General features: G+C 59.2%; 110 protein-coding genes, 6 tRNA genes and 3 rRNA genes (2 of these 119 running past the window's edge). 87 read left to right on the top strand and 32 right to left on the bottom strand.

The genetic code is table 11. From position 1 onward, the window contains the following. The 14 genes from PFZ56_RS02655 to PFZ56_RS02590 all read left to right on the top strand — a co-directional run. Positions 1-1,814, top strand: the 3' portion of a protein-coding gene (locus PFZ56_RS02655; protein ID WP_170002857.1) for a PAS domain S-box protein. Its footprint begins 586 nt before the window's first position; only the last 1,814 of its 2,400 coding nucleotides appear in the window; its start codon lies beyond the left edge, outside the window; it ends in the stop codon at positions 1,812-1,814. Positions 1,815-1,827: 13 nt separating this feature from the next. Then, on the top strand, positions 1,828-2,457 hold the full coding sequence (locus PFZ56_RS02650; protein ID WP_102861913.1) for a response regulator transcription factor: 630 nt from the start codon (positions 1,828-1,830) through the stop codon (positions 2,455-2,457). A 261-nt stretch (positions 2,458-2,718) separates the two neighbouring features. After that, a complete protein-coding gene (locus PFZ56_RS02645) occupies positions 2,719-3,843 on the top strand; it encodes an ABC transporter ATP-binding protein (RefSeq protein ID WP_102861912.1) in 1,125 nt (374 codons plus the stop codon). Between the two features lie 43 nt (positions 3,844-3,886). Next, positions 3,887-4,948 carry an ABC transporter substrate-binding protein gene (locus PFZ56_RS02640; protein WP_102881034.1) on the top strand — a complete coding sequence of 354 codons (1,062 nt, stop codon included), beginning with the start codon at positions 3,887-3,889 and terminating at the stop codon, positions 4,946-4,948. A gap of 143 nt (positions 4,949-5,091) precedes the next feature. Beyond that, positions 5,092-6,339 carry an ABC transporter permease gene (locus tag PFZ56_RS02635; RefSeq protein WP_102861910.1) on the top strand — a complete coding sequence of 416 codons (1,248 nt, stop codon included), beginning with the start codon at positions 5,092-5,094 and terminating at the stop codon, positions 6,337-6,339. A gap of 13 nt (positions 6,340-6,352) precedes the next feature. Then, the gene (locus tag PFZ56_RS02630) at positions 6,353-7,177 is read left to right on the top strand and encodes an ABC transporter permease (RefSeq protein ID WP_102861909.1); all 825 of its coding nucleotides are present in this window, start codon (positions 6,353-6,355) and stop codon (positions 7,175-7,177) included. A 141-nt stretch (positions 7,178-7,318) separates the two neighbouring features. After that, entirely contained in the window at positions 7,319-8,467 is a 1,149-nt protein-coding gene (locus tag PFZ56_RS02625) for an iron-containing alcohol dehydrogenase (protein ID WP_110653353.1), read from the top strand. A gap of 80 nt (positions 8,468-8,547) precedes the next feature. Next, complete coding sequence (rpe, locus tag PFZ56_RS02620; RefSeq protein WP_102861907.1) at positions 8,548-9,222, top strand: ribulose-phosphate 3-epimerase; 675 nt, start codon at positions 8,548-8,550, stop codon at positions 9,220-9,222. Next, complete coding sequence (locus PFZ56_RS02615) at positions 9,219-10,037, top strand: phosphoglycolate phosphatase (RefSeq protein ID WP_170002856.1); 819 nt, start codon at positions 9,219-9,221, stop codon at positions 10,035-10,037. The genes rpe and PFZ56_RS02615 overlap by 4 nt, the downstream gene beginning before the upstream one ends. Before the next feature lie 71 nt (positions 10,038-10,108). Next, positions 10,109-11,596: an anthranilate synthase component I gene (trpE, locus tag PFZ56_RS02610; protein WP_110653351.1), complete on the top strand. Its 1,488-nt coding sequence runs from the start codon at positions 10,109-10,111 to the stop codon at positions 11,594-11,596. Positions 11,597-11,608: 12 nt separating this feature from the next. Beyond that, positions 11,609-12,202: an aminodeoxychorismate/anthranilate synthase component II gene (locus tag PFZ56_RS02605; RefSeq protein WP_170002854.1), complete on the top strand. Its 594-nt coding sequence runs from the start codon at positions 11,609-11,611 to the stop codon at positions 12,200-12,202. Between the two features lie 9 nt (positions 12,203-12,211). Beyond that, a complete protein-coding gene (trpD, locus tag PFZ56_RS02600) occupies positions 12,212-13,261 on the top strand; it encodes an anthranilate phosphoribosyltransferase (RefSeq protein WP_102881030.1) in 1,050 nt (349 codons plus the stop codon). Continuing rightward, a complete protein-coding gene (gene trpC, locus PFZ56_RS02595; protein ID WP_102861902.1) occupies positions 13,258-14,094 on the top strand; it encodes an indole-3-glycerol phosphate synthase TrpC in 837 nt (278 codons plus the stop codon). The genes trpD and trpC overlap by 4 nt, the downstream gene beginning before the upstream one ends. 67 nt (positions 14,095-14,161) lie before the next feature. Continuing rightward, the gene (locus PFZ56_RS02590) at positions 14,162-14,863 is read left to right on the top strand and encodes a lipoate--protein ligase family protein (protein WP_110594498.1); all 702 of its coding nucleotides are present in this window, start codon (positions 14,162-14,164) and stop codon (positions 14,861-14,863) included. Here PFZ56_RS02590 and crp read toward each other — a convergent pair. After that, positions 14,860-15,504: a cAMP-activated global transcriptional regulator CRP gene (crp, locus tag PFZ56_RS02585; RefSeq protein WP_102861900.1), complete on the bottom strand. Its 645-nt coding sequence runs from the start codon at positions 15,502-15,504 to the stop codon at positions 14,860-14,862. The two genes, PFZ56_RS02590 and crp, sit on opposite strands and share 4 nt — an antisense overlap. Before the next feature lie 233 nt (positions 15,505-15,737). Here crp and PFZ56_RS02580 point away from each other — a divergent pair, with 233 nt between their 5' ends. Then, positions 15,738-16,160 carry an OsmC family protein gene (locus PFZ56_RS02580; RefSeq protein ID WP_020295492.1) on the top strand — a complete coding sequence of 141 codons (423 nt, stop codon included), beginning with the start codon at positions 15,738-15,740 and terminating at the stop codon, positions 16,158-16,160. A 75-nt stretch (positions 16,161-16,235) separates the two neighbouring features. On the opposite strand, the gene coq7 is transcribed toward PFZ56_RS02580, so the two are convergent. The 6 genes from coq7 to hemJ form a co-directional block, all read right to left on the bottom strand. Next, entirely contained in the window at positions 16,236-16,883 is a 648-nt protein-coding gene (coq7, locus tag PFZ56_RS02575) for a 2-polyprenyl-3-methyl-6-methoxy-1,4-benzoquinone monooxygenase (protein ID WP_011063796.1), read from the bottom strand. A gap of 126 nt (positions 16,884-17,009) precedes the next feature. Next, positions 17,010-17,348, bottom strand: a complete 339-nt coding sequence (locus tag PFZ56_RS02570) for a histidine triad nucleotide-binding protein (RefSeq protein WP_011063795.1) — start codon at positions 17,346-17,348, stop codon at positions 17,010-17,012. Between the two features lie 70 nt (positions 17,349-17,418). Then, entirely contained in the window at positions 17,419-18,207 is a 789-nt protein-coding gene (locus PFZ56_RS02565) for an SDR family oxidoreductase (RefSeq protein WP_170002852.1), read from the bottom strand. A 61-nt stretch (positions 18,208-18,268) separates the two neighbouring features. After that, entirely contained in the window at positions 18,269-19,183 is a 915-nt protein-coding gene (locus PFZ56_RS02560; RefSeq protein WP_170002850.1) for a DUF805 domain-containing protein, read from the bottom strand. Positions 19,184-19,278: 95 nt separating this feature from the next. Then, entirely contained in the window at positions 19,279-20,247 is a 969-nt protein-coding gene (locus tag PFZ56_RS02555; protein WP_102881025.1) for a nitronate monooxygenase family protein, read from the bottom strand. Between the two features lie 33 nt (positions 20,248-20,280). After that, positions 20,281-20,712, bottom strand: coding sequence for a protoporphyrinogen oxidase HemJ (gene hemJ, locus PFZ56_RS02550; protein ID WP_102881024.1), 432 nt, complete (start codon positions 20,710-20,712; stop codon positions 20,281-20,283). Positions 20,713-20,847: 135 nt separating this feature from the next. On the opposite strand from hemJ, the gene argC reads away from it, so the two are divergent. Beyond that, entirely contained in the window at positions 20,848-21,882 is a 1,035-nt protein-coding gene (argC, locus tag PFZ56_RS02545) for an N-acetyl-gamma-glutamyl-phosphate reductase (RefSeq protein WP_102881023.1), read from the top strand. Between the two features lie 169 nt (positions 21,883-22,051). After that, a complete protein-coding gene (gene erpA, locus PFZ56_RS02540) occupies positions 22,052-22,402 on the top strand; it encodes an iron-sulfur cluster insertion protein ErpA (protein ID WP_011063789.1) in 351 nt (116 codons plus the stop codon). 71 nt (positions 22,403-22,473) lie between these two features. On the opposite strand, the gene PFZ56_RS02535 is transcribed toward erpA, so the two are convergent. Both PFZ56_RS02535 and PFZ56_RS02530 read right to left on the bottom strand, forming a co-directional pair. Further along, a complete protein-coding gene (locus PFZ56_RS02535; RefSeq protein WP_170002849.1) occupies positions 22,474-23,565 on the bottom strand; it encodes an anhydro-N-acetylmuramic acid kinase in 1,092 nt (363 codons plus the stop codon). 3 nt (positions 23,566-23,568) lie between these two features. Then, on the bottom strand, positions 23,569-24,990 hold the full coding sequence (locus tag PFZ56_RS02530) for a peptidoglycan DD-metalloendopeptidase family protein (RefSeq protein ID WP_102881021.1): 1,422 nt from the start codon (positions 24,988-24,990) through the stop codon (positions 23,569-23,571). A gap of 209 nt (positions 24,991-25,199) precedes the next feature. Between PFZ56_RS02530 and tyrS the strand changes: the two genes are divergently transcribed. From tyrS to bfr, 55 genes are all read left to right on the top strand, one after another. Further along, a complete protein-coding gene (gene tyrS, locus PFZ56_RS02525) occupies positions 25,200-26,399 on the top strand; it encodes a tyrosine--tRNA ligase (protein ID WP_102861892.1) in 1,200 nt (399 codons plus the stop codon). Between the two features lie 552 nt (positions 26,400-26,951). Beyond that, a 16S ribosomal RNA gene (locus tag PFZ56_RS02520) occupies positions 26,952-28,490 on the top strand. 123 nt (positions 28,491-28,613) lie between these two features. Continuing rightward, positions 28,614-28,690 (top strand) — tRNA-Ile (locus PFZ56_RS02515). Positions 28,691-28,700: 10 nt separating this feature from the next. Continuing rightward, positions 28,701-28,776, top strand: a tRNA-Ala gene (locus PFZ56_RS02510). Between the two features lie 221 nt (positions 28,777-28,997). Continuing rightward, positions 28,998-31,889, top strand: a 23S ribosomal RNA gene (locus PFZ56_RS02505). 139 nt (positions 31,890-32,028) lie between these two features. Beyond that, positions 32,029-32,144, top strand: a 5S ribosomal RNA gene (rrf, locus tag PFZ56_RS02500). The 16S, 23S and 5S rRNA genes sit together here with 2 tRNA genes alongside, the layout of an rRNA operon. Before the next feature lie 168 nt (positions 32,145-32,312). Continuing rightward, positions 32,313-33,275, top strand: a complete 963-nt coding sequence (gene birA / locus PFZ56_RS02495) for a bifunctional biotin--[acetyl-CoA-carboxylase] ligase/biotin operon repressor BirA (protein ID WP_170002190.1) — start codon at positions 32,313-32,315, stop codon at positions 33,273-33,275. Positions 33,276-33,438: 163 nt separating this feature from the next. Continuing rightward, on the top strand, positions 33,439-33,885 hold the full coding sequence (locus PFZ56_RS02490) for a hypothetical protein (protein ID WP_170002188.1): 447 nt from the start codon (positions 33,439-33,441) through the stop codon (positions 33,883-33,885). 142 nt (positions 33,886-34,027) lie between these two features. After that, a tRNA-Tyr gene (locus PFZ56_RS02485) sits at positions 34,028-34,112 on the top strand. A gap of 24 nt (positions 34,113-34,136) precedes the next feature. Next, a tRNA-Gly gene (locus PFZ56_RS02480) sits at positions 34,137-34,210 on the top strand. Positions 34,211-34,236: 26 nt separating this feature from the next. Continuing rightward, positions 34,237-34,312, top strand: a tRNA-Thr gene (locus tag PFZ56_RS02475). Between the two features lie 84 nt (positions 34,313-34,396). Continuing rightward, on the top strand, positions 34,397-35,590 hold the full coding sequence (gene tuf, locus PFZ56_RS02470) for an elongation factor Tu (RefSeq protein ID WP_060841339.1): 1,194 nt from the start codon (positions 34,397-34,399) through the stop codon (positions 35,588-35,590). Between the two features lie 54 nt (positions 35,591-35,644). Further along, positions 35,645-35,720, top strand: a tRNA-Trp gene (locus tag PFZ56_RS02465). 45 nt (positions 35,721-35,765) lie between these two features. Further along, entirely contained in the window at positions 35,766-36,134 is a 369-nt protein-coding gene (gene secE / locus PFZ56_RS02460) for a preprotein translocase subunit SecE (RefSeq protein WP_047306325.1), read from the top strand. A gap of 9 nt (positions 36,135-36,143) precedes the next feature. Beyond that, complete coding sequence (gene nusG, locus PFZ56_RS02455; protein ID WP_002555501.1) at positions 36,144-36,677, top strand: transcription termination/antitermination protein NusG; 534 nt, start codon at positions 36,144-36,146, stop codon at positions 36,675-36,677. Between the two features lie 118 nt (positions 36,678-36,795). Beyond that, the gene (rplK, locus tag PFZ56_RS02450; RefSeq protein WP_003176435.1) at positions 36,796-37,227 is read left to right on the top strand and encodes a 50S ribosomal protein L11; all 432 of its coding nucleotides are present in this window, start codon (positions 36,796-36,798) and stop codon (positions 37,225-37,227) included. After that, on the top strand, positions 37,227-37,922 hold the full coding sequence (rplA, locus tag PFZ56_RS02445) for a 50S ribosomal protein L1 (RefSeq protein WP_011063782.1): 696 nt from the start codon (positions 37,227-37,229) through the stop codon (positions 37,920-37,922). Before rplK ends, rplA begins: the two co-directional genes overlap by 1 nt. A gap of 199 nt (positions 37,923-38,121) precedes the next feature. Continuing rightward, entirely contained in the window at positions 38,122-38,622 is a 501-nt protein-coding gene (gene rplJ / locus PFZ56_RS02440) for a 50S ribosomal protein L10 (protein WP_016968679.1), read from the top strand. Between the two features lie 80 nt (positions 38,623-38,702). Beyond that, positions 38,703-39,068 (top strand): 50S ribosomal protein L7/L12, encoded by a 366-nt coding sequence (gene rplL, locus PFZ56_RS02435; RefSeq protein WP_011063780.1) that lies wholly within the window; start codon positions 38,703-38,705, stop codon positions 39,066-39,068. Between the two features lie 221 nt (positions 39,069-39,289). Then, complete coding sequence (gene rpoB / locus PFZ56_RS02430) at positions 39,290-43,363, top strand: DNA-directed RNA polymerase subunit beta (protein ID WP_016968678.1); 4,074 nt, start codon at positions 39,290-39,292, stop codon at positions 43,361-43,363. Positions 43,364-43,427: 64 nt separating this feature from the next. Then, positions 43,428-47,627: a DNA-directed RNA polymerase subunit beta' gene (rpoC, locus tag PFZ56_RS02425; RefSeq protein WP_102865259.1), complete on the top strand. Its 4,200-nt coding sequence runs from the start codon at positions 43,428-43,430 to the stop codon at positions 47,625-47,627. Positions 47,628-47,828: 201 nt separating this feature from the next. Then, positions 47,829-48,200, top strand: a complete 372-nt coding sequence (gene rpsL / locus PFZ56_RS02420; protein WP_003186084.1) for a 30S ribosomal protein S12 — start codon at positions 47,829-47,831, stop codon at positions 48,198-48,200. Between the two features lie 111 nt (positions 48,201-48,311). Further along, the gene (gene rpsG / locus PFZ56_RS02415; protein WP_007925959.1) at positions 48,312-48,782 is read left to right on the top strand and encodes a 30S ribosomal protein S7; all 471 of its coding nucleotides are present in this window, start codon (positions 48,312-48,314) and stop codon (positions 48,780-48,782) included. A gap of 30 nt (positions 48,783-48,812) precedes the next feature. Then, a complete protein-coding gene (gene fusA, locus PFZ56_RS02410; protein WP_102882402.1) occupies positions 48,813-50,960 on the top strand; it encodes an elongation factor G in 2,148 nt (715 codons plus the stop codon). A 34-nt stretch (positions 50,961-50,994) separates the two neighbouring features. Then, entirely contained in the window at positions 50,995-52,188 is a 1,194-nt protein-coding gene (gene tuf / locus PFZ56_RS02405; RefSeq protein ID WP_060841339.1) for an elongation factor Tu, read from the top strand. 140 nt (positions 52,189-52,328) lie between these two features. Then, on the top strand, positions 52,329-52,640 hold the full coding sequence (rpsJ, locus tag PFZ56_RS02400) for a 30S ribosomal protein S10 (RefSeq protein ID WP_003186070.1): 312 nt from the start codon (positions 52,329-52,331) through the stop codon (positions 52,638-52,640). Positions 52,641-52,720: 80 nt separating this feature from the next. Beyond that, a complete protein-coding gene (rplC, locus tag PFZ56_RS02395) occupies positions 52,721-53,356 on the top strand; it encodes a 50S ribosomal protein L3 (protein WP_007924205.1) in 636 nt (211 codons plus the stop codon). A gap of 12 nt (positions 53,357-53,368) precedes the next feature. Then, the gene (gene rplD, locus PFZ56_RS02390) at positions 53,369-53,971 is read left to right on the top strand and encodes a 50S ribosomal protein L4 (protein WP_007924200.1); all 603 of its coding nucleotides are present in this window, start codon (positions 53,369-53,371) and stop codon (positions 53,969-53,971) included. Continuing rightward, positions 53,968-54,267 carry a 50S ribosomal protein L23 gene (gene rplW, locus PFZ56_RS02385; RefSeq protein ID WP_002555488.1) on the top strand — a complete coding sequence of 100 codons (300 nt, stop codon included), beginning with the start codon at positions 53,968-53,970 and terminating at the stop codon, positions 54,265-54,267. The genes rplD and rplW overlap by 4 nt, the downstream gene beginning before the upstream one ends. 14 nt (positions 54,268-54,281) lie before the next feature. After that, on the top strand, positions 54,282-55,106 hold the full coding sequence (gene rplB / locus PFZ56_RS02380) for a 50S ribosomal protein L2 (RefSeq protein ID WP_011063775.1): 825 nt from the start codon (positions 54,282-54,284) through the stop codon (positions 55,104-55,106). A 16-nt stretch (positions 55,107-55,122) separates the two neighbouring features. After that, a complete protein-coding gene (gene rpsS, locus PFZ56_RS02375) occupies positions 55,123-55,398 on the top strand; it encodes a 30S ribosomal protein S19 (RefSeq protein WP_002555486.1) in 276 nt (91 codons plus the stop codon). 13 nt (positions 55,399-55,411) lie between these two features. Then, complete coding sequence (gene rplV, locus PFZ56_RS02370) at positions 55,412-55,744, top strand: 50S ribosomal protein L22 (protein ID WP_003103908.1); 333 nt, start codon at positions 55,412-55,414, stop codon at positions 55,742-55,744. Positions 55,745-55,757: 13 nt separating this feature from the next. Next, a complete protein-coding gene (gene rpsC / locus PFZ56_RS02365) occupies positions 55,758-56,444 on the top strand; it encodes a 30S ribosomal protein S3 (RefSeq protein WP_007924192.1) in 687 nt (228 codons plus the stop codon). Positions 56,445-56,456: 12 nt separating this feature from the next. Then, entirely contained in the window at positions 56,457-56,870 is a 414-nt protein-coding gene (rplP, locus tag PFZ56_RS02360) for a 50S ribosomal protein L16 (protein ID WP_003228729.1), read from the top strand. Then, entirely contained in the window at positions 56,870-57,061 is a 192-nt protein-coding gene (gene rpmC, locus PFZ56_RS02355) for a 50S ribosomal protein L29 (protein WP_002555481.1), read from the top strand. The genes rplP and rpmC overlap by 1 nt, the downstream gene beginning before the upstream one ends. A 2-nt stretch (positions 57,062-57,063) precedes the next feature. Beyond that, positions 57,064-57,330, top strand: a complete 267-nt coding sequence (gene rpsQ, locus PFZ56_RS02350) for a 30S ribosomal protein S17 (protein ID WP_003194644.1) — start codon at positions 57,064-57,066, stop codon at positions 57,328-57,330. Positions 57,331-57,353: 23 nt separating this feature from the next. Next, positions 57,354-57,722: a 50S ribosomal protein L14 gene (gene rplN / locus PFZ56_RS02345; RefSeq protein WP_002555479.1), complete on the top strand. Its 369-nt coding sequence runs from the start codon at positions 57,354-57,356 to the stop codon at positions 57,720-57,722. Positions 57,723-57,733: 11 nt separating this feature from the next. Continuing rightward, a complete protein-coding gene (gene rplX / locus PFZ56_RS02340) occupies positions 57,734-58,048 on the top strand; it encodes a 50S ribosomal protein L24 (RefSeq protein ID WP_007896770.1) in 315 nt (104 codons plus the stop codon). Between the two features lie 20 nt (positions 58,049-58,068). Then, the gene (rplE, locus tag PFZ56_RS02335) at positions 58,069-58,608 is read left to right on the top strand and encodes a 50S ribosomal protein L5 (protein ID WP_003210069.1); all 540 of its coding nucleotides are present in this window, start codon (positions 58,069-58,071) and stop codon (positions 58,606-58,608) included. A gap of 13 nt (positions 58,609-58,621) precedes the next feature. Continuing rightward, positions 58,622-58,927, top strand: coding sequence for a 30S ribosomal protein S14 (rpsN, locus tag PFZ56_RS02330; RefSeq protein WP_003228726.1), 306 nt, complete (start codon positions 58,622-58,624; stop codon positions 58,925-58,927). A 208-nt stretch (positions 58,928-59,135) separates the two neighbouring features. Then, entirely contained in the window at positions 59,136-59,528 is a 393-nt protein-coding gene (gene rpsH, locus PFZ56_RS02325) for a 30S ribosomal protein S8 (RefSeq protein ID WP_011063773.1), read from the top strand. Between the two features lie 12 nt (positions 59,529-59,540). Further along, on the top strand, positions 59,541-60,074 hold the full coding sequence (gene rplF, locus PFZ56_RS02320; RefSeq protein ID WP_025129400.1) for a 50S ribosomal protein L6: 534 nt from the start codon (positions 59,541-59,543) through the stop codon (positions 60,072-60,074). Positions 60,075-60,084: 10 nt separating this feature from the next. Then, positions 60,085-60,435 (top strand): 50S ribosomal protein L18, encoded by a 351-nt coding sequence (gene rplR / locus PFZ56_RS02315; protein WP_003186037.1) that lies wholly within the window; start codon positions 60,085-60,087, stop codon positions 60,433-60,435. 3 nt (positions 60,436-60,438) lie between these two features. Then, a complete protein-coding gene (gene rpsE, locus PFZ56_RS02310; protein WP_007924184.1) occupies positions 60,439-60,939 on the top strand; it encodes a 30S ribosomal protein S5 in 501 nt (166 codons plus the stop codon). A 2-nt stretch (positions 60,940-60,941) separates the two neighbouring features. Then, on the top strand, positions 60,942-61,118 hold the full coding sequence (rpmD, locus tag PFZ56_RS02305; protein ID WP_003176408.1) for a 50S ribosomal protein L30: 177 nt from the start codon (positions 60,942-60,944) through the stop codon (positions 61,116-61,118). Between the two features lie 3 nt (positions 61,119-61,121). Further along, entirely contained in the window at positions 61,122-61,556 is a 435-nt protein-coding gene (rplO, locus tag PFZ56_RS02300) for a 50S ribosomal protein L15 (RefSeq protein ID WP_007924183.1), read from the top strand. After that, the gene (gene secY, locus PFZ56_RS02295; protein WP_007924182.1) at positions 61,557-62,885 is read left to right on the top strand and encodes a preprotein translocase subunit SecY; all 1,329 of its coding nucleotides are present in this window, start codon (positions 61,557-61,559) and stop codon (positions 62,883-62,885) included. A gap of 24 nt (positions 62,886-62,909) precedes the next feature. Beyond that, positions 62,910-63,026 carry a 50S ribosomal protein L36 gene (rpmJ, locus tag PFZ56_RS02290; RefSeq protein ID WP_002555468.1) on the top strand — a complete coding sequence of 39 codons (117 nt, stop codon included), beginning with the start codon at positions 62,910-62,912 and terminating at the stop codon, positions 63,024-63,026. A gap of 130 nt (positions 63,027-63,156) precedes the next feature. Next, positions 63,157-63,513 carry a 30S ribosomal protein S13 gene (gene rpsM, locus PFZ56_RS02285; protein ID WP_003186020.1) on the top strand — a complete coding sequence of 119 codons (357 nt, stop codon included), beginning with the start codon at positions 63,157-63,159 and terminating at the stop codon, positions 63,511-63,513. 30 nt (positions 63,514-63,543) lie between these two features. Beyond that, positions 63,544-63,933 carry a 30S ribosomal protein S11 gene (rpsK, locus tag PFZ56_RS02280; RefSeq protein WP_007924177.1) on the top strand — a complete coding sequence of 130 codons (390 nt, stop codon included), beginning with the start codon at positions 63,544-63,546 and terminating at the stop codon, positions 63,931-63,933. A gap of 18 nt (positions 63,934-63,951) precedes the next feature. Then, positions 63,952-64,572 (top strand): 30S ribosomal protein S4, encoded by a 621-nt coding sequence (gene rpsD, locus PFZ56_RS02275; RefSeq protein ID WP_011063772.1) that lies wholly within the window; start codon positions 63,952-63,954, stop codon positions 64,570-64,572. Positions 64,573-64,594: 22 nt separating this feature from the next. Beyond that, positions 64,595-65,596: a DNA-directed RNA polymerase subunit alpha gene (locus tag PFZ56_RS02270; RefSeq protein ID WP_007970428.1), complete on the top strand. Its 1,002-nt coding sequence runs from the start codon at positions 64,595-64,597 to the stop codon at positions 65,594-65,596. A 42-nt stretch (positions 65,597-65,638) separates the two neighbouring features. Further along, the gene (gene rplQ, locus PFZ56_RS02265) at positions 65,639-66,025 is read left to right on the top strand and encodes a 50S ribosomal protein L17 (RefSeq protein WP_007924175.1); all 387 of its coding nucleotides are present in this window, start codon (positions 65,639-65,641) and stop codon (positions 66,023-66,025) included. A 176-nt stretch (positions 66,026-66,201) separates the two neighbouring features. Continuing rightward, positions 66,202-67,650, top strand: a complete 1,449-nt coding sequence (locus PFZ56_RS02260) for a catalase (protein WP_170002186.1) — start codon at positions 66,202-66,204, stop codon at positions 67,648-67,650. Positions 67,651-67,805: 155 nt separating this feature from the next. Next, positions 67,806-68,270, top strand: coding sequence for a bacterioferritin (bfr, locus tag PFZ56_RS02255; protein WP_025129396.1), 465 nt, complete (start codon positions 67,806-67,808; stop codon positions 68,268-68,270). A gap of 117 nt (positions 68,271-68,387) precedes the next feature. On the opposite strand, the gene uvrA is transcribed toward bfr, so the two are convergent. After that, positions 68,388-71,222 (bottom strand): excinuclease ABC subunit UvrA, encoded by a 2,835-nt coding sequence (gene uvrA / locus PFZ56_RS02250; RefSeq protein ID WP_102882401.1) that lies wholly within the window; start codon positions 71,220-71,222, stop codon positions 68,388-68,390. Positions 71,223-71,399: 177 nt separating this feature from the next. Here uvrA and PFZ56_RS02245 point away from each other — a divergent pair, with 177 nt between their 5' ends. Continuing rightward, complete coding sequence (locus tag PFZ56_RS02245; RefSeq protein WP_110596282.1) at positions 71,400-72,794, top strand: MFS transporter; 1,395 nt, start codon at positions 71,400-71,402, stop codon at positions 72,792-72,794. 9 nt (positions 72,795-72,803) lie between these two features. Next, complete coding sequence (locus PFZ56_RS02240) at positions 72,804-73,313, top strand: single-stranded DNA-binding protein (protein ID WP_011063767.1); 510 nt, start codon at positions 72,804-72,806, stop codon at positions 73,311-73,313. A gap of 96 nt (positions 73,314-73,409) precedes the next feature. Here PFZ56_RS02240 and PFZ56_RS02235 read toward each other — a convergent pair whose 3' ends face one another. The 13 genes from PFZ56_RS02235 to PFZ56_RS02175 all read right to left on the bottom strand — a co-directional run bounded on the left by PFZ56_RS02235 (position 73,410) and on the right by PFZ56_RS02175 (position 90,677). Then, the gene (locus PFZ56_RS02235) at positions 73,410-74,462 is read right to left on the bottom strand and encodes a hypothetical protein (protein ID WP_170002184.1); all 1,053 of its coding nucleotides are present in this window, start codon (positions 74,460-74,462) and stop codon (positions 73,410-73,412) included. A gap of 14 nt (positions 74,463-74,476) precedes the next feature. Then, on the bottom strand, positions 74,477-76,303 hold the full coding sequence (locus PFZ56_RS02230; protein ID WP_102882398.1) for a hypothetical protein: 1,827 nt from the start codon (positions 76,301-76,303) through the stop codon (positions 74,477-74,479). A 3-nt stretch (positions 76,304-76,306) separates the two neighbouring features. Beyond that, positions 76,307-77,593: a hypothetical protein gene (locus PFZ56_RS02225; RefSeq protein ID WP_110596279.1), complete on the bottom strand. Its 1,287-nt coding sequence runs from the start codon at positions 77,591-77,593 to the stop codon at positions 76,307-76,309. A gap of 13 nt (positions 77,594-77,606) precedes the next feature. Beyond that, positions 77,607-78,554 (bottom strand): hypothetical protein, encoded by a 948-nt coding sequence (locus PFZ56_RS02220; RefSeq protein WP_110596278.1) that lies wholly within the window; start codon positions 78,552-78,554, stop codon positions 77,607-77,609. A 66-nt stretch (positions 78,555-78,620) separates the two neighbouring features. Continuing rightward, the gene (locus tag PFZ56_RS02215) at positions 78,621-81,047 is read right to left on the bottom strand and encodes a hypothetical protein (RefSeq protein ID WP_170002182.1); all 2,427 of its coding nucleotides are present in this window, start codon (positions 81,045-81,047) and stop codon (positions 78,621-78,623) included. 12 nt (positions 81,048-81,059) lie between these two features. Then, entirely contained in the window at positions 81,060-82,247 is a 1,188-nt protein-coding gene (locus PFZ56_RS02210) for a hypothetical protein (protein ID WP_170002180.1), read from the bottom strand. Beyond that, positions 82,226-83,671, bottom strand: a complete 1,446-nt coding sequence (locus PFZ56_RS02205; RefSeq protein WP_170002178.1) for an alkaline phosphatase family protein — start codon at positions 83,669-83,671, stop codon at positions 82,226-82,228. Before PFZ56_RS02205 ends, PFZ56_RS02210 begins: the two co-directional genes overlap by 22 nt. After that, the gene (eboE, locus tag PFZ56_RS02200) at positions 83,661-84,899 is read right to left on the bottom strand and encodes a metabolite traffic protein EboE (protein ID WP_170002176.1); all 1,239 of its coding nucleotides are present in this window, start codon (positions 84,897-84,899) and stop codon (positions 83,661-83,663) included. The genes PFZ56_RS02205 and eboE overlap by 11 nt, the downstream gene beginning before the upstream one ends. Beyond that, entirely contained in the window at positions 84,896-85,780 is an 885-nt protein-coding gene (locus PFZ56_RS02195) for a TatD family hydrolase (protein WP_170002174.1), read from the bottom strand. Before PFZ56_RS02195 ends, eboE begins: the two co-directional genes overlap by 4 nt. A gap of 54 nt (positions 85,781-85,834) precedes the next feature. Then, positions 85,835-86,602, bottom strand: a complete 768-nt coding sequence (locus tag PFZ56_RS02190) for an EboA domain-containing protein (protein WP_110596273.1) — start codon at positions 86,600-86,602, stop codon at positions 85,835-85,837. Next, on the bottom strand, positions 86,599-87,483 hold the full coding sequence (locus PFZ56_RS02185) for a UbiA family prenyltransferase (RefSeq protein ID WP_170002172.1): 885 nt from the start codon (positions 87,481-87,483) through the stop codon (positions 86,599-86,601). Before PFZ56_RS02185 ends, PFZ56_RS02190 begins: the two co-directional genes overlap by 4 nt. Next, positions 87,480-89,363 (bottom strand): 3-dehydroquinate synthase, encoded by a 1,884-nt coding sequence (locus PFZ56_RS02180; protein WP_170002170.1) that lies wholly within the window; start codon positions 89,361-89,363, stop codon positions 87,480-87,482. The genes PFZ56_RS02185 and PFZ56_RS02180 overlap by 4 nt, the downstream gene beginning before the upstream one ends. A gap of 765 nt (positions 89,364-90,128) precedes the next feature. Beyond that, positions 90,129-90,677: a cysteine hydrolase family protein gene (locus PFZ56_RS02175; protein ID WP_102882388.1), complete on the bottom strand. Its 549-nt coding sequence runs from the start codon at positions 90,675-90,677 to the stop codon at positions 90,129-90,131. A 159-nt stretch (positions 90,678-90,836) separates the two neighbouring features. Between PFZ56_RS02175 and PFZ56_RS02170 the strand changes: the two genes are divergently transcribed. After that, positions 90,837-91,778, top strand: a complete 942-nt coding sequence (locus tag PFZ56_RS02170; RefSeq protein WP_222933686.1) for a GlxA family transcriptional regulator — start codon at positions 90,837-90,839, stop codon at positions 91,776-91,778. A 106-nt stretch (positions 91,779-91,884) separates the two neighbouring features. Here PFZ56_RS02170 and PFZ56_RS02165 read toward each other — a convergent pair whose 3' ends face one another. Continuing rightward, the gene (locus PFZ56_RS02165) at positions 91,885-96,171 is read right to left on the bottom strand and encodes a DEAD/DEAH box helicase (protein WP_170002168.1); all 4,287 of its coding nucleotides are present in this window, start codon (positions 96,169-96,171) and stop codon (positions 91,885-91,887) included. A gap of 220 nt (positions 96,172-96,391) precedes the next feature. Here PFZ56_RS02165 and PFZ56_RS02160 point away from each other — a divergent pair, with 220 nt between their 5' ends. Next, a complete protein-coding gene (locus tag PFZ56_RS02160) occupies positions 96,392-97,276 on the top strand; it encodes a sugar nucleotide-binding protein (RefSeq protein ID WP_102865279.1) in 885 nt (294 codons plus the stop codon). Next, the gene (locus PFZ56_RS02155; RefSeq protein WP_170002166.1) at positions 97,269-98,198 is read left to right on the top strand and encodes an NAD-dependent epimerase/dehydratase family protein; all 930 of its coding nucleotides are present in this window, start codon (positions 97,269-97,271) and stop codon (positions 98,196-98,198) included. The genes PFZ56_RS02160 and PFZ56_RS02155 overlap by 8 nt, the downstream gene beginning before the upstream one ends. 60 nt (positions 98,199-98,258) lie before the next feature. Here PFZ56_RS02155 and PFZ56_RS02150 read toward each other — a convergent pair whose 3' ends face one another. The 5 genes from PFZ56_RS02150 to PFZ56_RS02130 all read right to left on the bottom strand — a co-directional run bounded on the left by PFZ56_RS02150 (position 98,259) and on the right by PFZ56_RS02130 (position 102,317). Further along, the gene (locus PFZ56_RS02150) at positions 98,259-98,957 is read right to left on the bottom strand and encodes an OmpW family protein (protein WP_041120027.1); all 699 of its coding nucleotides are present in this window, start codon (positions 98,955-98,957) and stop codon (positions 98,259-98,261) included. A 178-nt stretch (positions 98,958-99,135) separates the two neighbouring features. After that, a complete protein-coding gene (locus PFZ56_RS02145) occupies positions 99,136-99,657 on the bottom strand; it encodes a DUF3299 domain-containing protein (RefSeq protein WP_102865508.1) in 522 nt (173 codons plus the stop codon). Between the two features lie 25 nt (positions 99,658-99,682). Then, positions 99,683-100,948: an ABC transporter permease gene (locus PFZ56_RS02140; protein ID WP_170002164.1), complete on the bottom strand. Its 1,266-nt coding sequence runs from the start codon at positions 100,946-100,948 to the stop codon at positions 99,683-99,685. 1 nt (position 100,949) lies between these two features. Further along, on the bottom strand, positions 100,950-101,660 hold the full coding sequence (locus PFZ56_RS02135) for an ABC transporter ATP-binding protein (protein WP_110596268.1): 711 nt from the start codon (positions 101,658-101,660) through the stop codon (positions 100,950-100,952). A 63-nt stretch (positions 101,661-101,723) separates the two neighbouring features. After that, a complete protein-coding gene (locus PFZ56_RS02130) occupies positions 101,724-102,317 on the bottom strand; it encodes a DUF2796 domain-containing protein (protein ID WP_102882382.1) in 594 nt (197 codons plus the stop codon). A gap of 134 nt (positions 102,318-102,451) precedes the next feature. Here PFZ56_RS02130 and PFZ56_RS02125 point away from each other — a divergent pair, with 134 nt between their 5' ends. Further along, positions 102,452-102,793 (top strand): hypothetical protein, encoded by a 342-nt coding sequence (locus tag PFZ56_RS02125; protein ID WP_102882381.1) that lies wholly within the window; start codon positions 102,452-102,454, stop codon positions 102,791-102,793. A 105-nt stretch (positions 102,794-102,898) separates the two neighbouring features. Here the strand turns inward: PFZ56_RS02125 and trxA are convergent, their stop codons facing one another. Genes trxA through PFZ56_RS02110 form a run of 3 tightly spaced genes read right to left on the bottom strand, consistent with a single transcriptional unit; the run spans position 102,899 to position 104,968 of the window. Next, entirely contained in the window at positions 102,899-103,771 is an 873-nt protein-coding gene (trxA, locus tag PFZ56_RS02120) for a thioredoxin (protein WP_102882380.1), read from the bottom strand. Positions 103,772-103,802: 31 nt separating this feature from the next. After that, entirely contained in the window at positions 103,803-104,513 is a 711-nt protein-coding gene (locus PFZ56_RS02115; RefSeq protein ID WP_115581033.1) for a methyltransferase, read from the bottom strand. Then, positions 104,510-104,968 (bottom strand): hypothetical protein, encoded by a 459-nt coding sequence (locus PFZ56_RS02110; protein WP_102865287.1) that lies wholly within the window; start codon positions 104,966-104,968, stop codon positions 104,510-104,512. Before PFZ56_RS02110 ends, PFZ56_RS02115 begins: the two co-directional genes overlap by 4 nt. A gap of 129 nt (positions 104,969-105,097) precedes the next feature. Here PFZ56_RS02110 and nrdR point away from each other — a divergent pair, with 129 nt between their 5' ends. The 9 genes from nrdR to PFZ56_RS02065 form a co-directional block, all read left to right on the top strand. Further along, complete coding sequence (gene nrdR / locus PFZ56_RS02105) at positions 105,098-105,562, top strand: transcriptional regulator NrdR (protein WP_019095943.1); 465 nt, start codon at positions 105,098-105,100, stop codon at positions 105,560-105,562. Beyond that, on the top strand, positions 105,559-106,692 hold the full coding sequence (gene ribD, locus PFZ56_RS02100) for a bifunctional diaminohydroxyphosphoribosylaminopyrimidine deaminase/5-amino-6-(5-phosphoribosylamino)uracil reductase RibD (protein ID WP_102882378.1): 1,134 nt from the start codon (positions 105,559-105,561) through the stop codon (positions 106,690-106,692). Before nrdR ends, ribD begins: the two co-directional genes overlap by 4 nt. A 47-nt stretch (positions 106,693-106,739) precedes the next feature. Then, entirely contained in the window at positions 106,740-107,405 is a 666-nt protein-coding gene (locus PFZ56_RS02095; protein WP_170002162.1) for a riboflavin synthase, read from the top strand. A gap of 16 nt (positions 107,406-107,421) precedes the next feature. Continuing rightward, on the top strand, positions 107,422-108,513 hold the full coding sequence (ribBA, locus tag PFZ56_RS02090; protein WP_102882377.1) for a bifunctional 3,4-dihydroxy-2-butanone-4-phosphate synthase/GTP cyclohydrolase II: 1,092 nt from the start codon (positions 107,422-107,424) through the stop codon (positions 108,511-108,513). Between the two features lie 91 nt (positions 108,514-108,604). Beyond that, on the top strand, positions 108,605-109,081 hold the full coding sequence (ribE, locus tag PFZ56_RS02085) for a 6,7-dimethyl-8-ribityllumazine synthase (protein WP_003228649.1): 477 nt from the start codon (positions 108,605-108,607) through the stop codon (positions 109,079-109,081). After that, the gene (gene nusB, locus PFZ56_RS02080) at positions 109,078-109,578 is read left to right on the top strand and encodes a transcription antitermination factor NusB (RefSeq protein ID WP_170002160.1); all 501 of its coding nucleotides are present in this window, start codon (positions 109,078-109,080) and stop codon (positions 109,576-109,578) included. The genes ribE and nusB overlap by 4 nt, the downstream gene beginning before the upstream one ends. Before the next feature lie 18 nt (positions 109,579-109,596). Further along, complete coding sequence (gene thiL, locus PFZ56_RS02075) at positions 109,597-110,562, top strand: thiamine-phosphate kinase (RefSeq protein ID WP_102882376.1); 966 nt, start codon at positions 109,597-109,599, stop codon at positions 110,560-110,562. Next, positions 110,559-111,062 carry a phosphatidylglycerophosphatase A gene (locus PFZ56_RS02070; protein WP_102865293.1) on the top strand — a complete coding sequence of 168 codons (504 nt, stop codon included), beginning with the start codon at positions 110,559-110,561 and terminating at the stop codon, positions 111,060-111,062. Before thiL ends, PFZ56_RS02070 begins: the two co-directional genes overlap by 4 nt. A 10-nt stretch (positions 111,063-111,072) precedes the next feature. Further along, positions 111,073-111,815 carry the 5' portion of an ABC transporter substrate-binding protein gene (locus PFZ56_RS02065; protein ID WP_102882375.1) on the top strand. It continues 16 nt past the right edge of the window, so the window shows 743 of its 759 coding nt (coding positions 1-743); its start codon is at positions 111,073-111,075; its stop codon lies beyond the right edge, outside the window.

Here is a 111,815-nt window from a genome sequence, read left to right as displayed (position 1 = left end):
ATGCGGTTGTGGATGAAGCCCAGCTCAGTCGCCTGTCAGCGGAGGCAGAGTTTTCCGGGTTGGCGGTGGTGGGGGATATCGGCCTGCCGCAGCTGTTACGGGTAGCGACCCGTCGCGACTGGCCGGAGCTGGCCAGTATCGTAGAGGCCGGCTTGCACGCGATCCCGGCCAAGGAGCTGGAGCAATTGCACAGTCGTTGGCTGCAGCCCAAGTACCCGCGCCTGGGAGAATCCCCCGGCGTCTGGCAGAACCTCAGCCTACTGTTGATGATCCTGTTGCTGGCCAGCTTGGCGACTGTCTTCTGGCAGCGTCGTCAGCAACGCAGTCTGGAGCAGAGGTTGCTGGCGGCACGTGAGGATATCGCCCTGCGCGCCGCCAGCGAAGAAGCCCTGCGCCTGACCCAGTTCTCCATTGATCAAAGCACTGTGGGCATTCTCTGGGTCAACTGGGACAGTCATGTGCGTTATGCCAATCGGGCCGCTGAAGAGATGCTCGGTTATCCGGCGGGCGGAGTGATCGACCGCCCGCTGATCGATTTCGAACCCAACCTGCACATGGATCGCTGGCTCAACCTGTGGAAGCGTGCCCGGGCCAGTGAGGAGGGCGCGCAGAGTTTCGAGACCCAGTGCCTGCGTGCTGACGGCAGCATCTTGCCGGCGGACGTGTCCTTGAGCTTCCTGCGCTTTCGCGACAGTGAATACCTGGTGGTCTACCTCAATGACGTCACCGAGCGCCGTCGTGCGCTGGCGGCGCTGCGGGAAAGCGAGGCGCGCCTGCAGGGTATCGCCGCCAACGTCCCGGGCCTGGTGTTCCGCCTGGAGCGAGCGCCGGTCACCGGGCAGATCGATTTCGCCTATATCAGTGAAGGCAGCGAAACCCTGGTGGGCTACTCGCCGGCGACGCTGGCCCACCGGGACACCGGCCTGCGCAGCCTGGTGCACCCGGACGACAAGGCCAGTTATCACCAGACCCAGGATCAGGCCCTGGACACCGATAGCGACTGGTCCTGGCAAGGTCGCATCCTGACCCGCCAGGGCCAGCAGCGCTGGGCCGAGATCAAGGCCATCACCCGCCGCCTGGATGACGGGGCTTTTGTCTGGGACGGCATTGTCTGGGACATCAGCGAAAGCAAGCGCATCGAGTTGGAGCTGGCCAGCTCCCGTGAGCAATTGCGGGAATTGTCGGCACACCTGGAAAGCGTGCGCGAAGAAGAAAAGGCCCGTATTGCCCGGGAAGTCCATGACGAGCTGGGACAGATGCTCACCGTGCTCAAGCTGGAAACCTCCATGTGCGAACTGGCCTATGCCCAACTCGACCCGGGCCTGCACGAACGACTCAACAGCATGAAGCGCCTGATTGCCCAACTGTTCCAACTGGTGCGCGACGTGGCCACGGCCCTGCGGCCGCCGATCCTCGATGCGGGCATCGCGTCGGCCATCGAATGGCAGGCCCGGCGGTTCGAAGCACGCACACAGATTCCTTGCCTGGTTCAAGTGCCGGATAACCTGCCGCGCCTGAGTGACGCCAAGGCCGTCGGCCTGTTTCGTATCCTCCAGGAGGCCCTGACCAATGTCATGCGCCATGCCCAGGCGCATACTGTGGAACTGACCCTGGCCCTGGAAGAGGGCGAGTTGTGCATGACCATCAGCGATGACGGCCTTGGTTTCGACACCGCCTCGGCACGCCCGACGTCCTTTGGCCTGGTGGGCATGCGCGAGCGGGTGCTGATCATGGGCGGCAGCTTGTCGCTGCACAGTGAACAGGGAGAGGGCACCCTCCTGAGTGTCCGGGTGCCCCTGGACCGAGAACAATAACGAGGAGACGCGCGTGATCCGTGTACTGGTAGCCGAAGACCACACCATTGTCCGCGAAGGCATCAAGCAGCTGATCGGCCTGGCCAAGGACCTGCTGGTGGTGGGCGAGGCGAGCAATGGTGAACAGCTGTTGGAAACCCTGCGCCAGGTGCCCTGTGAAGTGGTGCTGCTGGATATCTCCATGCCCGGGGTAAACGGCCTGGAAGCCATTCCACGGATTCGGGCCCTGAACAATCCGCCGGCGATCCTGGTGCTGTCGATGCATGACGAGGCACAGATGGCTGCGCGGGCGCTGAAGATCGGCGCTGCCGGCTACGCCACCAAGGACAGCGATCCGTCGCTGTTGCTGACGGCCATCCGCAAGGTGGCGTCCGGTGGGCGTTACATCGACCCGGACCTGGCGGACCGTATGGTCTTCGAGGTCGGCCTGACCGATGCCCGGCCCTTGCATTCGCTGCTTTCCGAACGCGAGTTCTCGGTCTTCGAACGCCTGGCCCAGGGTGCCAACGTCAATGACATTGCTCAGCAACTGGCCCTGAGCAGCAAGACCATCAGCACCCACAAGGCGCGGCTGATGCAGAAGCTCAATATCACCTCCCTGGCGGAACTGGTGAAATACGCCATGGAGCACAAGCTGCTCTGACGTCATCTGCAGTGCTCTCTCCACCTCCCGGGGAGGGCACTTATCCATTTACGACATCCCCGCTTTCGGCCTTCTGCCGTTTCTTGCTGCTTGTAGCTTGCCGCTGGCCTCTGCCCTTATCCAATCCCGCCATCCTTGTAGGGCAATCCCTACACGCAACCTTCCAGGCGGCTGAGGCGAATCTCTCCTGCGCCCCGATTTGCGCGGCCTGCGGCCTCCACTAGGCTTGTTCCACAGCCGTCTAAAACAAAAGGTGTGGGTATGAGCGAGGTTGATTCAAGCGCTGGGGCCAACGATGTTCTGGTCAGCTTTCGTGGTGTGCAGAAAAGCTACGACGGTGAAAACCTGATCGTCAAAGACCTCAACCTGGATATTCGCAAAGGCGAGTTCCTCACCCTGCTGGGGCCGTCCGGGTCCGGCAAGACCACCAGCCTGATGATGCTGGCCGGTTTCGAGACCCCAACCGCCGGTGAGATCCAGCTGGCCGGGCGCTCCATCAACAATGTACCGCCGCACAAGCGCGACATCGGCATGGTGTTCCAGAACTACGCCCTGTTTCCGCACATGACCGTGGCCGAGAACCTGGGCTTTCCGCTGTCGGTGCGCGGCCTCAGCAAGACCGACATCAGTGAACGGGTCAAACGGGTGCTGAGCATGGTTCAGCTCGATGCCTTCGCCCAGCGTTATCCGGCGCAATTGTCCGGTGGCCAGCAGCAGCGTGTGGCCCTGGCCCGTGCCCTGGTGTTCGAGCCGCAGTTGGTGCTGATGGACGAACCCCTCGGTGCTCTGGACAAGCAACTGCGTGAACACATGCAGATGGAAATCAAGCATCTGCACCAGCGCCTGGGTGTGACCGTGGTCTATGTGACTCACGACCAGGGCGAGGCCCTGACCATGTCCGATCGGGTGGCGGTGTTCCATCAGGGCGAAATCCAGCAGATTGCCCCGCCGCGCACCCTTTACGAAGAGCCCAAGAACACCTTCGTCGCCAACTTCATTGGCGAGAACAACCGTCTCAACGGTCGGCTCCACAGCCATACCGGCGAGCGTTGCGTGGTGGAGCTGGGGCGTGGCGAAAAAGTCGAGGCGCTGGCGGTGAACGTCGGCCAGGTCGGCGGCCCGGTGACCCTTTCCATCCGTCCGGAGCGCGTGAGTCTTAACGGCTCCAGCGAACGCTGCGTCAACCGCTTCTCCGGGAGGGTGGCGGAATTCATCTATCTGGGCGACCACGTCCGGGTGCGCCTGGAAGTCTGCGGCAAGAGCGACTTCTTCGTGAAACAACCGATTGCCGAGCTCGATCCTGCGCTGGCGGTGGGCGACGTGGTGCCGCTTGGCTGGCAAGTCGAGCACGTTCGCGCGCTTGACCCGCTTCTAGAGGCGAATTGATCGCCCCCCTGCAACACCAACCTGCACGTGGAGAACACAATAAATGTTGAGATCCCTGAAATTCACCGCCCCCCTCAGCGCTATCGCTGTGGCACTGGGCATGCTGGGTGCGGCACACGCCATGGCGGCGGGTCCCGACCTGACCGTAGTGTCCTTTGGTGGAGCGAACAAGGCGGCTCAGGTCAAAGCCTTCTACGCGCCTTGGGAAGCCGCAGGCCATGGCAAGATCGTCGCTGGCGAGTACAACGGCGAGATGGCCAAGATCAAGGCCATGGTCGACACCAAGAGCGTGTCCTGGGACCTGGTAGAGGTCGAGTCCCCTGAATTGTCCCGCGGTTGCGACGAGGATATGTTCGAGCAACTGGACCCGGCCCTGTTCGGCAAGAGCGAAGACTACGTCAAGGGTGCCATCCAGCCTTGCGGCGTGGGCTTCTTCGTCTGGTCCACGGTGCTGGCCTACAACGCCGACAAACTCAAAGCACCACCAGGCAGTTGGGCCGATTTCTGGGACACCAAGCAGTTCCCGGGCAAGCGCGGTCTGCGCAAGGGCGCCAAGTACACCCTGGAGTTCGCCCTGATGGCCGACGGCGTCGCGCCCAAGGATGTCTATAAAGTCCTGGCTGGCAAGGACGGCCAGGATCGCGCCTTCAAGAAACTCGATGAGCTCAAGCCCTACATTCAGTGGTGGGAAGCCGGCGCCCAGCCGCCGCAGTACCTGGCTTCCGGCGACGTGGTCATGAGCTCGGCCTACAACGGCCGGATCGCCGCGGTGCAGAAGGAAAGCAACCTGAAAGTGGTGTGGAACGGCGGCATCTACGACTTCGATGCCTGGGCCATTCCCAAAGGCCTGGACAAGGATCGCGCTGAAGCCGCGAAGAAGTTCATCGCCTACTCGGTACAGCCGCAGCAGCAGAAAACCTATTCGGAAAACATTGCTTACGGCCCAGCCAACATCCAGGCCGTGCCGCTGCTGGCCAAGGACATTCTCAAGGACATGCCCACTACCCCGGAAAACATCGCCAACCAGGTGCAGATCGACGTCAGCTTCTGGGCTGACAACGGTGAGCAACTGGAGCAGCGCTTCAACGCCTGGGCAGCCAAGTAACCACCCCGCTGTTGTAGGAGCGAGCTTGCTCGCGAGGGCGTGATCGGCACCACCACCGGTGTCGCCTGATGCGCCTTGTTCGCGGGCAAACCCGCTCCTACCCCGGTGGTTTGTATTCGAAAGTTCGATTCGCGGAGTTTGTCATGACCATCACCGTTCCCTTGAACGCGGTCACCGGCCCGACCTTGAAGCAGCGGCTGGCCCGTGCCGAGCGGGTCAACCGCTGGAAGGCACAGGCCTTGATCGCGCCTCTGGTGCTGTTTCTGCTGCTGGTGTTCCTGGTACCGATTGTGGCGCTGCTGTACAAGAGCGTCGGCAACCCGGAAGTGGTCGGGGGCATGCCGCGCACTGTCGCGGCCGTGAGTGCCTGGGATGGTCGTGGCCTGCCCGCCGAAGCGGCCTACAAGGCCTTGAGCGAAGACCTGTTCGAAGCCCGCAAGAATCAAACCTTGGGCGATCTGTCCAAGCGCCTGAACATGGAGTTGGCCGGCTATCGCAGCCTGTTGACCAAGACCGCCCGTGCCTTGCCGTTCAAGGCCGAGCCCGAATCCTATAAAGAAGCCATGGAGAGTCTGGACGAGCGCTGGGGCGACCCGGCCTACTGGCAGGCGATCCGGCGCAACACCAGCAGCCTGACGCCCTATTATCTGCTGGCGGCGGTGGACCATCGCATCGATGACCTGGGAGAACTGGCCCCGGCCACCCCGGATCAGTCCATCTACCTGGACATCTTTGCCCGGACCTTCTGGATGGGCCTGGTGATCACCGCGATCTGCCTGGCGCTGGCCTATCCCCTGGCTTACCTGCTGGCCAACCTGCCGGCGCGCAAAAGCAATCTGCTGATGATCCTGGTGCTGCTGCCGTTCTGGACGTCGATCCTGGTGCGGGTAGCGGCGTGGATCGTGCTGCTGCAGTCCGGCGGCTTGATCAACAGTGCGCTGCTGGCCATGGGGGTGATCGATAAGCCGCTGGAGTTGGTGTTCAACCGCACCGGGGTCTACATCTCCATGGTGCATATCCTGCTGCCGTTCATGATCCTGCCGATCTACAGCGTGATGAAGGGCATCTCGCCCACTTACATGCGTGCAGCGATTTCCCTGGGCTGCCATCCATTCGCCAGCTTCTGGCGGGTGTATTTGCCGCAGACCTACGCCGGGGTCGGCGCCGGCTGTCTGCTGGTGTTCATCCTGGCCATCGGCTACTACATCACTCCGGCGCTGCTGGGTAGCCCGAACGACCAGATGGTCAGCTACTTCGTCGCCTTCTACACCAACACCAGTATCAACTGGGGCATGGCTACGGCCCTGGGCGGCCTGTTGTTGCTGGCGACCATCGTGCTCTATCTGATTTACAGCTGGCTGGTGGGCGCCAGTCGCCTGCGCCTGAGCTAAGGAGAGAATCGAAATGCTGAGCCCCTACATGTCGCCCGTTGAACGGGTCTGGTTCTACAGCTTGCGGATTCTCTGCGGCTTGATCCTGTTGTTCCTGGTATTGCCGGTGCTGGTGATCATCCCGCTGTCGTTCAACTCCGGGAGCTTTCTGGTGTATCCGCTGCAGGGCTTCTCGCTGCACTGGTACCAGGACTTCTTCGCTTCCGCCGAATGGATGCGAGCCCTAAAGAACAGCATCATTGTCGCCCCGGCCGCCACCTTGCTGGCGATGGTCTTCGGCACCCTGGCGGCGATCGGCCTGACCCGTGGCGACTTCCCCGGCAAGGCGCTGGTGATGGCCCTGGTGATTTCGCCGATGGTGGTGCCGGTGGTGATCATCGGCGTTGCCAGCTATCTGTTCTTTGCCCCGCTGGGCATGGGCAACAGTTTCTTCTCGCTGATCGTCGTGCATGCGGTGCTGGGGGTGCCCTTCGTGATCATCACCGTGTCGGCGACCCTGCAAGGCTTCAACCACAACCTGGTGCGGGCTGCCGCCAGCCTCGGCGCCTCGCCATTGACCACCTTTCGCCGGGTGACCTTGCCCCTGATCGCGCCTGGGGTCATCAGTGGTGCGCTCTTCGCCTTCGCCACCTCGTTCGACGAAGTGGTGGTGACCCTGTTCCTGGCCGGCCCCGAGCAAGCGACGTTGCCACGGCAGATGTTCAGCGGTATCCGCGAAAACCTCAGCCCGACCATCGCCGCCGCCGCCACGCTGCTGATCGCCTTCTCGGTGATCCTGCTGCTGACTCTGGAATGGCTGCGTGGGCGCAGTGAGAAGTTGCGCACCGCCCAGGTGTGAGGTCCTTCGCCTTCCTGACGGGTGTTGCCAGGCGCGGCACCGGTCAGGGAGAGAAGGGAATTCGTCTGCTGAATAGGCGACAACCGACAATCCGCGACTACGCTTGTGCCGGCTCCTACCTTTATATAAGAGGCTGCGCACATGAGTATTTCCTCTTTCAAGATCGCCCATAAACTGCTCACCGGCAGCACCGCCATCGAACAGCTGGCCGCCGAGCTGACCCGACTGGATGTGGATAACCCGCTGATTGTCACCGATGCCGCGTTGCTCAAGTCGGGCACGGTGGAACTGGCGCTGGCACACCTGGGTGAGCGCAGTTATGAGATTTTCGACCGAGTGCAGCCCGACCCGGAGATCGCCATTGTCGAAGACTGCATGCAGGTCTACCGCGAGGGCGGGCATGACGGCCTGATCGGCCTTGGGGGCGGCAGCGCCATCGATATCGCCAAGAGTGTCGCGGCTTATGCGGGCTACCATGGCGCCCTGGAGGATCTGTTCGGCGTTGATCAGGTGCCGCGCAAGGGACCACCGTTGATCGCCATTCCCACTACGGCCGGCACTGGTTCGGAAGTGACCAACGTGGCCATCCTGTCGGACAAGGTCGCGCTGTTGAAGAAAGGCATTGTCAGTGATTACCTGCTGCCGGACGTGGCCCTGGTCAGTCCACAGATGACCTTGACCTGTCCCCGCAGCGTCACGGCCGCCAGTGGTGTCGATGCCCTGGTTCACGCTGTCGAGTCCTACCTGTCCCTCAACGCCTCATCCATCACCGACTCCCTGGCCATTGGTGCGATCAAACTGATCGTCAAGGCGTTGCCCAAGGCTTATGCCAATCCGGCCAACCTGCAAGCCAGGGAGGACATGGCCACCGCCAGCCTGATGGCCGGCATGGCCTTCGGTAATGCCGGGGTCGGGGCGGTGCATGCCCTGGCCTATCCGCTGGGTGGACGTTTTCATGTGTCCCATGGCGTCGGTAATGCCTTGCTGCTGCCCTATGTCATGACCTGGAACAAGATGGCCTGCGTTGAGCGTATGCAGGATATCGCCGAAGCCATGGGGGTCCAGACGGCGCATTTGAGTGCCAGCGAGGCCGCTGATCGGGCCGTGGAGGCAATGACTGCGTTGTGCGCTGCGGTGGAAATCCCCAGCGGCTTGCGCAGCTTTGGCGTGCCGGAGGAGGCCATCCCCGCCATGGCGTTGGAGGCCGCGGGTATCGAGCGCCTGATGCGCAACAATCCGCGCAAACTGAGTCCTGCCGATATCGAGAAGATCTATCGCGCGGCTTACTGAAGAACGCGGTTACGGTGTGCGCTCCAAAGCATGAGGTATACAATGCGCGCCATCGTGATTCTGCTCAAAAAAGGTGCGTCATGCAGCCCTTCGCTATTGCTCCGTCGATTCTCTCTGCCGACTTCGCCCGTCTGGGTGAGGAAGTGGACAATGTCCTGGCCGCAGGTGCCGACATCGTCCACTTCGATGTCATGGACAACCACTATGTGCCGAACCTGACCATCGGCCCGATGGTCTGTTCTGCACTGCGCAAGTATGGGATCACCGCGCCGATCGATGCGCACCTGATGGTGACCCCGGTGGATCGCATCATCGGTGACTTCATCGAGGCAGGCGCGACCTACATCACCTTTCACCCCGAAGCCACGCTGCATGTGGACCGTTCCCTACAAATGATCCGCGAGGGCGGCTGCAAGGCTGGCCTGGTGTTCAACCCGGCGACCCCGCTGGACGTGCTCAAGTATGTGATGGACAAGGTCGACATGGTCCTGCTGATGAGCGTCAACCCGGGCTTTGGCGGGCAGAAGTTCATTCCTGGGACCCTCGACAAGCTGCGTGAGGCACGGGCCTTGATCGACGCTTCCGGTCGCGATATCCGCCTGGAGATCGACGGTGGGGTGAACGTCGGCAACATCCGTGAGATCGCCGCCGCAGGCGCCGACACCTTTGTTGCTGGTTCGGCCATCTTCAACGCGCCGAACTATCAGGAAGTCATTGAGAAAATGCGCGCCGAACTGGCGCTGGCTCGGCCATGAGCGCATTTGAGCAGCTGTTCTCGGGGCGTTTGCCGCGACTGGTGATGTTCGACCTGGATGGCACCCTGGTCGATTCGGTGCCGGACCTAGCGGCCGCCGTGGATCAAATGCTGCTCAAGCTGGGGCGCAAGCCCGCGGGTATCGAGGCGGTGCGCGAGTGGGTCGGCAACGGTGCGCCGACGCTGGTGCGCCGGGCCCTGGCCAACAGCCTGGATGCCCAGGGCGTCGACGATGTCGAGGCGGAGCACGCTCTTGAGTTGTTCAACAGCGCGTACGAGGACAGCCACGAGCTGACTGTGGTCTATCCCGGTGTGCGCGAAACCCTCAAGTGGCTGCACAAGCAGGGCGTGGAAATGGCCCTGATCACCAACAAGCCCGAGCGTTTCGTCGCGCCATTGCTGGATCAGATGAAGATCGGCCGGTATTTCCGCTGGATCATCGGCGGCGACACCCTGCCGCAAAAGAAACCCGACCCGGCGGCACTGTTCTTCGTGATGAAGATGGCCAGCGTACCGGCGTCGCAGTCGCTGTTCGTCGGCGACTCGCGCAGCGATGTGCTGGCGGCCAAGGCAGCGGGGGTCAAGTGCGTGGCGCTGAGCTACGGCTATAACCACGGCCGGCCGATTGCCGAGGAGTCGCCGGCGCTGGTGATCGACAACTTGCGGGCGCTGATCCCCGGTTGCTTAGAACCAGCCGCTGAGATAACGTTGCCCGACGCTGTTCCATCCCCTTCTGGAAATTCCATCGTGGTGGTCACTCGCAAACTCTGGATGAAAGTCATCAAGGCCTTGGCCCGTTGGCGTTGGCGCGCCTGATTTTTGTCTGGCCGGCCCTGCCGGCACGTTTGCATACCTGACTGTTAGACCCTCAAGCCACGAGGCACCCCATGATTCGCGAAGAATTCCTGCGTTTGGCCGCAGCCGGTTACAACCGTATCCCGCTGGCCTGCGAAACCCTTGCCGACTTCGACACGCCGCTGTCGATCTACCTGAAACTGGCCGATCAGCCCAACTCCTACTTGCTGGAGTCGGTGCAGGGCGGTGAAAAGTGGGGGCGCTATTCGATCATCGGCTTGCCGTGCCGCACCGTATTGCGCGTGCATGGGCACCAGGTCAGCGTGAGCCATGACGGTGTCGAGATCGAGAGCCATGAAGTGGCTGATCCGCTGGCTTTCGTCGAGGAATTCAAAGCCCGTTACAACGTGCCGACCATCGCCGGCCTGCCGCGCTTCAACGGTGGCCTGGTGGGGTATTTCGGTTATGACTGCGTGCGTTATGTCGAGCCGCGCCTGGGCCAGTGCCCGAATCCTGACCCGATCGGTGTGCCGGATATCCTGCTGATGGTCTCCGATGCGGTGGTGGTGTTCGACAACCTGGCGGGCAAGATGCACGCCATCGTGCTGGCCGACCCCAGCCAGGACAACGCCTTCGAGGCCGGGCAAGCGCGCTTGCAGGAGTTGCTTGCGCAACTGCGCCAGCCGATCACGCCGCGTCCCGGGCTGGATTTCAGCAAGCAGCAGGCGGCTGATCCGGTATTCCGCTCCAGCTTCACCCAGGCGGACTACGAGCGAGCCGTGGACACCATCAAGGAGTACATCCTGGCCGGTGACTGCATGCAGGTGGTGCCGTCCCAGCGCATGTCGATTGACTTCAAGGCTGCGCCCATCGATCTGTACCGGGCGCTGCGCTGCTTCAACCCGACTCCCTATATGTACTTCTTCAACTTCGGCGACTTTCATGTAGTGGGCAGTTCGCCGGAAGTGCTGGTGCGGGTCGAGGACAACCTGATTACCGTGCGGCCGATTGCCGGCACCCGTCCGCGGGGCGCTACCGAGGAAGCCGATCTGGCCCTGGAACAGGACCTGCTGTCGGATGCCAAGGAAATCGCCGAGCACTTGATGCTGATCGATCTGGGGCGCAACGACACCGGTCGCGTATCCGAAATTGGCTCGGTGAAGCTCACCGAGAAGATGGTGATCGAGCGTTATTCCAATGTGATGCACATCGTCTCCAACGTCACCGGTCAACTGAAAGCCGGGCTGACGGCGATGGACGCTCTGCGGGCGATCCTGCCGGCGGGGACGTTGTCCGGGGCGCCGAAGATTCGCGCCATGGAAATCATCGACGAGCTGGAGCCGGTCAAGCGTGGGGTCTACGGCGGCGCCGTGGGTTACTTCGCCTGGAACGGCAACATGGATACCGCCATCGCCATTCGCACGGCGGTGATCAAGAACGGTGAGCTGCATGTACAGGCCGGTGGCGGGATTGTCGCCGACTCAGTGCCGACCCTGGAGTGGGAAGAGACGCTGAACAAGCGTCGCGCAATGTTCCGTGCCGTGGCGCTGGCAGAACAAACCCCCGCATCCAAGGTTTGAGGAGTTTCCATAATGTTGCTGATGATCGATAACTACGACTCCTTCACCTACAACGTCGTCCAGTATCTGGGCGAGTTGGGTGCCGAAGTGAAAGTGGTACGCAATGACGAGCTGACCGTGGCTGAAATCGAAGCCCTCAAGCCCGAGCGTATCGTGGTCTCGCCTGGCCCTTGCACGCCGACCGAGGCCGGTGTCTCCATCGAGGCGATCAAGCATTTCGCCGGCAAGCTGCCGATTCTGGGCGTGTGCCTGGGCCACCAGTCCATCGGCCAGGCTTTTGGCGGCCAAGTGGTGCGAGCCCGGCAAGTGATGCACGGCAAGACCAGCCCGGTGTTTCACCGTGACCTGGGGGTGTTCAACGGCTTGAACATGCCGCTGACCGTGACCCGTTACCACTCGCTGGTGGTCAAGCATGAGAGCCTGCCCCAGTGCCTTGAAGTCACGGCTTGGACCCAGTTGGAAGACGGCTCCGTCGACGAAATCATGGGGCTGCGCCACAAGACGCTGAATATCGAAGGGGTGCAATTTCACCCCGAGTCTATCCTCACCGAGCAGGGCCACGAGCTGTTCGCCAACTTCCTCAAACAGAGCGGCGGCACGCGCTAAGGACTTTTCATGGATATCAAGACTGCCCTGAGCCGTATTGTCGGCCATCTGGACCTGAGCACCGATGAGATGCGCGATGTCATGCGCGAGATCATGACCGGCCAATGCACCGATGCGCAGATTGGCGCCTTCATGATGGCCATGCGCATGAAAAGCGAAAGCATCGACGAGATCGTCGGCGCGGTATCGGTGATGCGTGAACTGGCTGACACGGTCGAACTGAAAACCCTCGACGGTGTGGTGGATGTGGTCGGCACCGGCGGTGACGGTGCGAACATTTTCAACGTTTCCACAGCGTCTTCCTTTGTTGTTGCCGCCGCCGGCTGCACCGTCGCCAAGCATGGTAATCGTGCGGTATCCGGCAAGAGCGGCAGCGCCGATCTGTTGGAGGCGGCCGGGATCTACCTGAACCTGACGCCAGTCCAGGTCGCGCGCTGCATCGACAACGTCGGCATCGGCTTCATGTTTGCCCAGTCTCATCACGGCGCTATGAAATATGCCGCCGGCCCGCGCCGTGACCTCGGCCTGCGCACCCTGTTCAACATGCTTGGCCCGCTTACGAATCCGGCCGGCGTGAAACATCAGGTGGTGGGGGTATTCACTCAGGCCTTGTGCCGGCCATTGGCCGAGGTTTTGCAGCGTCTGGGCAGCAAACATGTGCTGGTGGTGCATTCCCAGGATGGCCTGGACGAGTTCAGCCTGGCGGCGCCGACCTATGTTGCCGAGCTGAAGAATGACCAGATCACCGAGTACTGGGTACAGCCCGAGGACTTGGGCATGAAGAGCCAGAGTCTGTTTGGCTTGGTGGTGGAGAGCCCGGCGGCGTCCCTTGAGCTGATCCGCGATGCCCTGGGACGACGCAAGACCGAGCACGGCCAGAAGGCCGCCGAGATGATTGTGCTCAATGCCGGTGCGGCGCTGTATGCCGCGGATCATGCCAGCAGCTTGAGAGAGGGCGTGGCCCTGGCGCACGATGCCTTGCACACCGGCTTGGCCCGGGAAAAGCTCGAGGAGCTGGGCGCCTTTACCGCGGTGTTCAAGCAGGAGAATGAAGGATGAGTGTGCCGACAGTTCTGGAAAAAATCCTCGCCCGCAAGGTTGAGGAAGTTGCCGAGCGCAGCGCTCGCGTCAGTCTGGCCGAGCTGGAGAGCCTGGCGCGGGCAGCCGATGCGCCGCGGGGTTTCGCCAGGGCGCTGCAGGAGCAGGTCAAGCTCAAGCAGCCGGCGGTGATTGCCGAGATCAAGAAAGCTTCGCCGAGCAAAGGCGTGATCCGCGAGAATTTCGTGCCGGCAGAGATCGCCAAGAGCTACGAGAAGGGCGGTGCCACTTGCCTGTCGGTGTTGACTGACGTCGATTACTTCCAGGGGGCCGATGCCTACCTGCAGCAGGCCCGCGCGGCCTGCAAACTGCCGGTGATCCGCAAGGATTTCATGATCGATCCCTACCAGATCGTCGAAGCCCGTGCCCTCGGTGCCGACTGTGTGCTGCTGATTGTCGCTGCGCTGGACGACCAGCGGATGGCCGAGTTGGCGACGGTGGCCAAGGGTGTCGGTCTGGATGTGCTGGTGGAAGTGCACGACGGCGACGAGTTGGAGCGGGCGCTGAAGACCCTCGACACACCGTTGGTCGGGATCAACAACCGCAATCTGCATACCTTCGAAGTCGACCTGGAAACCACTCTCGACCTGCTGCCGCGGATTCCTCGCGATCGCCTGGTGATTACCGAGAGCGGCATTCTCAACCGTGCCGATGTCGAGCTGATGGAAATCAGTGATGTCTATTCGTTCCTGGTGGGCGAGGCATTCATGCGCGCCGAGAGCCCGGGCAGCGAGTTGCAACGCTTGTTCTTCCCCGAGCGTGGCGTGCCGGTCAGCGGTTCGACCCTGGACTGAACCTGAAATAATGAATAAGCCGGCGATGCCGGCTTTTTCGTATCTATTGCAAAGGATTTCCACTGTCATGACCCAACCCCTTGCCTTGACTGTCGAAGCTGGCCTGCAGGCCGAGCAGGATCTGCTGGCGCTGGTGTGTGCTGGCGAGCAGGAGTTTGGGCTGCTGTTCTGGCAGCCCAGCGATCGGGCGCTGGTGATGCCCCGGCGCTTGAGTCGCCTGCCGGGGTTCGAGCAGGCTTGCCAGGCGTCGGCGGCCAACGGCTGGCCGGTGCTGCTGCGGGAAACCGGCGGTGAGCCGGTGCCGCAATCGGCAGCCACGGTGAATATTGCGCTGGTCTATGCGCCACCGCGCAGCGAGGGGGATCAGGGGCGGATCGAAACGGCCTATCGGCGTCTGTGCCAGCCGATTTGCGATCTGCTCAGTGAGCTGGGAGGCAATCCGTCGTTGGGGGAGGTGGACGGCGCCTTTTGCGATGGCCGTTTCAACGTCAATCTGGAGGGGCGCAAGATGGTCGGTACAGCCCAGCGCTGGCGTCAGAGCAAAGGCGGACAGCGCCCGGTGGGGCTGGTACACGGTGCCCTGCTGTTGGATAACGAGCGCGACTCCATGGTGGGGGCGGTCAATACCTTCAATCAGGCTTGCGGCCTGGAGCAGCGTTGCCGGGCTGAAAGCCATATCGCCCTGCATGAGGCGTTTACCGCAGAGAATGCCGTGGCCCGGCTGGACAGCCTGTACCGGCAGATGCTCAAGAGCTTTCTGCCGGGTTAGCGGGTGCCGAACACCACCATGGTCTTGCCTTTGACGTGAACCAGGTTGCGCTCCTCAAGGTCCTTGAGGACGCGGCCGACCATTTCTCGGGAGCAGCCGACTATCCGGCCGATCTCCTGACGGGTGATCTTGATCTGCATGCCGTCGGGGTGGGTCATGGCATCCGGTTGCTTGCACAGCTCCAGCAGGCAGCGGGCAACCCGTCCGGTCACGTCGAAGAACGCCAGGTCGCCGACCTTGCGCGTGGTATTGCGCAGGCGCTGGGCAATCTGCCCGCTGAGGACGTAGAGAATGTCCGGGTCGTTCTGCGACAACTCGCGAAACTTGATGTAGCTGATCTCGGCGACTTCGCATTCCACTTTTGCCCGTACCCAGGCGCTGCGTTGCTGTTCGTGACCGGCCTCTTCGAAAAGTCCCAGTTCACCGAAGAAATCCCCGGCGTTGAGGTAGGCGATGATCATCTCCCGGCCATCGTCATCCTCGATGAGGATGGTCACCGAGCCCTTGATGATGAAATACAGGCTGTCGGACACATCACCGGCGCAGATGATGTTGCTCTTGGCCTGATACCGGCGGCGTTGACAGTGCATCAGCAACTTGTCGAGATTTTTGATCCTGGGGGTGGGGGCAATAGCAACCATGGTTGTATCCCGAGAAGACTGCACGGTATGAGGTGATTTTTATGGGCGTAAAACGAGGACGTTGAACGCTGGCTAAGCGCCAGTCATTTGGCGTCAGCTTAACAGACACATCCTTGACGGATTTAAGATTTTTCTTAGTGAAGATCGGTAATCTGCTGTGAACATGCAAAGCGCAGCCCGTGCAAAACCCTGTGCTAAGCTGGCGACCCTTTTTTTACAGTGGAGTCTTGGCGATGAAGGCACGCATCCAATGGGCTGGCGAAGCCATGTTCCTCGGTGAGTCAGGCAGTGGCCACGTTGTGGTGATGGACGGTCCGCCAGAAGCCGGTGGACGCAACCTGGGTGTTCGCCCCATGGAGATGCTCCTGCTCGGTGTGGGCGGTTGCAGCAATTTCGACGTGGTCAGCATCCTGAAGAAGTCGCGTCAGGCGGTTGAAAGCTGTGAGGCCTTTCTTGAAGCCGAGCGTGCAACCGAGGACCCGAAGGTCTTCACCAAGATTCACATGCATTTCGTGGTCAAGGGGCGTGGGCTGAAGGAGGCTCAGGTCAAGCGGGCCATCGAACTGTCCGCCGAGAAGTATTGCTCGGCTTCGATCATGCTCGGGGCTGCTGGCGTGGCCATTACCCACGATTACGAAATCGTCGAGTTGGGTTGAGCCGGGACGCAGTTCGTCGGTAAAGGAAAAGGGCGCCTCAAGAGCGCCCTTTTTTGTGTTCGGTACTGGCCGGGATCAGATCCGATAGGTGCTCTTGGTCATGACCTTGGCCAACAGGCTCATGCCGAACTTCACCGGTGCCGGGAAGCGGAAGCCGCCCGCTTCGAGAGCGGTTTCTGCGTGGTGCTCTTCGTCGATGCGCATCTGCTCCAGGATGGCCCGGGACTTTTCGTCTTCTGCCGGTAGTTGTTCCAGGTGTTCGTTCAGGTGCTTGCAGACCTGGTCTTCGGTGGCGGCGACGAACCCCAGGCTGACTTTGTCGCTGATCAGGCCGGCGGCGGCGCCGATGCCGAATGACAGGCCATAGAACAACGGGTTGAGAACACTCGGGTGGCTACCCAGTTGGCGGATGCGCTGTTCGCACCAGGCCAGGTGGTCGATTTCCTCTTCGGCGGCATGCTCCATGGCCTGGCGTACCTGGGGCAGTTTGGCGGTCAGGGCCTGGCCCTGGTAGAGCGCCTGGGCGCAGACTTCCCCGGTGTGATTGATACGCATCAGGCCGGCGACGTGCCGGGTATCCTCGTCACTCATCTGCGCTTCCGGCTGCACTATGGCCGGTGACGGGCGATAAGGTTGGCCGCTGAAAGGCAGCAGCGTACGCATGGCCATATCAGCTTGCAGCAGCAGACGGTCAATCGGCGAGTAGTGACGTTGGGTAGTCATGCTTATCTCCGGGAAGAATCACGGCGGCCAGTTTACTCCAATCGACAGGGTGAAAACTGCGCTGGATCAGCGCACCCTCGCCTGGGAGTGGGCGAGGGTGCGCGGTACACGAGTGTTGGCGGGCAATCAGCCCGGAGGCCAGTTCATCTGACGCTGACCCAGCACGTGCATATGAATGTGGTAGACGGTCTGACCGCCCAGCTCATTGCAGTTCATCACCACCCGGAAGCCGTCCTCGCAACCTTGTTCCTTGGCCAGGCGCTGGGCGGTGAACAGGATGTGTCCGGCCAGGGTTTTGTCGTCCTCGGTGAGGTCGTTGAGGGTGCGAATGGGCTTCTTCGGTATGACCAGGAAGTGCACCGGTGCTTGCGGAGCAATATCGTGGAAGGCCAGAACCTGGTCGTCCTCGTAGATGATCTTCGCGGGTATTTCTCTGTTGATGATCTTGGTGAACAGAGTATCCACAGCTGTTTCTCCATTGGGTTGGTCCGGGGTGAGTGTACTCAGGCTCACAATGTGCGCCCAGTCCGAACATCTAACGTGGGCAATAGGCCCGATTGAAGTAACCGACGATCTTGCGGGTCAGCCAGCGAGAGCCCAGGCGGCTGCTGAAGGCCATCCAGCGGTTCAAGCGGCCGGGGATGATGATGGCACGGTTCTTTTCCAGGGCCCGCACTGCGTACAACGCGACTTCTTCGGGGCTCATGAGCAACTTACTGTCCTTGAGCTTCTGAGTGTCCATCTGGGCGGTGCGGAAGAATGCGGTGCGGGTGGGGCCGGGGCACAGCACCGAGACCTTGACCGCGCATTTTTTCAGCTCTTCGCGCAGCCCTTCGGAAAAGTGCAGAACATAGGCCTTGCTGGCGTAGTAGGTACTCATCCAGGGGCCGGGATAGAAGGCCGCTACCGAGGCGACGTTGAGTATCTGTCCTCCACCCAGCAGGGCCATGCTGTTGCCCAAGGCGTGGCAAAGGCGGGTCAGCGCAAGGATGTTGACCTCGATCAGGTCTTGTTCGGTCATCCAGTCCTGGGCCAGGAAAGGGCCGCTGGTACCGATCCCGGCACAATTGACCAGCATGTCGATCTGGCGGTCGCCTTCCTCCAGTTCCAGCAGGAAGCCGGACAGTCGCAGAGGCTCTCCCAGATCGCAGGCCCGGAACAATACTTCGACGCCGAAGCGTTGGGTCAGCTCCAGGGCGATGCATTCCAGCTGATCACGCTGGCGGGCCACGAGAATCAGGTTGCGGCCACGCCGGGCCAGTGCTTCGGCAAGGGCCAGGCCTATGCCGCTGGAAGCACCAGTGATCAGAGCGTAACGGGTCATGCATTTCTCCATCGCAACGGCCAGCGGCCTGCGACAGGAAGGGTCGCAGGCTGGGGCGCGTTTATTCTTGCTCGGATTCTACAGGGGCGGCGATGTCCGCTGGTTCAGCATCTTCATCGGCGCTGCTGGAATCGATGGTTTCGCTGTAGCTGGTGTCGCTGTAGCTGTCTTCCAGGGAACTCAGGCCACCGGCCACCACACCCACGATCAGGACGGCGATCAAGACTACCCACATCCAGGACAGGACCTTGACGGCGGTGGTGTTGGGCGGAGGTGGCGCGCCGTAGCGGTTGGCCACGTTGCTGCCCGGGCTGACCATCAGCACCAGCGGGAACACGCTGCCGACGATAGGGACGAAGTTCAGCAGCCACAGCCAGCCCGACCAGCCGAGGTCGTGCAGGCGCTGCACGCTGATCTGGATGCTGACGACGATGAAGCCGATGAAGACCACTACCCCACCAGTAATCCCCAGGACAGTGAGCAGTGTGGAGTTGAACATTGCGGCGGACAGGATGCCGAAGAAGGCGCCCACACCGATCACTGCCAGCATGGCCACCGTCAGGACCAGGGTCCAGGCCAGATAGCGCAGGCGACCGATGCGGCCTTCGAAACTGAAGACATTGAGTGTGGCGTATTGGGGGAGGGCATCTCCCACCGCCGCTTGCGGGGGCGCATAGGGCGAAGCGCTGATGCTGGCGGCCGTGGGCGTGGGGGTTACTGCATCGAGGTTCAGCTGCAACGAGGGCTCGGATTCGATGCGGGCATCGATCCCGGTGTTCTTCAACGCTTCCAGGTAGCGCTGGGCATCGGCCTGGGTCAGGTCGCGCTTGAGTTCCACCTGTTGGCCACTGAACAGGCGTTCCACGGCAGCGACATCGCTTTTGAACAGTTCGGCCAGGTTCAGTTGGGCGGTGGATTTTTCCACGCCGGGCAGCAATGTGCCGTCGAAAACAATCTTGTAGCGGGTCTCGCTCATGGGGGCATCCCTGTCGCTTGAAAAGAAGGCTTACATAAAAGGCCGACAGTTTAAGGCCAGTGCCCCCCGGCTGGCCAAAAAACAATGAGAACTGGTTAGCGTGGCCAGCGTTTTATGAGTTGCGTCGAGCGTTCCTGAGCGGCCTGGTACTCGCTGTCCAGGCGGGCAATCAGTTGATCGACGCTGGGCAGGTCGTTGATCTCACCGACGCCCTGGCCGGCAGACCACACGGTTTTCCAGGCCTTGGCTTCGTCGCTGATGGGTTTGAGCTTGGAGCCGAAATTGACTTCGCCTTTACCTTGCAGGGCTGCCAGGTCGAAACCGGCGTTTTCCAGGCTCTGGCGCATGAAGCTGGCAGGGACCCCGGAGACGGCGGCAGTGTGCACGATATCCGCAGCGCGAGAGTTGAGCAGCATCTCTTTATAGGCGTCCGGTGCATGGCTTTCGGTGGTGCCGATAAAACGGGTGCCCAGATAGGCCAGGTCGGCGCCCAGCAGCTGTGCGGCGAGAATCTCGTGACCGCGGTTCAGGCAGCCGGCCAGCAACAGGGTCTTGTCGAAGAACTGGCGAATCTCGGCAATAAGGGAGAACGGGCTCCAGGTTCCGGCATGTCCGCCAGCCCCTGCCGCTACAGCGATCAGTCCGTCGACTCCGGCCTCTGCAGCTTTCTCCGCATGCCGGCGGGTGGTCACGTCATGGAATACCAGCCCGCCATAGCTGTGTACGGCGTCTACCACTTCCTTGACTGCGCCCAGGCTGGTGATGACGATCGGCACCTGGTGTTCGATGCAGATCTGTAAATCCGCCTGCAGACGCGGGTTGCTGTTGTGCACGATCAGGTTCACCGCGTAGGGGGCAGGGTTCTCCAATTTGGCCAACCCTGCTTCGATCTCCTCTAGCCAGGCCTTGAAGCCACTGCTCTCACGCTGGTTGAGGGCGGGGAAGCTGCCTACCACGCCATTGCGACAGCAGGCCAGAACCAGTTCAGGGTTGGAGATCAGGAACATTGGCGCCGCCACCAGAGGCAGGCGCAGGCGTTGTTCGAGCAGAGCGGGCAGTGACATTGGAGTACCCCCAGGGGAAGCGACTAGTAAGAGTTAGAACGGCCGTACAACGACCAAAATTACAATAGCCAGCAATATCAGGACCGGTACTTCATTGAACCAGCGATAAAAGACATGGCTGCGGGTGTTTTCGCCACGGGCAAAACGTTTCACTTGAGCGCCGCACATGTGGTGGTACCCGATCAGGATCACCACCAGGGTCAGTTTGGCGTGCATCCAGCCACCCTGGCCGAAGTAGGCGCTGGGATTGAGGCTGATCAACCAGATGCCAAAGATCAGCGCGGCGATCATTGCCGGCCCCATGATGAAGCGATACAGCTTGCGCTCCATGAGGCAGAAGCGCTCACGGCTGACGCTGTCTTCGCTTTGAGCGTGATAGACGAACAGGCGCGGCAGGTAGAAAAGGCCGGCAAACCAGCAGACCACACTGACGATATGAAAGGCTTTGAGCCATAGATAGAGCATTTTTAGTTATTCCCAGGTTCACGGTGACGAAGATAGTAGAGGGTAGAGCGGCCGCACGTCACCTTGACGGTTGTCGCAGGGGCGCGCCCCCCCTATTATCGGCAGCTTTCCAGTGGGTTCGTTGAGGGCAGGTTTATGGTCAAGGTCGGTATTGTCGGCGGCACGGGTTACACCGGTGTCGAACTGCTGCGTCTGTTGGCACAGCATCCGCAGGCGCGAGTGGAAGTCATCACTTCGCGATCCGAGGCGGGCCTGGCCGTAGCCGACATGTACCCGAACCTGCGCGGTCACTATGACGGCCTGGCTTTCAGCGTGCCGGATATCAAGACGCTGGGTGCCTGTGATGTGGTGTTCTTCGCAACGCCCCACGGTGTAGCCCATGCACTGGCCGGCGAGTTGCTGGCGGCTGGGACCAAGGTCATCGATTTGTCGGCGGACTTCCGTCTGCAGGATGCCGATGAGTGGGCCAAATGGTACGGCCAGCCCCACGGCGCACCTGAGCTGCTGGATGAGGCGGTCTACGGACTACCGGAAGTCAACCGTGAGCAAATAAAGAAGGCTCGTCTGATTGCCGTTCCCGGGTGCTATCCAACGGCCACCCAGCTGGGCTTCCTGCCATTGCTGGAGGCCGGTCTTGCCGACACTACGCAGTTGATCGCTGATTGCAAGTCCGGTGTCAGTGGAGCAGGCCGTGGTGCCAGCGTCGGTTCGCTGTACTCGGAAACCTCTGAGAGCATGAAGGCCTATGCGGTCAAAGGGCATCGTCACTTGCCGGAAATACGCCAGGGTCTGCGTCGGGCGGCAGGCAAGGACGTCGGCCTGACCTTTGTGCCGCATCTGACGCCAATGATTCGCGGCATTCACTCGACGCTCTACGCGACCGTGGTGGACCGCTCGGTTGATCTGCAAGCGCTGTTTGAGAAGCGTTATGCCAACGAGCCTTTCGTTGATGTGATGCCGGCGGGCAGTCATCCTGAGACTCGCAGTGTGCGTGGTGCCAACGTATGTCGGATTGCCGTGCACCGGCCACAGGATGGTGATCTGGTGGTGGTGCTGTCGGTCATCGACAATCTGGTCAAGGGAGCTTCCGGCCAGGCGGTGCAAAACCTCAACATTCTGTTCGGCTTGGACGAGCGCCTGGGGCTGTCCCACGCTGGCATGCTGCCTTAAGGTCGGTTTAGAGGTGAACAGAAAGGCCCGTCTGACGGGCCTTTCTGCGTTCTGCGGGCAACTGGACGACTATTGATATACCGTAACAATAGTTGACCGCTTTTCTGGGAGAAGCGGATAATGCGCGTCATTACGCAGTATGGCGGCTTAACGCCGGGAGATAGTCAGCATGAGCGTTGAATCCTTCACCCCCACGGCTTTGCAATTCACTCAAGGTGCAGCGCACAAGGTGAAGACCCTGGTCGACGAAGAGGGTAATGATCGCTTGAAGCTGCGCGTATTCGTTACGGGCGGCGGTTGTTCGGGGTTCCAGTACGGTTTCACTTTCGATGAGGAAGTGGCCGAGGACGACACCATCGTCGAGCGCGAAGGCGTAAGCCTGGTGGTCGACCCGATGAGTTTCCAGTACCTGGCCGGTGCTGAAGTGGACTACCAGGAAGGTCTGGAAGGTTCGCGGTTCGTGATCAAGAACCCCAATGCCACCACTACCTGTGGTTGCGGGTCCTCGTTCTCGATCTGATCAGTCGGCAAAAGCCAGATAGCAAAACGCCGCAGTGCCTAACGACTCTGCGGCGTTTTGCTATCTGGCGTTCAAGCCGGGTAGATAGCGCCCAGTACACGCGGGCCGCGGGCGCCTGTGACGCTGGGCCGGTTGGCGGCGATGCCTTCCAGGCAGCAATGGGCCAGCCAGGCGAAGGCCATGGCTTCTACCCAGTCGGGGTCCACGCCATAAACGGCGGTGCTGTTGACTTGTGTCCCGGGTAGTAGCGCGCTGAGGCGCCGCATCAATGTGCCGTTATGGGCACCGCCGCCACAAACCAAAAGCTCCTGGGTGCCGACTTGTGCAGCCTGCAGCGAGTCGACGATGGTCAGCGCTGTCAGTTCCAGCAGGGTGGCCTGTACATTTTCTGCGGGGATGGCGGGGTGCTGGGCCAGATGCTGATTCAGCCACTGGAGGTTGAATACCTCGCGCCCCGTGCTCTTGGGGCCTTGAGTGGCGAAGAATGGATCGCTGAGCAGGGTCTTCAGAAGGGCCTGGTCAAGCTGGCCGCTGGCCGCCCATTGGCCGTTGCGGTCGAAGGTTTCAGCCCGTTGAGTCTGTATCCATGCATCGAGCAGCACGTTGCCAGGGCCGCAATCAAAGCCTGCGACCGGTTTGGCGGTTTCGATCAGGCTCAGGTTGCTGAAGCCACCGACGTTCAGAACGGCACGCTTTCCGGAGCGCTGCTCGAACAGAGCTTCGTGGAAGGCGGGGACCAGAGGGGCGCCTTGGCCGCCGGCAGCCACGTCGCGACTGCGGAAGTCGCTGATAACGGTGATACCGGTGAGTTCTGTGAGCAATGCTGGGTTGCCGATCTGCACGGTAAATCCGCGGCTTGGCTCATGGCGCACGGTCTGCCCGTGGCTGCCTATGGCGCGAATGTCTTGAGCCTGGAGTTGTTGTTGCTGCAGAAGGCTGTGGATGCCCTGGGCAGCCAGCTTGACCCAGTGTTGCTGGGCCATGGCGGAACGGGCGATCTCGTCAGGGCCGCTGGCGCACAAACTCAGGAGTTCGGCGCGCAGGGTCTCTGGCATGGGGATGTAGTGGGTAGCGATCAATCTGATCGCCGGGCTCTGCTCGATCAGGGCAATGTCCAGGCCGTCGAGGCTGGTTCCGGACATTACTCCTATGTAGAACGCCATGGCTCAGCGCTTGCTCGAGGCCAGCATGGTGGCCTTTTCCTGGTCCATCCGAGCCATAAGAGGCTGGCTCTGTTGGAGGAAGCGAGCTCGCTCGGCCTTGGCAATAGGGTCAGCCATCGGCAGTTTCTGGCCCAGTGGGTCTACGTGGACGCCGTTGACCTGGAACTCGTAGTGCAAGTGAGGGCCGGTAGAGAGGCCTGTGGTACCGATATACCCAATGACCTGACCCTGTTTCACCGAGCCGCCGGTCTTGACGCCCTTGGCAAAGCCTTGCATGTGGCCATACAGGGTCCTGTAGGTGTTGCCGTGCTGAATGATCACGGTGTTGCCGTAACCACCGCGGCGGCCTGCCAGCAGAACCTTTCCGTCACCGGCAGCCTTGATCGGCGTGCCTCGTGGGGCGGCGTAGTCGACGCCCTTGTGAGCGCGGATCTTGTTCAGAATTGGGTGTTTACGGCCCATTGAGAAGCGCGAGCTGATACGGGCAAAGTCCACTGGCGTACGGATGAACGCTTTGCGCATGCTATTGCCGTCGGCGGTGTAGTAGCTGCTGGAACCCTGTTTGTTGGTGTAGCGCACGGCGGTGTAGGTCTTGCCGCGATTGGTGAAGCGTGCGGAAAGGATATTGCCGGTACCGACCACTTTGCCGTTGGCTACTTTCTGTTCGTAGATGACGTCAAACTCGTCACCCTGGCGAATATCCTGCGCGAAGTCGATGTCGTAGCCGAAAATGTTGGCCATATCCATGGTCAGGCTATGAGACAGGCCGGCACGTGCCGCGGACTGTGAAAGCGAACTATTGATGACTCCATGCACATAAGCCGAGCGGACTACTGGTTTAGTGATCACTCGGTTGAAGGTAAAGCCTTTGGGGCCCTTGGTCAGAGTGATGGTTTCCAGATCACTGACTTTACTGTGCAGGTTGCTCAGTTGGCCGTCTTGAGTCAGTTCGAACTCAAGCTTTTGGCCGTGTTTTAGCTGGGAAAACTGCTTCGCTTGCTTGTCGCTTGCCAGGACTTCGTGAACAGATGTAGCTGGCAGGCCAACCTTCTCGAAGAGTGTGGACAAGGTATCGCCCTTGGCCACTATCACTTCTCTATGGCCTGGGGCTTTTTGCTCTTCCGTGACAGCGGTTGTTGGTGCAGCTTCAGCAGTCTCCGGGGGGGCTTCGGCGGTGTTGTCGATCTGTGCGAAAGGAGAGGCGACGCTTTCGCTTGTGGCTTGTTCGACGGAGGCGGCGTCTTGATCTTGTGTCAGCTGCTCGACCGGACTTTCCAGGTCAAGGCTTAGTGTCGTTTTTTTGGCTTCTACATCACTGGAAGGGAATACCAGTAGTGCCAGGCTTAGAAGGGCTGCGATGCCACTTGCGGCGAGCAGGTGGCTCTTCGGATAAAGCGGTGGCGCTTTAGACGGTTCGGTGGTCATAGGTAATTTGACTTTGAAAAGATGAAATGGAAAAGATGAATGACATGATGAAGATGAAATAACTGTATAAAATATAACCAAATCATCTGTGACGCAAGCTCGCGGACGCTCTGCTGCGTGAATGCCCCCGTACGCCGGGCAAAACTTGTAATTAGTCCGTGATCTTGTATGGTTGGTTCCCTTTTGAATCTGAGCCTTGCGGGTCTGTTATGAAGTCGGTTGAAGAGCAGCTAGCGCTGATCAAACGTGGTGCGGAAGAGTTGTTGGTCGAGTCCGAGTTGATCGAGAAGCTCAAGCGCGGCGAGCCGCTGCGTATTAAGGCTGGCTTCGATCCGACGGCTCCGGATCTGCATCTCGGCCATACCGTGCTTATTAATAAGCTGCGTCAGTTCCAGGATCTTGGTCACCAGGTGATCTTCCTGATTGGCGACTTCACCGGGATGATCGGTGATCCGAGTGGCAAAAGCGCTACTCGTCCGCCACTGACTCGCGAGCAGGTTCTGGATAATGCAGAGACCTATAAGAGCCAGGTTTTCAAGATTCTTGATCCTGCTAAGACTGAGGTCGCATTCAACTCTACTTGGATGGACAAGATGGGGCCGGCGGATTTCATCCGTCTGACTTCCCAGTACACCGTTGCGCGCATGCTTGAGCGGGATGACTTCGACAAGCGCTATTCGACCAATCAGCCGATTGCCATTCACGAGTTCTTGTATCCGCTGGTGCAGGGCTATGACTCGGTCGCTCTGCGTGCTGATGTCGAGTTGGGTGGTACCGATCAGAAGTTCAACCTGTTGATGGGGCGCGAGCTGCAGCGTGGTTATGGTCAAGAGGCTCAGTGCATTTTGACTATGCCTCTGCTTGAGGGGTTGGATGGCGTTAAGAAGATGTCCAAGTCCTTGGGTAACTATGTAGGCATTCAGGAAGCTCCAGGGGTTATGTATGGCAAGCTGGTCTCTATTCCTGATGCGCTGATGTGGCGTTACTTCGAGCTGCTTAGCTTTCGCTCGATGGATGAGATCAATGCATTCAAAGCTGATGTTGAAGCGGGCGCCAACCCGCGTGATATCAAGATCAAGCTGGCAGAGGAGATCGTTGCGCGCTTCCATGGTGACGAGGCGGCCGCAAATGCCCATCGTGGCGCGGGCAACCGTATGAAGGATGGCGAGCTGCCGGAGGATCTGCCGGAAGTTGAGTTGGTCGCTGCTGAAGATATGCCGATTGCAGCTGTCCTTAATAAGGCTGGGCTTGTGAAGAACGCGGCAGTGGCACGGGATCTTCTTGGTTCGGGTGGTGTGCGGGTAGGGGGGGAGGTTGTTGATCGTTCCTTTATATGTGCGGTGGGTTCGACCTACGTGTGTCAGGCCGGCAAGAAGGCATTTGCACGTATTACGCTTAAATCTGAATAAAATCGAAAATAAGTGTTGACGGCAGATTCTACAGGTCTATAATTCGCCCCACTTCCGGCGCAGTCGAAACGGAAAACTCCTTGAGATTCAACGAGTTACGCGGTTTTCGGCAGCGGTTACGCTTCAGTTCATCGAAGCCAGAAGCAGTTGGTAAGGCAGTGTGTTTTCGCCTTATTAACGATTCGATCCTCTCGGTCGAAAGCGGTTAAAAAGAGGTGTTGACAGCAGCGTGTAACGCTGTAGAATTCGCCTCCCGCTAACGAGAGATCGGAAGCGCAAGTGGTTGAAGTTAAAAAGGAAACTTTGAAAACTTCTTAAAAAAATCACTTGACAGCAAATGAGGCTGCTGTAGAATGCGCGCCTCGGTTGAGACGAAAGATCTTAACCAACCGCTCTTTAACAACTGAATCAAGCAATTCGTGTGGGTGCTTGTGGAGTCAGACTGATAGTCAAAAAGATTATCAGCATCACAAGTTACTCCGCGAGAAATCAAAGATGTAACCAACGATTGCTGAGCCAAGTTTAGGGTTTTCTCAAAACCCAAAGATGTTTGAACTGAAGAGTTTGATCATGGCTCAGATTGAACGCTGGCGGCAGGCCTAACACATGCAAGTCGAGCGGCAGCACGGGTACTTGTACCTGGTGGCGAGCGGCGGACGGGTGAGTAATGCCTAGGAATCTGCCTAGTAGTGGGGGATAACGTCCGGAAACGGGCGCTAATACCGCATACGTCCTACGGGAGAAAGTGGGGGATCTTCGGACCTCACGCTATTAGATGAGCCTAGGTCGGATTAGCTAGTTGGTGAGGTAATGGCTCACCAAGGCGACGATCCGTAACTGGTCTGAGAGGATGATCAGTCACACTGGAACTGAGACACGGTCCAGACTCCTACGGGAGGCAGCAGTGGGGAATATTGGACAATGGGCGAAAGCCTGATCCAGCCATGCCGCGTGTGTGAAGAAGGTCTTCGGATTGTAAAGCACTTTAAGTTGGGAGGAAGGGCAGTTACCTAATACGTGATTGTTTTGACGTTACCGACAGAATAAGCACCGGCTAACTCTGTGCCAGCAGCCGCGGTAATACAGAGGGTGCAAGCGTTAATCGGAATTACTGGGCGTAAAGCGCGCGTAGGTGGTTTGTTAAGTTGGATGTGAAAGCCCCGGGCTCAACCTGGGAACTGCATCCAAAACTGGCAAGCTAGAGTATGGTAGAGGGTGGTGGAATTTCCTGTGTAGCGGTGAAATGCGTAGATATAGGAAGGAACACCAGTGGCGAAGGCGACCACCTGGACTGATACTGACACTGAGGTGCGAAAGCGTGGGGAGCAAACAGGATTAGATACCCTGGTAGTCCACGCCGTAAACGATGTCAACTAGCCGTTGGGAGCCTTGAGCTCTTAGTGGCGCAGCTAACGCATTAAGTTGACCGCCTGGGGAGTACGGCCGCAAGGTTAAAACTCAAATGAATTGACGGGGGCCCGCACAAGCGGTGGAGCATGTGGTTTAATTCGAAGCAACGCGAAGAACCTTACCAGGCCTTGACATCCAATGAACTTTCTAGAGATAGATTGGTGCCTTCGGGAACATTGAGACAGGTGCTGCATGGCTGTCGTCAGCTCGTGTCGTGAGATGTTGGGTTAAGTCCCGTAACGAGCGCAACCCTTGTCCTTAGTTACCAGCACGTTATGGTGGGCACTCTAAGGAGACTGCCGGTGACAAACCGGAGGAAGGTGGGGATGACGTCAAGTCATCATGGCCCTTACGGCCTGGGCTACACACGTGCTACAATGGTCGGTACAAAGGGTTGCCAAGCCGCGAGGTGGAGCTAATCCCATAAAACCGATCGTAGTCCGGATCGCAGTCTGCAACTCGACTGCGTGAAGTCGGAATCGCTAGTAATCGCGAATCAGAATGTCGCGGTGAATACGTTCCCGGGCCTTGTACACACCGCCCGTCACACCATGGGAGTGGGTTGCACCAGAAGTAGCTAGTCTAACCTTCGGGAGGACGGTTACCACGGTGTGATTCATGACTGGGGTGAAGTCGTAACAAGGTAGCCGTAGGGGAACCTGCGGCTGGATCACCTCCTTAATCGACGACATCAGCTGCTTCATAAGCTCCCACACGAATTGCTTGATTCATTGAAGAAGACGATAGAAGCAGCTTTAAGCTCCAAGCTGATAGCTCCAAGCTAACAGTTACAAGCTCGAAATTGGGTCTGTAGCTCAGTTGGTTAGAGCGCACCCCTGATAAGGGTGAGGTCGGCAGTTCGAATCTGCCCAGACCCACCAATTTTGTTATGGGGCCATAGCTCAGCTGGGAGAGCGCCTGCCTTGCACGCAGGAGGTCAGCGGTTCGATCCCGCTTGGCTCCACCATAAACTGCTTCTGAAAGCTTAGAAATGAGCATTCTGCTTGAATGTTGATTTCTAGTCTTTTGATTAGATCGTTCTTTAAAAATTTGGGTATGTGATAGAAAGATAGACTGAACGTTACTTTCACTGGTAACGGATCAGGCTAAGGTAAAATTTGTGAGTTAAATTGCAAATTTTCGGCGAATGTCGTCTTCATAGTATAACCAGATTGCTTGGGGTTATATGGTCAAGTGAAGAAGCGCATACGGTGGATGCCTTGGCAGTCAGAGGCGATGAAAGACGTGGTAGCCTGCGATAAGCTTCGGGGAGTCGGCAAACAGACTTTGATCCGGAGATCTCTGAATGGGGGAACCCAGCCATCATAAGATGGTTATCTTGTACTGAATACATAGGTGCAAGAGGCGAACCAGGGGAACTGAAACATCTAAGTACCCTGAGGAAAAGAAATCAACCGAGATTCCCTTAGTAGTGGCGAGCGAACGGGGACTAGCCCTTAAGTGGCTTTGAGATTAGCGGAACGCTCTGGAAAGTGCGGCCATAGTGGGTGATAGCCCTGTACGCGAAAATCTCTTAGTCATGAAATCGAGTAGGACGGGGCACGAGAAACCTTGTCTGAATATGGGGGGACCATCCTCCAAGGCTAAATACTACTGACTGACCGATAGTGAACTAGTACCGTGAGGGAAAGGCGAAAAGAACCCCGGAGAGGGGAGTGAAATAGATCCTGAAACCGTATGCGTACAAGCAGTGGGAGCAGACTTTGTTCTGTGACTGCGTACCTTTTGTATAATGGGTCAGCGACTTATTTTCAGTGGCGAGCTTAACCGAATAGGGGAGGCGTAGCGAAAGCGAGTCTTAATAGGGCGTCTAGTCGCTGGGAATAGACCCGAAACCGGGCGATCTATCCATGGGCAGGTTGAAGGTTAGGTAACACTGACTGGAGGACCGAACCGACTACCGTTGAAAAGTTAGCGGATGACCTGTGGATCGGAGTGAAAGGCTAATCAAGCTCGGAGATAGCTGGTTCTCCTCGAAAGCTATTTAGGTAGCGCCTCATGTATCACTGTAGGGGGTAGAGCACTGTTTCGGCTAGGGGGTCATCCCGACTTACCAAACCGATGCAAACTCCGAATACCTACAAGTGCCGAGCATGGGAGACACACGGCGGGTGCTAACGTCCGTCGTGAAAAGGGAAACAACCCAGACCGTCAGCTAAGGTCCCAAAGTTATGGTTAAGTGGGAAACGATGTGGGAAGGCTTAGACAGCTAGGAGGTTGGCTTAGAAGCAGCCACCCTTTAAAGAAAGCGTAATAGCTCACTAGTCGAGTCGGCCTGCGCGGAAGATGTAACGGGGCTCAAACCATACACCGAAGCTACGGGTATCACGTAAGTGATGCGGTAGAGGAGCGTTCTGTAAGCCTGTGAAGGTGAGTTGAGAAGCTTGCTGGAGGTATCAGAAGTGCGAATGCTGACATGAGTAACGACAATGGGTGTGAAAAACACCCACGCCGAAAGACCAAGGTTTCCTGCGCAACGTTAATCGACGCAGGGTTAGTCGGTCCCTAAGGCGAGGCTGAAAAGCGTAGTCGATGGAAAACAGGTTAATATTCCTGTACTTCTAGTTATTGCGATGGAGGGACGGAGAAGGCTAGGCCAGCTTGGCGTTGGTTGTCCAAGTTTAAGGTGGTAGGCTGGAATCTTAGGTAAATCCGGGGTTCTAAGGCCGAGAGCTGATGACGAGTTACCTTTTAGGTGACGAAGTGGTTGATGCCATGCTTCCAAGAAAAGCTTCTAAGCTTCAGATAACTAGGAACCGTACCCCAAACCGACACAGGTGGTTGGGTAGAGAATACCAAGGCGCTTGAGAGAACTCGGGTGAAGGAACTAGGCAAAATGGCACCGTAACTTCGGGAGAAGGTGCGCCGGTGAGGGTGAAGGACTTGCTCCGTAAGCTCATGCCGGTCGAAGATACCAGGCCGCTGCGACTGTTTATTAAAAACACAGCACTCTGCAAACACGAAAGTGGACGTATAGGGTGTGACGCCTGCCCGGTGCCGGAAGGTTAATTGATGGGGTTAGCTAACGCGAAGCTCTTGATCGAAGCCCCGGTAAACGGCGGCCGTAACTATAACGGTCCTAAGGTAGCGAAATTCCTTGTCGGGTAAGTTCCGACCTGCACGAATGGCGTAACGATGGCGGCGCTGTCTCCACCCGAGACTCAGTGAAATTGAAATCGCTGTGAAGATGCAGTGTATCCGCGGCTAGACGGAAAGACCCCGTGAACCTTTACTATAGCTTTGCACTGGACTTTGAATTTGCTTGTGTAGGATAGGTGGGAGGCTTTGAAGCGTGAACGCCAGTTTGCGTGGAGCCATCCTTGAAATACCACCCTGGCAACTTTGAGGTTCTAACTCAGGTCCGTTATCCGGATCGAGGACAGTGTATGGTGGGTAGTTTGACTGGGGCGGTCTCCTCCTAAAGAGTAACGGAGGAGTACGAAGGTGCGCTCAGACCGGTCGGAAATCGGTCGTAGAGTATAAAGGCAAAAGCGCGCTTGACTGCGAGACAGACACGTCGAGCAGGTACGAAAGTAGGTCTTAGTGATCCGGTGGTTCTGTATGGAAGGGCCATCGCTCAACGGATAAAAGGTACTCCGGGGATAACAGGCTGATACCGCCCAAGAGTTCATATCGACGGCGGTGTTTGGCACCTCGATGTCGGCTCATCACATCCTGGGGCTGAAGCCGGTCCCAAGGGTATGGCTGTTCGCCATTTAAAGTGGTACGCGAGCTGGGTTTAGAACGTCGTGAGACAGTTCGGTCCCTATCTGCCGTGGACGTTTGAGATTTGAGAGGGGCTGCTCCTAGTACGAGAGGACCGGAGTGGACGAACCTCTGGTGTTCCGGTTGTCACGCCAGTGGCATTGCCGGGTAGCTATGTTCGGAAAAGATAACCGCTGAAAGCATCTAAGCGGGAAACTTGCCTCAAGATGAGATCTCACTGGGATCTTGAATCCCCTAAAGGGCCGTCGAAGACTACGACGTTGATAGGTTGGGTGTGTAAGCGCTGTGAGGCGTTGAGCTAACCAATACTAATTGCCCGTGAGGCTTGACCATATAACACCCAAGCAATTTGCTTAAGAAGCGAGTTGCGGTGTGTGAAGACGCTACGAACCGAAAGTTTGCACAACACACAAATCTATTACATACCCATTCGCTGGCACGTTGCATGAGCAACGGACTGGCTACCGAATTTCTTGACGACCATAGAGCGTTGGAACCACCTGATCCCATCCCGAACTCAGAAGTGAAACGATGCATCGCCGATGGTAGTGTGGGGTTTCCCCATGTGAGAGTAGGTCATCGTCAAGATTAAATTCCGAAACCCCAATTGCGAAAGCAATTGGGGTTTTGTTTTTCCGCGGAGAAAAGTCGATTTGATTTTTATCTGCCCGATCGACTTGCTCGCCGGGTGGTGTTTTCTATGCAATGGTTTTGGGCATGGCTATCATGCCGGGCTCATTGTGAGGCGGATACTGCATGTCGACGTTGTTAGAGCTTCTAAAGGATGGGCGATTTCACTCGGGCCAGGCGCTCGGAGAGGTGCTGGGTGTTAGTCGTAGTGCTATATGGAAGCAGTTACAGCTTCTTGAGGCGGAATTGGGGCTTGTCATCCATAAGGTGCGAGGTCGTGGATATCAGTTGGCCACTCCAATCACCTTGTTGAGCAGCGCGGAGATAAGTCGGTGCTCTTCTCCCAGTAGTGCTTGGGACGTTCGAATTTTTGATTCTATCGACTCCACAAATGCTGAGGCGCTGCGATCCATTGAGGGGGGGGCTGTGGCTCCTTTTCTTGTGCTAGCTGAGCGTCAGACCGCGGGGCGTGGCCGGCGTGGACGCAAGTGGATAAGTCCTTTTGCCGAGAATATCTATTACAGCCTGGTCTTGCGCATAGATGGAGGTCTCCGGCAACTGGAGGGTCTCAGTCTGGTCGTAGGGTTGGCGGTTATGCATACCCTTCGTGAGTATGGAATCCCAAGGGCGGGTTTGAAGTGGCCAAACGACGTTTTGGTTGGTCAGAAGAAGGTCGCGGGAATACTTTTGGAACTGGTGGGCGATCCTGCGGACGTGTGTCATGTGGTCCTGGGGGTTGGGATTAATGTGAATATGCAGAGCGCCGAGGGGGTTGATCAGGAGTGGACCTCGATAAGGTTGGAGTCTGGACAGGTTACTGATCGCAATCAGCTGGTTGCTCGATTGAGTGAGACCCTTGTGGCTTATCTTGAGCGTCATCGACTGGATGGTTTCTCCGCTATCCAGGGCGAGTGGGAGCAAGGTCATCTCTGGCAGGGGCGTGAAGTGTCTCTGATTGCGGGGGTCAATAAGATCGATGGTGTCGTGCTGGGTATTGATCGCCAAGGGGCGTTGCGGTTGAGCGTTGAAGGTGAAGAGAAAACTTATAGCGGTGGGGAGCTCAGTCTAAGGTTGCGTGACGATCCTTGAGTTTGGCTGCGAAACACCATGAAGTGTGCCCGCGCTACCTTAGGCTAGTAGGTGGGGAGGCTTGTATATCTGCTCTGGGCGTTGTGTTGGTTTCGCAGGATCAGTTTGTTCGTGATTTGTTTTTTTGAGTTGACTAAGGCTTGTCTTTCGTCTCGAGGTATTTATGCGCTGGCTGTTTCTGTTGTTACTGGTCCTCAATGGTTTCTATTACATCTGGCATCAGCAGGAAGCACCTCTTCGTGCGAAAGAGGTTATGCCTCTCTCGCTCTATCGAGGCTCTCAGCAAGATATTCGCTTGTTGAGTGAGTCTGCAGATTCGGTCGAGCGGAGGGATAAGGGGAGGGTTGGAGAGGTTGATGTAAGCTGTCTCTATCTAGGGGGCTTTGCTCGTCGAGATATGGCTCAGATGCTTGAGCAGCGGCTTATAGGGCTGGGGGCGGATGTCAGGCTACTGTCCTTGAGTGTTCCTGGATCTTCTGGTTTCTGGTTACGTGTGGCTCCTGAGAGCAAGCATTTGCTGGATGATCTACAGCTGCAGAACCTTGCTAAGGAATTCAATGAGTTAAAACATAAAATAATGCCTTGTGAGGGGCTTGCAACTGTCGAATAGGTTGCATAGAATGGCGCCCGCTCCGCAGTGAAGACCTTTTGAGGTTAAAGCAGCAGAGCTAAGTCAACGCAGCTAACCTCAAGATTTTATTGAGAAAATGCTTGACAGAAAGGTGGCATAGTGTAAAATGCTGCCTCGCTTAGGAGGGGTTCCCGAGCGGCCAAAGGGATCAGACTGTAAATCTGACGTCTACGACTTCGAAGGTTCGAATCCTTCCCCCTCCACCAGATTTAGCGAGAGCTGCAGGCTCCGCGGGTATAGTTTAGTGGTAGAACCTCAGCCTTCCAAGCTGATGATGCGGGTTCGATTCCCGCTACCCGCTCCAAGTTTGCAGGTTTTGCAAAGTGTTACGCTCTTGTAGCTCAGTTGGTAGAGCACACCCTTGGTAAGGGTGAGGTCAGCGGTTCAAATCCGCTCAAGAGCTCCATATAACGAGGCAGATATGAAAATATCTGCCTTTGTTTTAATGGCTTGTGTGACTTGCTCAATTCTTCTCCTAGGGGTGATTTCGATGGCTAAGGAAAAGTTCGAACGTAATAAGCCGCACGTTAACGTGGGTACTATCGGTCACGTTGACCACGGTAAGACCACTCTGACTGCTGCTCTGACTCGCGTTTGTTCCGAGGTTTTCGGTTCGGCTCGTGTTGACTTCGACAAGATCGACAGTGCCCCAGAAGAAAAAGCTCGTGGTATCACCATCAACACTGCGCACGTAGAGTACGATTCTCACATTCGTCACTACGCGCATGTTGACTGCCCAGGTCACGCCGACTACGTCAAAAACATGATCACCGGTGCTGCCCAGATGGACGGCGCGATCCTGGTTTGCTCGGCTGCCGATGGTCCGATGCCACAAACTCGTGAGCACATCCTGCTGTCCCGTCAGGTAGGCGTTCCGTACATCGTTGTCTTCCTGAACAAGGCTGACATGGTTGACGACGCTGAGCTGCTGGAACTGGTTGAGATGGAAGTGCGCGACCTGCTGAGCACTTACGACTTCCCAGGTGACGACACTCCGATCATCATCGGTTCGGCTCTGATGGCCCTGAACGGCCAAGACGACAACGAAATGGGTACCACCGCTGTTAAGCGTCTGGTAGAAACTCTGGACACTTACATCCCAGAGCCAGAGCGTGCAATCGACAAGCCGTTCCTGATGCCAATCGAAGACGTATTCTCGATCTCCGGTCGTGGCACCGTGGTAACTGGCCGTGTTGAGCGTGGCATCGTTCGCATCCAGGAAGAGGTTGAGATCGTTGGTCTGCGCGATACTCAGAAGACTACCTGCACCGGCGTTGAAATGTTCCGCAAGCTGCTCGATGAAGGTCGTGCTGGCGAGAACTGCGGCGTCCTGCTGCGTGGTACCAAGCGTGACGACGTTGAGCGTGGCCAGGTTCTGGTTAAGCCAGGCACCGTTAAGCCGCACACCAAGTTCACTGCTGAAGTTTATGTTCTGAGCAAAGAAGAAGGCGGTCGTCATACTCCGTTCTTCAAAGGCTACCGTCCACAGTTCTACTTCCGTACTACTGACGTGACCGGTAACTGCGAGCTGCCGGAAGGCGTTGAAATGGTAATGCCGGGTGACAACATTCAGATGACTGTCACTCTGATCAAAACCATCGCGATGGAAGATGGTCTGCGTTTCGCTATCCGTGAAGGCGGTCGTACCGTCGGTGCTGGCGTCGTAGCCAAAGTGATCGAATAAGTTCTTGAAATATCTCCATCGGGCCGACATAATGGTCGGCCTGATTTTGTTTTTAGGTCAGTAGCTCAATTGGCAGAGCGACGGTCTCCAAAACCGTAGGTTGGGGGTTCGATTCCCTCCTGACCTGCCAGATTCACTCAATGTGTCTGGCTTTCTTTTCACAGGATCTTCATAGATGACTCCTAAGGCTGAAGCTCAAGGCTCTCGCTTCGATCTGCTCAAGTGGCTCGTTGTGGTTGCTTTGGTGATTGTTGGTGTTGTTGGCAATCAGTACTATTCTGCTTCGCCGATCCTGTACCGCGTATTGGCGCTGCTTGCCATTGCCGCAGTTGCTGCCTTCATTGGTCTGCAAACTGCCAAAGGCAAGTCGTTCTTCGTGTTGGTTAAGGAAGCGCGCACTGAGATTCGTAAAGTCGTATGGCCAACTCGCCAAGAGACCACGCAGACCACGCTTATTGTAGTGGCTGTGGTTCTGGTCATGGCGTTGCTGTTGTGGGGGCTAGATTCCCTGCTTGGCTGGCTTGTTTCCTTGATTGTTGGCTAAGGGTGTCCCGTGGCTAAGCGTTGGTACGTTGTGCATGCTTACTCGGGTTACGAGAAGCATGTAATGCGCTCGTTGATCGAGCGTGTAAAGCTGGCTGGCATGGAAGATGGCTTCGGCGAGATTCTGGTCCCCACTGAAGAAGTGGTTGAGATGCGCAATGGCCAGAAGCGCAAAAGCGAACGCAAGTTCTTTCCAGGTTATGTGCTGGTTCAAATGGATATGAATGAGGGTACTTGGCACTTGGTCAAGGACACTCCTCGTGTCATGGGTTTCATTGGTGGTACTGCTGATAAGCCAGCGCCTATCACTGATAAAGAGGCGGAAGCAATTCTGCGTCGCGTTGCTGATGGCAGCGATAAGCCCAAGCCTAAGACACTGTTCGAGCCAGGTGAGGTGGTCCGTGTTACTGACGGCCCATTCGCAGACTTTAACGGTACGGTCGAAGAAGTTAACTACGAAAAGAGCCGGATCCAAGTGGCGGTGCTCATTTTCGGTCGCTCTACTCCGGTAGAGCTAGAGTTCAGTCAGGTCGAGAAGGCCTAACTGGACGAGAATCCCATACCCCGCAGCCTTAGGCTGTGGGGTTTTTTCGTCACTGGGATAAACGCGCAAGTAACCGGGGAGCCTTTCTAGGCGTCTGAACCCGTAATTGGAGTGCCTCATGGCTAAGAAGATTACTGCTTACATCAAGCTGCAAGTTAAGGCCGCTCAGGCCAACCCAAGCCCGCCCGTTGGTCCAGCTCTGGGTCAGCACGGCGTGAACATCATGGAATTCTGCAAGGCTTTCAACGCCCGTACTCAGGGTCTTGAACCAGGTCTGCCGACTCCTGTGATCATCACTGTTTACAGTGACCGCAGCTTCACTTTCGAAACTAAGAGCACCCCTGCTTCGGTTCTGCTGAAGAAAGCTGCTGGCCTGACCAGCGGTTCCGCTCGTCCGAACACCGTTAAGGTTGGCACTGTTACCCGTGCTCAGCTGGAAGAAATCGCGAAAACCAAAAACGCGGATCTGACTGCAGCTGATATGGATGCAGCCGTGCGTACTATCGCCGGTTCTGCTCGTAGCATGGGCCTTAACGTGGAGGGTGTGTAATGGCTAAGCTGACCAAGCGCCAAAAGGCTATCGCCGGCAAGATTGAAGCAGGCAAGGCCTACAACTTCGTAGAAGCCGCCGCTCTCCTGACCGAGCTGTCGACCGTTAAGTTCAGCGAGTCCGTAGACGTAGCTGTGAACCTGGGTGTAGACCCACGTAAATCTGACCAGGTTGTTCGTAGCGCTACCGTGCTGCCACACGGCACTGGCAAGACTGTACGTGTTGCTGTGTTTACTCAGGGTCCAGCTGCTGAAGCTGCTCTGGCTGCCGGTGCAGACCGCGTAGGTATGGATGATCTGGCTGCCGAAATGAAAGGCGGCGACCTGAACTATGACGTAGTTATTGCTTCTCCGGATGCAATGCGCGTTGTAGGTCAGCTGGGTCAGGTTCTGGGTCCTCGTGGCCTGATGCCTAACCCGAAAGTCGGCACTGTAACCCCAGACGTGGCCTCGGCAGTTAAGAACGCCAAGGCTGGTCAGGTTCGCTACCGCACCGACAAAAACGGCATTATTCACACCTCCGTTGGCAAGGTCGGCTTCGACGCCGTCAAGCTGAAGGAAAACGTTGAAGCCCTGATCGCTGACCTGAAGCGTATCAAGCCAGCTTCTTCGAAAGGTATCTACGTCAAGCGCGTTACCCTGAGCACCACCATGGGTCCAGGTCTGGTCATCGACCAAGGCTCGCTGGACGTATAAGACATAGGCTGGCACAAGCGATTGTGCCAGTTGAAAAAATTGGGGTCCCTGCCTGGCGGGGGCTATCCAAGACCGTAGGCGACGCAAGTCTTAAACCTCAAGCCTACGCAGATGGTGCTCCCGGTTCCTTACCGAATCAGACACCAAAACGACATCCAGCCTAGGTTGGATGAAACGGTAACAAGCAGGAGTTAAACCCGTGGCAATTAAACTCGAAGACAAGAAGGCCATCGTCGCTGAAGTCAACGAGGCTGCCAAAGTCGCTCTGTCTGCTGTTGTGGCTGATGCCCGCGGTGTGACAGTAGGCGCAATGACCGGACTCCGTAAAGAGGCCCGCGAAGCTGGTGTTTACGTACGTGTTGTACGTAACACCCTGCTCAAGCGCGCTGTTGAAGGCACTCAATATGACGTGCTCAACGACGCGTTCGTCGGCCCTACCCTGATTGCATTCTCCAAGGAACATCCGGGCGCTGCTGCTCGTATTTTCAAAGAGTTCGCAAAGGGTCAGGACAAGTTCGAGATCAAGGCAGCTGCGTTCGAGGGCAAGTACCTCGCAGCAAACGAGATCGACGTGTTGGCTTCGCTGCCAACTCGCGACGAAGCTATTGCGAAGCTGATGAGCGTGATTCAAGGCGCTACCAGCAAGCTGGCTCGTACTCTGGCGGCTATTCGCGACCAGAAAGAAGCTGCTGCTGCCTAAGGCACCGTAAGCCCTTTCAAAATCATATGTTTAATTTGATGGCTGCGTAGGCTGTCACCCCAATACAGGAATTTATAGTCATGTCTCTGACTAACGAGCAAATCATCGAAGCAATCGGCCAGAAAACCGTTCTGGAAGTTGTTGAGCTGATCAAAGCAATGGAAGAAACCTTCGGCGTTACCGCTGCTGTTGCCGCTGCTGGCCCAGCTGCTGCTGCCGCTGTTGTTGAAGAGCAAACTGAATTCAACGTCATGCTGACCGAAGCTGGCGAGAAGAAAGTTAACGTGATCAAGGCTGTACGTGAACTGACCGGTCTGGGCCTGAAAGAAGCCAAGGCTGTAGTTGACGGCGCTCCTGCCATGGTTCTGGAAGCTGTTGCTAAAGAAGCAGCTGACAAAGCCAAAGCAGCTCTGGAAGAAGCAGGCGCTAAAGTCGAGCTCAAGTAAGCATCGACTTTGTGTCTCCAGCCCAAGCTTTAAGCGAACGGCTGATGGCTGGTGGCTTTTGCCACCGGCCTTTTTCCGTTATTGGCGGCCGACTGGGTCGGTGCCTTTAACGTGCTGTAGCCCACCCTGTGCGGTGGCGCAAACCAAAGGGTTTGCACGATTTTCTGGCTGCTCCCGTCGGGAGAAGCCGAATAAGCAGGTGACCAAGCTGGGGAACGCTGATGGCTTACTCATATACTGAGAAAAAACGTATCCGCAAGGACTTTAGCAAGTTGCCGGACGTCATGGATGTGCCGTACCTCCTGGCCATCCAGCTGGATTCGTATCGTGAATTCTTGCAAGCGGGAGCGACTAAAGATCAGTTCCGCGACGTGGGCCTGCATGCGGCCTTCAAATCCGTTTTCCCGATCATCAGCTACTCCGGCAATGCTGCGTTGGAGTATGTCGGTTATCGCCTGGGCGAACCGGCGTTTGATGTTAAAGAATGCGTGTTGCGTGGTGTGACTTACGCCGTACCTTTGCGGGTAAAAGTTCGTCTGATCATTTTCGACAAAGAATCGTCGAACAAAGCGATCAAGGACATCAAAGAGCAAGAAGTCTACATGGGTGAAATCCCCCTGATGACTGAGAACGGTACCTTCGTAATCAACGGTACCGAGCGTGTAATCGTTTCCCAGCTGCACCGTTCCCCTGGCGTATTCTTCGACCACGACCGTGGCAAGACGCACAGCTCCGGTAAGCTGCTGTACTCCGCGCGGATCATTCCATACCGCGGTTCGTGGCTGGACTTCGAGTTCGACCCGAAAGACTGCGTGTTCGTCCGTATCGACCGTCGCCGCAAGCTGCCTGCGTCGGTTCTGCTGCGCGCGCTGGGTTACACCACTGAAGAAGTGCTGGATGCTTTCTACACCACCAACGTATTCCACGTGAAAGGCGAGAGCCTGAGCCTGGAGCTGGTGCCTCAGCGCCTGCGTGGTGAAATTGCCGTTCTGGACATCCAGGATGACAAGGGCAAGGTTATTGTCGAGCAGGGTCGTCGTATCACCGCTCGCCACATCAACCAGCTGGAAAAAGCCGGTATCAAAGAGCTGGATGTACCTCTGGACTACGTCCTGGGGCGTACCACCGCCAAGGCTATCGTGCACCCGGCTACTGGTGAAATCCTGGCAGAGTGCAACACCGAGCTGAACACCGAGATCCTGGCAAAAATCGCCAAGGCCCAGGTTGTTCGCATCGAAACGCTGTACACCAACGACATCGACTGCGGTCCGTTCGTTTCTGACACTCTGAAGATCGACTCCACCAGCAACCAATTGGAAGCGCTGGTCGAGATCTATCGCATGATGCGTCCTGGCGAGCCGCCAACCAAAGATGCTGCCGAGACTCTGTTCAACAACCTGTTCTTCAGCCCTGAGCGCTATGACCTCTCCGCCGTTGGCCGGATGAAGTTCAACCGTCGTATCGGTCGTACCGAGATCGAAGGTTCGGGCGTCCTGTGCAAAGAAGACATCGTTGCCGTACTGAAGACTCTGGTCGACATCCGTAACGGTAAAGGCATCGTCGACGACATCGACCACCTGGGTAACCGTCGTGTTCGTTGCGTAGGCGAAATGGCCGAGAACCAGTTCCGCGTTGGCCTGGTGCGTGTAGAGCGTGCGGTCAAAGAGCGTCTGTCGATGGCCGAAAGCGAAGGCCTGATGCCGCAAGACCTGATCAATGCCAAGCCAGTGGCTGCGGCAGTGAAAGAGTTCTTCGGTTCCAGCCAGCTGTCGCAGTTCATGGACCAGAACAACCCGCTCTCCGAGATCACCCACAAGCGTCGTGTCTCCGCACTCGGCCCAGGTGGTCTGACTCGTGAGCGTGCAGGCTTCGAAGTTCGTGACGTGCACCCGACTCACTATGGTCGTGTATGCCCGATCGAAACGCCGGAAGGTCCGAACATCGGTCTGATCAACTCCCTGGCGGCCTATGCGCGCACCAACCAGTACGGCTTCCTTGAGAGCCCGTACCGTGTGGTGAAAGACGCTCTGGTCACTGACGAGATCGTGTTCCTGTCCGCCATCGAAGAGGCCGATCACGTGATCGCCCAGGCTTCGGCGACCATGAACGACAAAGGTCAGCTGATCGATGAGCTGGTGGCTGTTCGTCACTTGAACGAATTCACCGTCAAGGCGCCGGAAGACGTCACCTTGATGGACGTTTCGCCGAAGCAGGTAGTTTCGGTTGCTGCGTCGCTGATTCCGTTCCTCGAGCACGACGACGCCAACCGTGCGTTGATGGGTTCCAACATGCAGCGTCAGGCTGTACCGACTCTGCGTGCTGATAAGCCGCTGGTAGGTACCGGCATGGAGCGCAACGTTGCCCGTGACTCCGGCGTTTGTGTCGTGGCTCGCCGTGGCGGCGTGATCGACTCGGTCGATGCCAGTCGTATCGTGGTTCGTGTTGCGGATGACGAAGTTGAGACCGGCGAAGCCGGTGTTGATATCTACAACCTGACCAAGTACACCCGCTCCAACCAGAACACCTGCATCAACCAGCGTCCGCTGGTGAGAAAAGGTGATCGGGTTCAGCGCAGCGACATCATGGCCGACGGCCCGTCCACCGACATGGGTGAGCTGGCACTGGGTCAGAACATGCGCATCGCGTTCATGGCGTGGAACGGCTTCAACTTCGAAGACTCCATCTGCCTGTCCGAGCGTGTGGTTCAGGAAGACCGCTTCACCACGATCCACATCCAGGAACTGACCTGTGTGGCCCGTGACACCAAGCTTGGCCCAGAGGAAATCACTGCGGACATCCCGAACGTGGGTGAAGCTGCACTGAACAAGCTGGACGAAGCCGGTATCGTTTATGTAGGTGCTGAAGTTGGCGCAGGCGACATCCTGGTCGGTAAGGTCACTCCGAAAGGCGAGACTCAGCTGACTCCGGAAGAGAAACTGCTGCGCGCGATCTTCGGTGAAAAAGCCAGCGACGTTAAAGACACATCCCTGCGTGTGCCTACTGGTACCAAAGGTACTGTCATTGACGTACAGGTCTTCACTCGTGACGGCGTTGAGCGTGATGCTCGTGCACTGTCCATCGAGAAGAGCCAGCTCGACGAGATCCGCAAGGATCTGAACGAAGAGTTCCGCATCGTTGAAGGCGCAACCTTCGAGCGTCTGCGCTCCGCTCTGGTCGGCCATAAAGCCGAAGGCGGCGCCGGTCTGAAGAAAGGTCAGGAAATCACCGACGAAGTTCTCGACGGTCTTGAGCATGGCCAGTGGTTCAAACTGCGCATGGCTGAAGATGCTCTGAACGAGCAGCTCGAGAAGGCTCAGGCCTACATCGTTGATCGCCGCCGTCTGCTGGACGACAAGTTCGAAGACAAGAAGCGCAAACTGCAGCAGGGCGATGACCTGGCTCCAGGCGTGCTGAAAATCGTCAAGGTCTACCTGGCAATCCGTCGTCGCATTCAGCCGGGCGACAAGATGGCCGGTCGTCACGGTAACAAGGGTGTGGTCTCCGTGATCATGCCGGTTGAAGACATGCCGCACGATGCCAATGGCACCCCGGTCGATGTGGTCCTCAACCCACTGGGCGTACCTTCGCGTATGAACGTTGGTCAGATTCTCGAAACTCACCTGGGCCTCGCGGCCAAGGGGCTGGGCGAGAAGATCAACCGCATGGTTGAAGAGCAGCGTAAGGTGGCAGAACTGCGCACCTTCCTGGATGAGATCTACAACCAGATCGGTGGTCGTAACGAAGACCTGGACAGCTTCTCCGATCAGGAGATTCTGGATCTGGCGAACAACCTGCGCGGCGGTGTGCCTATGGCCACTCCGGTGTTCGACGGTGCCAAGGAAAGCGAAATCAAGGCGATGCTGAAACTGGCGGACCTGCCAGAGAGCGGCCAGATGCAGCTGACCGACGGCCGTACCGGCAACAAGTTCGAGCGTCCAGTTACCGTTGGCTACATGTACATGCTGAAACTGAACCACTTGGTAGACGACAAGATGCACGCTCGTTCTACCGGTTCGTACAGCCTGGTTACCCAGCAGCCGCTGGGTGGTAAGGCGCAGTTCGGTGGTCAGCGTTTCGGGGAGATGGAGGTCTGGGCACTGGAAGCATACGGTGCTGCATACACTCTGCAAGAAATGCTCACAGTGAAGTCGGACGATGTGAACGGTCGTACCAAGATGTACAAAAACATCGTGGACGGCGATCACCGTATGGAGCCGGGCATGCCCGAGTCCTTCAACGTGTTGATCAAAGAAATTCGTTCCCTCGGCATCGATATCGATCTGGAAACCGAATAACACGTGACGCGAATCGAGAGCGGGGCAGGATTGCCCGCTCTCTGCTCCGCCAGGAGGAAAGGCCTTGAAAGACCTACTGAATTTGCTGAAAAACCAGGGTCAAGTCGAAGAGTTCGACGCCATCCGTATTGGATTGGCCTCGCCTGAGATGATCCGTTCTTGGTCGTTCGGCGAAGTTAAAAAGCCGGAAACCATCAACTACCGTACGTTCAAGCCTGAGCGTGACGGCCTGTTCTGCGCCAAGATCTTTGGCCCGGTAAAGGATTACGAGTGCCTGTGCGGTAAGTACAAGCGCTTGAAGCATCGCGGCGTGATCTGCGAGAAGTGCGGCGTTGAAGTTGCACTGGCCAAGGTTCGTCGTGAGCGCATGGCGCACATCGAACTGGCTTCGCCGGTTGCCCACATCTGGTTCCTGAAGTCGCTGCCGTCCCGTATCGGCCTGCTGATGGACATGACCCTGCGTGATATCGAGCGCGTTCTCTACTTCGAGAGCTACGTTGTTATCGATCCAGGCATGACCACCCTGGAAAAGGGTCAGCTGCTGAACGACGAGCAGTACTTCGAAGCGCTGGAAGAGTTCGGTGATGACTTTGACGCCCGGATGGGTGCCGAGGCTGTCCGCGAGCTGCTGCACGCTATCGACCTGGAGCACGAGATTGGCCGTCTGCGTGAAGAGATTCCGCAAACCAACTCGGAAACCAAGATCAAGAAGCTGTCCAAGCGTCTGAAGTTGATGGAAGCCTTCCAGGGCTCCGGCAACCTGCCAGAGTGGATGGTGTTGACCGTTCTGCCGGTTCTGCCGCCAGATCTGCGTCCACTGGTTCCGCTGGATGGCGGTCGCTTTGCGACTTCCGACCTCAACGACCTGTATCGTCGAGTGATCAACCGTAACAACCGCTTGAAGCGCCTGCTTGATCTGTCCGCTCCGGACATCATCGTGCGCAACGAAAAGCGTATGTTGCAGGAAGCTGTCGACGCCTTGCTCGACAACGGTCGTCGTGGCCGCGCTATTACCGGCTCCAACAAGCGTCCTCTGAAATCCCTGGCTGACATGATCAAGGGTAAACAAGGTCGTTTCCGTCAGAACTTGCTCGGTAAGCGTGTTGACTACTCCGGTCGTTCGGTAATTACCGTAGGTCCGACCCTGCGTCTGCACCAGTGCGGTCTGCCGAAGAAGATGGCTCTCGAGCTGTTCAAACCGTTCATTTTCGGCAAGCTGGAAATGCGTGGTCTCGCTACCACCATCAAAGCCGCCAAGAAGATGGTCGAGCGCGAGCTGCCGGAAGTTTGGGACGTTCTCGCAGAAGTGATTCGCGAACACCCCGTGCTGCTCAACCGTGCACCGACCCTTCACCGTCTGGGTATCCAGGCGTTTGAACCGGTACTGATCGAAGGTAAGGCTATCCAGCTGCACCCTCTGGTCTGTGCTGCGTACAACGCCGACTTCGACGGCGACCAAATGGCCGTGCACGTGCCGCTGACGCTGGAAGCCCAGCTGGAAGCGCGTGCGTTGATGATGTCGACCAACAACATTCTGTCGCCAGCCAACGGTGAGCCAATCATCGTTCCGTCGCAGGACGTTGTATTGGGTCTGTACTACATGACCCGTGAAGCGATCAACGCCAAGGGCGAAGGTCGTGTGTTCGCCGACCTGCAGGAAGTCGACCGCGTATTCCGCGCCGGCGAAGCAGCTCTGCACGCCAAGATCAAGGTTCGTATCAACGAAACCGTTAACGATCGTGATGGCGGCAGCGTCAGCGCTACCCGTATTGTCGACACCACTGTCGGCCGTGCGCTGCTGTTCCAGGTTGTGCCGAAAGGTCTGTCGTTCGACGTCGTCAACCTGCCGATGAAGAAGAAGGCGATCTCCAAGCTGATCAACCAGTGCTACCGCGTGGTAGGTCTGAAAGAGACCGTGATCTTCGCTGACCAGTTGATGTACACCGGTTTCGCTTACTCGACCATTTCCGGCGTTTCCATCGGTGTTAACGACTTCGTTATCCCGGATGAAAAAGCCCGCATCATCGGTGCTGCCACCGACGAAGTGAAAGAAATCGAGAGCCAGTACGCCTCCGGCCTGGTAACCCAGGGCGAGAAGTACAACAAGGTGATCGACCTTTGGTCGAAAGCCAACGACGAAGTATCCAAGGCGATGATGGCCAACCTCTCGAAAGAGAAAGTCATCGACCGCAATGGCGACGAAGTCGAGCAAGAATCGTTCAACTCGATGTACATGATGGCTGACTCGGGTGCGCGGGGTTCCGCTGCACAGATCCGCCAGCTGGCCGGTATGCGTGGTCTGATGGCCAAGCCGGACGGCTCCATCATCGAAACGCCGATTACTGCGAACTTCCGTGAAGGTCTGAGCGTACTCCAGTACTTCATCTCGACTCACGGTGCTCGTAAAGGTCTGGCGGATACCGCGTTGAAAACTGCGAACTCCGGTTACCTGACTCGTCGTCTGGTAGACGTGGCGCAGGATCTGGTTGTAACCGAGATCGATTGCGGCACCGAACACGGCCTGCTGATGACTCCGCACATTGAAGGCGGTGACGTTGTAGAGCCGCTGGGTGAGCGCGTATTGGGTCGTGTTATCGCCCGTGACGTATTCAAGCCGGGTACCGAGGACGTCATCGTTCCTGCTGGCACTCTGGTAGACGAGAAGTGGGTCGAGTTCATCGAGCTGAACAGCATCGACGAAGTGATCGTGCGTTCGCCGATCAGTTGCGAAACCCGCTACGGCATCTGTGCCAAGTGCTACGGTCGTGACTTGGCTCGCGGCCACCTGGTGAACATTGGTGAAGCGGTAGGCGTAATTGCTGCCCAGTCCATCGGTGAGCCGGGTACCCAGCTGACCATGCGTACGTTCCACATCGGTGGTGCGGCAAGCCGGACCTCGGCAGCGGACAGCGTACAGGTGAAGAATGGCGGTACCGTCCGTCTGCATAACCTGAAGCATGTTGAGCGTGTTGACGGTCACCTGGTAGCTGTATCCCGTTCTGGCGAGCTGGCAATTGCCGACGACTTCGGTCGTGAGCGCGAGCGCTACAAGCTGCCTTACGGTGCTGTGATTTCGGTGAAGGAAGGCGATAAGGTCGACGCTGGTGCCATCGTGGCCAAGTGGGATCCGCACACTCACCCAATCGTTACCGAAATGAAAGGTACCGTGACCTACGTGGGCATGGAAGAAGGCATCACGATCAAGCGTCAGACTGACGAATTGACCGGTATGACCAACATTGAAGTACTTGACGTCAAAGACCGTCCAGCTGCCGGTAAGGACATTCGTCCAGCCGTGAAGATGGTGGGTATGGATGGCAAGGATCTGCTGCTGCCAGGTACTGACGTACCGGCCCAGTACTTCTTGCCGGCTAACGCACTTGTAGGTGTTGCTGACGGTGCGCAGATTGCGATCGGTGATGTTATCGCTCGTATTCCGCAAGAGACTTCGAAGACCCGTGACATCACCGGTGGTCTGCCGCGTGTTGCCGACTTGTTCGAAGCTCGTCGTCCGAAAGAGGCCTCGATTCTGGCTGAAGTCAGCGGCACCATCGCGTTCGGTAAAGAGACCAAAGGCAAACGCCGCCTGGTCATTACCCCGAACGACGGTAGCGATCCGTATGAGGAGCTGATTCCGAAGTGGCGTCACCTGAACGTCTTCGAAGGCGAACAAGTGAACCGCGGCGAAGTTATCTCCGACGGTCCGAGCGATCCACACGACATCCTGCGTCTGCTGGGTGTAAGTGCGCTGGCCAAGTACATCGTCAACGAGATCCAGGACGTTTACCGTCTGCAAGGCGTGAAGATCAACGACAAGCACATCGAGACCATCCTGCGTCAGATGTTGCGTAAGGTTGAGATTGCCGAGTCTGGCGACTCCAGCTTCATCAAGGGCGACCAGATGGAACTGACTCACGTACTGGTAGAAAACGAGCGTCTGAGCGCTGAAGACAAGTTCATCTCCAAGTTCACCCGCGTATTGCTGGGTATTACTAAGGCGTCCTTGTCCACTGAGTCGTTCATCTCGGCGGCCTCTTTCCAAGAGACCACTCGTGTACTGACCGAAGCGGCAGTGACCGGCAAGCGTGACTACCTGCGCGGCCTGAAGGAAAACGTGGTTGTGGGTCGTCTGATCCCGGCCGGTACCGGCCTGGCTTACCACAGCGAGCGCAAGCGTCGTCGTGATGCAGACAAGCCTCTGCGCGTGAGCGCGAGTGAAGTCGAAGCAGCACTGACTGAAGCGCTGAACTCCAGCGGTAACTGAGGTCTGCAATAGATTGAGATGGGGCCCCGGTTTTTCCGACTGAGAATCGAGACACTTTTTGTCGAGGTTCGCTGATCGGGGAGCCCGGGGCCTTGCCTTGACTGGGGGCAAGATCCTCTTTAGACTCTTGTACCCCTAAATTTGGTGGAGCTTGTGCTCTGCCATTTTGTTTATGTCGAAAGACAACAGTGGAGCTAGTAGATGGCAACTATCAACCAGCTGGTACGTCAGCCGCGTAAGCGTATCGTCGAGAAATCCGACGTACCTGCGCTGCAGAACTGCCCGCAACGTCGTGGCGTGTGCACTCGCGTGTATACCACTACGCCGAAAAAACCTAACTCGGCACTGCGTAAAGTATGCCGTGTGCGTCTGACCAACGGTTTCGAGGTTTCCTCGTACATCGGTGGTGAAGGCCACAACCTGCAAGAACACAGCGTCGTACTGATTCGTGGCGGCCGTGTAAAAGACTTGCCAGGTGTTCGTTACCACACCGTTCGCGGCTCCCTGGATACCTCCGGCGTTAAAGGTCGTAACCAAGGTCGTTCGAAGTACGGTACCAAGCGTCCGAAGTAATCGGCCGTTTTGCAGTTTTTAATTATATTGAGTCGATAAGAGTAAGGTCGGGCACGCGTCCATTGGATCAACTGTCCCGAGCTAACCTGAAGACCGTTTGAGGGCTTATCAATGCCAAGACGTCGCGTAGCAGCCAAACGTGAGATTCTGGACGATCCGAAATACGGAAGCCAGATCCTCGCCAAGTTCATGAACCACGTAATGGAAAGCGGTAAGAAAGCCGTTGCCGAGCGTATCGTTTATGGCGCGCTGGAAAAAGTTAAAGAGCGCAAGAACAGCGATCCCCTGGAAATCTTCGAGAAAGCTCTCGACGCCATCGCTCCGCTGGTCGAAGTGAAGTCGCGCCGTGTAGGCGGTGCTACTTACCAGGTTCCGGTCGAAGTTCGTCCGTCCCGTCGTAACGCTCTGGCAATGCGCTGGTTGGTAGACTTCGCCCGCAAGCGCGGCGAGAAGTCTATGGCTCTGCGTTTGGCTGGCGAACTGCTGGACGCTGCCGAAGGCAAAGGTGCTGCAGTTAAGAAGCGTGAAGACGTTCACCGTATGGCTGAAGCCAACAAGGCTTTCTCGCACTACCGCTTCTAATCTCAGCATCATTCATTTTGCGAGGGCTTTATGGCTCGTACTACAGCAATCAACCGCTACCGTAACATCGGTATCTGTGCCCACGTTGACGCGGGCAAGACTACCACTACCGAGCGGATCCTGTTTTACACAGGTCTCAGCCATAAGATGGGTGAGGTGCATGACGGCGCTGCTACCACCGACTGGATGGTGCAGGAGCAGGAGCGGGGTATCACCATTACCTCCGCTGCTGTAACTACCTTCTGGAAAGGTTCGCGCGGCCAATACGATAACTATCGTGTAAACGTTATCGATACCCCCGGCCACGTAGACTTCACCATCGAAGTAGAGCGTTCGCTGCGCGTACTCGACGGCGCGGTCGTTGTGTTCTGCGGTACTTCCGGTGTTGAGCCTCAGTCTGAAACCGTATGGCGTCAAGCCAACAAGTACGGCGTTCCACGTGTTGTTTACGTGAACAAGATGGACCGTGCCGGCGCTAACTTCCTGCGCGTTGTTGGTCAGATCAAAAACCGCCTGGGTCACACCCCGGTTCCGGTTCAGCTGGCTATCGGCGCTGAAGATAACTTCGAAGGTCAGGTTGATCTGATCAAGATGAAGGCTATCTACTGGAACGACGACGACAAGGGTACTACCTATCGTGAGGAAGAAATTCCTGCCGATATGCTGGATCTGGCTAACGAGTGGCGCTCCAACATGGTTGAAGCTGCTGCTGAAGCCAACGAAGAGTTGATGAACAAGTACCTTGAAGAAGGTGATCTGACTCCAGAAGAGATCAAGGCTGGTCTGCGTGCGCGCACCCTGGCTAGCGAAATCGTTCCGGCAGTCTGCGGCTCTTCGTTCAAGAACAAGGGTGTTCCCCTGGTTCTCGACGCCGTTATCGACTTCCTGCCTGCTCCTACCGAGATCCCGGCGATCAAAGGTATCCATCCGGATCTCATCGAGAAGCCGAAGGATGAGCTGGTAGAGGCTGATTACGACGAGCGTCACGCTGACGATTCTGAACCGTTCTCGGCTCTGGCATTCAAGATCGCTACCGACCCGTTCGTTGGTACTCTGACTTTCGTGCGCGTTTACTCGGGCTTCCTGAGCTCGGGCGACTCCGTGATCAACTCGGTCAAGGGCAAGAAAGAGCGCGTTGGTCGTATGGTGCAGATGCACGCCAACCAGCGTGAGGAGATCAAGGAAGTACGTGCAGGCGATATCGCTGCCCTGATCGGCATGAAGGACGTCACCACTGGTGACACTCTGTGCGATCTCGACAAGCAGATCATTCTTGAGCGTATGGACTTCCCTGAGCCTGTGATTTCGGTAGCGGTAGAGCCGAAAACCAAGCAGGACCAGGAAAAGATGGGTATTGCACTGGGCAAGCTGGCTCAGGAAGACCCGTCGTTCCGCGTCAAGACCGACGAAGAGACCGGTCAGACCATCATTTCCGGTATGGGTGAGCTGCACCTGGACATCCTCGTTGATCGCATGAAGCGCGAGTTCAACGTCGAAGCCAACATCGGCAAGCCGCAGGTTTCGTACCGCGAGAAGATCAGCAAGAGCAACGTCGAGATCGAAGGCAAGTTCGTTCGTCAATCCGGCGGTCGCGGTCAGTTCGGTCACTGCTGGATCCGTTTCTCGGAGCCGGACGTCGATGCGAACGGCAACATCACCGAAGGTCTGGTCTTCACCAACGAAGTTGTTGGTGGTGTGGTTCCTAAGGAATACATCCCGGCTATCCAGAAGGGTATCGAAGAGCAGATGAAGAACGGCGTCGTTGCCGGTTATCCGCTGATCGGCCTGAAGGCTACCGTGTTCGATGGTTCCTACCACGACGTCGACTCCAACGAGATGGCGTTCAAGGTGGCGGCCTCCATGGCGACCAAGCAGCTGGCCCAGAAGGGTGGCGGCGTTGTGCTCGAGCCGATCATGAAGGTTGAGGTAGTAACCCCAGAGGACTACATGGGTGACGTGATGGGTGACCTGAACCGTCGTCGTGGTCTGATTCAGGGTATGGATGACTCGGTGTCCGGCAAGGTTATCCGTGCTGAAGTTCCACTGGGTGAAATGTTCGGTTATGCAACTGACGTTCGTTCCATGTCTCAGGGTCGCGCGAGCTACTCCATGGAATTCTCCAAATACGCCGAAGCTCCGTCGAACATCGTCGAAGCTCTCGTTAAAAAACAAGGCTGATTCAGTCTCCCCTTTAGGCTAGGAGTTAATTGTCGTGGCTAAAGAAAAATTTGAACGTAACAAACCGCACGTCAACGTTGGCACTATCGGTCACGTTGACCACGGTAAAACCACTCTGACTGCTGCTCTGACTCGCGTTTGCTCCGAAGTTTTCGGTTCGGCTCGTGTTGACTTCGACAAGATCGACAGCGCTCCAGAAGAAAAAGCTCGTGGTATCACCATCAACACTGCACACGTAGAGTACGATTCGCACATTCGTCACTACGCGCACGTTGACTGCCCAGGTCACGCCGACTACGTCAAAAACATGATCACCGGTGCTGCCCAGATGGACGGCGCGATCCTGGTTTGCTCGGCTGCCGATGGTCCGATGCCACAAACTCGTGAGCACATCCTGCTGTCCCGTCAGGTAGGCGTTCCGTACATCGTTGTCTTCCTGAACAAGGCTGACATGGTTGACGACGCTGAGCTGCTGGAACTGGTTGAGATGGAAGTGCGCGACCTGCTGAGCACTTACGACTTCCCAGGTGACGATACTCCGATCATCATCGGTTCGGCTCTGATGGCTCTGAACGGCCAAGACGACAACGAAATGGGTACCACCGCTGTTAAGCGTCTGGTAGAAACTCTGGACACTTACATCCCAGAGCCAGAGCGTGCAATCGACAAGCCGTTCCTGATGCCAATCGAAGACGTATTCTCGATCTCCGGTCGTGGCACCGTGGTAACTGGCCGTGTTGAGCGTGGCATCGTTCGCATCCAGGAAGAAGTTGAGATCGTTGGTCTGCGCGATACTCAGAAGACTACCTGCACTGGCGTTGAAATGTTCCGCAAGCTGCTCGACGAAGGTCGTGCTGGCGAGAACTGCGGCGTTCTGCTGCGTGGTACCAAGCGTGACGACGTTGAGCGTGGCCAGGTTCTGGTTAAGCCAGGCACCGTTAAGCCGCACACCAAGTTCACCGCTGAAGTTTATGTTCTGAGCAAAGAAGAAGGCGGCCGTCATACTCCGTTCTTCAAAGGCTACCGTCCACAGTTCTACTTCCGTACTACTGACGTGACTGGTAACTGCGAGCTGCCAGAAGGCGTTGAAATGGTAATGCCAGGTGACAACATCCAGATGACTGTCACTCTGATCAAAACCATCGCGATGGAAGATGGTCTGCGTTTCGCTATCCGTGAAGGCGGTCGTACCGTCGGCGCCGGCGTCGTAGCCAAAGTTATCGAGTAATCGACGACTCATGAAGAAGCCCCCGCTTGCGGGGGCTTTTTTATTGGGTTGACACTCTGTGGGGCCGTCTATAGAATTGCGCCTCCTTTTAACGGGCGTATTGCGCCCGGTGGGAATAGCAGCCTGGAGTCTGAAATCCAATGCAAAATCAGCAAATCCGTATCAGGTTGAAGGCTTTCGACCATCGCCTGATCGACCAATCCACCCAGGAAATCGTGGAAACCGCGAAACGTACTGGTGCTCAAGTGCGTGGTCCAATTCCACTGCCTACCCGTAAAGAGCGGTTCACCGTTCTGGTCTCCCCGCACGTCAACAAAGACGCGCGTGACCAGTACGAGATCCGTACTCATAAGCGCGTACTGGACATCGTCCAGCCAACGGATAAAACCGTTGATGCTCTTATGAAGCTTGATCTTGCGGCAGGTGTGGAAGTGCAGATCAGCCTCGGCTAAGACTCGGTCTTAGTCGTGTAACGCTCTGAAATGGGCGGCCATAGCGGGTGAAAGCCCCGTACACTCATGAGGTTTACAACATGACTATTGGTGTAGTCGGTCGTAAATGCGGTATGACCCGTATTTTCACCGAAGAAGGTGTCTCCATTCCGGTCACGGTCATTGAGATCGAGCCGAATCGCGTCACCCAGTTCAAAACTGAAGAAACCGATGGCTATCGTGCAGTGCAAGTCACTGTAGGTGAGCGTCGTGCTTCGCGCGTGACTGCTGCTCAAGCAGGTCACTTCGCTAAAGCGAACGTTGCTGCCGGTCGTGGCGTTTGGGAATTCCGTCTTGAAGAAGGCGAGTACCAAGCTGGCGATCTGATCAATGCAGAAATCTTCGCAGCTGGCCAACTGGTAGATGTTACCGGTCAGTCGAAAGGTAAAGGCTTCGCCGGTACCATCAAGCGTTGGAATTTCCGCGGTCAAGATAACACCCACGGTAACTCCGTTTCCCACCGCGTCCCGGGCTCTATTGGCCAGTGCCAGACTCCTGGTCGTGTATTCAAGGGCAAAAAAATGTCCGGTCATATGGGCGCTGAGCGCGTGACCGTGCAGTCCCTGGAAGTAGTGCGCGTCGACGCTGAACGCAATCTGTTGTTGGTCAAGGGTGCTGTTCCTGGCGCTACTGGCGGCAACCTGGTTGTACGTCCGGCGGCCAAGGCTCGCGGTTAAGGGGAAGCTGACATGCAATTAAATGTAAATGACGCTCAAGCGATCGAAGTTTCCGAACTGACATTTGGCGGCGAATTCAACGAGACGCTGGTTCACCAAGCAGTCGTGGCCTACATGGCTGGCGGCCGTCAAGGTAGCAAGCAGCAAAAGACCCGTTCCGACGTTTCCGGTGGCGGCAAGCGCCCATGGCGTCAGAAAGGTACTGGCCGTGCTCGTGCCGGTACTATCCGTAGCCCAATCTGGCGTGGCGGCGGTACCACTTTCGCAGCTCGTCCTCAGGATCACTCCCAGAAGCTGAACAAGAAGATGTATCGCGCAGCAATGCGTTCCATCCTTGCTGAGCTGGTGCGTACTGATCGTCTGGTCGTGGTTCAGGATTTCGCTGTTGAAACTCCGAAAACCAAAGATCTGCTGGGCAAACTGAACAACATGAGCCTGACCGACGTTCTGATCGTGTCGGACGCTGTTGATCAGAACCTGTACCTGGCTGCTCGTAACCTGCCACACGTTGATGTTCGTGACGTGCAAGGTTCCGATCCAGTTAGTCTGATCGCATACGACAAAGTGTTGATCACTGTGTCGGCCGTGAAGAAATTCGAGGAGCTGCTGGGATGAACCAGGAACGCGTATTTAAAGTTCTGCTTGGCCCGCACGTTTCCGAGAAGGCTACGGTTCTGGCAGACAAGAAAGGCCAGTTCGTTTTCAAGGTTGCTACTGACGCAACCAAGCTGGAAATCAAGAAGGCCGTCGAAAGCCTGTTCAGCGTGAAAGTGGAGCGCGTTACTACCCTGAACGTTCTGGGTAAGAGTAAGCGTACCGCTCGCGGTCTGGGCAAGCGTAATGACTGGAAGAAGGCAGTTATCTCCCTTCAGCCAGGCCAAGATCTCGATTTCAGCAGCAGTGCTGAGTAAGGAAGGGGTGCATCATGGCAATCGTTAAATGCAAACCGACTTCCCCTGGCCGCCGTTTTGTGGTCAAGGTGGTCAACCAGGAGCTGCATAAAGGCGCTCCTCACGCACCGCTGCTCGAGAAGAAATCGAAGTCTGGTGGTCGTAACAACAATGGCCGCATTACCACTCGTCACGTTGGTGGTGGTCATAAGCAGCATTACCGTCTGGTCGACTTCCGTCGCAACGACAAAGATGGCATCGCTGCCACTGTCGAGCGTATCGAATACGATCCAAACCGTACTGCTCACATCGCTCTGCTGCTGTACGCAGATGGCGAGCGTCGCTACATCATCGCCCCTAAGGGTGTGAGCGCTGGCGACCAGCTGATCGCAGGTGCTCTGGCACCGATCAAGCCGGGCAACGCTCTGCAACTGCGCAACATTCCAGTTGGTAGCACCGTACACGGCATCGAACTGAAGCCAGGTAAAGGCGCGCAAATCGCTCGTTCGGCTGGTGCTTCGGCTCAGCTGGTCGCTCGTGAAGGCGTCTACGTGACCCTGCGTCTGCGTTCTGGTGAGATGCGTAAAGTGCTGGCTGAATGCCGTGCGACCCTGGGCGAAGTCTCGAACTCCGAGCACAGCCTGCGTTCGCTGGGTAAAGCTGGTGCCAAACGCTGGCGTGGCGTTCGCCCAACCGTTCGTGGTGTTGCCATGAACCCGGTTGACCACCCACATGGTGGTGGTGAAGGTCGTACCTCTGGTGGTCGTCATCCGGTATCGCCATGGGGCTTCCCGACTAAGGGCGCGAAGACTCGTGGTAATAAGCGTACCGACAAAATGATCGTCCGTCGTCGCAAGTAAATAGAGGGATACGACAGTGCCACGTTCTCTGAAAAAAGGTCCTTTTATTGATCTTCACCTACTGAAGAAGATCGAAGTGGCGGCGGAAAAGAACGATCGCAAACCAGTTAAGACCTGGTCGCGCCGTTCCATGATCCTGCCACAAATGGTCGGTCTGACCATCGCTGTGCATAACGGTCGTCAACATGTTCCAGTTCTCGTGAACGAAGACATGGTCGGCCACAAACTGGGCGAGTTCGCCGGTACCCGTACATATCGCGGGCACGTGGCTGACAAGAAAGCCAAGCGTTAAGGGGTAAGGAATGATGGAAGTAGCCGCTAAGTTGTCGGGCGCTCGAATCTCCGCCCAGAAAGCCCGCTTGGTCGCCGACCAGATCCGCGGGAAGAAGGTGGGCGAAGCGCTCAACCTGTTGGCTTTCAGCAGTAAGAAAGCCGCCGAGATCATGAAGAAAGTGCTGGAGTCGGCCGTAGCCAACGCCGAGCATAACGAAGGCGCAGACGTTGATGACCTGAAGGTCTCCACCGTTTTCGTCAACGAAGGGCGTTCGCTGAAGCGCATCATGCCACGTGCCAAAGGCCGTGCTGATCGCATCGTCAAGCGGTCTTGCCATATCACTGTCAAGGTTGCTGACAAGTAACGGAGTCGAAGAGATGGGTCAGAAAGTACATCCCATTGGCATTCGCCTGGGAATCGTCAAGGAGCACACCTCCGTCTGGTACGCAGACGGTCGGACTTATGCGGACTATTTGCTCGCAGATCTGAATGTGCGTGAGTATCTCCAAGACAAACTAAAAAGCGCGTCCGTAAGCCGTATCGATATCCATCGTCCGGCTCAAACTGCACGCATCACCATCCACACCGCTCGTCCCGGCATCGTGATCGGCAAGAAAGGTGAAGATGTTGAGAAGCTGCGTCAGGACCTGACCAAGCAAATGGGTGTGCCTGTGCACATCAATATCGAAGAGATCCGCAAGCCGGAGCTCGACGGTATGCTGGTTGCGCAGAGCGTAGCTCAGCAGCTGGAGCGTCGCGTAATGTTCCGTCGTGCTATGAAGCGCGCCGTACAGAACGCCATGCGCATTGGTGCCAAAGGCATCAAAATCCAAGTGAGCGGTCGTCTCGGCGGTGCTGAAATCGCACGTACTGAATGGTATCGCGAAGGTCGTGTGCCACTGCACACCCTGCGTGCCGATATCGACTATGCCACCTACGAAGCTCACACCACTTATGGTGTGATCGGTGTGAAGGTTTGGATCTTCAAAGGCGAAGTAATTGGTGGTCGCCAAGAAGAGCTGAAGCCGCAAGCACCTGCGCCTCGTAAAAAAGCTGCTAAGTAAGGGGTACGCCAAATGTTGCAACCAAAGCGTACGAAGTTCCGCAAGCAAATGACCGGCCACAACCGTGGTCTGGCATTGCGCGGTAGCAAAGTCAGCTTCGGCGAGTTCGCGCTGAAGTCTGTTGCTCGTGGTCGTCTCACCGCTCGTCAGATCGAGTCAGCGCGTCGTGCTCTGACCCGTCACGTAAAACGTGGTGGCAAGATCTGGATCCGTGTATTCCCGGACAAGCCTATTTCCAAGAAGCCACTCGAAGTTCGGATGGGTAAAGGTAAGGGTAACGTCGAATACTGGGTTGCCCAGATTCAGCCAGGCAAAGTCCTGTATGAAATCGAGGGTGTTTCTGAAGAGCTGGCGCGTGAGGCTTTCGCCCTGGCTGCTGCAAAGCTGCCGCTCGCCACCTCCTTTGTTAAGCGGACGGTGATGTGATGAAAGCGAATGAACTTCGTGAAAAATCCGCACAGCAGCTGAACGAGCAACTGCTCGGCCTGCTGCGCGACCAGTTCAATCTGCGTATGCAGAAAGCAACTGGCCAGTTGGGGCAGTCTCATCTGCTCTCGCAAGTTAAGCGTGACATCGCTCGCGTGAAGACTGTGCTCAACCAGCAGGCAGGTAAGTAATCATGGCTGAAGCCGAAAAAACTGTCCGTACGCTGACTGGCCGTGTTGTCAGCGACAAGATGGACAAGACCATCACCGTTCTGATCGAGCGTCGCGTTAAGCACCCTATCTACGGTAAATACGTTAAGCGTTCGACTAAGCTGCACGCGCACGACGAAACCAATCAGTGCCACATCGGCGACAAAGTCACTATTCGTGAAACTCGTCCGATGGCCAAGACCAAGTCTTGGGCTCTGGTTGATGTTCTCGAACGCGCTGTGGAAGTCTAAGGGCTAGGGGTCGGAGAAATTATATGATTCAGACTCAATCCATGCTCGATGTGGCCGATAACAGCGGCGCTCGCCGCGTTATGTGCATCAAGGTGCTGGGTGGCTCCCATCGTCGTTACGCTGGTATCGGTGACATCATCAAAGTTACCGTCAAGGAAGCAATTCCTCGCGGTAAGGTGAAAAAAGGCCAAGTGATGACTGCAGTTGTAGTCCGCACTCGCCATGGTGTTCGTCGTGCAGACGGCTCCATCATCCGCTTTGATGGCAACGCTGCTGTTCTGTTGAACAACAAGCAAGAGCCGATCGGCACCCGTATCTTTGGGCCAGTGACCCGTGAACTTCGTACTGAGAAGTTCATGAAGATCGTCTCGCTCGCCCCAGAAGTGCTGTAAGGAGATCCGACATGCAAAAGATTCGTCGTGACGACGAGATCATCGTGATCGCCGGCAAAGACAAAGGTAAGCGCGGTAAGGTGCTTAAAGTTCTGGCTGATGACCGTCTGGTTGTCGGTGGCCTGAACCTGGTCAAGCGTCATACCAAGCCTAACCCGATGTCGGGCGTACAGGGCGGTATCGTCGAGAAAGAAGCGCCACTGCACGCTTCCAACGTCGCCATTTTCAACGGCGAAACCAACAAGGCTGACCGCGTTGGTTTCAAAGTAGAAGACGGCAAAAAAATTCGTGTCTTCAAGTCGACCCAAAAAGCGGTTGATGCTTGAACACTGCTAGGTAGAAGACCATGGCACGACTAAAAGAGATTTACCGGAAGGAAATCGCTCCGAAACTTAAGGAAGAACTTAAGCTTTCGAACGTGATGGAAGTTCCGCGCGTTACCAAAATCACCCTGAACATGGGTCTGGGCGAAGCAATCGGCGACAAAAAAGTCATCGAGCATGCTGTTGCTGACCTGGAAAAGATCACCGGCCAGAAAGTCGTTGTGACCTACGCTCGTAAATCCATCGCTGGCTTCAAAGTCCGCGAAGGATGGCCGATCGGCGTCAAAGTGACCCTGCGCCGTGAGCGTATGTACGAGTTCCTGGATCGTCTGCTGTCGATCTCCCTGCCTCGGGTTCGCGACTTCCGCGGCCTGAATGCCAAGTCCTTCGATGGTCGTGGTAACTACAGCATGGGCGTGAAAGAGCAGATCATTTTCCCGGAAATCGATTACGACAAGATCGATGCTCTCCGCGGTCTGGACATTACCCTGACCACCACTGCTAAGAACGATGATGAAGGCCGCGCTCTGCTGCGTGCTTTCAAATTCCCGTTCCGCAACTGATTGGAGTAGGAAAATGGCCAAGAAGAGCATGAAAAACCGTGAGCTGAAGCGTCAGCTTACTGTTGCCAAGTACGCCACCAAGCGTGCAGCGCTGAAAGCTATCATCGTGGATCTGAACGCAAGTCCAGAAGCCCGTTGGGAAGCTACCGTAGCGCTGCAGAAGCAGCCACGTGACGCAAGTGCCTCGCGCATGCGTAACCGCTGCCGCCTGACTGGTCGTCCGCACGGCGTTTACCGCAAGTTCGGCCTTGGCCGTAACAAGCTGCGTGAAGCTGCAATGCGTGGTGACGTACCAGGTCTGGTTAAAGCCAGCTGGTAATAGCTATCAAAGTCGCGGTGTTCGGGTTCGTAAGATCCCGATCACCGGTGGCCTTGAATCTGAATCAAGCCCCTTTTGGGGCTTGATTCATTTCTGGGGTGTGTCTAGAATGACCGGCTCGCCTGAGCCCGTGTTTTTTTGCCCGGAATTTCTCGGCGACAGTTGTAGCCGCAAGGCTAATTCTTTTTGTATCAGGAGCATCTAGCCCATGAGTATGCAGGACCCGTTAGCGGACATGCTAACTCGAATCCGTAATGCCCAGATGGCTGAAAAGTCCGTCGTAAGCATGCCGTCTTCCACGCTGAAGGTGGCTGTAGCAAAAGTCCTGAAGGACGAAGGTTACATCGCGGGTTATCAGATCAGCAGCGAAATCAAACCTCTGCTGTCCATCGAGCTGAAATACTTCGAAGGCCGTCCGGTCATCGAGGAAGTGAAGCGCGTTAGCCGTCCAGGCCTGCGTCAGTACAAGTCCGTTGAAGAGCTGCCGAAAGTACGTGGCGGTCTTGGCGTGTCTATCGTCTCCACCAACAAAGGTGTGATGACTGATCGTGCTGCGCGCGCTGCCGGTGTCGGCGGCGAAGTTCTTTGCACTGTGTTCTAAGGGGGGATAAGCATGTCTCGCGTCGCTAAGAACCCCGTTAAGCTGCCAGCTGGTGTCGAAGTTAAATTCGCCGGCCAACAGCTTTCGGTGAAGGGTGCCAAGGGCACTCTCGAACTGAACGTTCACTCGTCCGTTGAAATTGTTGAGGAAGCTGGTGAGCTGCGTTTCGCTGCTCGCAATGGCGACCAACAAACTCGTGCAATGGCCGGTACCACTCGTGCTCTGGTAAACAACATGGTCCAAGGCGTTAGCCAAGGCTTCGAGCGTAAGCTCCAGCTGGTCGGTGTTGGTTACAAGGCACAAGCAAAAGGCACAGTGCTGAACCTGGCCCTCGGCTTCTCGCATCCAGTGGATTACGAACTGCCGGAAGGCATCACCGCTGAGACTCCTAGCCAGACCGATATCCTGATCAAGGGCATTGATAAGCAGCTGGTAGGTCAAGTGGCCGCTGAGATCCGCGACTTCCGTCCACCAGAGCCTTACAAAGGTAAAGGTGTGCGCTACGCGGACGAAGTCGTCCGTCGTAAAGAAGCCAAGAAGAAGTAGGGCATAGCAAATGACCGACAAAAAAGTTACTCGACTGCGCCGCGCTCGCAAAGCACGCCTGAAAATGCACGAACTCGAAGTCGTGCGTCTCTGCGTGTTCCGCTCTTCGCAGCACATCTACGCCCAGGTCATTTCGGCCGACGGCAACAAAGTCCTGGCGAGTGCCTCGACTTTGGATAAAGAACTGCGTGATGGCGCCACTGGCAACATCGACGCGGCCACTAAGGTTGGCCAGCTGGTCGCTACGCGTGCAAAAGCCGCTGGCGTCTCGCAGGTGGCTTTCGACCGCTCTGGCTTCAAGTACCACGGCCGCGTCAAGGCGCTGGCTGATGCTGCTCGTGAAGCTGGGCTGGAGTTCTAAGTTATGTCAAATAACGACCAAAAGCGCGACGAAGGCTACATCGAGAAGCTGGTTCAAGTTAACCGCGTAGCCAAAACCGTTAAAGGCGGCCGTATCTTCACTTTCACCGCGTTGACCGTGGTTGGTGATGGTAAGGGCCGTGTTGGCTTCGGCCGTGGCAAGTCGCGTGAAGTGCCTGCTGCGATCCAGAAGGCAATGGAAGCTGCTCGCCGCAACATGATCCAAGTTGATCTGAACGGCACCACTCTGCAGTACGCTATGAAGTCCGCTCATGGCGCTTCCAAGGTGTACATGCAGCCTGCTTCTGAAGGTACCGGTATCATCGCTGGCGGCGCTATGCGTGCTGTCCTCGAAGTTGCTGGTGTTCAGAACGTTCTGGCCAAGTGCTACGGCTCGACTAACCCAGTAAACGTGGTTCACGCCACTTTCAAAGGTTTGAAGGCTATGCAGTCCCCTGAATCCATTGCCGCCAAGCGTGGCAAAAGCGTCCAGGAGATCATCTGATCATGGCTACCGTTAAAGTAACGCTGATCAAAAGCATGACCGGCCGTATCCCTAACCACAAACTGTGCGTTAAGGGTCTGGGCCTGCGTCGCATCGGTCACACTGTAGAAGTCCAAGATACTCCCGAGAATCGCGGGATGATCAACAAGGCTTACTACATGCTGCGTGTCGAGGGTTAATCGATGAAACTCAATGATCTGAGTCCAGCGCCGGGTTCCCGTCGCGAAAAGCATCGTCCGGGCCGTGGTATCGGTAGTGGTTTGGGTAAGACTGGTGGCCGTGGTCACAAAGGTCAGACTTCCCGCTCCGGTGGCACCATCGCTCCAGGCTTTGAAGGTGGTCAACAGCCGCTGCATCGTCGCCTGCCGAAGTTCGGTTTCGTTTCCCTGAAAGCCATGGACCGCGCAGAAGTGCGTCTGTCCGAACTGGCCAAAGTGGAAGGCGACATCGTCACCGTGCAGTCCCTGAAAGATGCCAACGTGATTAACCAGAACGTTCAGCGTGTGAAAATCATGCTGTCCGGCGAAGTTACTCGCGCTGTGACCATCAAGGGTATCGCAGCCACCAAAGGTGCGCGTGCGGCTATCGAAGCAGCTGGCGGCAAGTTCGAGGAATAAATGGCTAAGCAAGGTGCTCTCTCTGCGCTCGGCAAAGGCGGTATGTCTGAACTCTGGGCTCGTCTGCGTTTTCTGTTCCTGGCGATTATCGTCTACCGAATAGGCGCACACATCCCGGTTCCAGGTATCAACCCGGACCGACTCGCAGACCTGTTTCGACAGAATGAGGGGACCATTCTTAGCTTGTTCAACATGTTTTCCGGCGGCGCGCTGGAGCGGATGAGCATTTTTGCACTGGGGATCATGCCGTACATCTCGGCTTCGATCATCATGCAACTTATGACAGCCGTCAGTCCGCAGTTGGAGCAGTTGAAGAAGGAAGGTGAAGCTGGCCGTCGCAAGATCAGCCAGTACACCCGCTACGGCACTGTCGTCCTAGCTCTGGTTCAGGCCATCGGCATGTCCGTTGGTCTGGCAGGGCAGGGCGTTGCGTTCACTGGTGACTTTGGCTTCCATTTCGTCGCGGTATCCACGTTTGTGGCTGGTGCGATGTTCATGATGTGGCTGGGTGAGCAGATTACTGAGCGTGGTGTTGGCAACGGTATCTCGATGTTGATTTTCGCAGGTATCGTCGCCGGTCTTCCGAGAGCGATCGGGCAGTCTTTCGAGTCTGCGCGTCAGGGTGATATCAACATTTTTGCCTTGGTTGCGATCGGTTTGCTGGCAGTAGCGATTATCGGTTTTGTGGTGTTCATTGAGCGTGGCCAGCGTCGTATTGCTGTTCACTACGCCAAGCGTCAGCAGGGCCGCAAGGTTTTTGCTGCGCAGACCAGCCACTTGCCGCTGAAAGTGAATATGGCCGGTGTAATTCCTGCTATCTTCGCGAGCAGCATTTTGCTGTTTCCGGCTTCGTTGGGTGCCTGGTTCGGTCAGTCTGAAGGTATGGGCTGGTTGCAGGACATCTCGCAGTCGATCGCTCCTGGTCAGCCGTTGAATATTCTGCTGTTTAGTGCAGGGATTATTTTCTTCTGCTTCTTCTATACGGCGTTGATGTTCAATCCGAAAGACGTAGCGGAAAACCTGAAGAAGTCCGGTGCCTTTATTCCGGGCATCCGTCCAGGTGAGCAGTCGGCGCGCTACATTGACGGCGTTCTGACCCGCTTGACCATGTTCGGTGCTCTATATATGACGGCCGTGTGTCTGTTGCCCCAGTTCCTGGTGGTTGCTGCAAACGTTCCGTTCTACCTTGGCGGGACCTCGTTGCTGATCGTGGTCGTGGTTGTTATGGACTTTATGTCGCAAGTACAATCGCACCTCGTTTCCCACCAGTACGAATCCCTGATGAAGAAAGCCAACCTGAAGGGTTACGGCAGCGGCATGCTGCGCTAATCCATAAGGTTCGAGGAGTTGGTGATGAAAGTTCGTGCATCGGTGAAAAAGCTGTGCCGTAACTGCAAGATTATTCGCCGCGAAGGTGTTGTTCGAGTAATTTGCAGCGCGGAACCGCGTCACAAACAGCGCCAAGGCTGAGTGTGATTGTGCTTCAAGCCCGGCAGCTAGTGCGCTGCCGGGTTGATTATTTGTTATTACAGCGATATTATCTCGCGCCCTATTTCTTGGCTTCCGGGGCGTAGGTAGCTGTCAATTGGAGTCCCACTGAATGGCCCGTATTGCAGGCGTTAACATTCCAGATAACAAGCATACTGTTATCTCGCTGACCTACATCTATGGTGTTGGTCGCACTACTGCGCAGAAAATCTGTGCAGTGACTGGGGTCAACCCAGCTGCGAAGATCAAGGATCTGAGCGACGAGCAAATTGAACAGCTGCGTGGCGAAGTGGCGAAGTTCACCACTGAAGGTGACCTGCGTCGCGAAATCAACATGAAAATCAAACGCTTGATGGATCTGGGCTGCTACCGCGGTCTGCGCCATCGTCGTGGTCTTCCAGTGCGCGGTCAGCGTACCAAGACCAACGCGCGTACTCGCAAAGGTCCGCGTAAGCCGATCCGCAAGTAATCGCACCAGCGAATCGACAGGAATTTAGTCATGGCAAAACCTGCTGCTCGTCCTCGTAAAAAGATTAAAAAGACAGTGGTTGATGGCATCGCCCACATCCACGCGTCTTTCAACAACACCATCGTGACCATTACCGACCGTCAAGGTAACGCTCTTTCCTGGGCAACCTCTGGTGGTTCGGGTTTCCGCGGTTCTCGCAAGTCCACCCCGTTCGCTGCTCAAGTAGCTGCCGAGCGTGCTGGTCAAGCTGCGCTGGAATATGGCCTGAAGAACCTCGACGTTAACGTCAAGGGCCCAGGTCCAGGTCGTGAATCCGCAGTCCGCGCTTTGAACGGCTGTGGCTACAAGATCGCCAGCATCACCGACGTGACGCCAATCCCGCACAACGGGTGCCGTCCGCCGAAGAAGCGCCGCGTGTAATCCAGGAGATTGTAAAGAATGGCTCGTTACATTGGTCCAAAATGCAAACTGGCTCGTCGCGAAGGCACCGATCTCTTCCTGAAGAGCGGCGTGCGCGCTATCGAATCCAAGTGCAACATCGAAGCAGCTCCTGGCATCCACGGCCAGCGTCGTGGTCGTCAATCCGACTACGGTACTCAGCTGCGTGAAAAGCAAAAAGTTCGTCGTATCTACGGCGTGCTCGAGCGTCAATTCAGCGGCTACTACAAACAAGCAGCTGGCAAGAAGGGCGCAACCGGCGAAAACCTGTTGCAACTGCTCGAATGCCGTCTGGACAACGTTGTATACCGCATGGGCTTCGGTTCTACTCGTGCCGAATCCCGTCAGCTGGTATCGCACAAGTCGATCAGCGTAAACGGTCAGACCGTTAACGTTCCGTCCTACCAGGTTCGTGCTGGTGACGTGGTTGCTGTTCGCGAGAAAGCAAAAAATCAACTTCGCATTGTCCAAGCTCTCGATCTGTGTGCTCAACGTGGCCGCGTAGAATGGGTAGAAGTAGACACTGAGAAGAAGTCGGGCGTTTTCAAGAACGTTCCAGCTCGCAGTGATCTGTCCGCCGACATCAACGAAAGCCTGATTGTCGAGCTCTACTCCAAGTAAGGGCTAGAAAATAGGTGCATCCATGCAGATTTCGGTAAATGAGTTCCTGACACCCCGCCACATTGATGTGCAGGTTGTCAGTCCAACCCGCGCCAAGATCACCCTCGAGCCTCTCGAGCGTGGTTTTGGCCACACCCTGGGCAACGCGCTGCGCCGCATCCTGTTGTCCTCAATGCCCGGCTGTGCAGTAGTCGAGGCCGAGATTGACGGTGTGCTCCACGAGTACAGCGCCATCGAAGGTGTACAGGAAGACGTAATTGAAATCCTGTTGAACCTTAAAGGTCTGGCTATCAAGCTGCACGGCCGTGACGAAGTTACGCTGACCTTGTCGAAGAAGGGTTCGGGGGTGGTTACCGCTGCCGATATTCAGCTGGATCATGATGTCGAGATCGTTAACCCCGATCACGTAATCGCTAACCTGGCGTCTAACGGCGCCCTGAACATGAAGCTCGTAGTAGCTCGTGGTCGTGGTTATGAGCCGGCCGACTCGCGTCAGAGCGATGAAGACGAAAGCCGCAGCATTGGTCGCTTGCAGCTTGATTCTTCGTTCAGCCCGGTTCGCCGTATCGCATACGTGGTGGAAAACGCCCGTGTCGAGCAGCGTACTAACCTGGACAAGCTGGTTATTGATCTGGAAACCAACGGTACTCTGGATCCTGAAGAGGCTATCCGTCGTGCTGCAACCATTCTGCAACAGCAGTTGGCTGCGTTCGTCGACCTCAAAGGTGACAGTGAGCCAGTGGTAGTCGAGCAGGAAGACGAGATCGATCCGATCCTGCTTCGCCCGGTTGACGATCTGGAACTGACTGTACGTTCGGCTAACTGCCTTAAGGCGGAAAACATTTACTACATCGGCGACCTGATTCAGCGTACCGAAGTAGAACTGTTGAAGACTCCGAACCTGGGCAAGAAATCCTTGACCGAAATCAAGGACGTTCTGGCCTCCCGCGGTCTGTCCCTCGGCATGCGCCTCGACAACTGGCCGCCTGCAAGTCTTAAGAAGGACGACAAGGCGACTGCCTGATCGTCGTAATCACCGAACGTTGTGTTTGGTAAGGAATGAACCATGCGTCATCGTAAAAGTGGGCGTCACCTGAGCCGCACCAGCTCGCACCGCAAGGCCATGTTCCAGAACATGGCGGTGTCGCTGTTCGAGCACGAGCTGATCAAAACTACACTGCCGAAAGCTAAAGAACTGCGCCGCGTTGCCGAGCCGCTGATCACTTTGGCCAAGACAGACAGCCTGGCTAACCGCCGTCTGGCTTTCGACCGTACTCGTTCGAAAGCTATCGTTGGTAAGCTCTTCAACGACCTGGGCAAGCGTTACGCTACCCGTGAGGGTGGCTACCTGCGCATCCTCAAGTGCGGTTTCCGCGCTGGCGACAACGCTCCTATGGCGTACGTTGAACTGGTTGATCGTGCTGTCGGCGGTGAAGCTGTATCCGCTGAGTAAGACGTCAGTCTGAAACAAGGAACCGGGCCTAGTGCCCGGTTTTTTGTGTCTTTATGTATTAGATATTTCTATCGTTAGCTAATGTGTAATGCATTGGATGTTGTAACACTGGTGGTCAATACTCTTCGTCAGCCGATTAGCCGGCAGTTTCACAGACTGACAGAGGAAGATTGTGCATGAGCCAGACCAAAACTCTTACTACCGCTAGTGGCGCTCCTGTCGCTGATAACCAGAATTCCCGTTCCGCCGGCCCTCGTGGCCCGCTGCTTCTCGACGATTTTCACCTGATCGAAAAGCTCGCCCATTTCAATCGCGAGAATATCCCTGAGCGTCGCGTGCACGCCAAGGGCTCGGGTGCCTACGGCACTTTCACGGTCTCTCGCGACATCACCCAATACACCAGTGCCAAGTTGTTTGAAGCGGTTGGCAAGAAAACTCCGACCTTCCTGCGTTTCTCTACAGTAGGCGGCGAACGTGGTTCGGCTGACACCGAGCGCGATCCCCGCGGCTTTGCCCTCAAGTTCTACACCGAAGAAGGCAACTGGGACATCGTGGGTAACAACACCCCGGTCTTCTTCATTCGTGACCCGCTGAAGTTTCCCGATTTCATCCACACCCAGAAGCGCCTTCCTCAGAGCAACCTGAAAAGTGCTCAGATGATGTGGGATTTCTGGTCGCATTCGCCTGAGGCGCTGCACCAGGTCACCATTCTGTTTTCCGATCGGGGCATTCCAGACGGCTACCGTCATATGCACGGCTTTGGCAGTCACACCTACAGCCTGATAAACGCCAAGGGCGAGCGGCACTGGGTCAAGTGGCACTACAAGACTAAGCAAGGCATCAAGAACCTGGCGCCGGCAGAGGCTGCACGTCTGGCGGGTACCGATCCGGATTACGCTCAGCGCGACCTGTTCAACGCGATCGAGCGCGGCGACTTTCCGAAGTGGAGCGTGTGCATCCAGATCATGACTGAGGCGCAAGCCGCGGCGCACTATGAGAACCCGTTCGATGTGACCAAGACCTGGTCGCAGAAGGAGTTCCCGTTGATCGAGGTTGGCGAGTTGGAGTTGAACCGCAATCCGCTGAACTACTTCGCTGAGGTCGAACAGGCCGCTTTCGGACCAAGCAACATGGTGCCAGGGGTCGGGCTTTCTCCAGATCGCATGCTGCAGGGCCGGGTGTTTGCTTACGCCGATGCTCACCGTTATCGCGTTGGTACCAATCACCAGCAACTGCCAGTGAATGCGCCGCTGAGCCCGGTGAACAGCTATCAGCGCGACGGCTCCATGGCTTTCGGAAGCAATGGCGGTGCTGCGCCGAACTACGAGCCCAACAGCTACAGCGATGCGCCTAAGCAGGCTCCACGCTACGCAGAACCGCCCCTGGCCCTTAGCGGTGGTGCAGACCGCTACGATCATCGCGAAGACACCGACTATTACAGTCATGCAGGAGCTCTGTTCCGCTTGATGAGTGATGAGCAGAAGGCTCTATTGATCAACAACATTGCCGGTGCCATGACTGGAGTGACTGCTGATGTGGTTGATCGTCAGCTGCAACATTTCTATAAGGCTGACCCGGCTTACGGCGAGGGTATTGCCAAGGCTTTGGGTGTATCGCTCAAGTAAGTCTAAATAAGAAGCAGAACCGCCCTCATTTGGGCGGTTTTTGCGTTATTTGTACTGCTTTTCTCAGATAATCTTCACTTTTTCGGTTATTTCTAAGTGACCTGCAAGTCAGCTTGGTTCACACTATCGACTTTCAAGCAGGGAGATGTAGGGCGATGCAAGGTCACCCGGACGTAATCGATTACCTCAACACGTTGCTGACGGGCGAACTGGCAGCACGCGACCAATATTTCATCCACTCGCGGATGTACGAAGACTGGGGCTTTACCAAGCTCTACGAGCGTATCAACCACGAAATGGAAGAAGAGGCGCAACACGCCGATGCCCTGATGCGCCGCATTCTGATGCTGGAAGGCACACCGCGCATGCGTCCTGACGATCTCGACACCGGGACCACGGTGCCGGACATGCTGGCCAGCGACTTGCGCCTTGAATACAAGGTTCGCGCTGCGCTGTGCAAAGGCATCGAGCTGTGTGAACTGCACAAGGACTACGTCAGCCGCGACATTCTGCGTATCCAGTTGGCAGATACCGAGGAAGATCACACCTACTGGCTGGAGAAGCAGTTGGGCCTGATCAAATCCATCGGGCTGGAGAACTACCTGCAGTCGCAGTTCTGACTGCATAAGGCGTGGATACCGGTTTGCGAGCAAGCTCGCTCCTACGGTAGATGCGTCAATCCTGAGATGTAAAAAAGCCCCTGTCACCGTGAGATGACAGGGGCTTTTTCATGGGGCTCAGGCTCGATCGCGGGTTAGCAGCGGCTTGAGGTAGTGCCCGGTGTGGGACTGCGGCATTTCCGCTACCTGTTCCGGGGTGCCGACGGCGATGATCTGGCCGCCTTTGGAGCCGCCTTCCGGCCCCAGGTCCACCAGCCAGTCGGCAGTTTTGATCACATCCAGGTTGTGCTCGATCACTACCACGGTGTTGCCGTGATCACGCAGGCGGTGCAGGACGTCCAGCAATTGCTGGATATCCGCGAAGTGCAACCCAGTGGTCGGTTCATCGAGGATATACAGGGTCTTGCCAGTGTCACGCTTGGACAGCTCGCGTGACAGCTTGACCCGTTGTGCCTCGCCGCCAGACAGCGTGGTAGCCGACTGGCCGAGCTTGATGTAGGACAGGCCCACATCCATCAGGGTCTGTAGCTTACGCGCCAGGGCCGGGACGGGAGCGAAGAACTCGCGGGCCTCCTCGATGGTCATTTCCAGCACCTCGTGGATGCTCTTGCCCTTGTACTTGATCTCCAGCGTCTCGCGGTTGTAGCGCTTGCTCTTGCACACATCGCAGGGCACGTAGATGTCCGGCAGGAAGTGCATCTCGACCTTGATCAAGCCATCGCCCTGGCAGGCTTCACAGCGTCCACCCTTGACGTTGAAGGAGAAACGTCCAGGTCCGTAGCCTCGGGAACGGGACTCTGGAACCCCAGCGAACAACTCGCGGATCGGCGTGAACAGCCCGGTGTAAGTGGCTGGGTTGGAGCGCGGAGTACGACCGATCGGGCTCTGATCGATATCCACGACCTTATCCAGGTGCTGCAGACCATTGATGCTGTCGTGAGGCGCCGCCTCCAGGGTCGTGGCACCGTTCAACGCCGTGGCGCTCAAGGGGAACAGGGTGTTGTTGATCAGCGTCGATTTGCCCGAGCCGGAAACCCCGGTCACGCAGGTCAGCAGTCCGATGGGAATTTCCAGGTCGACATTGCGCAGGTTGTTGCCGCGAGCGCCCTTGAGTGTCAGGGACAGCTTCTTGTTGCGCGGCGTACGTTTGGCCGGCACCACGATCTTCACCCGGCCCGACAAGTACTTGCCTGTCAACGAGTCCGGGTGCGCCATGACTTCAGCAGCCGTGCCTTCGGCGACGATGCGTCCACCGTGCACACCGGCGCCCGGGCCGATATCCACCACATAGTCCGCCAGGCGGATAGCGTCTTCGTCGTGTTCAACCACGATTACGGTGTTGCCAATATCCCGCAGGTGTTTCAGGGTCCCCAGCAGCCGATCATTGTCCCGCTGGTGCAGGCCAATGGATGGTTCGTCGAGGATGTACATGACCCCCACCAGGCCGGCACCGATCTGGCTGGCCAGGCGAATACGCTGAGCTTCGCCGCCGGACAGGGTATCGGCGCTGCGATCCAGGGTGAGGTAGTCGAGCCCGACGTTCACCAAGAACTGCAGGCGCTCGCGGATCTCCTTGAGGATCTTGTCGGCAATCTCACCACGGCGTCCGGTGAGTTTCAGCGTACCGAAGTAGTTCGTGGCATCGCCGATGGGCAGGCTGGTGACCGCCGGCAGGGTCTTCTCGCCGACCCAGACGTGGCGAGCCTCGCGACGCAGGCGCGTGCCACGGCAATCCGGACAGGGCTGGGTGCTGAGGAACTTGGCCAGCTCTTCACGGACGGTGGCCGATTCGGTCTCCCGGTAGCGCCGCTCCAGGTTCGGCACTATGCCTTCGAAGGGGTGGGAGCGCTTGACGATGTCGCCCCGGTCGTTGAGGTACTTGAAGTCGACGTTCTGGGTTCCACTGCCGTGCAGGATGACCTTCTGCTGATCCGCCGGCAGTTGGTTGAACGGTACTTCCAGGCTGAAGCCGTAATGAGAGGCCAGTGAACCGAGCATCTGGAAGTAATAGACGTTGCGTCGGTCCCAGCCGCGAATCGCCCCTTCGGCCAAGGTCAGTTCGCCATTGACCAGGCGCTTGATGTCGAAGAACTGCTTGACCCCCAGACCGTCGCAGGTAGGACAAGCGCCGGCGGGGTTGTTGAAGGAGAACAGCTTGGGTTCCAGTTCGCTGATGGCATGACCGCAAATCGGGCAGGCGAAACGCGCGGAGAAGATCATCTCTTCCCCCGGCTCGTCGTCCATCGGCGCTACCAGGGCAATCCCGTCCGCCAGTTTCAGCGCGGTTTCAAAGGACTCTGCTAGGCGTTGTTGCAGATCGCCACGCACCTTGAAGCGGTCGACCACCACATCGATGGAATGCTTCTTCTGTTTATCCAGCTTCGGCAGCTCGTCCAGTTCAAACAGCTTGCCGTTGACCCGGGCCCGCACGAAGCCCTGGGCCCGCAGCTCTTCAAAGACCGAGAGGTGTTCACCCTTGCGCTCACGAATGACCGGGGCCAGCAGCATCAGCTTGCTGCCTTCGGGCTGCGCCAGCACCAGGTCGACCATCTGGCTGACGGTCTGGGCTTCCAGAGGAATGTCGTGGTCCGGGCAGCGCGGGGTGCCCACGCGAGCATAGAGCAGGCGCAGGTAATCGTAGATTTCGGTAATGGTGCCGACGGTGGAGCGCGGGTTGTGAGAGGTGGATTTCTGTTCGATGGATATCGCCGGCGACAGCCCTTCGATGGTGTCGACATCGGGCTTTTCCATCATCGACAGGAACTGTCGGGCGTAAGCCGACAGCGATTCGACATAGCGGCGCTGGCCTTCGGCATAAAGCGTGTCGAAAGCCAGGGACGACTTGCCGGACCCAGACAGCCCGGTGATGACGATCAACTTGTCCCGCGGCAGGGTCAGGTCGATGTTCTTCAGGTTGTGGGTGCGGGCCCCACGAATCAGAATCTTGTCCAAAAGTGGCCTCGATCGGCGGGCGTAAAGGCAGGAGTATAAAACCAAACACTGGATGGATGCACACTATCATGCGGTGCTTTTTTGCTCGCTGATGGGGCTGCGCGGCAAAGCGTCGCCATATACCCCCTCAATCGATCGGACTGGTAGAATCGCCGCCGGTTCACATGAGGTTTATCCATGCACGATCCCCACAGCGAACGCATGAGTGGCAGCGAGACCCGCGCAGCGAGCGGTCTGGCCCTGGTGTTCGCCTTCCGTATGCTTGGCATGTTTATGGTACTGCCGGTCCTGGCGACCTATGGAATGGATCTCGCAGGAGCGACCCCGACTCTGATCGGCTTGGCGATTGGCGCCTATGGTCTGACCCAGGCGGTTTTCCAGATTCCCTTCGGCATCATTTCCGACCGTATCGGTCGTCGCCCAGTGATTTACCTGGGGTTGATCGTGTTCGCCCTGGGCAGCGTGCTGGCGGCCAATGCCGATTCGATCTGGGGCGTGATCGCCGGACGAATCCTGCAAGGTGCCGGGGCGATTTCCGCGGCAGTGATGGCGCTGCTTTCGGACCTGACCCGCGAGCAGCACCGGACCAAGGCCATGGCCATGATCGGCATGACCATCGGCCTGTCCTTTGCCGTGGCCATGGTGGTCGGTCCGCTGCTGACCCGCAGCTTTGGTCTGTCGGGGCTGTTCCTGGCCACGGGTGCCATGGCCCTGGTGGGCATCCTGATCGTGGCTTTCATGGTCCCGCGCTCCACCGGCCCGTTGCAGCACCGCGAGTCCGGCGTGGCGCGCCAAGCGCTGATCCCGACCCTCAAGCATCCCGATCTGCTGCGCCTGGATCTTGGTATCTTCGTGTTGCACGCCATGTTGATGTCGAGCTTCGTCGCCTTGCCCCTGGCACTGGTGGAAAAGGCTGGTTTGCCCAAGGAACAGCACTGGTGGGTCTACCTCACCGCGCTGCTGATTTCCTTCTTCGCCATGATCCCGTTCATCATCTACGGCGAGAAAAAACGCAAGATGAAACGAGTTCTGCTCGGCGCGGTCATTACGCTGCTGCTCACCGAGCTATTCTTCTGGGAGTTCGGCGACAGTTTGCGGGCGCTGGTGATCGGCACCGTGGTGTTCTTCACCGCATTCAACCTGCTGGAGGCGTCGTTGCCGTCGCTGATCAGCAAAGTCTCGCCGGCAGGCGGCAAGGGCACGGCGATGGGGGTGTATTCCACCAGCCAGTTCCTCGGTTCGGCACTGGGCGGCATCCTCGGCGGCTGGTTGTTCCAGCATGGCGGTTTGTCGGTTGTGTTCCTTGGATGCGCAGGTCTGGCTGCACTCTGGTTGGGCTTTGCTGTTACCATGCGCGAGCCTCCATATGTGACGAGCCTGCGCTTGCCGTTATCGCCCGAAGCGATCCGCGAAGCTGGTCTGGTTGAGCGCCTGAAAGCCGTCGCTGGAGTAACAGATGCCGTGGTGGTGGCCGAAGAGGCTGCCATTTACATCAAATTGGACACCGAATTATTGGATCGCGCGACGCTCGAGCAGTTGGTCAACTCAGCGCCGTCGCCGCGCGAAGCCTAGGAGAACGTTATGGCCCGTGGGGTTAACAAAGTCATATTGGTCGGTACTTGCGGCCAGGATCCCGAAGTTCGCTATCTGCCTAACGGTAACGCCGTGACCAACCTGAGTCTGGCCACCAGCGAACAGTGGACCGACAAGCAGACCGGTCAGAAGGTCGAGCGCACCGAGTGGCACCGTGTTTCGATGTTCGGCAAGGTCGCGGAGATTGCCGGTGAGTACCTGCGCAAGGGTTCCCAGGTCTACATCGAGGGCAAACTGCAGACTCGCGAGTGGGAAAAAGACGGCATCAAGCGCTACACCACCGAGATCATTGTCGACATGCAAGGCACCATGCAACTGCTGGGTGGCCGTCCACAGGGCGACCAGCAAGGCCAGGGCGGCATGTCCAACTCGGCACCGCGTCCTCAGCAGTCCCGTCCTGCTCCGCAGCCACAGCGTGAGTCGCGTCCAGCGCCACAGCAGGCCGCTCCGCAGCCGGCACCGGATTTCGACAGCTTCGATGACGATATTCCGTTCTGATCGCTCCCACGAGCGTTCAGCATCAACGAGAAAGGGGCCCCGTACAGGGCCCCTTTTTTATGCCGGACTGTTTCCTTTCAGGCGCTGGGATTGGGCTCAAAGTTGCACTCGGCGCAATCGACCGCTCAGGGCAACCACCTGATGATCCGGTGTGGGAATCGGCCGTCCACTGAGGCCCATGCCTTCGCTCACCAGCACCGCTCCCTCGACGCAGCACAGATTGGACGGTGTATCCAGTTCGTTGGCGAGCACTTGCACACTGCGTTGCTGCAGGTCGCAGCGCAGCAGCCGTCCACTGAAGCGGGCAAAGCCGCCGTGCAAGGTCTCGCCGGACCAGTCGGGCTGCAGGGGCTGCAACAGTCGGTCGCACAGTTCCAGCACCAGAATCCGCTCCTGCGGGTCCAGCGCCAGCCCGGTGGGTAATTGCAGCCCGCGAATCAGTACCTCGATCCTGCCACTCTCGGGCCAGACCCGGATTACCTGGCCCGCCTTGTCGGCGAAGTCGATGCCCTTTCGCGCCGGGTCACTGTGCAGCTCGCCAGAGAACAGGCTGATCAGCACCGCGTCGGTCTGTGGCTCATGCACCAGGGTCACGGGTACGGCTTCCTGGCCCTGATCCAGGTCGGGCAGTTGGGCCAGGATCTGCTCCTCACCCTGAGTGAACTCCACCAACTGGTTGGTATCGGGCTTGACCGCCAGCCAGCTCTGGCGCGCGGGGTGATAGCACAATGAGTTGAGGTTGCCGTGGCTGTGGAACAGCGGCTCGGGCGGGCTGTATTGCAGGTCCAGAAGCTTGGAACCGGCGACGTAATCGGTCTGGCTGGCCAGGTAGCGCCCGTCACCGAAGGCAATGTCCGACAGCCCCATGATTTCATCGCGCAGCATCCGCGACTGCATGTTCATCGAGCGAAAACCCTTGGCCAGAACCTCGGGTGGCAGGTAGGTGCCGGGGGCGTGAGGATCTGGTCGCAGGCGACTGATGCGACCGCTGAACGCTTGGTCCGGCAGGCCTGAGCCAGCTTCCACCAGCAGCAGGCCGCCATCGTTTTCCACGCAGACGCCGCGTGGGTTGAAGAGGCCTTCGGCGATGATGCTGCTTGGGCACAGCATCCGTTCCGGCTGGGCGGGAATGTGTAGAGCAACGGGCATGGTCTTCTCCTTGTTCAGGGCTGCCAGGGCGTGCCGTTGAGATAGGCGGTCAGCAGGGAGCGTTGGCTCGGCGACATCGAACGCACCACGGACATGTACAAGGTGGTGTTCTGGTACTCGGGGGATATCCGGGCCAGGATCGCCTGTTTGTAGCCCATCACCGCGTCGGGTTGATTGAGCTGGATGTAGCGCGACATGGCAGGGAAGGCCAGGTAATGAAAGCGCAGCACGTTTTGAAACGCCTGTTCCCAGGTGACGATGCTGCCGGTTGGAATGCCGAAGTCGCTCCAGGCGTACTTGCGGAAGTTGCTGAAGCTCTGGGTCAGAAGGTTGTTGTCGATGGTGTAGGTCAGTGTGGTGAAACCGGCCTGGGTATTGGAACCGGCGACGGGGACGACGTTGAAGCTCACCGAAGGTTGACCGGCCGGCACCGTTACCGAGTTCGGTAGCTCCAGGAAGTTCCAGTAGCGATTGGCTTGATAGGCGGCGGTCGCCGAGGCGTCGATGCTGATTGGCGTATCTTCCTGTACCGGTGCTCCCAGGTAACGGACTTGCAAGGTGATCTGCACGCCGCTGCTGTTGGGGTCCAGGTAGGTGTTGCGCTGATCGCTGTAGACCCGATACGGGCATTCGGGAGCCGACAGCGCCGGGTTGCGGGTGGTCCCGGGGGCACTGATGCACAAGGGCGTGCTCTGCACCAACTGTGTCTGGGTCGAGTTGAGCGGCACGTCGATGATGCCACCGTACCGGTAGTAGTCCTGCAGCAGCGGGTCGCTGGGCTCAAAGCTCGCCAGGGGCGTCGTTCCGGCCGCGATGGTGACGGTCCCGTAGTCGGCGTTGGGGCCGATGGGGCTGGTGATGTCGTCGCGTACAGCCCTGAACGTCTGCTTGGGGATCAGGTTGACCATGTCGATGCTCAGTTGCCCGTTGGCAACCTCGGCATAGGCAACGCTGTTGATGTTCAGGTCTTTGTCGGCATTGATGATTTGCCGGCCCGGCGGACAGATTTGCGGCTCATCGGTAAACGCCGTGGCCAGGGTGCCGATGACTCGGCCGATGCTCGGGTTCGGGCTGAACTGGTTGGCGGCGTAGTCGGCATTCAGTTGCTCGGTAGTCAGGGTCGGACACATTTCGAACATCACAAAACGCAGCACGATCCCAGTCGCGTTAGGCGCTTCGATCAGGGCCCTGAGTCCGGCACTTTCCTTGTTGTAGCTGACGATGCTGCTCAGCGGAAAGGTCAGTTGAAAGGTACCGCTGGCATGGAAGGAGCCCGGCGAGTCCATGGTTGCCGGCTCCAGCACCCGGGTGTTGAGGTCGAAACTGCTGCACACGGTATCCCAGCGAATCAGTAGCTCAGGCGTGTTGCCGTTGCCGATCTGCAGGCCTCCGACAAAGATCTGGGTCGTGGTGCTGGCTGTGGGGTCCAGGTCGACCATCATCGGGCCGGAGTAGGGCCCTTGTCCGGTGCCGGGTGTAACGGAGCCGAGCAGGTAGACCGGCTGGCCGACCATATCCCCTTCCAGCGCAATGTTGCCCGGGGTGCCTTGGGAACTGATCAACGCGTTGTGCAGCGTCACCACGTGTTCTCCGTAGTGGTTCCAGCCGCCGGCCGTGTACCGGCTGCTGGGGCCGATTCTCGGGTCCGGGGCGTTGATCAATTGGTACAGGTGCTCATCGCTGTAGGTCTTGGCCTGGTCCGCCACGGTCGAGGTGGTCAGGTCGAACAGCTCAAGGGACGTGGTGATGCCGTTGGGCAAGGTCGGCGAGTTGTTCGGCACGCTGACGTCGGTGGAGATACCGCCCCAGAAGTTCAGTCGGGGTCCATTCAATATGCTCATGTTCTATTCCTTATCCTTGGTGACGCTGCTGACCGGGGCTTGGGCGAATCTGAACAGGAAGGAGAAGTCGCTCTTGTACTGGCTGTTGAGCGGTGCCGCCATGGAGTGGCAGTTCATGCAGCTGCTGTTGGGCTGGATGTAACTTTCCATGGTGACGTTGGCCGAAAGCGACGGCGTTGGCTGCCCCAACGGATTGCCGGGGTTGTCCGGCGACTGTGGGCGTTGGGTGGTGATCAACTGGTAGTACTTGAACACGCTCTGCTGTACCTGCGGATCGCTCTGGTACTGGGTATTGATCTGCTGGGTGACGTCCGTGATCGGGGTGACCCGGTTCAGCGGGTCAGGGGTGCTGAAGCTGCTACCGGGTTTGGGCGTACAGACCATCTTTCCCGCCTGTTGCTGCCACAGGCACGGGGACTGGTTGAGGCTTTCGGCGGGCGCCTTGGCGTTGAAGTAGGAGTAGAAAATCCCCGAGGCCGGTTGGTCTACCCAACGGCCCCCCAGCTGGGTCTTGGGCGGCACGTTGTCGACCTGCTCGAAGGTCGACCAGATCCACTGCGGGAACCCCTCCACCTTGCTGATGATGTGCAGCCCCACCAATCCCAAGTTGGCCTCGGTGGTGCCATTGGGCTGTCCCTGACTGTCGAACTGGGTGACCAGTGCCTTCATCGTCAGATAGCGGCTGCTGTCGTCGGCGCTGGTGAGGATGCGCCAGCTGCTCTTGATCTCGCCGGCGTTGTTGGGAAAACCGATGTTCTTCGCGGCATCGACGACCACCGCGTTGTAGAAGTCGTTAGCGACGATGTAGTTGTAGGAGACCTCGTTGGCGGCGATGTCGTAGTAGGTCGGGTTGCCGCGCTGATCAATCAGCCAGCCGCCCACCGCCTGGTTGTCCGCTTGCACCACCTGAGTGTTCTTGACCGCGGCAATGTTGATCAGGCTGAGGTTTCTGCGGGGCAGTTGCGAGTTCCAGGGGCCCGGATTCTTGGCCCCGGGGAGGAAGGTCTCGCTGACGCTCTTGTAGGTCTGCCACACGGTATCGCCTGGGCTGCCCAGGGGCTTGCTGCAATCGGCCACTCCGCGCTGTCCCGCCTGGGCCGGCCAGTTCAGGTTGATGAACATCTGCCAGCTGTATTGATCGAAAGCCTGCTGCGAGGCGCCGGCGGCAGGCACCGTGGCTGTGGGTGGGCAGCTGGTTTGCGCCCCCGCTGCGCTGGGTTGCAGGGCGCTGGCTTGCTGGCTGCCCAGGCCAAGCAACAACAGGGCGGTGAAACGGCTCCAACGGTTCATGAGGCTGCTCCTGTCACTGCGGGGTGGGTGAAAGTTGGTTCCACTGTGGCCGTGCACCGTTCTTCAGCGATGGCGGTGGCGTGAAGAGCTGGCAGTCAGGCGGGTTGGCCGGGCACATCTTCGCCACCTGGTCCCAGGTCTTGGCCGGGTCCGGCTTTGCATTGCTCCAGTTGCGGTAGTTCTGGCTGACGATTGGCGCGTTGGCGACGCTGGCATCACCGGAGAAATAGAACGACTGCGGATGTTGATAGGCCGGTTGGCCCGGACCGTCGCTGGTGGCCTGCTTGTAGAAGGCATAGCCGAAGAGGATGGGGGGGCTGCCTTTGCCGGGTTTGAGCTCCAAGGCGTAGGCCTGCACGCTGCCGTCCAGATGCTGGCTGCGGGCGGCGCTGTAGGGCAGGTGCTTGATGAAGTCCCGGCGCGGCGGATGGTTCATGGGCGAGAACAGGCAGCAGGCCGGCATGTCCTTGGGCCGGTCCTCGGGGTAGGTGAGGAAGTAGGCCTTGTTACCCAGGGAGACAAAGGAGCAGGTGTAGTTGTTGTCCTTGATCGGGAAGATCGGCAGGCAGTATTTCTCGTAGTGCTCCATCATCGCCCCGGAGCCGTCGCCGTCGGCCGGGACATAGTCGTTGTCGTAGTAGCTGCTGCCCTGGGACACGGTGTAGTCGGCAGGTTGCAGGGTGCTGGGCGGGCTGCTGTAGGGCGGCGGGTTCTTCTCGTAGTTGGCGGTGACCCGGTACATGGTCCAGTCACTGACCCAGGTTGCCGGATAGAGCGGATCGGTCGGCTCGCCGGCCTTGCGCTTGATCACGCAGTTGTTGTTCAGGGCATTGCAGCCCTTGGTGTTGTGCACGCCCATGTTGAAGTAGACGTTGTCGGGGTATTTCTGGGCCCACAGTGTCTGGCTGGCGCACAGCAGGGTGGCGGCCAACAGCAGGCGCTTGAAGAAACTGGCGTTCATCTGACTCTCCTTTGCAAAGCCGGGCGACCCAGGTCGCCCGGTGTTCCAGTGCATGGCCGTTGCGGCTCAGCCTTGCTGATAGTCGTCGAGGTTCAGCGGGGTCGGCGGGTAGCCGGTGCTCACCAGGTCCTTGGCCCAGATTTCCAGCACCTGGCGACGGCTCTGCGGCAAGTCCCGGGTGATAGGCATGGCCAGGGTGCTGGCCTCCTGATACTCCTTGCTGATCAGTTTGATGAACTGCTCGATCGCGCCCTCGATGCGTTGCAGGGAGTTGAGCGGCATGTACTTGTTCATGATCGGGTAGAGGTAATAGAAGGGCTGGAGGATTTGCGGAAAGATGAAGCCGTTCCAGATCCGCACGTTGGCGTCGTCGAACTTGCACACGCCGTTCCAGTAGTCGATGAAGTCCTTGAGCATCTGCGGTTCTTGCGGCAGCACCCGCAGCGGCGAAAGGAAGTCGGTGAAGGCACCGGTGTAGGAGAAGCTGAACGGAATCCCTGTCGGATCGTCCTGGATGAAAAACCGCACAGTGGGGAAGCCCGGCGCCACGGCATGCACCGTCAACTGGGCAATGCCGTCGGCATTGGTCTGGATGCGGGTCAGGCTGTAGTTCACGGTGGCGCCCATGCCGGCGTCATTATCCAGTGTCCCGCTCATCGCTTGCGGGTTCTCGAACCTCAGGCAGGGCCTCAGATCGACCGCGGCCGGGGTTTTCAGGAACTCCTGATAGGTGATGGCGCTGCTGACCGGCTCATCGCACGCGGAACCCCTGACGATCATGGCACTCAGGCTCCTGCCACTGCCCTCCCTTAACAGGCTCGGATGCTGCGAACCGCCGATGAACTGGGGCATTCCCGGCTTGTTCTTGGCACGTGCTTTGGGATAGTCAGTGATCAGCACGAAATCCGCCGGGTTGCTGAACGCCAGGTAGTAGTTGCTGGTGGTCAGCATGAAGGCGTTGTTGTACTCGGCGACCCATAAAGTGGTGCCGGCCTGGGCGGGTTTGCCGTTGTTTTGCACCATGATGTTCAGCGTCCGGCTGTCACCGACGTCGATGAAGCTGCCGCTCTCGATGACTTCCGCGGTCCACATCTGCTGTTCGGCGGCGATGGTGTCCGTGCCCTTCAGGCGCAGTGCCAGGTTGCCGTTTTTCAACAGGGCCTGGGCGCTGGTATCGAGGGGCAGGTCCAACAGGCCGGAACGCTTGTCAAAGGCGCTCTGCTGATACTGCTCGTAGCTGACGCTGGTCAGGGGCTCGAAGTTGCCGCCCTGCTGGACCCCCAACTCAAAGTCGCCGACGTGGAACTTGGCGGCGACCGGAACAGCGTTGTTGCGGCCATCCAGATCGGGGGCGGCCGGACCGTCATGGACGTCCGGGTAGATCGGAAAGGTATTGCCCAGGTCCAGAGACAGCGTGTCGCCGTGGAGCTCGGCGCTGATCACGCCCAGATTGACCAACTGTTCATCCGCATGGATCTGCGTATCGTCCGGGACCTTTTTGTAGAAAGGCACCGAAGTCTTAGGCACGAGGCGCTGGCCGGCCGGTGCGGTGGGGAACTCATTGGCGAACCACAGGCCCAGGGTGCCGGCGGTGCGGCTGTAGGCCGGGTTGAAGAAGGTTTCGGTCGGGTTGTCCAGGCCCATTTGATAAAGCATCTGCAGCCTGGACATGTCCCAGGGCGCCTGGGAATGGCTGTTGACGATCTTGAAGTCGTTGAACAGGCCGTTCTTGTCATAGACCGTCAGGTAGGTGGTGAACCTGATCATCAGGCCCTGGGCGTTCTGACTGAGCATTTCATCCTGCAGGTTTTTCAACAGTTTTGAGTCGCCGATGACCCATTCCAGTTGGTCCTTGGGAAAGCAGGTCTGCCAGGTGGCAGTGACGTAGACCAGGCCGCCAAAGGCGCCCCAGTTGAAGTCGAGAAAGCGGTTGAGCATGCGGTACGTGTGTTTCAGGGTCAGGCCACAGGTGGCGTCACCGAGCACCAACTTGTCGAAGTACAGGGCGGTGAAGGTGTTCTGCCAGGGGCTTACGTCGACGAAGCGTGCGGCGGTCGGGGTCGGGTTGCCGAAGGAGTTGCCCAGCAGTTGGTAGGACTTGTTGATCAGCGGATCGCTGTCGATGTAGCTGTCGACCTTGGATTCCCCGCCGATGATCACCGAGCGCAACTGCTGGTAGTCCACGGTGCCGCAGGCGTTGTCGCCGAACAGATCCCACTCGGCGGGAATCATCGGGTAGTTGTTGGGATCGCCGTTGGTGGGCACCTGCAGCACGTAGTCCGGGACGTTCTTGTAGGCCAGCGGCGTGATGCCCCAGGGCATCAGCGTTTGCGGGGCATTCTTGTCGTTGATCCCGTACCGGTTCAGGAAAGGCCAGTTCATCTGCATCTTCACCGCGTCGTATAGCGGCAGCACATCGTTGTTGTTGAAGGTTGGCGGGTTCCAGAACATGAAACCGTTGAGGTAGATCCGTGGAAAGTTCAAGACGCTCATGGGCTGCTCTCCTTAGCGTTTCCACTGGGCGCGTTTGAGCGACCAGACGTAATCCAGTTTTTGATAACCGACGAAGTCTTTGTCCGGCAGTACGCTGGTGGGGTAGAGGATTCCGCCTGTGTGGTCGATGTTGAACGAGAAGAAGGTGTTCTTCTTCGTCGAATAGGCCGCCGTGCTGTGGCAGGCCAGGCACGATGAGGAGCCTTGGAACGCCGACTCCAGCTGGGAGTTGGCCAGCAGCTTGGGTTCGGCACGGTTCTGGTCGTACTGCACGCCGATCAGTTCGTACTGGGCCAGGTTCGAATACTGCTGCTGGAAGCTGGTGTTCACCGGTTTGGCCGCCTCGGTGGGGCCGGTGATGTTGGTCATCGGCTTGGGTGGGGTGTCATTGGTGACGGTGTACTTGGGATTGTTGCGGTTTTCGAAGGTGGTCCAGACCCAGTCCGGGGTCAGCTTGTTGATCACATGCATGCCGCTCAGGGCGGCGTAGCCCACCTGATACTGGCCCGTGCTGTCCACGTAATAGGCCTGGGAGATGTAGTACCCGTCCTGGTTCAACAGGGCCTTGAAGTCCTGGTCGGTGCCGATCCAGAACCAGGAGGTTTTCAGCTCCCAGGCCGTGTCCGGGAAGTCCAGGTTGCTGGTGAGCTTGGCCAGGCCATCGCGGTTGTAGATCTTGTTGGCGACGATGTAGTTGAAGGTGTCCTCGCCCATCAACAGGTGAAAGCGCACCAACTGTTCGTTTTTCGACGGTGGCACCGGTGGGCCGCTGCGCATTTTCAGAGCCAGGCCATCCACCTGCTGGATGCCGTTCTGCGGGCTGCCTGGCATGTCGTTGCCGAGAAACTGAAACAGTCCTTTGGGGTCCATGCCCTGCTTTTGTGCCAGTTCCGGTACTTCGCTCGGCAGGTTTTCATGGTCGGAGTAGGGCAGGGGCTCGGCCCCCTTCAACAGGTAAACCTGATCGGAAGGCTTGAACGTTTCCCAGACCCGATTGTTGTTGCGGCTGGCATCCGGCTGGTTGAGGCAGACAAACCAGTTCCAGGCCATGGTTTCCGGGCTCTGCTTGAACGTCGCCAGAGTGGTCGTGGGGTCGTCTGCGAAGGTCAGGAACTTGTTGCAATCGAAGGTGTTCGGGCTCTGTGCCTGAGCGAGACCGCTCAACACACTGAGTACCGCTATAGGGATGGTTCGCCGCATGGAATCTCCTTGGCTTGAGCCGTGTCGTCATAGGGGCGCCCTAGGAAATGCTCTAGGAGCAGGTGCTTTACCGCAGTGGCCGGCAGATGCTCCGGCAGTGGTAAATCGCAATCGGTGATCAATAGCGGTCCCATCTCATCGTTGCTCGGCAAGCGTCCGTGGCTGCCGCGAACCAGTCGGGTGTCCAGGGGAATCAGGTCCATGTAGTAGCGAAAGCCGAGCTTCTTCTGCAGCAGGCGGCGGGCGACCCGCAGCTTGGGAAAGCGGATCGCCGGATCGATGAACAGCTCCAGCGGGTCATAGCCCGGCTTGCGGTGGATATCCACGGTGCGGGCGAAGTCCGGGGCCAGGCGGTCGTCGAACCAGTAGTAGTAATCGAACCAGAAGCCCGGGGCGGCCACCGCCACCAGCTCGCCGCTGCGCGGGTGATCCAGCTGCCAGGCCCGCTGTTCGGTTTTATCCAGCACCTGCTCGATGCCCGGCTGGCGCTGCAGCAGGGCCTTGACCCGAGCAATGTCCCTGGGCTGGCGCACGTAGACGTGGGCGATCTGATGGTCGGCCACGGCAAAGGCGGCACTGGCGCCGGGGTCGAGCAGCTCCCAGCTCAGGGAACGGCGTACTTGCAGCAGGCCCTGTTCCCGTAGCACGCGGTTGATGGAGATTGATTGCTGCACCGCTTCGATGCCGTATTCGGAAACCAGCATCACCGCCGCGCCTTGTTGCTGGGCAAAGTCCAGCAGGCGCCCGACTTCATGGTCGATGGCCCGCACTTCGTCGCTGATGGAAGGATGCTCGGGCCCCAGGCGTTGCAGGCTGTAGTCCAGGTGCGGCAGGTAGATCAGTTGCAGGTCGGGGCGACTGATCTGGAACTCGGCGATGGCGCAGTCGACGATCCAGCGACTGGAGGCAATGCCCGCCGCCGGGCCCCAGAAGCCCGGAAAGGGAAACTCGCCAATCTGCCGTTCGATGCGTTCGTGCAGCCCGGGCGGTGACGAGTAGAGGCCGAACATCTTGCGCCCGTCGGCCGGGTAGTGGGGGCGTGGCGTAATGGCGGCATCCACCTCGGCGTACATGTTGAACCACCAGAACAGCTGGCTGCAGCGCAGGCCGGGGATCTCACGTTGCAAGGTCTGCCAGACCTTTTCACCCTGGATCAGCGCATTGGGCTGCAGCCAGAAGCGCACTTCGGCCTGATCGCGGAAATACCAGCCGTTGCCGACAATGCCGTGTTGCGAAGGCGGCAAGCCGGTGAGGATCGAAGCCTGTACCGTCGAGGTCACGGCCGGGAACACCGGGCGCAGCCGGGCCATTTTGGCCCGTTGCAGCAGGGCGTTGATCCGCGGCGTGGCCGGGCCCAGCAAGCTGGGGGTCAGGCCGACCACGTTGATCAGCAGCAGGGGCTGGCGCAGTGCTTCAGAGGGCATGGGCTGGCGCCTCCATGGGGGACGATTGCCCATGCAGCAAGTGCCGCTGGCGCAACTGTTGTTCAACCCACTGCAGCTCTGCGGCAATGCCTTGGAGCAGGGCTTGTTCGGTGTCCGGACGCAGGGTGCCGGGCAGTACGTTCCAGCTGTAGGTCTCGACTTCCAGCACCGGCTGGCACTGCGGATGGGCGGCGAGAAAGTCGAAGGTGCGCATCAGGGCCTGCTGGCTGCCGTTGAGCTCCGGCAACAGGAACTGTTCACTGAACAAGGGCACGTGAAAGTGAATGCGCAACTCGGGGCACTGGCCCTGCACCGGCTCTACCGCCTGCAGTGCCTTGGGCAGGTCGGCCCAGGCTAGCAGTTGGCCTTTGCGGTCACGGGCTTTCACCTGATGCAGGTAGGTGGCTTCGGCGAAGTTGCCCAGGGCCTGCAGCACCTGCTCGCGGCGTGCCAGGTCCGTCACCGGCAAGTGACAGATCAGTGCATTGGACAGTTGGATCTTGCCCACCGGAATGCGCGCCTGCAGCAGCCGTTGCAGCGATTGGTAGCAGTCCTCGAAGACCACCGCCTGGTGGCAGACGTCGAAGCACAGCGCCAGGTATTGATGGTGGGGATCGGTGGCTTTCCAGCGCTGAAAGAAGGCGATGGCCTGATCGGTGTTTTCCAGTACGCAGTCCGGCTCCATCTCCAGGCACAGCAGGATCCTCTTGCCGCTGCGCCGATGCAGGCTGGCCAGCCCGGCGGTCAACTGCAACAGCTGGGCCTCGGCCTGTTGTTGCTGGGCGTCGTCCCAAAGGGCCGCATAACCCAGGGGCACGCTGGAAATCACGCCCTGCTGGCAGTCCAGGGGCAGGGCGGCGGCGAGCAACTCCGCCAGTTGCAGGCTGTATTCCAGGCGTTGCGGTTCGGCCCAGGTCGGTCGGTAGACCTCGGCCTTCACCGCACCCTGATGGAACTGACCGTAGGGAAAGCCGTTGAGGGACGTCAGGCGCATCCCGCTGTCGTGCAACAGCCCGAGGAAGGATTCGCGCACTGCGGGCTGCTGCAGCTCGGCGGCCGCCTGGGCGCTGATCCACAGGCCGCTGTCCTGCACCGCCAGGCCACGCTGGCGGCGCACCCCCTGGAAGTGCTGGAGGATCGAGCTCTCCAGGCCGGCCACGTCCCGCGCCGGGTGCACGTTGCTGCAGTAACCGATCTGCGCGGCGCTCCAACCGGCCCGGGCGCTCATTTGACCACCGGTTCCTGGCCGCGCAGGGCGGAGTTGTCCTGCCATTGGCGACGCTGGTCGATGGGCAGCGGGGTGCTCACCTGTTGCTTGTCGAGTTGTCCGCTCTGGGCGAAGAAATCCACCGGGTTGTGGAACAGCACCTGTTCCACCTGGGCTTCGCTGAATCCGGAGGCGAGCATGGCCTGGCCGGTCTTTGGCACCTTGAGCGGATCGCTGATGCCCCAGTCGGCGGCGCTGTTGACCACCATCTTCTCGGTGCCGTACTCCTTGAGCAGGGCCACCATGCGCTGCTCCGACATCTTGGTGTTGGGGTAGATGGAGTGCCCGCGCCAGCAGTCGCTGTCCAGCACTAGGGGCAGGGTCAGTTCGTTGAGGTGATCGATGATCACCAGATGCTCGGCGATGCCCACTTCACGGATCACCGCCAGGGTGCGCTTGGTGCCGCCGATCTTGTCCCGATGCGGGGTGTGCACCAGCACCGGCAGGTTGAACTGCTTGGCCAGCTCCAGTTGTGCGGCGAGAAAGCGGTCTTCCTCGGGGGTGATGTCGTCGTAGCCGATCTCGCCCACCGCGACCACACCGTCCTTGACCAGATAGCGCGGCAGGATCTCCAGCACCTCGTTGGCCACCGACATGTCATTGGCTTCCTTGGGATTGAGGCCGATGGTGCAGAAGTGGTGAATGCCGAACATGCTGGCGCGAAAGCGCTCCCAGCCCAGAAGGGTGTCGAAGTAGTCAATGAAGCTGCCGACGCTGGTGCGCGCCTGGCCTTGCCAGAAGGCCGGCTCGATCACCCCGGTGATCCCGGCGGCGGCCATGTTCTGATAGTCGTCGGTGGTGCGGCTGACCATATGAATGTGCGGATCGAAGTACTTCGGCATGGTGAGTCCCTGATGCAGTGGTAGAGAAAATTGAGTGGGTGCGCCGGTGTCGAATCAGGCGTCGGGTGGCAAGTGCTGGAGCCAGTGCGGTGGCAGTCGTCGCTGCTGGCACAGGTGGCGCAAGCGTTGGCGCTGGGCCTGGCTCAACAGCTCGAAGGCGATGGCATGGGGCAGCCCGTCGCTGACACTGCGGAACGCCGCCAACTGTTCTTCCATATGCTCCAGGGCCAGTTGGTTGAGGTCGACGCTGTGGCGCTGGGCCAGGCCTTTGACGCGGCCACTGTCCAGGCCCATGCCCAGGGTCTTGAGCAGCAACTGGTGAAAGGCCCGGTCGTGGTAGTGGCGAGCGGGAAAGGGGTTGTCCAGGGCGAGGGCGGCGAACACTTCACGGTTGTTGGTACGTCCTGCCTGGAGCGCCAGTTCGAGGCTGCGCCCTTCTGTGTCGAGGTCATCGAGGACCCTGAGCAGTACGCTTTTTTCCTGGTCATCGCCCCACAGAAACAGCTGGCGCAGCAGGGCCAGTTGATCGCCGCCGGCCTGCTGTTCCAGCAGTTGCTCCAGGAGCAAGGCGCGGGCCAGTTGAGTCCGGTTCCAGCCTGGGCTGGCGCTGACCTCGGCGTTGCCAAAGCGACGCTTGCACTGGCTGCTGAGCAGCACCAGGGTGTTGGCCGACGGTTGGCTGGCCAGTTGCTCCAGGGCGGCGTACCACCAGCGGCGGTTCTCGTCGTCGAGCTGGTCATCCAGTTGGCGGCGGCGTTCGGCAAAGGCCTCATGGCGCATGACGAGCGGGAGCGAGGCGGGGAAAGTGACGTCCATGGTCATGTCGGCTTGATCCAGCGTTGAAGGTGGGGCAGCAGAAAGAACACCAGCACGCACAGCAGGCTGCCCAGGGGTTGATTGGCCAGGGCCAGCACCAGGGCATCGAACAATGGCAGGGCGGCGAGGCCAGCACCGATAAAGGCACGAATCTGCCGCTGTCGCGGGTTGGCCAGGTGGCGCCGGTAGTGCCAGCCCAACCAGCCCAGCCACAGCAGCAGGACCAGCCAGAACACCCCGTTGTCTGCGTAAGCGGCGAGGGCCAGGGGGCTGAGCATCAGCAGCAGCGGCAGGCGGCTGAGCAGTTGGTTGCGATGCTCCAGTCGGGCCAGGTAGGTCAGGCCGGCGATGTAGGTGCCCAGCAGCGCGGCACACAGCCACAGCGGCTGCGGTGGCATGGCCAGGCTGGCGGCGGCGGTCAGGTACAGGGCCGAGCGGCAGCCGCCCATGAGCCAGACGCTGTGGGGGTATTTTTTGTGCAGCAGGTTGTAGGCCAGGATGAACAGCAGCAGCAAGCCGGCGCTGGCCAGCAGCCAATGAGGCTGCGCGATCAGGTGGCTCAGGCCCAGTACGGACAGCGCCGCCAGCAGCAACAGGGCCGCGGTGGCCATGCTCACCTGAGTCCGGCTGACCAGGCCCAGGACAATCGGCCGCGGGTTCTGATGTTGCTGGTCCCAATCGGCATCCAGCAGGTCGTTGAGCAGCATCCCGGCCAGGTACAGCGCCGAGAGCGCCACCAGCAGCAGGGTCCACACCAGTGGCGAGGGCGGCGCCAGGGTGGTGGCGCTGCTGGCCAGCAACGCGGCGGCCAGGGCGTTGGTCCACACCGTCGGCAGGTTGGATACCCGGCCCAGGGTCAGCCAGGTGGTCAGGGAGGAGTGGCTCATTGGGCGCAGCCTTCGGTCCAGGCGAAGTCCGGCCCACCGAAACTGCTCAGACGCAGCAGGGCCTGCTCCATGACCGGCAGTTCGATGTGGTGCACATCGGTGGACTGGCCCAGGCGGTTGAGCATCGGGATCGACAACTGGCCCCCCAGGTGCTGGCGAAACTCCTCCAGCCCCAGCAGCACCAGGGAGCGGCCCAGGGCATCCTGCAACCGCAACTCCGGCGGGCACAGGTTGAAGCCGAGCTTGTCCAGCAGCTGCAACAGGCGCTGGGTTTCAGCATGGCTCAGCAAGCCGGTGGCATTGGCATAGAGCGCGTCCAGGGCCATGCCCACCGCCACCGCCTCACCATGGCGCAAGCGATGCTGGCTGAGGTTCTCCAGCTTGTGCGCAGCCCAGTGCCCATAGTCCAGGGGGCGGCCATTGCCCCGTTCGAAAGGGTCGCCGGCCCCGGTGATATGGCCCAGATGCAATTGCGCACAGCGGAAGATGGCGTAGCGGCTGGCGCTGTGTTCAAAGCTCGCCAGGGCCTCGGCCTGCTGCTCCATCCACTGGAAGAATGCAGCGTCCTTGATCACGGCCACTTTCACCGCTTCGGCCAGCCCGGCGATCTGGTCCCGGGGTGACAGGCTGAGCAGCAGCTGGAAGTCGTTGATCACTGCCGTGGCTGGGTAGAAGGCGCCCAGCAGGTTCTTCTGGGCGAACGCGTTGATGCCGTTCTTGACCCCGATGCCGGCGTCGTTCTGGGCCAGCACCGTGGTCGGGATGCGGATCAGCCGCATCCCCCGATGAAAGGTGGCGCAGGCGTAGCCGACGGCGTCCAGTACCGCGCCGCCGCCCAGGGCCAGCACATAGCAGTGGCGGTCCAGGCCGTGTTCAAGCATGTGGGCATACAAACGCTGGAGCACGTCCGGGGTCTTGCTCAGTTCGCCCGCCGGCACCGGGATCGGTGCGGCCTGCAGATGCAGGTCGGCAGCGTGGGCGCTGAAATAGGCGTCGATCTGTTGCGGCAGTTGTGGGCAGCACTGCAGCAATTGTTCATCGATGAACACCAGCACGGTGGTGCGTCCCTGTTGCGCCTGGACCAGTTGCCGGTGCAGGCAGGGATTGTCGGCCTGGAAAATGTGATCGGTGAACAGCACCGGGTAGTGGTAGCTCACCTCGAAGCGTCCTTCCAGAGGATGGTTTTGCTCCATCGGCGGCTGCGCAGCGCGAGGCTTGAGCAGGCTGCGGGCGCCCAGGACCAGCCCCGGCAGCACCATGCTGGCGAGAATGGTCGCCAGCAGTGCGTTCTGCTCCACCAGCAAACTGCCGATGGCGGCGTAGGCCAGGGCCAGCCCGGCATTGGCCAGGGTGGTGACCAGCAGGAACTGGCGCAGTGGATAACGCTGCATGCCCGCGGCCAGCACCGAGGTCTCTGCCAGCACTGGAACTCCGCGCAGGCAGATCAGCGACAGGGTGCTGAGGCGATAGGCCAGTTGCCCCGGCTGCCAGCTCCTGAGCCCCAGCCAGTTGGATAACAGGCGAAAGTAGCCGGCCCCCAGCCAGTAGCCCAGGCAGGCTCCCAGGCACAGGCCGATGAAAATCACCAGATAGCCGCCTACGGCGCCCAGAACCGCAACGGCCAGCAGCGCCACCAGGCTCGAAGGCACCGGCAAGAGCACGTCCAGGGCCAGCAGGGTGACCAGCAGCAGAGCGAGGCTGGTGCGTTGCACGGGATCGGAAGGGAGGAAGTTGCCAAGGTGATTCAGCAACTGTTGGATCTGTTGTTCAAACAGCAGGAAGCTGGCGACCACCAGGATCGAAAACAGCACTAACGAGAGCCAGTAATTTTCGGCCGCACCCTTGAATGAAAAAACTCGAGGCAATGAACTGCGCTTCATCAAGCATCCCTCTTGATTAATATGACTAATTCCGTGTCAGTCTCAGCTGGGGCAGGCGGGGGGCGTCCGGTTATTGAACTCCTCGACAGTTATTATTGGTTTTCTGGCGGCTGAAGAGCACTTCAGTGGCGAGTAGCTATCAACTTAGCCAAGGCCGCTGGATTTGCAAGTAAGGTGATTGAAGTGGCTCGCAAGGCTCTTTTTTGGCGCGCTGGGAAAGTATCGGGTTCGGCTGTTGATACTGTTGCAAACACCCTCACAAGGGACGTGGTGCAACCTTGTTGCTTGGCTTTAAGGGCAATAAATCCGGGGTGGGGAGTCCTGTTATAGGCGGGTTCTTGATTTTGTTATATGTTTTATTCGCTTTGGTTATATCGAATTACAGGTAACCGTAAGAAGTAAGCACTGAGATTTATAAGTGTTGATGTTATTAGGCGTGAAGCGACTCTTGGTAAAGCTCAAGGCAGGATTTGAAATAATCGGGGTTAAAACATTTCCATTAGTCAGCTATTGAATGTCGACCATTGTTAATGGCGCCATTTATTTGACCGCTTTGAGTTGTGGGGGCGTGAGTTTGGTTGCAACTAACAATTAGCTCGGATAACAAGAATCATTCGTAAGTAGTTCGGGAAGTTGTCTTGTTGGCGACAACAGGCGGTGTGGTGTCCTTGCCTGTGGATATCTGTCTGGGGCAGGTCTGCCTGCCCAGACACAAACGGCGGTGAGGCTGAGCTCACCGCCATCGTCGGCGCAGAATGCAAGCGATCAGGCTGCGAGGAACTCTTCGGTGGACAGGACATCGGCGTAGGCGAATGCCAGGGCCGACATCACCGCGCTTTGTACTTGCGCCGCCGGTACTCGCTGGCCGTTGAACTCCAGGTCGAGGGTGGCACAGGCGTCGTGTATCACCTTGACCGGGTAGCCCAGGTCGGCAGCAGCCCGTGCGGTGCCCTCTACGCACATGTGGCTCATGTTGCCCACGATCACCAGTTCATCGATGCCCTGTTGCTGGAGGATCGCCTGCAGCTCGGTTTCCCGGAACGAGTTGACGAAGTGCTTGAGCACCACGGGTTCGTCGGCGCGGTTCAGCACCTTGGGGTGCAAGTGCGCACCCTCGGAGCCTGGGGTGAAAAAGGGCGCGCTGTCGGAGGTGAATTCGTGGCGGATGTGCACCACCGCTTGCGCCTTCTGGCGAAAGGCCTGGATCAGCCTTGCCGCGTTGTCCGCCGCCGCGTCGACCCCGACCAGGGGCCATTTGCCGTGGGCGAAGTAGTCGTTCTGGATATCGATTACGATGAGCGCCTGTTTGGCCATGGGTGTTGCCTCCAAGTGAGTGGATAACCTGGGGCCCAGTATCGGTGGCCCTTGCTCCCAGGAGGATTGGCCGCATCGACATTAACAGGGGGAAAACTGACAGTGGGCATTCAAGGCTCGGTCGCCGAACTGGGCGTACTGCTTTATCCCGGGGTACAGATGGCGGCGGTGCATGGTCTGACCGATCTGTTCGAAGTGGCCAATCGGATTGCCGGTGAACAGCCCCTGGCGCAACTGCCGCGGTTGCGGGTCAGCCATTGGCAAGCCTCTGAGGCACAAGGCCCACGGCGGATCTATGACAGCCAGGAGGGAGAGAGCGGCAACCTGCTGGCCGTGGTGATACCGCCTTCGTTGGCAGGTTTTTCCGCGAACCAGTCGTCCTCTGCCCTGGTGAGCTGGTTGCGCCAGCAGCATGCGGCCGGCGCCACGCTTGGCGGGGTCTGTGTGGGCTCGATCCTGCTGGCCGAGAGTGGCCTGCTCGATGGCCGCAGCGCCACCACCCATTGGACCTCGGCCAAGGCGTTCGCCGCCCGTTATCCACAGGTGCGCCTGGAGGCCGACCAACCCATAGTCGACGATGGCGACCTGATCACCACGGCCGGGCTGATGGCCTGGGCCGAACTGGGACTGCGCCTGGTGGACCGCCTGCTGGGGCCGAGCATCGCCAGTGCCACGGCGCGTTTTCTAGTGATGGAGCACAGCGACAGCGCCAGCCAGTGCGGCAGCAATTTCGCGCCGATCCTCAACCATGGTGATGGGGCGATCCTCAAGTTGCAGCACTGGCTGCAGGCCAATGGCGCGGTGGATGTGTCGCTGCCGACGATGGCGCAACAGGCGGGTCTTGAAGAGCGCACCTTGCTGCGACGTTTCCGCGCCGCCACCGGCCTCAAACCGACCCAGTACTGCCAGCACCTGCGGGTGGGCAAGGCGCGGGAGATGCTGGAGTTCACCAACGGCACCATCGATCACATCGCCTGGACCGTGGGTTACCAGGACCCGGCGACCTTTCGCAGCCTGTTCAAGAAAATCACCGGTCTGGCCCCCAGCGAATACCGCAACCGCTTCGGTGTGTCTCCCAGTGCCGCCAATCGGGGGCAATAGACTCGGCGCCGGTTAAGTCTGATCCCATAGCCGTTGCGCAGGCGGGGCAATGGGCCGGGATTGACGGGGCCGCCTTCGCCGGCAAGCCGGCTCCTGCGGGGGAAGGTCAGTGCTGGATGAGTTTGTTGCGCAGGGCCTGGGCGGCCTCGGGTTCCAGTTCCAGCCACCAGTGTCGGGTGCCGCCGATCTCGGCTGCGGCGGGCAGGCCGTCGCGATACACCAGGCGGTTGCCACTGAGTGCCGCCACCTTGGGCCCGGGCAGCAGGGTGCCGGCAAGGTTCAGCGGGTCCACGCCACACACCGCGATCAGGCTGCCGTCATGGGGCCGGCGGCGTACCTCCCGTAGCAGCGGGATGGCTTCCGGCAGGGCGAACTGCTCGCCGGCCAGACCGCTGACAAAGCGCCCGCCACGGATCTCTCCCCGGGCTTCCAGCCGATGGAAGGTGCGCAGCAGTTCGCGCCAGCTGGGCAGCCAGTCCGCCTCGCGTTCCAGCAGTCGCCAGAACACCACGCCGTAACGGCGCAGCAAGGTCATGGCCACCTGTTCCAGGGTGGCTGTCGAGTCTTGAGTCGCTGAACGACGCAGCAAGGCCCAGCGTCCGGCATCGTCCATGCCACCGACAAAGGCCCCGCGACCTCGTCGGCTGCTGCGGTTCTGGCGTTTGCTCGCCGGTGTAATCAGGGCGCGCAGCCCGGCGAAACTGTCGGCGTTCACCAGGCCGGCGCCCACCAGTTCCTGGAGCACGCTTTCCAGTTCGCTGCGCAGCAGGTGGGCTTCGTGCAGCAGCTCATCGAAAAACAGAGCGCCTTGCTGGCTCAGTACGCTGTGGACTTTCTGCGCCCTGGGCGAGAGCTCGTGGCTGTCGGCCGGGCAGGTCAATGCGCTCCAGAGAGCGGCCTGGGAGCGTGGCAGCAGCACGATCGGCGTACTGCGCAGGGCGCTGCTGGCGGTCTTGCCCGTGCTGTTGATCCGGCTCCAGACTACCTTGCCGCTGCGGCACAGCTCATCCAGCCAATTGGCGGAGTAATCCTTGATCCGCGCCGGCAGCAGGTCGCTGTCCCAGGCTGAGGCCGCCGCCGGGTAGCCTGCGAGCTGGCTGACCACTTCGGCGAGCATGGCGCTGCCCTGGCCTTGGGTGCCTGGGGACAGGTGCTGCCAGTCGAACAGGAAGCGCATGAAGTCCTGCAGGGCCACGGGTTCGATCTCCCGGCGCAAGCGCTTGACCGTGTAGCGGTGAATTCGCGCCAGCAGATGGCGTTCGCACCACTGTTCTTCTTGGCAATCGGGGCTGAAGCGCCCCCGCAGTACATAGCCTTCGGTTTCAAGCTGGACCAGGGCCTGGGCGATTTGCCCGGGAGGCAGTCCCAGGGGGGCGGCGATCTGGCTCAGGGTCTGGGGGGCAAAGCCGCTGAGGCGCGCGCGAATCAGTTCCACTCGCGCAGGTTCCGGGTCCCAGGCCTGATCGAAGCCGGGCACAGGGTTCAGGGCCGGCTGCAAGGGCGCTTGGGGATACAGGGCTTGCAGGCAGGTGATGCGCTCCAGCGCCAGCCACAGCTGTTCACTGGAGCCCACCGGCAAGCGGCAGGCACGGCCTTGGGCTGCCAGGGTTGCCAGCCATTGCGGCCACTGGGGGTTGGCTTGGGCTTCAGCCTCGCTGATGGCGGCGAGGCTCATCAGGGCTTCGTGCATTTCATCGGCCGTGGCCGGGTTTGGCCACGCCTCTTCAGCCACGGCGGTTATGGCGTCCGCATCCAGGGCGCCGAGGTCGTCGGTGGTTTGCGGGTCGCTCCAGCGCCGCGCCAATACCGCCTGAGTGCGACGCTCTTCAAGGGGCGCGTCATCGAGAAAGGTGTAGGGCTTGGCGCTGAGAATTTCCGCCGCCAGGGGCGAGGGCGCCGGCAACTCGCGGCTCAGCAGGCGCACCTTGCCCTGTTCCATGCGCCGCAACAGCTGCAGCCAGCCTTCGCTGTCCATGGCGTCGTGCAGGCAGTCGTCGAGGGTCTGTTCCACCAGCGGGTGATCGGGAATTTCCCGTTCGCCGGCGAGGTTTTCCAGGCAGGCGATCTGGTCGGGAAACACACTGGCGATCAAGTCTTCGCTTTTCATCCGCTGGATCTGCGGCGCCACTTTGCGCCCGCCGCTGTAGCGCGGCAGCGCCAGGGCGATCCCGGCGTTCCAGCGCCAGCGCACGCCGAACAGTGGGGCGTCCAGCAGCGCCTGGATGAGAATGTGCTCGGCGCTGTTGCTGTGCAGATACCGCCAGACTTCATCCAGGGCGAAGCTGTGGCTGGTAGACAGCGACAGGACGATGGCGTCCTCGCTGGCGGCAGCCTGCAGTTCGAAGTTGAAGGTGCGACAGAAACGCTTGCGCAGGGCCAGGCCCCAGGCGCGGTTGATGCGGCTGCCGAAGGGGCTGTGGATCACCAGTTGGGTGCCGCCGGATTCGTCGAAGAAACGCTCCATGATCAGCGTGTCCTGGGACGGCAGGGCGCCCAGGGCCAGGCGCGCGGGCGCCAGGTAATCCACCAGTTGCTCGGCGCTGGCGCGGTTCAGCCCCAGCGCCTGCTGCAGCCAGTCGATGGCCGGTTGCAACTGGCCCGGAGTCGCGCCGAGCAGGGCGTCGAGTTGCGCCAGCAGGCGGGCCACGGCGCTGGACAGCTCGGCACTGCGCCCCGGGGCTTCACCGAGCCAGAAGGGAATGTTCGGCGGCTGGCCCTGGGCATCCTCGACCCGCACCTTGCCGGTTTCCACCCGCAAGATGCGGTAGGAGGTATTGCCCAGTTGGAACACGTCGCCGGCAATGCTTTCCACGGCGAAGTCTTCGTTGACGCTGCCGATGTTCAGGCCCTGAGGTTCCAACAGCACGCTGTAGTCGGCGTTGTCGGGAATGGTGCCGCCACTGGTGACCGCCGTCAGTTTGGCCCCACGACGGCCGCGCAGGGTGCGGGTCAGGGCATCACGATGCAGATAGGCGCTGCGCAGGCCCTGGCGACCGTTGAAGCCTTCGGCAAGCATCTGCAGCAGGGCCTGGTAGTGGGCCTGATCCAGGTCGGCGTAAGGCGTGGCCCGGCGCAGCATGTCCAGCAGCGCTCCTTCCGGCCATTCCTGGCAGCTGACTTCGGCGACGATCTGCTGGGCCAGCACATCCAGCGGCGCATGGGGGATCAGCAGACTGTCCAGCTCGCCGCGGTGCACGCAGTCCAGCAGAGCGGCGCATTCGATCAGGTCGTCCCGGGTCAGGGTAAACAATCGGCCCTTGGGGGTGCCGCCGACCTGGTGGCCGGAGCGCCCGACGCGCTGTAAAAAGGCCGAGATCGAGCGCGGCGAGCCGATCTGGCACACCAGATCGACATCACCGATATCGATGCCCAGCTCCAGGGAGGCAGTGGCGATCAACACTTGCAGGTCCCCGGCCTTGAGCCGCTGCTCGGCCTCCAGGCGCTGCTCCTTGGCCAGGCTGCCGTGGTGCGCGGCCACCGCCTGTTTGCCCAGGCGTTCGCTCAGGTGCCGGGCCAGCCGCTCGGCCAGGCGTCGGGTGTTGACGAAAATCAGCGTGGTGCGGTGTTCCCGGCTCAGGGCGGCGAGGCGCTCGTACACCAGCTCCCAGACATCATTGGACATGACTGCCGACAGCGGTACGGGCGGCACTTCGATATCCAGGTCCCGGGGGCGGGCATGGCCGATGTCGACGATGTCGCAAGGCCGCTCATGCCCCACCAGAAAACGTGACACGGCCTCGATGGGCTTCTGCGTGGCCGACAGACCGATGCGCAACAGGGGCTCGGCGCACAGCGCCTGCAAGCGCTCCAGGCTCAGGGCCAGATGGCTGCCGCGCTTGCTCCCGGCCAGGGCGTGGATCTCGTCGACGATCACGCTGCGGGTGCTGGCCAGCATCTTGCGCCCGGAGTCCGAACCCAGCAGCACGTAGAGCGATTCCGGGGTGGTGACGAGAATCTGTGGCGCGCTCTTGCGCATGGCGTTGCGTTCTTTCTGCGGGGTGTCGCCCGTGCGCACCGCGGTGCGGATGCACAGCTGCGGCAGGCCCATCAATCGCAGTTGTTCGGTGATGCCGGCCAGCGGCTGCTGCAGGTTGATCTGGATATCGTTGCTCAGGGCCTTGAGCGGCGAGACGTAGACCACCAGGGTGGCGTCCGGCAACTGGCCGCCAGCGGCCAGGCCCTGGCGCACCAGGTCATCGATCACGGCGAGAAAGGCGGTGAGGGTCTTGCCCGAGCCGGTGGGGGCGGCGATCAGGGTCGAGCGGCGCTGGGCGATCAACGGCCAGGCGCGGGCCTGGGCCGTGGTCACGGCGGCAAAGGTGCGCTCGAACCAGGCGCTGACGGCGGGATGAAAACCGTCCAGGACCGGGTTCATGGATTCGGCGAGGGTCATGGATGGGTTTATGCGGCCGCTCGGGGCAACTTGCAAGTAGCGTGCTGTGCAGCTGGCGCCGCAGTCGGCGCTGAGGGCACAAGGTCGCACCGACACTTTCTCAGTGACGCTTGCGCCACAAACCCGCAAAATGCAACGATTCCGGCAATTCTCGACGGTCAAACCCACGGGACTGGCCGATCCAAACCATCGTTCTGAACAGACTGGGCCTGCTGACTCTATGCGAATGCGCCTTATGTTACTGGGCGGCGGAAATGCCCTTGGGCAGGCGCTGATTCGCCTGGGTGCGGAGGAGGACATCGGTTTCCTCGCCCCCCGTCCGCCGCAAGACGGTTGGGATGCCGCGAGCCTCACGCAACTGCTCGACGACACCCGCCCGGATGCCTTGATCAACCTGGCTTACTACTTCGACTGGTTTCAGGCGGAGACGGTGAGCGAGGCACGCCTGAGTGCTCAGGAGCGCGCGGTCGAACGGCTGGCGGAGCTTTGCCAGCATCACAACATCATTCTTGCGCAGCCTTCGAGCTATCGAGTGTTCGACGGTTCCCGGGCCACCGCCTACAGCGAGAAAGACGAGCCGGTGCCCTTGGGGCTGCGCGGTCAGGCACTGTGGCGGATCGAGCAGAGCGTTCGTGCCACCTGTCCGCAGCACGTCTTGCTGCGTTTCGGCTGGTTGCTGGACGACAGCTCCGACGGCATTCTCGGGCGTTTCCTGGCTCGGGCCGAATCCCCGGAAGAACTGTTGATGGCGGACGACCGTCGGGGCAATCCGACCCCGGTGGACGACGCCGCGCGGGTGATCATCTCGGTGCTCAAGCAGCTCGATTGTGCCGCGCCGCTGTGGGGCACCTATCACTATGCCGGTCAGGAAGCGACCACGCCCCTGGCTCTGGGCCAGGCGGTCCTGACAGAAGCACGGCAACTGCACCCGCTGGCCATCGAGGCCCCTACTGCCCAGGCCCATGCCGCCTGTGGCGATGCTGCCGAAGAACCGCAGCACGCGGTGCTGGCCTGCAAGAAGATTCTTCATACCTTCGGGATCAAGCCGCGCGCCTGGCGTGCCGCGCTCCCGGCCTTACTGGATAGGTTTTATCGTCATGGCTGATGGCCCTGTATTGATCACCGGCGGCGCCGGTTTCATTGGTTCGCACTTGACCGACGCCCTACTCGCCAAGGGCTACTCGGTGCGGGTGCTGGACGACTTGTCCACCGGCAAACCGAGCAACCTGCCGCTGGACGACCCGCGGGTAGAACTGATCGAGGGCGACGTCGCCGACGCGGGGCTGGTGAGCCGTGCCATGCAAGGCTGTTGCGCCGTGGCGCATCTGGCGGCAGGGGCCTCGGTACAGGCCTCGGTGGACGATCCGGTGCAGACTCATCAGAGCAATTTCATCGGCACCCTGAATGTCTGCGAGGCCATGCGCCAGTGCGGCGTCAAGCGGGTGTTGTTCGCCTCCAGCGCGGCGGTCTATGGCAACAACGGCGAAGGCCAGTCCATTGATGAGGACACGGCCAAGGCGCCGCTGACCCCTTATGCGTCGGACAAGCTGGCCAGCGAGCATTATTTTGATTTCTATCGGCGCCAGCATGGCCTGGAACCGGCGATCTTCCGCTTCTTCAATATCTTTGGCCCGCGTCAGGACCCGTCCTCGCCCTATTCCGGGGTCATCAGCATCTTCAGCGAGCGGGCCCAACAGGGGCTGCCCATCACCGTGTTCGGCGATGGCGAGCAGACTCGGGACTTTGTTTACGTCGGTGATCTGGTGCAGGTGCTGGTGCAGGCCATCGAGGCACCGCAGCTGGAAGTGGGGGCGGTCAACGTCGGCCTGAATCAGGCCACCACCCTCAAGCAGATGCTTGCGGCCCTGGCCGAGGTGGTCGGCGAATTGCCTGCCATCAGCTACGGTCCGGCCCGGGCCGGTGACATCCGTCATTCCCGCGCCAGCAACCAGCGTCTGCTGCAGCGTTTCACGTTTCCCGAGCCGACTCCGATGAGTGTCGGCCTCGCCCGCCTGATGGGGCGCTGAGGGAAAGTGCAGGCATGAAAAAGGCGCCTTTCGAGGCGCCTTTTTTCATTGTCGGCGGGCTTAGAACTTGTAGCCCAGACCCACCATGTAGACCCAAGGATCAACGTCGACATTGACCTTGGCGCGGGTGCCGGCGGCCAGGGCGTTGTTATCCACATACGCACGGGTATCGATATCGATGTAGCGCACCTGGGCGTTGACCATGATCTTGTCGGTCAGCATGTAGTCGGCACCGACCTGCCAGGCCAGGCCCCAGGAGTTCTTGGCGCGGAAATTGTCGAAACCTGCGGCCTGGGCGCGGCTGCCGACGTGCTCGTCGTAGATCCAGGTGTAGTTGATACCGGCACCGACGTAGGGTTGGAACGCCGATTTGCTATCCAGCGGGTAGTACACAACGCTCAGGGTCGGCGGCAGGTGCTTGAGGGTACCGAGCTTGCCGTTGGCGGCGGCCAGCGAGGTGTCCTTGATCTTCACATCGTGTTCGAACGGGGTGGCGGCCAGCAGTTCGATACCGACGTTATTGGTCACCATGTAGGCGAAGTTCAGACCCAGCTGAGTGTCGCTGCTCATGGTCGCCTTGCCGCCCAGGTTGGCGCCGGCCAACGGGCCGCTGTCGACCTTGACGTCGGAGCTGTTGGCTTTTGGATTGACGGTAATGGCACCGGCGCGGATCAGGATATCGCCAGCTTCATGGGCGTTGGCAATCGGGGCGGCGAGTGCGAGCGCGATCAGGGAAGCGCTAAGCAGAGACTTGTGCATGGGAGCTCCAAAGGACGATTCAAATTGGCTATGTCCAATGGTAAGGATCGTCAAGTTGACTGCCTTGACTCAGCTCAATGAAATGGCGAACCCCGGTGGCAGGGCTGAACTATTCTTTTGTTCTGCACTCTTTTGGCCAAGTGCCCGGACCCTGTCCGAGCCGGCACCGCTGCTGCACTCACTCCTGCAACTCATAGACATAGATCTTCTGCGCCGCCATCTGGTAGCCGGCGTCCGCCAGCTCGCTGGTAGAGGGTTTGACCTGCATGGCGCCCTCGATCCAGTAAGGCTGATACAGCTCGTCGAGCTTTACCCCGAGCTCGCTGGTGACGTGGACGATCTGGTTCGACGGCGGTGGTGGCACGTGGATGCAGGCGCCGAAGTAGGGCACCAGGAGAAATTCCGTGGTGCGGCCTTCCTCGTTTACTTCCAGGGGCACTATATAGCCGGGCAGGCGCACCGTCTGGCCGTCCAGGCTCTTCACCACCGGCGCATTGGGCAGGTCCTGCTTGGCGGCGGGGGCCGATTCGGCGGCCAGTGCATCGCTCATCTGCGACAGGTCGTGCAGCGGCTGCATGTTCGGCACTTCCGGCGGCGCGTCCGGCGGAATCATTTCCGACCAGGTCAGATCCTTCGGTGCTCCGGCCGCCCACAACGGCGTGGCGATCAGCAGCGACAGGGCAAGCAGGGGGCGCAGCAGGCGTTGGGCTTTCATAAAGCGGTGCTCATAAACGAATCGACAGGCCATCGGCCAGGGATTGCCGGTAGGCGCGCCAGGCCGGCACGCTGCCCATCAGCAGCGCGGCGATCAGGATACCGCCCAGCAACGTCCACTCATACTGGCTGGGCCAGGACAGCGGCAGGTACAGGCCATAGTTCGATTGCACGTAGCCCTGGGCCAGGGCGATGCCCAGGTACAGCAGGCCCAGGCCGGCCAGGACCCCGAACAGTGCCAGGGCGAACGCCTCCAGTACCAGCAGGGTTGCAATATGCCAGGGACGGGCGCCGACCGAGCGCAGGATGGCCATCTCCCGACGGCGCTCGTTGAGGCTGGTGAGGATCGCCGTGAGCATGCCGATCAGGCCGGTAAGAACCACGAACAGCGACACCACGAACAAGGCTTTCTCGGCGGTGCCCATCAGGCTCCAGAGTTCCTGCAGGGCCACGCCGGGCAGGATCGCCAGCATCGGCTCGCCGCGAAATTCATTGATCTCACGCTGCAGGGCGAAGGTCGAAATCTTGCTGTTGAGGCCAAGCATGAAGGCGGTGATCGCCTGGGGCGTCAGGTCCAAGTTGCGCGCTTGATCGGCAGTAATACGACCGTCGCCACGGGCCGGCACGCCGTTGTGCCAGTCGATGTGGATCGCCTCCATACCGCCCAGGCTGATGTGCAGCGTGCGGTCCACCGGAGTACCGGTGCGCTTGAGGATACCCACCACGGTGAAGGGCTTGTCGTCATGCTTGATCAGGCTGATGGCCGCCACGCCGTGGGCCAGCACCAGCTTGTCGCCAAGTTTGTAGTGCAGGGCATCGGCGACTTCGGCCCCCAGTACCACCTCGAAAGGATCACTGGCGAAAGCCCGGCCCACGGCCAGTTTCAGGCTCTGCTGATGACCGTACTGGTAGTGCTGGAAGTAGGCCTCGGTGGTGCCCATGACCCGGTAGCCACGATGGGAGTCGCCCAGCGAAATCGGGATCGCCCACTTCACCTTTGGGTTGTTGGCGAAGTGCTCGAAGCTGTCCCAGCGGATGTTGTTGGTGGCGTTGCCGATGCGAAACACCGAGTACAACAGCAGGTTCACCGAGCCGGAGCGGGCGCCGACGATCAGGTCGGTGCCGCTGATGGTGCTGGCGAAACTGGCCCGGGCTTCGGTGCGGACCCGTTCCACCGCCAGCAGCAGGCAGACCGAGAGAGCAATGGCGAAGGCGGTGAGGATCGCGGTGAAGCGACGGTTAGCCAGGCTGGCCATGGCTAGACGGAACAGATACATCTCAGACCTCTGCGGGCGTGGCGGCGCGATTGAGTTCGGCCAGCGACAGGTTGCGATCAAACAGCGGCGCCAGGCTCTGGTCATGGCTGACGAACAGCAGGCTGGCTCCAGCCTCGCGGCACTCGGCGAAGAGCAGTTGGATGAAGGCTTCCCGGGCGTCGTAGTCCAGCGCCGAGGTGGGTTCGTCGGCGATCACCAGCTCTGGCTGGCCGATCAAGGCCCTGGCGGCGGCGACCCGTTGCTGTTGACCGATGGACAGCGAGTCGGCACGACGGCCGAGCAGGTCGGGGTCCTTCAGACCCAGATGGGCCAGCAAAGTGGCAGCCGCCTGATCGACGCTGCCGTGGCGCTGAATGGCGCGGCTGGCCCGCAGTTTGGAGAAGTGGCAGGGCAGTTCGACGTTCTCGCGCACCGAGAGAAACGGCAGCAGGTTGAACTGCTGGAAGATGTAGCCGGTGTGATCGACGCGAAAGCGATCACGTGCTCCGGCGGCCAGCTCGGTCAGCTCCTGGCCCAGCAGGCGGATGCTGCCCTGGTTGGGTTTCTGCACCCCGCCCAGCAAGCCCAGCAGCGTGGTCTTGCCGCTGCCGCTGGGGCCCTTGAGGAACAGTGTTTCGCCGGCTTCCAGGCGGAAACTCGGGATGTCCAGCAACTGAGGGTGGCCGGGCCAGCTGAAGCCCAGGTCGGACAGTTCGATAAGTGCTTGGGTCATGTTGGGCCGATCATGCAGTGAGTGGTGTAGCCGCTGCTGGAGCCGCGGCTACAGGCGCAGCGCTTAGAACTTCAGGGTGGCAGCCTTGGCGGTGGCTTCGACACCTTGCTGGCCGTTTGGCGAAATCAGTTGTACCTGAATTTTCTGGGTGGCGGGGAAGGTCTTGAAGACTTGTCCCAGGTCGAGGTTCTTCAGGGCGTCCGGCTTGGCGCAGGTGAACTGGTAGTGAGCGTGGATCTCGCTGTGTTCGTGGTGATGTTCATGACCTGCCGCGTCCTTGTCATCGTCATCGTGGGCATCGGCATCGGGCTTGTCGCCGAACAGCGGGCTCTCCAGTTCCTGTTTGGCCACTGTGCAGGCGGCGGCCTTGGGCAGGCTGAACAGCACCAGGGGCTGTTCCAGTTGAGTGCGGGCGGCAGCGACCTTGGCCTTGTCGGCGTCGGTGCTGGGGGCGTGTTCGAAACCCACCAGGTTCATCGCCGGGCTTTCCAGTTCCAGCTCCAGGGCCTGGCCGTCGAGCACTGCGTTCAAACGGGCCACGCCGTGTTCGTGGGCGCCGAGGCTGCCGTGTTCATGCTCGTGATCATGGGCTTGCGCGGCCTGGGCAACGGCCAGCGGCAACAGGGCGAAGGGCAGGGCGAGTAGCAGACGGCGCATAGCAAGTCTCCAGGGCGAAGATGAAATAAATGTTATGTGATCTTATAACAATTGGCCGCAGAGTTTGACCGCCCGCTTGGCGTTGCGCAAGACGCGTGGGAGCATGCTCGTCAGAAAAATGTGGGAGCACAGCGATGTTGCGGATTCGTGGAAGCATCGGCGATTGGCCGGTGGATTTGACCCTGGAACTGGACGAAGGCGATTGGGCGCAACTGGGCGCGCAGTTGCAGGCGGCCAAGCCTGAAAGTGTCGCGGTAGCCACCCGGCCGGCCAGTCAGGACGATGCGTTGTGGCAGACCGCCAAGGATCTGTTGCGCAAGGCGGGCCAGATCAGCGGGCCCGAGTTGCTGGAGCAGTTGCAGGGGCTGACCGGCAGCGCGGCGGCGGGCAAGCGTTTGCTGGTGCGCTTGCGCCACTGCGCCGAGGTCAAGGTGATCAGCGGCGCCGATACGCCGCTCTACAGCTGGGTGCAATGATCCTGTAGGAGCCAGCTTGCTGGCCAATGGGTTCTGTCTGTCAGAACCCTTTCGCTGGCAAGCCAGCTCCTACACAAGCCAGTTGCATGAGCCGGCACCTCCGGCTCAGTACAGCGCGGCGAACAGTTTGCGGCGATACGCGGTCACTAGCGGGTGATCGTTGCCCAACAGGTCGAAAACTTGCAGCAGGGTCTTGTGGGCAATGCCTTCGTTGTAGCTGCGGTTGCGCATGAAGAGTTTGAGCAAGGCTTCCAGCGCTGCTTCGTATTGCTGGCGGGCCAGTTGCTGGATCGACAGCTGGTACGTTGCCTCGTCATCCAGCGGGTCCTTGGCCAGGCGCGCCTTGAGGTCGGCGGCATCCGGCAGATCCGCCGCTTGCTTGAGGAAGGTGATCTGCGCCTTGGCACCGGCCAGGGCAGCCTTGTGTTCATCGCTCTTGACCGCGTCGAGCACGGTCTGGGCTTCGCCCAGTTCGCCGCGCTCGGCCAGGCACCGGGCGTAGAGAATCAGGGCCTTGGCGTTGCTGTTGTCTTCCCCCAGCAGCACTTTGAGGAGGGCCTCGGCGTCGCCGATACGAGCGTCGTTGAACAAGGCTTCGGCCTGCTCCAGCGGGTCGGCGGCCGGGGGGGGCGGCATCTGCACATGGGGTTCGAGCATGGCCCGTACTGCGGACTCCGGTTGTGCGCCGGCAAAGCCGTCCACCGGTTGACCGTCCTTGAACAGCACCACAGTGGGCAGGCTGCGGATGCCGAAGCGGGCGACGATGTCCTGCTCGATATCGCAGTTGACCTTGGCCAGCAGCAACTCGCCCTGATAGCTCTCGGCGATCTGTTGCAGCATCGGCATCAGCGCCTTGCAGGGCGCGCACCATTCTGCCCAGAAGTCCACCAGGACTGGTTTGTGGAAGGAGTTCTCGATCACCGACTGGTCGAAATCAGCGGTGCGGGCGTCGAAGATATACGGCGTGTCCTGACTCATGGGGTATCTCGAATAAGCGGGAATGGAACCACTATAAAGTTGCGCGAAGTAGATCGCTATTGCCCGTGGCAGCCGGGTCGCCGGTGAATGGCCGCTGCGCGTGATACAGGCTCACATTGCGAAACTCCCAAGGCTCGGCCAGGTCAGGCAGAGTCAGGGCGTTGAGCATTTCCAGGCGCTGATACAGCGGGTGCTGGAAGTCCCTGACCCGGGAATCCGCCACCAGGGCTTCGCGGCCGCGGCTGAGGAATTCATCCAGCAGCGGCAGGTTGGCTCGGTCATAGAGCACGTCCGCCACCAGGATCAGGTCGAAGCGATCAGCCTCGGCGAAAAAGTCCGTTGAATAGCTCAGTTCGACGTCGTTGAGTGCGGCGTTGGCCCGGCAGGCGGCGATGGCCAGTGGATCGAGGTCGCAGGCCACCACTTCCAGGGCGCCGGCCTTGGCCGCGGCAATCGCCGCCACCCCGGAACCGGCACCGAAGTCCAGCACCCGCTTGCCTTGCACCCAGTGCGGGTGTTCGGCCAGGTAACGGGCCAGGGCCAGGCCGCTGGCCCAGCAGAAACTCCAGTAAGGCGGTTCATGGAGAATGCGTCGGGTTTCTTCCGGGGTGAAGGCGCGGTCCATGTTCTGGGCGTCGATCAGCCAGAGTTTCAGGCGCGTGTCGGGCAGCTCGCAGGCCACCAGTTGCGCATCACCCAGCAGCTCGCTTAGGGCGTCTTGCAGGTCGAGCGGTACCTTCATGGGGCTTTGACGAATTGCAGTGGTCCCAGGGCCTGGGTGGTGGGTTGGTCGATGCGCACCGCCGGCAGGTGCAGGATCAACTGGCCGGATTGGCTGGCGCGGCCGCGCAGTTCGACCCGGGCGCCGGCGGGGAAGGCGTCGGGAGCGAAACGCAGGCGAAAGGGCAGGGCCTGGTTGGTGCCGGTCAAGTTGTTGCTGGCCAGCAAGCGTTGCGGACGGCCGCGCTCATCGATCACCAGCAGCGCCAGCTCGACGTTGGCGCCGGCCGGCACCCCGTCGAGGGTACCGCTCAGTTCGCGCTGGTAGGCTGGCAATGGCCCAAGATCGGCAGGTTCCTGATTTTTTTGCGTGGTCTGTTGCTGTGAAGAAGAGGGGGCCGCAGGTTTCGGGGCATCGCTGCTGCAAGCGACCAGCAGGCTGACGAGACTGAGCAAAACGAGCGGTCTGAGCGGCATCTGAAGCTCCAACAAGGCGAATGTCCATGTGCGAAACATAATAGTCGGTCTGTATACCGTAAAGGCTATGGCTTGTCTTGCCAGTGGGATGCGCTACCATGGCCCTCCCTTTTTTTGTTGCCTGCCACCATGCACTGTCCCTTCTGCGGTGCCAACGACACCAAGGTCATCGACTCGCGTCTGGTCGCCGAGGGCGAACAGGTGCGCCGCCGGCGTGAATGCCTGGCCTGTGGTGAACGTTTCACCACCTTCGAAACCGCCGAACTGGTGATGCCGCGCCTGATCAAGACTGACGGCAGCCGTCAGCCCTTCGACGAAGAAAAACTGCGCGCCGGTATGCAGCGCGCCCTGGAAAAACGCCCGGTCAGTGTCGAGCGTCTGGAGGCGGCGCTGGTGCACATCAAGCACAAGCTGCGGGCCACTGGCGAGCGCGAAGTCAAATCCCTGGTCGTGGGTGAACTGGTGATGACCGAGCTGCAGAAGCTCGATGAAGTCGCCTATATCCGTTTCGCTTCGGTCTATCGACGTTTCCAGGATCTCAACGAATTCCGCGAAGAGATCGACCGTCTCGCCCGCGAGCCGGCCAAGCAATGAGCCTGTCCCCGGAGCAAGCGGTACTCGACGCGCACTACATGGCCCGTGCCCTGGAACTGGCGCGCAAGGGCCGGTATTCCACCCATCCCAACCCCCGCGTCGGCTGTGTCATCGTTCGCGACGGCCAGGTGGTAGGCGAAGGCTGGCATGTGCGTGCCGGTGAACCCCACGCTGAAGTCCATGCCCTGCGTGCCGCCGGGGAACTGGCCCGTGGCGCCACGGCCTATGTGACTCTCGAGCCTTGCAGCCATCACGGCCGCACACCGCCTTGCGCCGATGCCCTGGTCAATGCCGGGGTGGCGCGGGTGGTTGCGGCGATGCAGGACCCGAACCCGGAAGTGGCCGGTCGCGGTTTGCAGCGTCTGGCCCAGGCCGGCATCGACACCCACAGCGGTGTACTGGAAGCCGAGGCCCGTGCAATCAACAAGGGTTTCCTGAAACGCATGGAGCACGGCCTGCCTTATGTGCGGGTCAAGCTGGCGATGAGTCTCGACGGTCGCACTGCCATGGCCAGTGGCGAGAGCCAATGGATTACCGGGCCTGCCGCTCGTTCTGCGGTGCAGCGTCTGCGGGCCGAATCTTCGGTGGTGCTGACCGGTGCCGACACAGTGCTGGCGGATGACGCCCGGCTGACCGTCCGCGCCGCTGAGCTGGGCCTGGACCCTGAGCAGACTGCCCTGGCCATGAGTCGCCCACCGCTGCGGGTGTTGATCGATGGTCGTTTGCGGGTGCCTCTCGACGCGCCGTTCTTCAAGGCCGGACCGGTGTTGGTGGCCACCTGTGCGGCCGTGGAAGAGCAATATGCCAACGGCCCGGAGTGCCTGATCGTTCCCGGCCCCGATGGCCAGGTCGACCTGCATCGCTTGCTGTTGGAGCTGGCCGCCCGTGGCGTCAATGAAGTGCTGGTGGAAGCCGGCCCGCGGCTGGCGGGAGCCTTTGCCCAGCAGGGTCTGGTGGACGAGTACCAGATCTTCGTCGCCGGCAAGTTCCTCGGATCCTCGGCGCGGCCGTTGCTGGACTGGCCGCTGGCGCAGATGAGCGAGGCACCGTTGCTCAAGATCATTGAAATGCGTGCGGTGGGCGATGACTGGCGAGTCACTGCCATCCCGGCCCCGCCAGCGAGCGTATAATTCCCGACTTTCGCCTACCCGGCGGCCCTGTTCTCGAGGAGGACTCCATGTTCACCGGCATCATCGAATCCATCGGCAGCATTCGCGCATTGACCCCAAAAGGCGGAGATGTGCGGGTCTATGTAGAAACCGGCAAGCTTGATCTGGCCGACGTCAAACTGGGCGACAGCATCGCGGTGAACGGCGTCTGCCTGACTGCGGTTGAGCTGCCTGGCGATGGTTTCTGGGCCGATGTCAGCCGCGAGACCCTCGATTGCACGGCCTTCCATCAGTTGAAAGCCGGCAGCCGGGTCAACCTGGAGAAAGCCCTGACCCCGACCACTCGCCTGGGCGGTCACCTGGTCAGCGGTCACGTCGACGGTGTCGGCGAAGTGGTGGCGCGGGAAGAAAATGCCCGGGCCATTCAGTTCCGCATCCGCGCACCGAAAGAACTGGCCAAGTACATCGCCCATAAAGGCTCGATCACCGTCGACGGCACCAGCCTGACGGTCAACGCGGTCAATGGCGCCGAGTTCGAGCTGACCATCGTGCCCCACACCCTGGCGGAAACCATCATGGCCGACTACCGGCCGGGTCGTCAGGTCAACCTCGAGGTCGACCTGCTGGCGCGCTACCTGGAACGCCTGCTGTTGGGTGACAAGGCGGCTGAAGCCAACACCGGCGGCACCATTACCGAAAGTTTTCTGGCCGCTAACGGCTATCTCAAATCCTGACCCAAGGGGGTGCCGCGTGGCGCTCAACAGCATCGAAGAACTGGTTGAAGACATCCGCCAAGGCAAGATGGTCATCCTCATGGATGACGAAGACCGCGAGAACGAAGGCGACCTGATCATGGCCGCCGAGTGCTGCAAGGCCGAGCACATCAACTTCATGGCCAAGCACGCCCGTGGCCTGATCTGTATGCCCATGAGCCGCGAGCGCTGCGAACTACTCAAGCTGCCGCTGATGGCGCCGCGTAACGGTTCCGGCTTCGGCACCAAGTTCACCGTCTCCATCGAGGCCACCGAAGGCGTGACCACCGGCATCTCCGCCGCTGACCGTGCGCGTACCGTACAAGCGGCAGCGGCCAAGGACGCCAAGGCCGAGGACATCGTCAGCCCGGGTCACATCTTCCCGCTGATGGCCCAACCCGGCGGTACCCTGGCCCGTGCCGGCCACACCGAAGCCGCCTGCGACCTGGCGCGCATGGCCGGTTTCGAGCCAAGCGGGGTGATCTGCGAAGTGATGAACGACGACGGCACCATGTCCCGTCGTACCGAACTGGAAGCCTTCGCCGCTGAACACAACATCAAGATCGGCACCATCGCCGACCTGATTCACTATCGGATGATCCACGAACGTACCGTTCAGCGGATTGCCGAGCAGCCCCTGGACAGCGAATTGGGCCAGTTCAATCTGGTGACCTATCGTGATTCGGTGGAAGGCGACGTGCACATGGCCCTGACCCTGGGCGATATCTGTGCTGAAGAGCCGACCCTGGTGCGCGTGCATAACATGGACCCGCTGCGCGACTTGCTGATGGTCAAGCAGCCGGGCCGCTGGAGCCTGCGCGCGGCCATGGTCAAAGTGGCCGAGGCCGGCAGTGGCGTGGTGCTGTTGCTGGGTCACCCGCTGGATGGCGATGTACTGCTGGCGCACATCCGTGAAACAGCGGAACACCAGCCGGTGAAGAAACCCACCACATACAGCATCGTCGGTGCCGGTTCGCAGATCCTTCGCGACCTGGGCGTACGTAAAATGCGCCTGATGAGTGCGCCGATGAAGTTTAATGCGATATCCGGTTTCGACCTGGAAGTTGTAGAATACGTGCCCTCCGAATAAAAGCCGGTCGTTTCCGGCTTGAAATTCGCGGTTCAAATATCACTGAAGAGCGTGTGCTAGACACGCTCTGGCTCTTTAAGAGATTTGTCGAATGACCCTGAAGACCATCGAAGGTACCTTCATCGCCCCTAAAGGCCGCTATGCCCTGGTGGTCGGCCGTTTCAACAGCTTCGTCGTCGAAAGCCTGGTCAGCGGCGCGGTTGACGCCCTGGTTCGCCATGGCGTGAGCGAAAGCGACATCACCATCATCCGTGCCCCTGGCGCCTTCGAAATTCCGTTGGTCGCGCAGAAAGTCGCACAGAAAGGTGAGTTCGCGGCGATCATCGCCCTGGGCGCGGTCATTCGTGGCGGTACTCCGCACTTCGAATACGTGGCCGGCGAATGCACCAAGGGCCTGGCCCAGGTGTCCATGGAGTTCGGCGTACCAGTGGCCTTCGGCGTGCTGACCGTTGACTCGATCGAACAAGCCATCGAACGTTCCGGCACCAAGGCCGGCAACAAAGGTGCTGAAGCTGCCCTGTCCGCCCTGGAAATGGTCAGCCTGCTGGCGCAGTTGGAGGCCAAGTGATTAGCGACGATAGCGATCGTTTCAACCCGCGCGATCCCAAGCCTGCCAACGCCGGCAAGCCATCCAATAGCGCCAAGCGTCGCGAAGCCCGTCAGCTCGCGACCCAGGCGCTGTACCAATGGCACATGGCCAAGCATTCGCTGAACGAGATCGAAGCGCAGTTTCGGGTCGACAACGATTTCACTGACATCGACGGCGCCTACTTCCGGGAGATCCTGCACGGAGTTCCGGCCAACAAGAACGAGATCGACAACGCGCTCGTGCCTTGCCTGGACCTGGCCATCGATGAGCTGGACCCGGTTGAGCTGGCGGTACTGCGGCTGTCCACCTGGGAACTGCTCAAGCGCGTCGACGTGCCGTACCGCGTTGTGATCAACGAAGGTATCGAACTGGCCAAGGTTTTCGGTTCCACCGACGGCCACAAGTTCGTCAACGGTGTTCTCGACAAGCTGGCCCCACGCCTGCGTGAAGCTGAAGTGAAGGCGTTCAAGCGCTGAACCGCGCTTGCAGCTGCCATGGGCGAGTTTGAGCTGATCCGTAACTTCTTCGCTGCCGCGCCTTGTGCGCAAGGCGGCGAGGGTGTTGCCCTGGGGATTGGTGACGACTGCGCCTTGCTGGCGGTTGCTTCGGGCGAGCAGTTGGCGATTTCCACCGACACCCTGGTGGCCGGTGTGCATTTCGCCGATCCCTGCGACCCCTATCTTTTAGGCCAACGCTCCCTGGCGGTGGCTGTCAGCGATCTGGCTGCCATGGGCGCCACTCCGCTGGCCTTTACCCTTGCCCTGACCCTGCCGACGGTAAGCGCCGATTGGCTGCAGGCCTATGCCCGCGGCCTGAACGCCATGGCCCAGAGTTGCGACGTGCGCCTGATTGGTGGCGACACCACTCGTGGCTCGCTGACCTTGACCCTGACCGTCTTCGGGCGAGTGCCCGCAGGCCTTGCCCTGACCCGCAGTGGTGCCCGTGTGGGTGATTTGCTGTGCGTCGGCGGTGAGTTGGGCAATGCCGCCGGAGCCCTGCCGCTGGTCCTGGGCCAGCGCAGCGCTGATGCAACCATCGCCGCCCCCTTGCTGGCTCACTACTGGTCACCGCAACCGCAATTGGCCCTGGGCCAGGCACTGCGGGGCAAGGCCACCTCGGCCCTGGATATCTCCGATGGCCTGCTGGCCGATTGCGGGCATATCGCGGCCGCTTCGAAGGTCGCCTTGCAGGTGGAGGTGGAGAAATTGCCACTGTCGCCGGCATTGTTGAGCTTTCTTGGCGAACAGGGTGCCCGCGCTGCGGCCCTGAGTGGCGGCGATGACTATGTCCTGGCCTTTACCTTGCCGCCTGCCGAGCTGGCGCCGCTGTTGGCGGCTGGTTGGCCGGTGCAGGTGGTGGGGCAAGTGGTGGCCGGGCAGGGCGTGACCCTGCTGGACGCCGGCGGCCAGGACATCACCCCCGGCACCCGGGGTTATCAACACTTTGCGGAGACACCGTGACAGATCATCCCAAACAGGTCCCGGCGGAGTTCGTACCGCCGTCGGTCTGGCGTAATCCCTGGCATTTCCTGGCGTTCGGTTTTGGTTCCGGCACCTTGCCCAAGGCACCAGGCACCTGGGGCTCGCTGGTTGCACTACCCTTTATCCCGCTGTGGCAGATGTTGCCGGACTGGGGCTACTGGCTGATGCTCGGCGTCACCATGCTGTTCGGCTTCTGGCTGTGCGGCAAGGTCGCCGACGATCTGCGGGTGCATGACCACGAAGGTATCGTCTGGGACGAAATGGTCGGTATGTGGATCACCCTGTGGCTGGTGCCCGAGGGCTGGTACTGGCTGTTGGCGGGGTTTCTAATGTTCCGTTTCTTCGACATTCTCAAGCCGTGGCCGATTCGCTGGGTCGACCGGCATGTGCATGGCGGTGTCGGCATCATGCTCGATGATGTGCTGGCTGGCGTGTTTGCCTGGTTGGCGATGCAAGGGCTGGTGTGGTGCTTCAACTGAGGAATTAGGCATGGATGTCTGCCGCGTGCTGCTGGTGTTGCTGGTTGCCTGGAGCTGTTGCAGCGTCCGGGCCGGCGAGCTGCAGGCGCCATCCGGGCAGATTCGCATCGCCAGTGAGGTCTGGAGCGAATACACCGAGGCCGACGGCGATGGGTTGGCCTGGGACATCCTGCGCGAAGTCTTCGAGCCCGTGGGAATCACCATCGAGCGTTACAGCGTGCCTTATACCCGTTCGGTCGGGTTGGTGCAGCGCGGCGAGGTGGATGCACAGGTTGGGGCTTATCGCGACGAATCGCCGGGCGTGCTCTACCCGCACTGGAACTACGACACGGACCACATCTACGCCCTGGGCCTGGCGAGCAGTCCGGAACTGAGCCTGGCGACGCTCGGCAGTTACCGGCTGGTCTGGGTGCGTGGCTACAAGTACCAGGACTACCTGCCCAATGTTCGCCGCTACAACGAGATCCGGCGGCGTGTCGGTATCCTGCCGATGCTGCTCTACAGTCGCGCCGACTACTATATCGATGCCCAGACCGAGATCGATTATGTGCTGAGCCAGGCTCAGGACCCGAGCCAGTTCAAGCGCACCCATTTGGCCGAGCTGCCGCTGTACCTGGGGTTTGCCAGTAATCCCCGGGGCCGGGAAATGCGCGAGCTGTATGACCAGCGCATGGCGCAGTTGGTGAGTACAGGGCGATTACGGCCAATCTTCGAGCGTTGGAAGCAGCCTTATCCCTTTGATGGGAGTCCGCG

It is taken from the genome of Pseudomonas danubii (assembly GCF_042980055.1).
GTDB lineage: Bacteria > Pseudomonadota > Gammaproteobacteria > Pseudomonadales > Pseudomonadaceae > Aquipseudomonas > Aquipseudomonas danubii.
The sequence above is the reverse complement of the archived record's forward strand: the minus strand, read 5'-3'. Positions and strand labels throughout refer to the sequence as shown.

What these genes read in the sequence shown, in the direction of transcription:
- PFZ56_RS02645 (WP_102861912.1), top strand. Translation starts at nt 2,719, where the DNA reads ATGAGCGAGGTTGATTCAAGCGCTGGGGCCAACGATGTTCTGGTCAGC.
- PFZ56_RS02640 (WP_102881034.1), top strand. Translation starts at nt 3,887, where the DNA reads ATGTTGAGATCCCTGAAATTCACCGCCCCCCTCAGCGCTATCGCTGTG.
- PFZ56_RS02635 (WP_102861910.1), top strand. Translation starts at nt 5,092, where the DNA reads ATGACCATCACCGTTCCCTTGAACGCGGTCACCGGCCCGACCTTGAAG.
- PFZ56_RS02630 (WP_102861909.1), top strand. Translation starts at nt 6,353, where the DNA reads ATGCTGAGCCCCTACATGTCGCCCGTTGAACGGGTCTGGTTCTACAGC.
- PFZ56_RS02625 (WP_110653353.1), top strand. Translation starts at nt 7,319, where the DNA reads ATGAGTATTTCCTCTTTCAAGATCGCCCATAAACTGCTCACCGGCAGC.
- rpe (WP_102861907.1), top strand. Translation starts at nt 8,548, where the DNA reads ATGCAGCCCTTCGCTATTGCTCCGTCGATTCTCTCTGCCGACTTCGCC.
- PFZ56_RS02615 (WP_170002856.1), top strand. Translation starts at nt 9,219, where the DNA reads ATGAGCGCATTTGAGCAGCTGTTCTCGGGGCGTTTGCCGCGACTGGTG.
- trpE (WP_110653351.1), top strand. Translation starts at nt 10,109, where the DNA reads ATGATTCGCGAAGAATTCCTGCGTTTGGCCGCAGCCGGTTACAACCGT.
- PFZ56_RS02605 (WP_170002854.1), top strand. Translation starts at nt 11,609, where the DNA reads ATGTTGCTGATGATCGATAACTACGACTCCTTCACCTACAACGTCGTC.
- trpD (WP_102881030.1), top strand. Translation starts at nt 12,212, where the DNA reads ATGGATATCAAGACTGCCCTGAGCCGTATTGTCGGCCATCTGGACCTG.
- trpC (WP_102861902.1), top strand. Translation starts at nt 13,258, where the DNA reads ATGAGTGTGCCGACAGTTCTGGAAAAAATCCTCGCCCGCAAGGTTGAG.
- PFZ56_RS02590 (WP_110594498.1), top strand. Translation starts at nt 14,162, where the DNA reads ATGACCCAACCCCTTGCCTTGACTGTCGAAGCTGGCCTGCAGGCCGAG.
- crp (WP_102861900.1), bottom strand. Translation starts at nt 15,504, where the DNA reads ATGGTTGCTATTGCCCCCACCCCCAGGATCAAAAATCTCGACAAGTTG.
- PFZ56_RS02580 (WP_020295492.1), top strand. Translation starts at nt 15,738, where the DNA reads ATGAAGGCACGCATCCAATGGGCTGGCGAAGCCATGTTCCTCGGTGAG.
- coq7 (WP_011063796.1), bottom strand. Translation starts at nt 16,883, where the DNA reads ATGACTACCCAACGTCACTACTCGCCGATTGACCGTCTGCTGCTGCAA.
- PFZ56_RS02565 (WP_170002852.1), bottom strand. Translation starts at nt 18,207, where the DNA reads ATGACCCGTTACGCTCTGATCACTGGTGCTTCCAGCGGCATAGGCCTG.
- PFZ56_RS02560 (WP_170002850.1), bottom strand. Translation starts at nt 19,183, where the DNA reads ATGAGCGAGACCCGCTACAAGATTGTTTTCGACGGCACATTGCTGCCC.
- PFZ56_RS02555 (WP_102881025.1), bottom strand. Translation starts at nt 20,247, where the DNA reads ATGTCACTGCCCGCTCTGCTCGAACAACGCCTGCGCCTGCCTCTGGTG.
- hemJ (WP_102881024.1), bottom strand. Translation starts at nt 20,712, where the DNA reads ATGCTCTATCTATGGCTCAAAGCCTTTCATATCGTCAGTGTGGTCTGC.
- argC (WP_102881023.1), top strand. Translation starts at nt 20,848, where the DNA reads ATGGTCAAGGTCGGTATTGTCGGCGGCACGGGTTACACCGGTGTCGAA.
- erpA (WP_011063789.1), top strand. Translation starts at nt 22,052, where the DNA reads ATGAGCGTTGAATCCTTCACCCCCACGGCTTTGCAATTCACTCAAGGT.
- PFZ56_RS02535 (WP_170002849.1), bottom strand. Translation starts at nt 23,565, where the DNA reads ATGGCGTTCTACATAGGAGTAATGTCCGGAACCAGCCTCGACGGCCTG.
- PFZ56_RS02530 (WP_102881021.1), bottom strand. Translation starts at nt 24,990, where the DNA reads ATGACCACCGAACCGTCTAAAGCGCCACCGCTTTATCCGAAGAGCCAC.
- tyrS (WP_102861892.1), top strand. Translation starts at nt 25,200, where the DNA reads ATGAAGTCGGTTGAAGAGCAGCTAGCGCTGATCAAACGTGGTGCGGAA.
- birA (WP_170002190.1), top strand. Translation starts at nt 32,313, where the DNA reads ATGTCGACGTTGTTAGAGCTTCTAAAGGATGGGCGATTTCACTCGGGC.
- PFZ56_RS02490 (WP_170002188.1), top strand. Translation starts at nt 33,439, where the DNA reads ATGCGCTGGCTGTTTCTGTTGTTACTGGTCCTCAATGGTTTCTATTAC.
- tuf (WP_060841339.1), top strand. Translation starts at nt 34,397, where the DNA reads ATGGCTAAGGAAAAGTTCGAACGTAATAAGCCGCACGTTAACGTGGGT.
- secE (WP_047306325.1), top strand. Translation starts at nt 35,766, where the DNA reads ATGACTCCTAAGGCTGAAGCTCAAGGCTCTCGCTTCGATCTGCTCAAG.
- rplK (WP_003176435.1), top strand. Translation starts at nt 36,796, where the DNA reads ATGGCTAAGAAGATTACTGCTTACATCAAGCTGCAAGTTAAGGCCGCT.
- rplA (WP_011063782.1), top strand. Translation starts at nt 37,227, where the DNA reads ATGGCTAAGCTGACCAAGCGCCAAAAGGCTATCGCCGGCAAGATTGAA.
- rplL (WP_011063780.1), top strand. Translation starts at nt 38,703, where the DNA reads ATGTCTCTGACTAACGAGCAAATCATCGAAGCAATCGGCCAGAAAACC.
- rpoB (WP_016968678.1), top strand. Translation starts at nt 39,290, where the DNA reads ATGGCTTACTCATATACTGAGAAAAAACGTATCCGCAAGGACTTTAGC.
- rpsL (WP_003186084.1), top strand. Translation starts at nt 47,829, where the DNA reads ATGGCAACTATCAACCAGCTGGTACGTCAGCCGCGTAAGCGTATCGTC.
- rpsG (WP_007925959.1), top strand. Translation starts at nt 48,312, where the DNA reads ATGCCAAGACGTCGCGTAGCAGCCAAACGTGAGATTCTGGACGATCCG.
- fusA (WP_102882402.1), top strand. Translation starts at nt 48,813, where the DNA reads ATGGCTCGTACTACAGCAATCAACCGCTACCGTAACATCGGTATCTGT.
- rpsJ (WP_003186070.1), top strand. Translation starts at nt 52,329, where the DNA reads ATGCAAAATCAGCAAATCCGTATCAGGTTGAAGGCTTTCGACCATCGC.
- rplC (WP_007924205.1), top strand. Translation starts at nt 52,721, where the DNA reads ATGACTATTGGTGTAGTCGGTCGTAAATGCGGTATGACCCGTATTTTC.
- rplD (WP_007924200.1), top strand. Translation starts at nt 53,369, where the DNA reads ATGCAATTAAATGTAAATGACGCTCAAGCGATCGAAGTTTCCGAACTG.
- rplW (WP_002555488.1), top strand. Translation starts at nt 53,968, where the DNA reads ATGAACCAGGAACGCGTATTTAAAGTTCTGCTTGGCCCGCACGTTTCC.
- rplB (WP_011063775.1), top strand. Translation starts at nt 54,282, where the DNA reads ATGGCAATCGTTAAATGCAAACCGACTTCCCCTGGCCGCCGTTTTGTG.
- rplV (WP_003103908.1), top strand. Translation starts at nt 55,412, where the DNA reads ATGGAAGTAGCCGCTAAGTTGTCGGGCGCTCGAATCTCCGCCCAGAAA.
- rpsC (WP_007924192.1), top strand. Translation starts at nt 55,758, where the DNA reads ATGGGTCAGAAAGTACATCCCATTGGCATTCGCCTGGGAATCGTCAAG.
- rplP (WP_003228729.1), top strand. Translation starts at nt 56,457, where the DNA reads ATGTTGCAACCAAAGCGTACGAAGTTCCGCAAGCAAATGACCGGCCAC.
- rpmC (WP_002555481.1), top strand. Translation starts at nt 56,870, where the DNA reads ATGAAAGCGAATGAACTTCGTGAAAAATCCGCACAGCAGCTGAACGAG.
- rpsQ (WP_003194644.1), top strand. Translation starts at nt 57,064, where the DNA reads ATGGCTGAAGCCGAAAAAACTGTCCGTACGCTGACTGGCCGTGTTGTC.
- rplN (WP_002555479.1), top strand. Translation starts at nt 57,354, where the DNA reads ATGATTCAGACTCAATCCATGCTCGATGTGGCCGATAACAGCGGCGCT.
- rplX (WP_007896770.1), top strand. Translation starts at nt 57,734, where the DNA reads ATGCAAAAGATTCGTCGTGACGACGAGATCATCGTGATCGCCGGCAAA.
- rplE (WP_003210069.1), top strand. Translation starts at nt 58,069, where the DNA reads ATGGCACGACTAAAAGAGATTTACCGGAAGGAAATCGCTCCGAAACTT.
- rpsN (WP_003228726.1), top strand. Translation starts at nt 58,622, where the DNA reads ATGGCCAAGAAGAGCATGAAAAACCGTGAGCTGAAGCGTCAGCTTACT.
- rpsH (WP_011063773.1), top strand. Translation starts at nt 59,136, where the DNA reads ATGAGTATGCAGGACCCGTTAGCGGACATGCTAACTCGAATCCGTAAT.
- rplF (WP_025129400.1), top strand. Translation starts at nt 59,541, where the DNA reads ATGTCTCGCGTCGCTAAGAACCCCGTTAAGCTGCCAGCTGGTGTCGAA.
- rplR (WP_003186037.1), top strand. Translation starts at nt 60,085, where the DNA reads ATGACCGACAAAAAAGTTACTCGACTGCGCCGCGCTCGCAAAGCACGC.
- rpsE (WP_007924184.1), top strand. Translation starts at nt 60,439, where the DNA reads ATGTCAAATAACGACCAAAAGCGCGACGAAGGCTACATCGAGAAGCTG.
- rpmD (WP_003176408.1), top strand. Translation starts at nt 60,942, where the DNA reads ATGGCTACCGTTAAAGTAACGCTGATCAAAAGCATGACCGGCCGTATC.
- rplO (WP_007924183.1), top strand. Translation starts at nt 61,122, where the DNA reads ATGAAACTCAATGATCTGAGTCCAGCGCCGGGTTCCCGTCGCGAAAAG.
- secY (WP_007924182.1), top strand. Translation starts at nt 61,557, where the DNA reads ATGGCTAAGCAAGGTGCTCTCTCTGCGCTCGGCAAAGGCGGTATGTCT.
- rpmJ (WP_002555468.1), top strand. Translation starts at nt 62,910, where the DNA reads ATGAAAGTTCGTGCATCGGTGAAAAAGCTGTGCCGTAACTGCAAGATT.
- rpsM (WP_003186020.1), top strand. Translation starts at nt 63,157, where the DNA reads ATGGCCCGTATTGCAGGCGTTAACATTCCAGATAACAAGCATACTGTT.
- rpsK (WP_007924177.1), top strand. Translation starts at nt 63,544, where the DNA reads ATGGCAAAACCTGCTGCTCGTCCTCGTAAAAAGATTAAAAAGACAGTG.
- rpsD (WP_011063772.1), top strand. Translation starts at nt 63,952, where the DNA reads ATGGCTCGTTACATTGGTCCAAAATGCAAACTGGCTCGTCGCGAAGGC.
- PFZ56_RS02270 (WP_007970428.1), top strand. Translation starts at nt 64,595, where the DNA reads ATGCAGATTTCGGTAAATGAGTTCCTGACACCCCGCCACATTGATGTG.
- rplQ (WP_007924175.1), top strand. Translation starts at nt 65,639, where the DNA reads ATGCGTCATCGTAAAAGTGGGCGTCACCTGAGCCGCACCAGCTCGCAC.
- PFZ56_RS02260 (WP_170002186.1), top strand. Translation starts at nt 66,202, where the DNA reads ATGAGCCAGACCAAAACTCTTACTACCGCTAGTGGCGCTCCTGTCGCT.
- bfr (WP_025129396.1), top strand. Translation starts at nt 67,806, where the DNA reads ATGCAAGGTCACCCGGACGTAATCGATTACCTCAACACGTTGCTGACG.
- PFZ56_RS02245 (WP_110596282.1), top strand. Translation starts at nt 71,400, where the DNA reads ATGCACGATCCCCACAGCGAACGCATGAGTGGCAGCGAGACCCGCGCA.
- PFZ56_RS02240 (WP_011063767.1), top strand. Translation starts at nt 72,804, where the DNA reads ATGGCCCGTGGGGTTAACAAAGTCATATTGGTCGGTACTTGCGGCCAG.
- PFZ56_RS02235 (WP_170002184.1), bottom strand. Translation starts at nt 74,462, where the DNA reads ATGCCCGTTGCTCTACACATTCCCGCCCAGCCGGAACGGATGCTGTGC.
- PFZ56_RS02230 (WP_102882398.1), bottom strand. Translation starts at nt 76,303, where the DNA reads ATGAGCATATTGAATGGACCCCGACTGAACTTCTGGGGCGGTATCTCC.
- PFZ56_RS02225 (WP_110596279.1), bottom strand. Translation starts at nt 77,593, where the DNA reads ATGAACCGTTGGAGCCGTTTCACCGCCCTGTTGTTGCTTGGCCTGGGC.
- PFZ56_RS02220 (WP_110596278.1), bottom strand. Translation starts at nt 78,554, where the DNA reads ATGAACGCCAGTTTCTTCAAGCGCCTGCTGTTGGCCGCCACCCTGCTG.
- PFZ56_RS02215 (WP_170002182.1), bottom strand. Translation starts at nt 81,047, where the DNA reads ATGAGCGTCTTGAACTTTCCACGGATCTACCTCAACGGTTTCATGTTC.
- PFZ56_RS02210 (WP_170002180.1), bottom strand. Translation starts at nt 82,247, where the DNA reads ATGCGGCGAACCATCCCTATAGCGGTACTCAGTGTGTTGAGCGGTCTC.
- PFZ56_RS02205 (WP_170002178.1), bottom strand. Translation starts at nt 83,671, where the DNA reads ATGCCCTCTGAAGCACTGCGCCAGCCCCTGCTGCTGATCAACGTGGTC.
- eboE (WP_170002176.1), bottom strand. Translation starts at nt 84,899, where the DNA reads ATGAGCGCCCGGGCCGGTTGGAGCGCCGCGCAGATCGGTTACTGCAGC.
- PFZ56_RS02195 (WP_170002174.1), bottom strand. Translation starts at nt 85,780, where the DNA reads ATGCCGAAGTACTTCGATCCGCACATTCATATGGTCAGCCGCACCACC.
- PFZ56_RS02190 (WP_110596273.1), bottom strand. Translation starts at nt 86,602, where the DNA reads ATGACCATGGACGTCACTTTCCCCGCCTCGCTCCCGCTCGTCATGCGC.
- PFZ56_RS02185 (WP_170002172.1), bottom strand. Translation starts at nt 87,483, where the DNA reads ATGAGCCACTCCTCCCTGACCACCTGGCTGACCCTGGGCCGGGTATCC.
- PFZ56_RS02180 (WP_170002170.1), bottom strand. Translation starts at nt 89,363, where the DNA reads ATGAAGCGCAGTTCATTGCCTCGAGTTTTTTCATTCAAGGGTGCGGCC.
- PFZ56_RS02175 (WP_102882388.1), bottom strand. Translation starts at nt 90,677, where the DNA reads ATGGCCAAACAGGCGCTCATCGTAATCGATATCCAGAACGACTACTTC.
- PFZ56_RS02170 (WP_222933686.1), top strand. Translation starts at nt 90,837, where the DNA reads ATGGCGGCGGTGCATGGTCTGACCGATCTGTTCGAAGTGGCCAATCGG.
- PFZ56_RS02165 (WP_170002168.1), bottom strand. Translation starts at nt 96,171, where the DNA reads ATGACCCTCGCCGAATCCATGAACCCGGTCCTGGACGGTTTTCATCCC.
- PFZ56_RS02160 (WP_102865279.1), top strand. Translation starts at nt 96,392, where the DNA reads ATGCGAATGCGCCTTATGTTACTGGGCGGCGGAAATGCCCTTGGGCAG.
- PFZ56_RS02155 (WP_170002166.1), top strand. Translation starts at nt 97,269, where the DNA reads ATGGCTGATGGCCCTGTATTGATCACCGGCGGCGCCGGTTTCATTGGT.
- PFZ56_RS02150 (WP_041120027.1), bottom strand. Translation starts at nt 98,957, where the DNA reads ATGCACAAGTCTCTGCTTAGCGCTTCCCTGATCGCGCTCGCACTCGCC.
- PFZ56_RS02140 (WP_170002164.1), bottom strand. Translation starts at nt 100,948, where the DNA reads ATGTATCTGTTCCGTCTAGCCATGGCCAGCCTGGCTAACCGTCGCTTC.
- PFZ56_RS02135 (WP_110596268.1), bottom strand. Translation starts at nt 101,660, where the DNA reads ATGACCCAAGCACTTATCGAACTGTCCGACCTGGGCTTCAGCTGGCCC.
- PFZ56_RS02130 (WP_102882382.1), bottom strand. Translation starts at nt 102,317, where the DNA reads ATGCGCCGTCTGCTACTCGCCCTGCCCTTCGCCCTGTTGCCGCTGGCC.
- PFZ56_RS02125 (WP_102882381.1), top strand. Translation starts at nt 102,452, where the DNA reads ATGTTGCGGATTCGTGGAAGCATCGGCGATTGGCCGGTGGATTTGACC.
- trxA (WP_102882380.1), bottom strand. Translation starts at nt 103,771, where the DNA reads ATGAGTCAGGACACGCCGTATATCTTCGACGCCCGCACCGCTGATTTC.
- PFZ56_RS02115 (WP_115581033.1), bottom strand. Translation starts at nt 104,513, where the DNA reads ATGAAGGTACCGCTCGACCTGCAAGACGCCCTAAGCGAGCTGCTGGGT.
- PFZ56_RS02110 (WP_102865287.1), bottom strand. Translation starts at nt 104,968, where the DNA reads ATGCCGCTCAGACCGCTCGTTTTGCTCAGTCTCGTCAGCCTGCTGGTC.
- nrdR (WP_019095943.1), top strand. Translation starts at nt 105,098, where the DNA reads ATGCACTGTCCCTTCTGCGGTGCCAACGACACCAAGGTCATCGACTCG.
- ribD (WP_102882378.1), top strand. Translation starts at nt 105,559, where the DNA reads ATGAGCCTGTCCCCGGAGCAAGCGGTACTCGACGCGCACTACATGGCC.
- PFZ56_RS02095 (WP_170002162.1), top strand. Translation starts at nt 106,740, where the DNA reads ATGTTCACCGGCATCATCGAATCCATCGGCAGCATTCGCGCATTGACC.
- ribE (WP_003228649.1), top strand. Translation starts at nt 108,605, where the DNA reads ATGACCCTGAAGACCATCGAAGGTACCTTCATCGCCCCTAAAGGCCGC.
- thiL (WP_102882376.1), top strand. Translation starts at nt 109,597, where the DNA reads ATGGGCGAGTTTGAGCTGATCCGTAACTTCTTCGCTGCCGCGCCTTGT.